Origin of the sequence: Micromonospora psammae (assembly GCF_036902725.1) — a bacterium.
Classification (GTDB): Bacteria; Actinomycetota; Actinomycetes; order Mycobacteriales; family Micromonosporaceae; genus Micromonospora.
In genome coordinates this window covers 1-100,690 of the sequence record NZ_JBAKHM010000024.1, presented here as the reverse complement: position 1 = coordinate 100,690, position 100,690 = coordinate 1, and the positions used below count along the sequence as shown (strand labels likewise).

The 100,690-nt window shown below is 69.0% G+C and carries 76 protein-coding genes and 12 pseudogenes; 42 read left to right on the top strand and 46 right to left on the bottom strand.

What is annotated here, in order from left to right; translation table 11 throughout:
• Positions 1-291: 291 nt before the first annotated feature.
• The 3 genes from V6U79_RS24345 to V6U79_RS24335 are packed head-to-tail and all read right to left on the bottom strand — an operon-like array spanning position 292 to position 3,568.
• Positions 292-2,688 (bottom strand): ATP-binding protein, encoded by a 2,397-nt coding sequence (locus V6U79_RS24345; protein ID WP_334615946.1) that lies wholly within the window; start codon positions 2,686-2,688, stop codon positions 292-294.
• 3 nt (positions 2,689-2,691) lie between these two features.
• On the bottom strand, positions 2,692-3,303 hold the full coding sequence (locus tag V6U79_RS24340) for a DUF6879 family protein (protein WP_334615945.1): 612 nt from the start codon (positions 3,301-3,303) through the stop codon (positions 2,692-2,694).
• Positions 3,296-3,568, bottom strand: coding sequence for a hypothetical protein (locus V6U79_RS24335; protein WP_046564757.1), 273 nt, complete (start codon positions 3,566-3,568; stop codon positions 3,296-3,298). Before V6U79_RS24335 ends, V6U79_RS24340 begins: the two co-directional genes overlap by 8 nt.
• Before the next feature lie 113 nt (positions 3,569-3,681).
• Here V6U79_RS24335 and V6U79_RS24330 point away from each other — a divergent pair, with 113 nt between their 5' ends.
• The 3 genes and pseudogenes from V6U79_RS24330 to V6U79_RS24320 all read left to right on the top strand — a co-directional run bounded on the left by V6U79_RS24330 (position 3,682) and on the right by V6U79_RS24320 (position 8,284).
• Positions 3,682-4,077: a hypothetical protein gene (locus V6U79_RS24330; RefSeq protein ID WP_334520226.1), complete on the top strand. Its 396-nt coding sequence runs from the start codon at positions 3,682-3,684 to the stop codon at positions 4,075-4,077.
• Between the two features lie 61 nt (positions 4,078-4,138).
• Positions 4,139-4,330: pseudogene (locus V6U79_RS24325) on the top strand (hypothetical protein).
• Positions 4,331-4,438: 108 nt separating this feature from the next.
• Positions 4,439-8,284: an nSTAND1 domain-containing NTPase gene (locus V6U79_RS24320; RefSeq protein ID WP_334615943.1), complete on the top strand. Its 3,846-nt coding sequence runs from the start codon at positions 4,439-4,441 to the stop codon at positions 8,282-8,284.
• 94 nt (positions 8,285-8,378) lie between these two features.
• Here V6U79_RS24320 and V6U79_RS24315 read toward each other — a convergent pair whose 3' ends face one another.
• From V6U79_RS24315 to V6U79_RS24305, 3 genes and pseudogenes are all read right to left on the bottom strand, one after another.
• A complete protein-coding gene (locus tag V6U79_RS24315; protein WP_334615942.1) occupies positions 8,379-9,038 on the bottom strand; it encodes a M23 family metallopeptidase in 660 nt (219 codons plus the stop codon).
• A 588-nt stretch (positions 9,039-9,626) separates the two neighbouring features.
• A pseudogene (locus V6U79_RS24310) lies at positions 9,627-10,814 on the bottom strand (alpha/beta hydrolase family protein).
• A gap of 828 nt (positions 10,815-11,642) precedes the next feature.
• Entirely contained in the window at positions 11,643-13,148 is a 1,506-nt protein-coding gene (locus tag V6U79_RS24305) for a serine/threonine-protein kinase (RefSeq protein ID WP_334615941.1), read from the bottom strand.
• Positions 13,149-13,555: 407 nt separating this feature from the next.
• Here V6U79_RS24305 and V6U79_RS24300 point away from each other — a divergent pair.
• Together V6U79_RS24300 and V6U79_RS24290 are read left to right on the top strand one after the other, a co-directional pair.
• Positions 13,556-13,918, top strand: a pseudogene (locus V6U79_RS24300) (DDE-type integrase/transposase/recombinase); the annotation flags it as partial.
• Positions 13,919-14,327: 409 nt separating this feature from the next.
• Positions 14,328-17,873, top strand: coding sequence for a S8 family serine peptidase (locus tag V6U79_RS24290; RefSeq protein WP_334615940.1), 3,546 nt, complete (start codon positions 14,328-14,330; stop codon positions 17,871-17,873).
• 78 nt (positions 17,874-17,951) lie between these two features.
• Here V6U79_RS24290 and V6U79_RS24285 read toward each other — a convergent pair.
• A pseudogene (locus V6U79_RS24285) lies at positions 17,952-18,123 on the bottom strand (leucine efflux protein LeuE); the annotation flags it as partial.
• 338 nt (positions 18,124-18,461) lie between these two features.
• On the opposite strand from V6U79_RS24285, the gene V6U79_RS24280 reads away from it, so the two are divergent.
• Positions 18,462-19,304, top strand: coding sequence for an SGNH/GDSL hydrolase family protein (locus tag V6U79_RS24280; protein WP_334520257.1), 843 nt, complete (start codon positions 18,462-18,464; stop codon positions 19,302-19,304).
• Between the two features lie 257 nt (positions 19,305-19,561).
• Here the strand turns inward: V6U79_RS24280 and V6U79_RS29960 are convergent, their stop codons facing one another.
• A complete protein-coding gene (locus V6U79_RS29960) occupies positions 19,562-19,789 on the bottom strand; it encodes a DUF8847 domain-containing protein (RefSeq protein ID WP_503629763.1) in 228 nt (75 codons plus the stop codon).
• A gap of 266 nt (positions 19,790-20,055) precedes the next feature.
• Here V6U79_RS29960 and V6U79_RS24275 point away from each other — a divergent pair, with 266 nt between their 5' ends.
• Positions 20,056-20,733 (top strand): GmrSD restriction endonuclease domain-containing protein, encoded by a 678-nt coding sequence (locus V6U79_RS24275; protein WP_334615939.1) that lies wholly within the window; start codon positions 20,056-20,058, stop codon positions 20,731-20,733.
• Positions 20,734-20,817: 84 nt separating this feature from the next.
• Here V6U79_RS24275 and V6U79_RS24270 read toward each other — a convergent pair whose 3' ends face one another.
• A complete protein-coding gene (locus V6U79_RS24270; RefSeq protein ID WP_503629762.1) occupies positions 20,818-21,039 on the bottom strand; it encodes a transposase in 222 nt (73 codons plus the stop codon).
• Between the two features lie 207 nt (positions 21,040-21,246).
• Here V6U79_RS24270 and V6U79_RS29875 point away from each other — a divergent pair.
• From V6U79_RS29875 to V6U79_RS24230, 8 genes and pseudogenes are all read left to right on the top strand, one after another.
• Positions 21,247-21,819, top strand: a pseudogene (locus V6U79_RS29875) (transposase family protein); the annotation flags it as partial.
• A gap of 221 nt (positions 21,820-22,040) precedes the next feature.
• Entirely contained in the window at positions 22,041-22,238 is a 198-nt protein-coding gene (locus V6U79_RS24260; RefSeq protein WP_334520266.1) for a hypothetical protein, read from the top strand.
• A gap of 542 nt (positions 22,239-22,780) precedes the next feature.
• Positions 22,781-23,302, top strand: a complete 522-nt coding sequence (locus tag V6U79_RS24255) for a hypothetical protein (protein ID WP_334615936.1) — start codon at positions 22,781-22,783, stop codon at positions 23,300-23,302.
• A 210-nt stretch (positions 23,303-23,512) separates the two neighbouring features.
• A pseudogene (locus V6U79_RS24250) lies at positions 23,513-24,019 on the top strand (transposase); the annotation flags it as partial.
• Positions 24,020-24,362: 343 nt separating this feature from the next.
• Entirely contained in the window at positions 24,363-24,743 is a 381-nt protein-coding gene (locus V6U79_RS24245; protein ID WP_334615935.1) for an excalibur calcium-binding domain-containing protein, read from the top strand.
• A 1,959-nt stretch (positions 24,744-26,702) separates the two neighbouring features.
• Positions 26,703-27,341: a hypothetical protein gene (locus V6U79_RS24240; protein WP_334520275.1), complete on the top strand. Its 639-nt coding sequence runs from the start codon at positions 26,703-26,705 to the stop codon at positions 27,339-27,341.
• Positions 27,342-27,414: 73 nt separating this feature from the next.
• Positions 27,415-27,543 (top strand): hypothetical protein, encoded by a 129-nt coding sequence (locus V6U79_RS24235; protein WP_334520278.1) that lies wholly within the window; start codon positions 27,415-27,417, stop codon positions 27,541-27,543.
• Between the two features lie 19 nt (positions 27,544-27,562).
• Positions 27,563-27,811 (top strand): hypothetical protein, encoded by a 249-nt coding sequence (locus tag V6U79_RS24230; RefSeq protein WP_334520281.1) that lies wholly within the window; start codon positions 27,563-27,565, stop codon positions 27,809-27,811.
• 45 nt (positions 27,812-27,856) lie between these two features.
• On the opposite strand, the gene V6U79_RS24225 is transcribed toward V6U79_RS24230, so the two are convergent.
• From V6U79_RS24225 to V6U79_RS24210, 4 genes are all read right to left on the bottom strand, one after another.
• Complete coding sequence (locus V6U79_RS24225) at positions 27,857-29,686, bottom strand: hypothetical protein (protein ID WP_334615934.1); 1,830 nt, start codon at positions 29,684-29,686, stop codon at positions 27,857-27,859.
• A gap of 112 nt (positions 29,687-29,798) precedes the next feature.
• Positions 29,799-30,713, bottom strand: a complete 915-nt coding sequence (locus V6U79_RS24220; RefSeq protein ID WP_334615933.1) for an MrfA Zn-binding domain-containing protein — start codon at positions 30,711-30,713, stop codon at positions 29,799-29,801.
• 187 nt (positions 30,714-30,900) lie between these two features.
• On the bottom strand, positions 30,901-32,304 hold the full coding sequence (locus V6U79_RS24215) for a hypothetical protein (protein ID WP_334615932.1): 1,404 nt from the start codon (positions 32,302-32,304) through the stop codon (positions 30,901-30,903).
• Positions 32,294-33,481 carry a TerB family tellurite resistance protein gene (locus V6U79_RS24210; protein ID WP_334615931.1) on the bottom strand — a complete coding sequence of 396 codons (1,188 nt, stop codon included), beginning with the start codon at positions 33,479-33,481 and terminating at the stop codon, positions 32,294-32,296. The genes V6U79_RS24215 and V6U79_RS24210 overlap by 11 nt, the downstream gene beginning before the upstream one ends.
• Before the next feature lie 363 nt (positions 33,482-33,844).
• Here V6U79_RS24210 and V6U79_RS24205 point away from each other — a divergent pair, with 363 nt between their 5' ends.
• Positions 33,845-34,732, top strand: coding sequence for a type IV secretory system conjugative DNA transfer family protein (locus V6U79_RS24205; RefSeq protein ID WP_334615929.1), 888 nt, complete (start codon positions 33,845-33,847; stop codon positions 34,730-34,732).
• 644 nt (positions 34,733-35,376) lie between these two features.
• On the opposite strand, the gene V6U79_RS24200 is transcribed toward V6U79_RS24205, so the two are convergent.
• Together V6U79_RS24200 and V6U79_RS24195 are read right to left on the bottom strand one after the other, a co-directional pair.
• Positions 35,377-35,778 (bottom strand): hypothetical protein, encoded by a 402-nt coding sequence (locus V6U79_RS24200; protein WP_334615928.1) that lies wholly within the window; start codon positions 35,776-35,778, stop codon positions 35,377-35,379.
• The gene (locus V6U79_RS24195) at positions 35,775-36,311 is read right to left on the bottom strand and encodes a hypothetical protein (protein WP_334615927.1); all 537 of its coding nucleotides are present in this window, start codon (positions 36,309-36,311) and stop codon (positions 35,775-35,777) included. Before V6U79_RS24195 ends, V6U79_RS24200 begins: the two co-directional genes overlap by 4 nt.
• Positions 36,312-36,864: 553 nt before the next feature.
• Between V6U79_RS24195 and V6U79_RS24190 the strand changes: the two genes are divergently transcribed.
• Together V6U79_RS24190 and V6U79_RS24185 are read left to right on the top strand one after the other, a co-directional pair.
• Positions 36,865-37,203, top strand: a complete 339-nt coding sequence (locus tag V6U79_RS24190; RefSeq protein ID WP_334615926.1) for a hypothetical protein — start codon at positions 36,865-36,867, stop codon at positions 37,201-37,203.
• Between the two features lie 460 nt (positions 37,204-37,663).
• Positions 37,664-38,518, top strand: a complete 855-nt coding sequence (locus V6U79_RS24185; protein WP_334615925.1) for a restriction endonuclease — start codon at positions 37,664-37,666, stop codon at positions 38,516-38,518.
• A 183-nt stretch (positions 38,519-38,701) separates the two neighbouring features.
• On the opposite strand, the pseudogene V6U79_RS24180 reads toward V6U79_RS24185, so the two are convergent.
• Positions 38,702-39,871, bottom strand: a pseudogene (locus V6U79_RS24180) (IS3 family transposase).
• A 591-nt stretch (positions 39,872-40,462) separates the two neighbouring features.
• Here V6U79_RS24180 and V6U79_RS24175 point away from each other — a divergent pair.
• Positions 40,463-41,194 carry a hypothetical protein gene (locus V6U79_RS24175; protein WP_334615924.1) on the top strand — a complete coding sequence of 244 codons (732 nt, stop codon included), beginning with the start codon at positions 40,463-40,465 and terminating at the stop codon, positions 41,192-41,194.
• Positions 41,195-41,387: 193 nt separating this feature from the next.
• Here the strand turns inward: V6U79_RS24175 and V6U79_RS24170 are convergent, their stop codons facing one another.
• A complete protein-coding gene (locus V6U79_RS24170) occupies positions 41,388-41,846 on the bottom strand; it encodes an Lrp/AsnC family transcriptional regulator (RefSeq protein WP_334615923.1) in 459 nt (152 codons plus the stop codon).
• Positions 41,847-41,983: 137 nt separating this feature from the next.
• On the opposite strand from V6U79_RS24170, the gene V6U79_RS24165 reads away from it, so the two are divergent.
• Positions 41,984-43,012, top strand: coding sequence for a Glu/Leu/Phe/Val dehydrogenase dimerization domain-containing protein (locus V6U79_RS24165; protein WP_334615922.1), 1,029 nt, complete (start codon positions 41,984-41,986; stop codon positions 43,010-43,012).
• A gap of 469 nt (positions 43,013-43,481) precedes the next feature.
• Here V6U79_RS24165 and V6U79_RS24160 read toward each other — a convergent pair whose 3' ends face one another.
• From V6U79_RS24160 to V6U79_RS24135, 6 genes and pseudogenes are all read right to left on the bottom strand, one after another.
• Positions 43,482-44,132: a hypothetical protein gene (locus V6U79_RS24160; RefSeq protein ID WP_334615921.1), complete on the bottom strand. Its 651-nt coding sequence runs from the start codon at positions 44,130-44,132 to the stop codon at positions 43,482-43,484.
• A gap of 354 nt (positions 44,133-44,486) precedes the next feature.
• A complete protein-coding gene (locus tag V6U79_RS24155; RefSeq protein ID WP_334615920.1) occupies positions 44,487-46,226 on the bottom strand; it encodes an amino acid adenylation domain-containing protein in 1,740 nt (579 codons plus the stop codon).
• A gap of 401 nt (positions 46,227-46,627) precedes the next feature.
• Positions 46,628-47,944: pseudogene (locus V6U79_RS24150) on the bottom strand (IS701 family transposase).
• A gap of 196 nt (positions 47,945-48,140) precedes the next feature.
• Positions 48,141-48,491 (bottom strand): hypothetical protein, encoded by a 351-nt coding sequence (locus tag V6U79_RS24145; protein WP_334615919.1) that lies wholly within the window; start codon positions 48,489-48,491, stop codon positions 48,141-48,143.
• Between the two features lie 56 nt (positions 48,492-48,547).
• On the bottom strand, positions 48,548-48,928 hold the full coding sequence (locus V6U79_RS24140; RefSeq protein WP_334615918.1) for a DUF4383 domain-containing protein: 381 nt from the start codon (positions 48,926-48,928) through the stop codon (positions 48,548-48,550).
• Positions 48,925-49,383 carry a hypothetical protein gene (locus V6U79_RS24135; RefSeq protein ID WP_334615917.1) on the bottom strand — a complete coding sequence of 153 codons (459 nt, stop codon included), beginning with the start codon at positions 49,381-49,383 and terminating at the stop codon, positions 48,925-48,927. Before V6U79_RS24135 ends, V6U79_RS24140 begins: the two co-directional genes overlap by 4 nt.
• Before the next feature lie 436 nt (positions 49,384-49,819).
• Between V6U79_RS24135 and V6U79_RS24130 the strand changes: the two are divergent.
• The 4 genes and pseudogenes from V6U79_RS24130 to V6U79_RS24115 all read left to right on the top strand — a co-directional run.
• Positions 49,820-49,939, top strand: a pseudogene (locus V6U79_RS24130) (IS5 family transposase); the annotation flags it as partial.
• 9 nt (positions 49,940-49,948) lie between these two features.
• Positions 49,949-50,267 (top strand): annotated as a pseudogene (locus V6U79_RS24125) (IS701 family transposase); the annotation flags it as partial.
• Positions 50,268-50,357: 90 nt separating this feature from the next.
• A pseudogene (locus V6U79_RS24120) lies at positions 50,358-50,507 on the top strand (IS5 family transposase); the annotation flags it as partial.
• A gap of 79 nt (positions 50,508-50,586) precedes the next feature.
• On the top strand, positions 50,587-51,366 hold the full coding sequence (locus tag V6U79_RS24115) for a hypothetical protein (RefSeq protein ID WP_334520286.1): 780 nt from the start codon (positions 50,587-50,589) through the stop codon (positions 51,364-51,366).
• A gap of 135 nt (positions 51,367-51,501) precedes the next feature.
• Here the strand turns inward: V6U79_RS24115 and V6U79_RS24110 are convergent, their stop codons facing one another.
• The 3 genes from V6U79_RS24110 to V6U79_RS24100 all read right to left on the bottom strand — a co-directional run bounded on the left by V6U79_RS24110 (position 51,502) and on the right by V6U79_RS24100 (position 55,973).
• Complete coding sequence (locus tag V6U79_RS24110) at positions 51,502-51,714, bottom strand: hypothetical protein (protein WP_334520419.1); 213 nt, start codon at positions 51,712-51,714, stop codon at positions 51,502-51,504.
• 158 nt (positions 51,715-51,872) lie between these two features.
• Positions 51,873-54,731, bottom strand: a complete 2,859-nt coding sequence (locus tag V6U79_RS24105; protein ID WP_334615915.1) for a CBM35 domain-containing protein — start codon at positions 54,729-54,731, stop codon at positions 51,873-51,875.
• Positions 54,732-54,965: 234 nt separating this feature from the next.
• Entirely contained in the window at positions 54,966-55,973 is a 1,008-nt protein-coding gene (locus tag V6U79_RS24100) for a LacI family DNA-binding transcriptional regulator (RefSeq protein ID WP_334615914.1), read from the bottom strand.
• A 271-nt stretch (positions 55,974-56,244) separates the two neighbouring features.
• Between V6U79_RS24100 and V6U79_RS24095 the strand changes: the two genes are divergently transcribed.
• The 5 genes from V6U79_RS24095 (at position 56,245) to V6U79_RS24075 (ending at position 61,938) form a co-directional block, all read left to right on the top strand.
• Positions 56,245-57,573, top strand: coding sequence for an extracellular solute-binding protein (locus V6U79_RS24095; RefSeq protein ID WP_334615913.1), 1,329 nt, complete (start codon positions 56,245-56,247; stop codon positions 57,571-57,573).
• A 64-nt stretch (positions 57,574-57,637) separates the two neighbouring features.
• Positions 57,638-58,573, top strand: a complete 936-nt coding sequence (locus tag V6U79_RS24090; RefSeq protein WP_334520295.1) for a carbohydrate ABC transporter permease — start codon at positions 57,638-57,640, stop codon at positions 58,571-58,573.
• Positions 58,573-59,439 (top strand): carbohydrate ABC transporter permease, encoded by an 867-nt coding sequence (locus V6U79_RS24085; RefSeq protein WP_334615912.1) that lies wholly within the window; start codon positions 58,573-58,575, stop codon positions 59,437-59,439. The genes V6U79_RS24090 and V6U79_RS24085 overlap by 1 nt, the downstream gene beginning before the upstream one ends.
• Positions 59,440-59,465: 26 nt before the next feature.
• On the top strand, positions 59,466-61,103 hold the full coding sequence (locus tag V6U79_RS24080; protein ID WP_334520302.1) for a glycoside hydrolase family 13 protein: 1,638 nt from the start codon (positions 59,466-59,468) through the stop codon (positions 61,101-61,103).
• A gap of 388 nt (positions 61,104-61,491) precedes the next feature.
• Positions 61,492-61,938, top strand: a complete 447-nt coding sequence (locus V6U79_RS24075; protein ID WP_334615911.1) for an IS110 family transposase — start codon at positions 61,492-61,494, stop codon at positions 61,936-61,938.
• A 23-nt stretch (positions 61,939-61,961) separates the two neighbouring features.
• Here V6U79_RS24075 and V6U79_RS24070 read toward each other — a convergent pair whose 3' ends face one another.
• Positions 61,962-63,641: a ThuA domain-containing protein gene (locus V6U79_RS24070; RefSeq protein WP_334615910.1), complete on the bottom strand. Its 1,680-nt coding sequence runs from the start codon at positions 63,639-63,641 to the stop codon at positions 61,962-61,964.
• Between the two features lie 234 nt (positions 63,642-63,875).
• Positions 63,876-65,378 carry a BNR-4 repeat-containing protein gene (locus V6U79_RS24065; protein WP_334520314.1) on the bottom strand — a complete coding sequence of 501 codons (1,503 nt, stop codon included), beginning with the start codon at positions 65,376-65,378 and terminating at the stop codon, positions 63,876-63,878.
• A 182-nt stretch (positions 65,379-65,560) separates the two neighbouring features.
• On the opposite strand from V6U79_RS24065, the gene V6U79_RS24060 reads away from it, so the two are divergent.
• Positions 65,561-65,950 carry a hypothetical protein gene (locus V6U79_RS24060; RefSeq protein WP_334520317.1) on the top strand — a complete coding sequence of 130 codons (390 nt, stop codon included), beginning with the start codon at positions 65,561-65,563 and terminating at the stop codon, positions 65,948-65,950.
• A 25-nt stretch (positions 65,951-65,975) separates the two neighbouring features.
• Here the strand turns inward: V6U79_RS24060 and V6U79_RS24055 are convergent, their stop codons facing one another.
• Positions 65,976-67,103 carry an ATP-dependent DNA ligase gene (locus V6U79_RS24055; protein ID WP_334520320.1) on the bottom strand — a complete coding sequence of 376 codons (1,128 nt, stop codon included), beginning with the start codon at positions 67,101-67,103 and terminating at the stop codon, positions 65,976-65,978.
• Between the two features lie 246 nt (positions 67,104-67,349).
• On the opposite strand from V6U79_RS24055, the gene V6U79_RS24050 reads away from it, so the two are divergent.
• Both V6U79_RS24050 and V6U79_RS24045 read left to right on the top strand, forming a co-directional pair.
• Entirely contained in the window at positions 67,350-67,547 is a 198-nt protein-coding gene (locus V6U79_RS24050; RefSeq protein ID WP_334520323.1) for a hypothetical protein, read from the top strand.
• A 405-nt stretch (positions 67,548-67,952) separates the two neighbouring features.
• Entirely contained in the window at positions 67,953-69,179 is a 1,227-nt protein-coding gene (locus V6U79_RS24045) for an MFS transporter (RefSeq protein WP_334520326.1), read from the top strand.
• Positions 69,180-69,192: 13 nt separating this feature from the next.
• Here the strand turns inward: V6U79_RS24045 and V6U79_RS24040 are convergent, their stop codons facing one another.
• The 5 genes from V6U79_RS24040 to V6U79_RS24020 form a co-directional block, all read right to left on the bottom strand.
• Entirely contained in the window at positions 69,193-69,981 is a 789-nt protein-coding gene (locus tag V6U79_RS24040; RefSeq protein ID WP_334615909.1) for a DUF5825 family protein, read from the bottom strand.
• Positions 69,971-71,842 (bottom strand): RiPP maturation radical SAM C-methyltransferase, encoded by a 1,872-nt coding sequence (locus tag V6U79_RS24035; protein WP_334615907.1) that lies wholly within the window; start codon positions 71,840-71,842, stop codon positions 69,971-69,973. Before V6U79_RS24035 ends, V6U79_RS24040 begins: the two co-directional genes overlap by 11 nt.
• Positions 71,843-72,533: 691 nt before the next feature.
• Positions 72,534-73,079 carry a VOC family protein gene (locus V6U79_RS24030; protein ID WP_334615906.1) on the bottom strand — a complete coding sequence of 182 codons (546 nt, stop codon included), beginning with the start codon at positions 73,077-73,079 and terminating at the stop codon, positions 72,534-72,536.
• 87 nt (positions 73,080-73,166) lie between these two features.
• Complete coding sequence (locus V6U79_RS24025; RefSeq protein ID WP_334520335.1) at positions 73,167-73,832, bottom strand: helix-turn-helix domain-containing protein; 666 nt, start codon at positions 73,830-73,832, stop codon at positions 73,167-73,169.
• A gap of 85 nt (positions 73,833-73,917) precedes the next feature.
• Positions 73,918-74,271: a hypothetical protein gene (locus V6U79_RS24020; RefSeq protein WP_334520337.1), complete on the bottom strand. Its 354-nt coding sequence runs from the start codon at positions 74,269-74,271 to the stop codon at positions 73,918-73,920.
• 93 nt (positions 74,272-74,364) lie between these two features.
• Here V6U79_RS24020 and V6U79_RS24015 point away from each other — a divergent pair.
• The 3 genes and pseudogenes from V6U79_RS24015 to V6U79_RS24005 all read left to right on the top strand — a co-directional run.
• Positions 74,365-74,508, top strand: a pseudogene (locus V6U79_RS24015) (helix-turn-helix domain-containing protein); the annotation flags it as partial.
• A 1-nt stretch (position 74,509) separates the two neighbouring features.
• Positions 74,510-74,725, top strand: coding sequence for a hypothetical protein (locus tag V6U79_RS24010; RefSeq protein ID WP_334615947.1), 216 nt, complete (start codon positions 74,510-74,512; stop codon positions 74,723-74,725).
• Between the two features lie 29 nt (positions 74,726-74,754).
• Entirely contained in the window at positions 74,755-75,111 is a 357-nt protein-coding gene (locus V6U79_RS24005) for a DUF2332 family protein (protein ID WP_334520418.1), read from the top strand.
• Positions 75,112-75,214: 103 nt separating this feature from the next.
• Here V6U79_RS24005 and V6U79_RS24000 read toward each other — a convergent pair whose 3' ends face one another.
• Positions 75,215-75,781, bottom strand: coding sequence for a hypothetical protein (locus tag V6U79_RS24000; protein ID WP_334615905.1), 567 nt, complete (start codon positions 75,779-75,781; stop codon positions 75,215-75,217).
• Between the two features lie 427 nt (positions 75,782-76,208).
• Here V6U79_RS24000 and V6U79_RS23995 point away from each other — a divergent pair, with 427 nt between their 5' ends.
• Both V6U79_RS23995 and V6U79_RS23990 read left to right on the top strand, forming a co-directional pair.
• Entirely contained in the window at positions 76,209-76,967 is a 759-nt protein-coding gene (locus V6U79_RS23995) for a hypothetical protein (RefSeq protein ID WP_334615903.1), read from the top strand.
• 383 nt (positions 76,968-77,350) lie between these two features.
• On the top strand, positions 77,351-77,833 hold the full coding sequence (locus V6U79_RS23990; protein WP_334520346.1) for a hypothetical protein: 483 nt from the start codon (positions 77,351-77,353) through the stop codon (positions 77,831-77,833).
• A gap of 389 nt (positions 77,834-78,222) precedes the next feature.
• On the opposite strand, the gene V6U79_RS23985 is transcribed toward V6U79_RS23990, so the two are convergent.
• The 4 genes from V6U79_RS23985 to V6U79_RS23970 are packed head-to-tail and all read right to left on the bottom strand — an operon-like array spanning position 78,223 to position 82,900.
• Positions 78,223-79,746: a glucoamylase family protein gene (locus V6U79_RS23985; protein ID WP_334615902.1), complete on the bottom strand. Its 1,524-nt coding sequence runs from the start codon at positions 79,744-79,746 to the stop codon at positions 78,223-78,225.
• A gap of 52 nt (positions 79,747-79,798) precedes the next feature.
• Positions 79,799-80,686 (bottom strand): carbohydrate ABC transporter permease, encoded by an 888-nt coding sequence (locus tag V6U79_RS23980; RefSeq protein ID WP_334520352.1) that lies wholly within the window; start codon positions 80,684-80,686, stop codon positions 79,799-79,801.
• A 10-nt stretch (positions 80,687-80,696) separates the two neighbouring features.
• Positions 80,697-81,626 carry a carbohydrate ABC transporter permease gene (locus tag V6U79_RS23975; RefSeq protein ID WP_334615901.1) on the bottom strand — a complete coding sequence of 310 codons (930 nt, stop codon included), beginning with the start codon at positions 81,624-81,626 and terminating at the stop codon, positions 80,697-80,699.
• A 2-nt stretch (positions 81,627-81,628) separates the two neighbouring features.
• On the bottom strand, positions 81,629-82,900 hold the full coding sequence (locus V6U79_RS23970; protein WP_334520356.1) for a sugar ABC transporter substrate-binding protein: 1,272 nt from the start codon (positions 82,898-82,900) through the stop codon (positions 81,629-81,631).
• Positions 82,901-83,578: 678 nt separating this feature from the next.
• Here V6U79_RS23970 and V6U79_RS23965 point away from each other — a divergent pair.
• From V6U79_RS23965 to V6U79_RS23955, 3 genes are read left to right on the top strand one after another with little or no spacing between them, the layout of a single operon-like run.
• Positions 83,579-85,435 (top strand): GH39 family glycosyl hydrolase, encoded by a 1,857-nt coding sequence (locus V6U79_RS23965; protein WP_334615900.1) that lies wholly within the window; start codon positions 83,579-83,581, stop codon positions 85,433-85,435.
• Between the two features lie 2 nt (positions 85,436-85,437).
• Positions 85,438-87,228 carry a GH39 family glycosyl hydrolase gene (locus V6U79_RS23960; protein WP_334615899.1) on the top strand — a complete coding sequence of 597 codons (1,791 nt, stop codon included), beginning with the start codon at positions 85,438-85,440 and terminating at the stop codon, positions 87,226-87,228.
• Positions 87,225-88,763, top strand: a complete 1,539-nt coding sequence (locus V6U79_RS23955; protein WP_334615898.1) for an alpha-amylase family glycosyl hydrolase — start codon at positions 87,225-87,227, stop codon at positions 88,761-88,763. Before V6U79_RS23960 ends, V6U79_RS23955 begins: the two co-directional genes overlap by 4 nt.
• 111 nt (positions 88,764-88,874) lie before the next feature.
• Here V6U79_RS23955 and V6U79_RS23950 read toward each other — a convergent pair whose 3' ends face one another.
• From V6U79_RS23950 to V6U79_RS23930, 5 genes are all read right to left on the bottom strand, one after another.
• Positions 88,875-90,752, bottom strand: coding sequence for an ABC transporter ATP-binding protein (locus V6U79_RS23950; protein WP_334615897.1), 1,878 nt, complete (start codon positions 90,750-90,752; stop codon positions 88,875-88,877).
• Position 90,753: 1 nt separating this feature from the next.
• Entirely contained in the window at positions 90,754-91,683 is a 930-nt protein-coding gene (locus tag V6U79_RS23945) for an ABC transporter permease (protein ID WP_334615896.1), read from the bottom strand.
• A gap of 22 nt (positions 91,684-91,705) precedes the next feature.
• Complete coding sequence (locus V6U79_RS23940) at positions 91,706-92,701, bottom strand: ABC transporter permease (protein ID WP_334615895.1); 996 nt, start codon at positions 92,699-92,701, stop codon at positions 91,706-91,708.
• 66 nt (positions 92,702-92,767) lie between these two features.
• Positions 92,768-94,441 (bottom strand): ABC transporter substrate-binding protein, encoded by a 1,674-nt coding sequence (locus tag V6U79_RS23935; RefSeq protein ID WP_334520378.1) that lies wholly within the window; start codon positions 94,439-94,441, stop codon positions 92,768-92,770.
• Positions 94,438-95,469 carry a LacI family DNA-binding transcriptional regulator gene (locus V6U79_RS23930; RefSeq protein ID WP_334520381.1) on the bottom strand — a complete coding sequence of 344 codons (1,032 nt, stop codon included), beginning with the start codon at positions 95,467-95,469 and terminating at the stop codon, positions 94,438-94,440. Before V6U79_RS23930 ends, V6U79_RS23935 begins: the two co-directional genes overlap by 4 nt.
• Positions 95,470-95,588: 119 nt before the next feature.
• On the opposite strand from V6U79_RS23930, the gene V6U79_RS23925 reads away from it, so the two are divergent.
• Together V6U79_RS23925 and V6U79_RS23920 are read left to right on the top strand one after the other, a co-directional pair.
• On the top strand, positions 95,589-97,997 hold the full coding sequence (locus V6U79_RS23925) for a beta-galactosidase (protein ID WP_334615893.1): 2,409 nt from the start codon (positions 95,589-95,591) through the stop codon (positions 97,995-97,997).
• A 162-nt stretch (positions 97,998-98,159) separates the two neighbouring features.
• Positions 98,160-99,062: an alpha/beta hydrolase gene (locus V6U79_RS23920; protein ID WP_334615891.1), complete on the top strand. Its 903-nt coding sequence runs from the start codon at positions 98,160-98,162 to the stop codon at positions 99,060-99,062.
• A gap of 81 nt (positions 99,063-99,143) precedes the next feature.
• On the opposite strand, the gene V6U79_RS23915 is transcribed toward V6U79_RS23920, so the two are convergent.
• The gene (locus V6U79_RS23915) at positions 99,144-99,527 is read right to left on the bottom strand and encodes a hypothetical protein (protein ID WP_334615890.1); all 384 of its coding nucleotides are present in this window, start codon (positions 99,525-99,527) and stop codon (positions 99,144-99,146) included.
• Positions 99,528-100,037: 510 nt separating this feature from the next.
• Positions 100,038-100,469 (bottom strand): hypothetical protein, encoded by a 432-nt coding sequence (locus V6U79_RS23910; RefSeq protein ID WP_334615889.1) that lies wholly within the window; start codon positions 100,467-100,469, stop codon positions 100,038-100,040.
• Between the last annotated feature and the right edge of the window lie 221 nt (positions 100,470-100,690).

Below are 100,690 nucleotides of genomic sequence, written 5' to 3'. Positions count from 1 at the left end.
GCCGCCGGGCGAGTCCACGACGCCGTCGAGCGACATGAAACCGGTGTAGACCAGGTCACGCATGGTGCTGCCCCCTCATGCTCGGGCGGGTTGACGGGTTCACCTTAGATCGTGGCTGCGGCGGCCGTCTTGGACGGAAACGACAGCGGGTCCAAACGCGATGCCGGCCCTGGTGGCGCAGGTGGTCGGTGCCGAAGGCAGGAGCCATCTGAACCCTGTCAATACTCCAGCCGCACCCGGTGAAGTCGGAGTCTTCGCTGGCTAGTGGGCTGTTCTGGCCCGGTATTGGTGTCAGGCAGCGCTCTCCCCGAGCGTTGACTTGACGCGCCGTCGCAGTCGCTGCGCGCGCGGGTCCGCAAAGCTGCCCAGCAGCGCGACCGCCTCGCGCCACCACCGGTGTGCCTCCTCGGCGCGCCCGGCGTCGATCAGCGCCGTTGCCAGGTGGTCCAGCGTCAGGGCGAGCTGCCAGTCGTCCCCGAGCTGCCGGTGGACCGCCGCCGCCGGCAGGTGGAAGGCGATCGCCTGATCCGGCTGCCCCAGCTCCCGGTACGCCTCGCCGGCCCCGTCCCACGCCATCGCCTCCCGGCTGCGGTCACCCAGCTGACGCTGGATCGTGGCCGCCCGGTGTGTCGCCTCCAGCGCCTGGGCGGGGCGGCCGACGGCGCGCTGCACGCGCGCGTACTCGACCAGCCAGTGCGCCAACCACACCGGGCTCCCCCGTTCGGCGATGGCCAGCGCCCGCTCGATCGCGGTCAGGGCGTCGTCGGTGCGCCCGAGTTCGCGCAGCGTCATGCTGAGGAAGAACAGCGAGTTGCCCTCCTGCCCCCGGTCGTCGATGTTCCGCTGCACCGCGAGCGCCTGATCCAGCAGCGTCACGGCGTCGGCGAGGTCACCCAGTTCGTACCGGGTCTCCGCGAGGTTGCTCAGCAGCAGGGCCCGCCAGCGTTGGTCGTCGCGCCTGGTGAAGATGTCGAGGCTCTCGCCAAAGTGCGTGAGAGCGTCGGTGAGGCGGCGGTGGCGCAGCGCCAGCAGGCCCAGCGCGTTGATGGACACCGCCGTGCCGTGTTCGTCGCCGATGTCCCGCCGGATCGCCAGCGCGGCGTGGTGGTGCTCTGCCGCTTCCGTGAGCTGGCGGGCCTGGAAGTGGGCCTTACCGAGGCTCTCCAGCGCCTCCGCCTCAGCGCCTCGGTCGCCCAGCGAACGCGCTGCGGCCAGACCGATCCGCGCCGTGGTGAACCAGGCGTCGAAGGCGTTGCGGTGCATGAAGACGCTGCGCAGCAGAACGGCAAGATGCCAGGCGATCCGTGGCAGCGCTGCCTCGGCCGCGGCGCGGGTGGCGGTGACGAGGTTGTCCTGCTCGGCGGTGAACCAGGCGTCCGCCTCCTCCGCAGTGGCGAAGTCCAGCGGCGTGACCTCGGACGGTGGTGCCAACGGCAATGTCCGGCTGAACGGGAGTGTGCGGGCCAGCGCGGCGTCCGCCGTGTGCAGATACCAGGTGAGTACGCGGCGCAGCGCGGCCTGGCGATCCTCGCCGCTCTCCAGGTGCTTGACCTGATCCACCGCGTACGCGCGCAGCAGGTCGTGCAGCTGGTAGCGGCCGGGTGCGCTCTGCTCCAGCAGGTGCGCACCGACGAGCGCGTCGAGCGGCTGCCGAACCTGTGACACCGGCGAGCCGGCGAGCGCGGCGGCAGCCGGGGCGCCGAGGTCCGGGCCGGGATGCAAGCCGAGCAGGCGGAACAGCCGGGCCGCCGATGTGTTCAGGGCCCGGTAGGACCAGGCGAAGACGGAGCGTACGGCGTCGGCTTCCTCGCCGTCCTCCGCGGTGAGGGCGTCCCACAGGGCCGACTCGTCGCGCAGGTCCTGGATCAACTCGGACAGCGGCATGAACGGCCGGCTCGCCGCCCGTTCGGCGGCGATGCGCAGCGCCAGCGGTAGCCTGGCACACAGCCGCGCCAGTTCGGCGAGCTCGACCGCGTCATCGCCGGTGCGGTACTCGGCGGTCACGTCGTGCAGCAGCGTCACCGCGTCCTCTTCGGCCAACATGCGCAGAGTCAGCCGCCGGCCGCCGTCGCGGCTGACAAGACCCGACAGCATGCTTCGGCTGGTGACGATCACCAAGCAGCTGCTGGTGCCCGGCAGCAGTGGACGCACCTGCCGGACCGTGGCGGCGTTGTCCAGGACCACCAGGACGCCCCGGTCAGCCAGCCGGGAGCGGTACAACGTCTCGCGGTCCTCGAGATCAGCGGGAATCGCGGACGCGGGAACGCCCAACGCCCGCAGGAAACGGTCCAGTACCTGCTCCGGTCGACTGGGCTGGCCCGGGTCGTAGCCGCGGAGGTTTGCGTAGAGCTGGCCGTCCGGGAACCGGTGCCGCACGGCGTGCGCCCAACGCAGCGCGAGAGCGGTCTTGCCGACGCCGGCGGTGCCGGTGACGACGACGAGGGTGGCGTCGGCGGCCTCATCGCCGAGCAGCCGGTCCAGCGCTCGCAGCTCCTCGACCCGGTTGACGAAGCCGCGTACGTCACCGGGGAGCTGGCGGGGAGGCGGGTCGGCGGGGTGGGGGCTGCCGGGATGAAAGTGGACCCCGCCGTACACGTCGCGGGCCTGCACCAGGTCGGCGGGGCTGGACAGCTCCGACCGGTTGCCGTGCTCCGGCCGTTGTTGCTCCGCCCCGCCGTCAACCGCCATCGGTCAGTCCGGGATGGGCGGCTCCAGGGGTGCCACCGCTCGGGCGAAGAACTCGTCCAGCGGCTCACCGCCGTCGTAGAGCGACTCGATGAATTCCTGGCACCGCATCACCACGTCCGGGTTCCGCCAGCGCCGCGCCGCCTCGAGCACGCCGTCGGCGTCGTAGACCGCCTCGTACATGACGTCCGTGCCGAGGGTGTAGATCTCCGGCAGCGGACCACCCAGCTCGGAAGCGGCGACCTGGTCTGGGGTCACCACTCGCGTCAGCCCGCCGTATTCGTGGCGTAGCCGCAGCACGTGCAGCTCCCAGCGCAGGTAGGGGGTCAGTGGCTCCTGCACTACCCGCACCCGACGGGTGGCGAACCCGCTGTCGGCGATGCGCCGGTAGTAGTCCTCGAACTCCGGACGCCGCGCGTCAAGAATCCGCAGCGAATCGTCCCACCGGCCGGCGGCGAAAGCCTGCCAGCCCTCATCGTGGGGCTCCTTGAACATCTGCTGCCGTTCCAGCTTCCAAAAGCCCGGCGAGCCGGTCTTCCAGAACCGCTGTTCGAAGTCGGCCCAGTAGTCGTCGAGGGCCAACAGCTCACCAGGGTCTCCACCTAGGAGTTCACGCATCAGGGATGTCCACCTTCGCCGCGATCATGGTCGATCGAGGGATGATGATAAGCCGCTCACCGGGGTCGACGGAGACTCCTTCGGGGAGCCGGTCCTGGTAGGTCTCGGTGAGGTCCTGCCCGATCACCGCGACGTCGCCGTTGCTCAGCTCCCAGATGTCGGGACAGCTGCCGTCGCCAGAGGTGTTGCCCAGTTCGTGCGACGACTTGCCCCAACGGCGGTTGAGCTCGGCGGACGGGTCCGCTTCCCACCGGTGTGCACTCATCCCGACCTCCCCTGGGCCCGTCACGCCCAGAGCACGGATAGTAACATTGAGAGAGCTGGATTACAGTTGCCCATGCCGGCTCCAGTCCAGTGGTAATCCTGGGGGTGAAGGGCGTGGACGACCCGCTCATGCTCGCGGCGGCGACGACGCTGGTCGCCTGGGCGACCACAGAGCTCGCACAGGAAGCCCGGTCAGCCGTCGCCGGCCTGACCGAGTTCCTCCGGCACCGATTCCGCAACGAGCAGGCAGCCCAGCAGACCGTGGAGGTTGCGCTACGCCACCCGACTGCGGACATGGTGCAGCGCCTCGCCGCACTCCTCGAACAGGAGACGCTTCGTGATCCCGCGTTCGATGCCGAATTGCGCGAACGCTTCGCGAAGGTCGAGGCAATCATGGCAGCGAACCAGGGCAACGTGACCAACACCGTGTCCGGCGACGTCAGTGGGTCGATGGTGCAGGCGCGTGACGTCCACGGCGGCATCTCCTTCGGCGGCCGCAGCCATTTCTGAATCAGCCGCCGTCTCGCGGACTGGGGTGTTGGCCGCATCCGCCGGCCGGCGCAGGCAGGCGGTGCTGCTGTGCGTCGTGCCAGGTGACGGACAGGTAGTGCCCGGCAGCGGGTGAGCCGTCGTGTAGTGAGCTTGCCTCTAGGAGATCACGACTGAGTTCGGCCATCGGGGCGGGCGTGACCTGCGGGTGTATCGGCACCGTCCCGGCTGCTGTGAGCCACGCGGCCGAGCCGCCGAAGACCGCTGCGAGTGACACCACAGGACGGCGCCGTCTTGGACCCGACAGCTTCGAAACCTCGCCCCAGCCGGGCGGCAATAGTAACGTCACCGCCACTTTCCGTGTTGACGCGTGAGGTGAACGGTGACGGATTCCGTTCAATCAGACGATCTTTCCGATCTCGCCCGGATCAACGGACGCGCGGAGTTCGCGGCGGCGCTCACGGCACAACGCGAGCTCGCCGGGCTGACCGTGCGGCAGGTGGCGGCGAAGGCGGGCGGCCACAGCGCGAGCAGCACGATCGGCGATTGGTTCGCCGGGCGGGGTCTGCCGTCGTTGGCGTCACAGGACTTGTTCCTGAAGGTTCTCACGGTGTGCCAGGTCCCTCCTACGGAGATCAACGGGTGGCTGGAGGCCTGGCGTCGCGTACGCCGCAGCCCCGGACCACGCCCGCAAGGCCTCGACCCGTACCGAGGACTGGCGCCGTTCCAACCGGACGATGCCCGCTGGTTCTTCGGACGCGACGGGCTCACCGCCAGCCTCGTCGAGGCGGTCATCGGCCTGCATGCGGCGGGCGGCGGCCTGCTTCTGGTCGTTGGCGCGTCGGGCTCCGGCAAGTCGTCCCTGCTCCGAGCCGGCCTGATCGCGGCGCTGCAGAGTACGGCGGACAACTCCGACGGGCACGCCGACCATGCGGCCGCCGACCCGGGCGGCTGGACGGTGGAGCTGATGACACCGGGCACCGACCCGCAGGCGGAGCTAGAAGTCCGAGCTACCCGGATCCGATCCGCCTGCGGGCCCGCCCTGCTCGTCGTCGATCAGGCGGAGGAGTTGTTCACGGCACTGCCCCACCAAGAGGCGGCTGACTTCATCGACGAGCTCGCGGCCCTCCCCGCGGTGCCGGTCGGTGCGGTGGTCGTGCTCGGCTTACGCGCCGATTTCTACGCGCACGCGTTGAGCTTTCCGCCCCTGCTGGATGCGGCCCAGCGTCGCCAGGTCACGGTCGGCCCGCTCACGCCTGCAGAGCTGCGGTCAGTCATCGTCGAGCCGGCCCGCACCGCCGGAGTAGAGATCGAAGATGGCTTGATCGAGCTGTTGCTCGCCGATCTCGCGGTGGCGGCGGCGAGACCGGAACAGGTGGAGGCGGGCGTCCTCCCGCTGCTGTCGCACGCGCTGTTTGCGACGTGGCGGCACGACCAGGGCAGGCGGCTCACCTTCCTCGGGTACCGCAAGGTTGGGCGCGTGCAGGGGGCGGTCGCCGCGACCGCCGGAAGCGCATACGACTCGCTCACCCCGGCGCAACAGCGGATCGCGCGGCGTCTTCTCGTTCGACTTGTCCATGTCGGGGTCGACACGCCAGACACTCGGCGGGTGGTGCGCATCGCCGACCTGCTCGAAGCCTTCGGCGCGGAAGCCGCCGAGGCCCAACAGGTACTCGACCTTTTCATCACCCAGCGGCTCGTCACGGCCGAGACGGGCACTGTCCAGATAAGTCACGAGGCGCTGTTGACCGCCTGGCCGGCGCTGCGCGACTGGCTGGCCGGCGACCGGGCGGGGCTGGTGCTGCGACAACAGGTGGCGGCAGCCGCGGCCGGGTGGCGGGCGGAGCAGCGCGACCCTGCGGGTCTGTACGCAGGCACCCGCCTCGCGGCCGCGCAGGAGTGGGCAGACGATCACCCCGAGGAGGTCTCGCCGCTGGAGCGGGAATTCCTCGAGCACAGCATCCGGCACGTCCGCCGCCGGACCCGCCGTCTCTACCAGACGGTCGCAGCGCTCACCGCGCTCGTCATGGTCTCGTGCGTCCTGGCCGGCTACGCCTTCCAGCAGCGCTCGGACGCGACTAGCCAGCGCCGAGCGGCGGTGGCGCAACGCAACGAGGCCTACTCGCGGCTGCTGGCCAGCCGCGCCGACTGGCTCCGTAACCGGGACACCACCCTCGCCCGGCACCTGGCCTTGGCCGCGTACCGCGTCGCCCCGACCGTGGAGGCACGCTCCAGCCTGCTCGACGCGGCAGCGACCCCGACCGTCACCCGGCTGGCGGGGTTCACGGGCGCCGCGCAGGCGGTGACATTCAGCTCCGACAGGCGTCTCTTCGCCGCTGCGGGTACGGACGGTCGCATCCGACTTTGGGACGCCACCGCCACACCCACGCCCGCAGCGGTGGGCGAACCTCTCACCGGCCCGAACGAATCCCTGTTCGCCGTCACGTTCAGCCCCGACGGCAGGCTGCTCGCCGCCGCTGGCACGGACAAGCAGATCCACCTCTGGCGCCTCGACGACCAGGCCAGCCCACACCGACTTGCGGCGGTCACCGGTCCTACCTCGACCGTCTACTCCCTCGCATTCAGCCCGGATGGTCGCGTCCTCGCCGCCGGCAGCGCCGACCGGAACGTGTGGCTGTGGACGTCTGACGGGTCGCGTGTCCACACCCCCGCACCGTCGTTGGCCGGGCCGGGCGACGCGGTGCAGGCCGTTGCCTTCAGCCCTGACGGACGGCTGCTCGCCGCCGGCAGCGCCGACCGCACCGTGCACCTGTGGGCGCTTGCGGACCGACGGCGCCCCACTGCGGCGGGCACCCTCCGGGGGCACGACGGCAAGGTGCTGGCCCTCGCCTTCAGCCCGAACGGGGCGCTGCTGGCCAGCGGTAGCGGCGACAACAGTGTGCGCATGTGGGACTTGCGGGGTCCCCGACCGGTCCTGCATGGCGCCCCGATCACCGGGCCGTCGAGCTGGGTCAACGCGATCGCGTTCAGCCCGGACGGGAACAGCCTCGCCATCGGCTCGTCGGACAAGAACCTCACCGTCGTCAAACTCGCAACCCGACGGGTGATTCAGACGCTGCCGCACCCTGCCCCGATAACCGCGCTCGCCTTCGGCGCACGTGGCGAGACGCTCGTGAGCAGCAGCACCGACGGGTTCGTCCGACAGTGGGCACTACCCGGGCCGCTGCTGGCCGAAGCGACCGGATCCATCTTCGCCACCGCTTTCAGCCCTAACGGCGGCGTTATGGTGACGGCCAGCCGCGACGAGACGATCCAGCTCTGGCGCGTCGAGGACCCACGGCGACCGACGCCCCTGACCGCCCCTATCCGCCGCCCAGGAAGCGCCGACGGGTACGCGGGCACGGCAGCCTTCCGCCCTGATGGCCGTCTCCTCGCCGTCGGCGGCCGGTCCGGAGACGTGGAACTCTGGGACGTCGCCCGGCCTGACCGCCCGATTCGTGTCGGGCCGCCGCTAGTCGGCGCCGCGGCGCTGATCGAGACCATTGCGTTCACCCGCGACGGCTCTCTGCTCGCCGCCGCCGGCGATGACGGCAACACCTACCTGTGGGACGTCACCCGCCCCGACAACCCGCGTCCGGCGGCCACGATCCGCGGGGACGGCGCCATGGTGCTGTCGGCGGCCTTCCATCCACGGCTTCCCGTGCTGGCCACCGCCGACACCGAGGGACGCGTCCGACTTTTCGACGTCGCCACGCCCGCCGCGCCCCGCCAGCTCGGCGCACCCCTGCATGGCTCCACCGGATACGCGTACAGCGTCGCGTTCAGCCCGGACGGGCGGATCCTCGCCGTCGGCGGCGCCGACAAGACCGTCCGGCTCTGGGCACTCGACAACACCGGGCACCCGCGGCCGCTACCGCGGCCGCTGCTGGGACCCACCAGCTACGCGTACTGGGTGACCTTCAGCCCGGACGGCGCGACGATCGCCGCCGCGTCCACCGACGGCACCGTCTGGCTCTGGGACGTCCGCGACCCGCAACGGCCGGCCGTGGTGGCCAGCCTGGGCCACACCGACGAGGCATTCTACGTGGTTGCCTTCAGCCCGGACGGCCACACGATCGCCGCCGGCAGCGCCGACGCCACAGCACGGATCTGGGAGACCGACCCAACGCGGCTCGCCGCCGGTATGTGCGCCACAGTCGGTGCCCCGGTGACCGTCGAGGAGTGGGCCCAGTACGTGCCGGGCGTGCCGTACAGCCCCGCCTGCTGAACCCCCTCCGCCGGGCGGATCAACTTGCCAACTGTGCGAACGCGAGGGCTCCCGCAGCAGGGAGCCCTCGCCGATGGTTCGATGCCGTACAGGGTTACGGGCACGGCTTCCCAAAGCCATAGGCGTAGCCACTGCCTATACGACCGATAACGCCCCAGTAATCCACCCACGCCCCCGCCGGACGGTTGATGTAGCAGGCGTAGTTGCTGTTGCTGTAGGCCTCGAAGTGAACGTGCACGCCGTCATTATTCGAGACGTTGTAGCAAGAGCTGTACCGGAAACGGTCGGTATACCCGAGGACGGCACCGTGTGACACCCATTGACCGGCCCCAACCTGCACGTTGGCCAGGTGTGCGTACTTCGCCCAACCAACATTGTGGCCGCCGTAGTGGAACTCGACCGTGACCACGTAGCCGCCGTCGGCGTAGACGCCGCTTCTGCACGCCAGCCTGACGTCGGCGATGCGGTACGACACGGCGCCCTGCTGGGATGCAGGCCATGCGCGGGTATTCACCGTTTCGCCAGGCGCGCGGTACATGTCGACGGCCCAGTCGCCTCCGTACGGCCGGTGATGGTAGCTCGCCCCCGCGACCCCGTAGCGGTCCCACCAGCCCGAGAATGGAGGCTGAATGTTCACCCCAGGTAGCGTCGCGGCTTGGGCCGGCGTTGGCAGGAAGACCGATGCGGAGAAGACGACCGCCAGTGCGATGAGGGGATGGATGAGTAGCCGGGTCACTTTCCGTAGGGACGTCATGCCGACTCCTTGGTAGATGGGACGTGCAGCGGGTGTCGGTTGCCGGGGGTAACCCCCGCCGGCAGGCCGGCATGGACAGGAGACCGGTTCGGCGATCGTTGAGGGAAGGGGATCTCGTTTATCCGTACAAGGCCGTACACCTTCTGTGCTGCTCATCGCCCGGCGACCCCTGGTTCGGAACGCGGTTGCGCCGACACGACGGATGACCTTGGCGAGGCCTTGCTTTCAGGTTTTCGGGCAGCTGCCCTTCGGGGGCGCCTGGTGAAAAATGCGCCTGCTGCAGGCGGTCGGCGCTGCGCTTAGCTCGTCCCATTCGGCGACACTGCGCTTCTGCTCCGCTTCGGTGAGGGTGCGCAGGTGCTGTTTCCGAGGACGCGAAGTTACCCGCCCCCGCTCCCTGTCGACGTGGCAGGTTCATCTCCGCCCGCGCCTCGATCTTCGCCTTCCACTGGCCCTGGTTCTGCTACAGGATTCCAGCTCGGGTCGACGAAGCCTCGCACCGCTGCGTGCAGCGCATCGTCGAGGTGCAGGCCGGCCTTGAGTGCCACCGGTGTGAATCGGAGGTTCACGAGTTCGGGAGTACGTGCGTCACCGACTACCGCTGACGGCCGTGTAACCCCCGTTGATCGTTGGCCGCATCCGCCATGACCGAGCGGTAGTGGGCCAGCTCTGCCTCCAGCGCCGCCCCGGCCCGTCTGGACGACGCCACGTAGTGACCGACATCGGGAAGGAGCAACACCTCGGGGGCCATGCCGAGAGACGTCAGCTCGTCGGCGAGTTCGCGTACGTCCTCGACCACGGCCACCTCGTCGGCGGTGCCGTGGATGAGCAGCACCGGTCGTTGGACAGTGGCGGCACGGACCGGACCGGCGCCACCTCGCAGCCGTATCGCGTGCGCCCGCTGAACCGGGGCACCGTCTGCGCCCACCGGTCAGGATCCACGATCGCCGACACGGCGGTGGCGGCGGCGAACGGGCCGTCCTGTGCCACCGCGTGCAACGCGGTGTATCCGCCGGCGCTGGCACCACGGATGAACACCTGCCCCGGCACCGCCCGCCCCGTCGACAGCAGGTGACCCGCCACCGCCGCGCAGTCATCGACGTCGTCCAGACCCCACCGGCCGTACAGCGATTCCCGGAACACCCGGCCGTACCCCGTGCTACCCAGGTAGTCGACATCAACCACGGCGAACCCACGACTGGTAAAGAACTGCGCCTGCCAGTCCAGGCGCAGCAGACAGGACGCGGTAGGCCCAGGATGGACCCGAACGATCACCGGTGCCCGCCAATCCGGCGACGAGCCCGTCGGCGGATACACCAGGGCAAGCACCTCCCGACCGCTGGCCACCCGAACGCACAGCTCCGTCGGCGTCGATACTCGCGTCCCGTCCAGTGCGGCGTCCTCCGGCCTGGCAAGCACCTCCACCTGGGGGTCATCGTCGGCCAGGTGCACGAGCGCGACCTGCGGGGCTGCGGTCGGTGACGATCCGATCAACGCCACCGTCGTCCCTTGCACGGCCACGTACGGCTTGGTCGACGTGTACGGGAGGTCGACCGGGCGGACAGTGCCGCCGGATTCGATGACGACAAGGCGGTGCCGCGGCCCCTCCTGCACCGCCACGACGATCCGGCCGTCATCGAGGAAGCCGTACGACGCGTACCCCAACTTCCACGGCTCCGCGGCGCACTCACCCGCGATCGGTGCCACCGCCTCCACCCGGTGCCCGTCCCACCGGTAGAGGTTCCACCAGCCACTGCGGTCCGACACGAAGTACAACGCCCCGTCGGGTCCCCACCGCGGCTCCATCGCAGACTCATCCGGACCGCCAGCCAGTCTCATTGCGCCCTCGACCGAACCACGCGGCGAGTAGGAGGCCACCCACACCTCACACGCGTCCCAGGGCATGCCGCGCTCGCCCCACGCGGTCCAGGCCAACCAACCCGGACCCGGCCGAGGCGCACCGAGGAACCCCGGGGACGAGGCGAGAGTTCGCATCTGCGGAGCTCCGGTGAGCGACGCCACGACGAGTTCGTCACCCTGCTCGGACTCCCGCACAGCCAGCAACTCGCCGTCGCCGATCGTCAGGTCACCGAAGGATCCATCGCTGACCAGGTCGAGTTCCCCGCCGTGACGACGGCCCCGGTAGAGGCCATCTCCGCCGACGCACCACAACGTCCCCTCGGCGACAGCGAACGATCCGCCTCCGTACGCATGAACGCCGCTGGCGACATCGAAGCCCTCCGGACTGACATTCCGCGCGCCCTCGCCGGACCGCCAACACGTCACCGTCGTACCCCCGCCGGCCTCGGGGCGAGTCTCCAGCCAGTACAGGCCGCCATCACCGGTACGCAATTGGTCATAGCTCACCGAGGCGCGGACGGCGTCGTCCGCCGACACTGCAGCGACCCTGTCCGCCAACCTCACCGGTCCTCCTCGAACAACTCCAGGCGCGACCGGACGACGGCGGGCTCGTCAACCAGTCGCCGAAGCACCGGCAAGGCCAGCAGAAGTCTCGGTCCTCCGGGCCGGTGACCGGCCCCCAGCCGCGAAATGCGTGACTGGCGACAGCAGCGACAGCCCGGAAAACCCCGGGCTGTCGCTGTTTTACCGTAGATCGGCGGCGATCCGGTCGGCGTCGGCGGTCAGGGCGTCGTAGCCGTCGGCGTTGAGCTTGCCGTCGCGTCGCAGGTCGCTGAGCTTCTCGCGCAGCTTCTTGAGCCGGTCCTCGGCATGGTCGGTGTCGCTCTCGGCGATCTCTTTCGCGATCGCGTCCACCTTCGTGTGCAGGTCCTTCGCGGCATCCGGGTTCAACCGGCCGGCTTCCACCTGCTCCCGGATCGACTGGCGCATGCCGGCGATCGGGTCAGCGGGTGGGGTGGGGCTCGGCCTTCGGGAGGTGACCCGAGGGCTCGGTGTCGGGCTGGCCGGGGTGCGGGTGGCGGACGCGACGGCCCGCAGGGTCGGCGTGGCGGGCGCGACGGTGACCGGCACAGCCGGCACGCGGGGCGCGACGACGGTAGTGGCCGATGCCGGCGGCGTGGTCGGTCCCGCGACCGAGGTGTGGTCGTCCCGGTCGAGCAGCGTGAAGCCGGTCAGGGCGAGCAGCGCGACGCCGAGCAGGGCCGCCGCCAGCAGCGCTTCGCGGCGACGCCGTGCCGGGCGGTAGCGCGGCCTGGGGCGTGCAGGGCCGGCTGCGTCCGGCGTGGGCGGAAGACCGATCACCGGCGTGGACCGTCCCGGCCGGCCCGGGTCCGCTGGCGTGACCGGCACGAGGGGAACCGGCGTGCCGGCCCGGGGCAGCAGGGCCGCGAGGCGGTCCCGGACCTCGGCCGCGTCGCGCGGCCGGTCGGCGGGATCTTTGGCCAGCAGTTCGGCGGCCAGGGCGTCCAGCTCGGCGGGTACGTCGGCCCGGAGCTCGCACAGCGGCTGGGGTGGCTCGTTGACGTGCTGATGCAGCACGCTGAGCTGCTCGCCGACGAACGGCGGACGGCCGGCGAGCATGGCGTAGAGGGTGCAGCCCAGCCCGTACAGGTCGGTGCGGTGGTCCACCGGCCGGCAGAGGGCCTGCTCGGGAGACATGTACGAGCTGGTGCCGAGCTTGGTCGCCGGCTCGGTGAGGGTCTTCTCCCCCTCTGCCCAAGGAAGTCGGGCGATGCCGAAGTCGCAGATCTTCACTGTGCCGGTGGCGGTGACGATCAGGTTGCCCGGCTTCACGTCACGGTGCACCACCCCGGCCGCGTGCGCGGCGGCGATCCCGTCGCAGGTCTGTACGGCGATCGACAACGCCTGCAGGACGGCGAGCGGGCCGTCGGCGATCAGCGCGGACACGGTCCGCCCCTCCACCAGTTCCATGATCAGGTAGGAGTCGTTCGCCTCTGTGCCGAAGTCGTAGACAGCGACGATGTGCGGATGGGTCAGCCGGGCCGCTGCACGGGCCTCGCGGTCGAAGCGTTCCGCGGCCATCGGCTCCTTCAGGCCGGCCGCGGCGAGCACCTTGATCGCCACCGGGCGGTCCAGGCGCAGGTCGCGTCCGCGCCACACCTCACCCATGCCTCCGCTACCCAGCAGCTCCTCGCACTGGTAGCGGCCATCCAGCAGACGTCTCAGCACGCGTCTCACTGCTCCAACCCTGCGCGCCGCTACACGGGGGGCGGTGACGCGACGGCCGGCATAGGGGTCATCGGACAAACCATCAGGAGTTCCTCATGGTCAGCGGTCCCCCAAGGTGGTCAACGCGCCATCGGCACCGAGGAAACGACCGACCGGCGCCGGCTACGCCCTGCTCCGGCGGGCCGCCGAAGCTGCCGCCGTCCGCGTGCAGCTCAACAAGGTCGTGACCGCCTCCGCCGCCGACGGCGAACCCGGCGTACCCACCGTCCTCCGCGTGATCGCAGAATCCGCGCTGAGAAGTCGGTGCGCCGGATCTAACTGTCGGAGTCGGGCTCTGCGAGCAAGGGCAGGATCCCGGTCATCGAGAGCACGCGGCACCGATCGGACGGCGATCGGGCTTACTACTTCGACGGGACGCCGACGCGGCACGCCGGTTCTTCCGCCGGGCGCTGTCGACGTTGAAGGTGACACCGAGCGAGGCCGTCACCGACGCCGCGCCGGTCTACCCCAGAGTGCTCGACGAGCTGATCCCGCAGGCGTGGCACCCCGTCGAGCAGTACGCGAACAACCCGATCGAGGCCGACCACAGCCAGCTCAAACACCGGTTGAGACCGATGCGCGGACTACGAACCGACAGGACAACGCAGGTGATCATCGCTGGACACGCCTTCATGCAGAACCTACGACGTGGCCACTACGAACTCGCCGTCGATGCCCCGCCGGCAACGCGGATGTCGACGGCGTTTGCTGAGCTCGCCCAAGCGATCTGACCTCGGCCCCACCCGGGTACAACGCGTTCATCGATCCGGCAACGCAACAGGACCCGATAGGACAGGTTGAACCGCAGATACCAGCGGACCGCGACCACGATCACCTCCGGCGGGAACCGGAACCCGGCGAACGCCGACTTCGGAGGCAGCCACGGGTCAGGCCGGGTCGACGACTTCACTGCTCAAGCCTGCCTCGGTCTTGCCAACGCTCAACGCAACAGTGCCCTTCATTGGCCAATTTGCGCCATGGCATTCATGCGCCATTGACATCTCTTGATCACGCCCGGTCCACCGATCGAGGATTGGAGATGGCTCGATCAACCAGGCCGCTGGCGCGGGCGGTGAGCCGCACCGCGTTTCCTGCACCCCCACGGCGGGCGACCCCCGCCGCTACAGGCAAGGAGACCCGGTGGCAAGACAGAGAAGACCGTTGCAGGTAGCCCTCGCGGCCCTGATCGCGCTCGTCGTGATACCACTGGTTGGTGGCACCGCTGCCGCCCGGCCGATCATAGACGAGTCCGCGCTTGAGCAGAAGGCGGAACCCGCGCTGCTCGACCAGCTCCAGGCCGAAAAGGAGGTCACCTTCTGGCTCGAGTTCAACCGCGACGCCGACCTGCACGTGGCGGCGCAGGTCGCGACGAAGACAGAGAAGGCAACCGCTGTCTACGAGGCAAAGCAGCAGCAGGCCACGGCGTCCCAGGCGGATGTGGTGAAGCTGTTGGACTCGGCGGGAGTCGACTACACCTCCTTCTGGATCGACAACTCCATGCAGGTCGTCGGCGGCCACGAGATCGCCGGCAAGCTCGCCGAGCGCCCCGAGGTCGCGCGGATCACGGCGGACGACGAGATTAAGATCGACGAGCCGATCGCGGGCGAGAACGAGCCCACGGTCGACGCGATCGAGTGGAACGTCGACCGGATCAACGCTCCCCGGGTCTGGAACGAACTCGGCGTGCGCGGTGAGGGCATCGTCGTCGCCAACATCGACAGCGGCGTCCAGTACGACCACGCGGCGGTCAAGAACCAGTACCGGGGTCTGAACGGCGACGGCATTTATGACCACAACTACAACTGGTTCGACCCCGCTGGGGTCTGCCCCACGGCCGCGCCGTGCGACAACAACAGCCACGGCACGCACACCATGGGCACGATGGTCGGCGACGACGGCGGCGACAACAAGATCGGCATCGCCCCCCGCGCCAAGTGGATCGCCGCCAAGGGGTGCGAGTCCAGCTCCTGCAGCCGCGACTCTCTGCTCGCCGCCGGTCAGTGGATCGTCGCGCCCACCGACCTGACCGGCGCGAACCCGCGCCCGGACCTGGCCCCCGACGTGGTGAACAACTCCTGGGGCGCGAACGTCTTCGACCCGTGGTACCAGGAGGTGGTCGCCGCCTGGCGGGCCGCCGGCGTCTTCCCGTCGTTCTCCAACGGCAACAACGGACCGGCCTGCAACACCAGCGGATCGCCGGGCTCGTACGTGAGCAGCTACAGCTCCGGCGCGTTCGACATCAACAACGCGATCGCCAGCTTCTCCTCCCGGGGCGTCGGCGAGAACGGGGCCATCAAGCCGAACCTCGCGTCTCCGGGCGTCAACGTGCGCTCCAGCATCACGGGCGGCGGCTACGGCTCGAAGTCCGGCACGTCCATGGCGTCCCCGCACACTGCGGCGGCGGTCGCGCTGATGTGGTCGGCGTCTCCCGCGATCCAGGGCGATGTGGCGCAGACGGAGGCGCTCCTCGACCAGACTGCGATCGACGTCGACGCCACCGCCTGCGGCGGCACCGCCGCCGACAACAACGTCTTCGGTGAAGGGCGGCTCGACGCGTTCGCGGCGGTCTCCGCCACGCCGCGCGGCCCGACCGGCGCGCTGAGCGGCACGGTCACCTTCGGTGGCGCGGGCGTCGGCGGGGCGAAGGTGGTTGTGGACGGCCCGATGGACCGCATCCTCAACACCGCGTCCGACGGCACGTACGCGCTGCCGGTGCTCTCCGTTGGCGACTACACGATCACGGTCACCAAGTTCGGCTACCTCACCGGTACCGGCGGCGTCACCGTCGTCGAGGGGCAGACCGCCACCCGCGACATCGCGCTGCAGCAGGCGCCGTCCGCGAAGGTCTCGGGAACGATCACGTCCCACGCCGGGCCCGCCGGGGGCGCGGCGGTCACCGTGAACGGCACCCCCGTGACGGCCACCGCCGACGCCCAGGGCCACTACGAGGTGACCCTGCCGCACGGCGCGTACGACCTGACGGCCTCGCACCCGTCCCTCTGCGTCACCGCGGGCACCGCGCGCGTGGAGGTCACGGCCGACACCACCGCCAACATCGCCCTGCCGGACCGCGTCGACACCTTCGGGTACGCGTGCGCGGCCAGCAACGACAACCGCGTTGTCGCGGGCACGGACAAGCTCGCGCTCCCCGACGGGGACAACGACTCCGTGGCGGTCACCCTGCCCTTCCCGGTCCCGCTGTACGGGGAGACCTACACCTCCGGTTGGATCACCACCAACGGCGTGGTGACCTTCGCCTCCAGCTCGACCTCGAGCGCCAACAACACGATCCCCCGCACAACCACACCCAACGCGGCGCTCTTCCCGTTCTGGGACGACCTGAAGGTGCCCCCGGCCACCGCGGGCATCTACACCGGCGTCAGCGGCACCGCCCCGCACCGCTCGTTCGTCGTCGAGTGGCGGGACGCCGTTCACGATTCGGAGGAGGACGACCCGTTCACCTTCGCCGCGGTCATCGGCGAGGACGGCAAGATCTCCTACCACTACAAGGACACCGACGGCATCGGTCTCCAGTCGGGCTCCAGCGCCACCATCGGGGTGGAGAACCGCACGGGCACCGACGCCTTCCAGTACTCCTACAACACCGGCGGCGTGCTCTCCGACGGCTTCAGCATCGACTTCCGGACGACGAAGACCGGCGTGGTGCTGGGCACGGTGCGCGACGCCAACGACGGCGAGGGCGTCGCCGGGGCCACGGTCACCGTGGGCACGGGAGACACGGCGGTCACCGCGACCACCGGGTCGGACGGCTCGTACCTGGCCCAGGCACCGACCGGTGCCACCTCGGTCAAGCTCACCGCCCCGGCCTACCAGCCCTTCGAGCAGGCGGTGACGCTTGAGGCGGGCGGCGTCGTGGCGGTGTCCGAGGCGCTCAAGACCGGCAAGGTGGCGGTCGCCAAGGACGCGTACGAGATCGTCATCCCCGCCGGCCAGCAGCGCACCCGCGCCTTCGAGCTGTCCAACTCGGGCTTCCCGACGGCTTACACCGTCGTGGAGGACGCCCCGTGGCTGGCGGTCAGCCTGACCGGCGGCGACCTGGCCACCGGTGCGAAGGCCACTGGCCTGCTCTCGGTGGACACGGCCGGGCACACGCCGGGCGAGGTGCTCACCACCACCGTGCAGGTGACGTCCGCGAGCGGACGGGCCCCGGTGCTCACCGTGCCGGTGAAGGTCGTCGTGCCGCGCTACCAGGCGGCGCTCGACGCGGGCGCGTCGGGCACCGGCGTCGTGGACACGCTCGGTGACACCTGGCAGCAGGACCAGCGGTACACGGCGGGCTCCTTCGGCTACCAGGGCACGTCGAGCACGAAGTCCACGAACCGGGCCATCAGCGGCACCGACGACCCGGCGCTCTTCCAGAACGCGCGGGAGGGCATGTACGAGTACCGGTTCGACAACGTGCCCAACGGCGTCTACACGGTGGAGCTGGACTTCGCCGAGGTGTCGAGCAGCAAGCCGGGCCAGCGGGTCTTCGACGTCCTCGCCGAGGGCACCGAGGTACTGCCGTCCCTCGACATCGCGTACGAGGCCGGCACCTACACGGCGGTCACCCGGACCTACACGGTCACCGTGACCGACGGTGTGCTCAATGTGCGGTTCGTGGCAAGCAGCGGTAAGCCGTTGGTCAACGCCATCCGTGTCACCGAACGGCCCGACAAGGCCTGACGGGCCGACCAGAAAGGGGCCCGTCCCGCCGTCCAGCGGGGCGGGCCCTCCGCTTGCGTCTGGCCGGATCCGGCCGGTTCAGCCAGCGGTGGTGGCGAGCGTGATGCCGAACCCGACGAACAGCGCCGATCCCGGTCGTGACACCCGCGGCCAGCCGGCGGCGCTGGCGGAACTGCGCCGCGAGGTACGTGCCGGCGAAGATCAGCGCGGTCAGGTACAGGGCACTGGTCAGCTGCGCGATCAGCCCGAGCGGCGCCGTTGCGTCATCGGATCGGCGGACGTGTTGAACCCGCGGAGGTCCGCGGTCAGATCGCTTGAGCGAGTTCGGTGAACGAAGCGAGCTGGTCGCTCGGGCGCTGGCGGGTCGGGGCCAGGGTCAGCAGCGGTCCGAGCTGTCGCCCGGCCGTCCGTGCGTGGCAACGCGACGGCTCGCGCCATTCCTGGCAAGTAGCCTCCTGCCCACTTGGTCGATTGAAGGAAACTTTCGCTCGATCTCTTGCGCCTGCCAATGCTTACTACCGACAGTCTGACCACCACCACCAGTCGACATCCGTCGATGCGCTTTCGGTGGGCAGCTGAGGAGGAAGCATGGCACCCGTTCCCCGCCGCAGAAGTCGCCTCGTCACACTCGCGATCGCCGTCCTCGCCGGCCTGGCACCGGCCGTGCTGTGGGCGCTGCCCGCACAGGGGGCCGCGACGCTCTACACCGCCTTGGGCGACTCGTACTCCTCGGGCGTCGGCACCCGCACGTACTACTCCGACGGCACCAGCTGCTACCGCTCGCCGTACGCGTATCCGGTCCTCGACGCGAACCAGATCGGAGCCAGCCTCACGTTCGCTGCCTGCTCTGGCGCGAAGGTCGCCGACGTGTCCAACTACCAGCTCGGCAGCCTCAGCTCCTCGACCAGCTACGTCACGCTCACCGTCGGCGGCAACGACGCCGGATTCTCCAACGTCATCACGCAGTGCGCGAAGCCGTGGCCGTACACCTGCTGGGGTGACATCGACAACGCCAACTACTACATCCGAAACACCCTGCCCGGCACCCTGGACACGCTCTACAACAAGATCCGCTCACGGGCACCGTACGCCCGGGTGGTGATCGTCGGGTATCCACGCCTGTTCAACGAGAGCGACTGCCAGTCGCTCTCCCGGATCAGCCCTGGGGAGCAGGCGGCGCTGAACGACACCGCCGATCTGCTGAACCAGACCATCAAGGCCCGTGCAGTCGCGCACTCGTTCCCGTTCGTAGACCCGCGAGCCGCATTCACCGGGCACGCCGTCTGCGACCCCATCGAATGGATCAACGGCCTATCCGACCCGATCAGGGAGTCGTACCACCCGAACCGTGCCGGCCAATCGAGCGGGTACGCCCCGCTGGTCAAGAACGCCTTGCTCAGCACCACGACGGCGGCCGCCGACAAGGCGTAGACACCGCCAGCGGGTACCGGCCGGTGAACGTGTCCGGCCGGTACGCCGCTCCGACGCATCAGGGGGAGGCTAGCGCGAGACGCCCCTATGCCTGGGTCGATCCTCGTCGGTTCGGCGGCCAACATGCGTAGATGGAGCCGAGGATCGCGGCCGGGAGGTCAGCCGTCCAGTGCCGCCCACGGCTGTCCCGACCATTTCCGTTACTAACTCTCGTCGAGCGGCTTCAGGACGGCGGTGACGTCAGGTGGCTGGCCACATCACCTAGGCCAGCTGTCCGGGCATAGCGGAACCTCGGAGGCGCTGCCGTCGCCTTCTCGGACGTATCGATAGTGCACGGTCGAGCTCGCTTGGTCGCTGGCCCCGATGTAGGCCCCTGTTTGCGGGAGTTCGGGAGTATGAGGTAGGGATCCATCATCGTTCGTCTCGACGGGCATGATGCGGCCGTCGATTGGGCCGCCGAGGAACCAGGCCTCTACTGCGGCCATCGATCGTCTCCCTTCTGCTTCCCCCGTTACTGCCCGGGTCGGTCCTCCTGCGCCCGGGGCTGGTCGCCGCTGCCTTCGGCTGGCCGGCACGATCCTGTCACCGGCGTTCTTACCGTAAGCGTCGTCGATACCCGTCGGCGAAGGGCGGTCGCGCGATGCGTGGATTGTCGCCATGATCGATCGGCTTGGGGATGCTGACCTGTCACGAAATCAACGAATCGCGGCCATACTCATTGCAGATCGTCAACGTCCCACCGGATGGCTCTATGCGGCTGGCTCGACTCTTCTCTCATCCTCGTGGCCTGCGGCGCAGCCGCGCAGTGGCTACCGCGATCGCGACGCTCGCTGGGGCGTGGGTCGTCAGCGTGGGCACTACGCCGGCGACGGCCACGCCCCCCGGAATCCCGTCGAAGGCGACCGCGCAGTCGCAGCTCAACGCGCTGATTGTCGCCGCACAGGGCTCCACAACAGGCTACTCGCGGGACCTGTTCCCGCACTGGATCACCGTCAGCGGCAGCTGCAACACCCGCGAGCAGGCCCTCAAGCGCGACGGCACCTCCGTGGTCGTGGACAGCTCCTGCGCGGCCATCTCCGGCCGCTGGTACAGCCCGTACGACGGCGCCACCTGGTACGCCGCCTCCGACGTCGACATCGACCAGGTGGTGCCGTTGGCCGAGGCGTGGCGCTCCGGTGCCAGCTCGTGGACCACCAACCGGCGGCAGAGCTTCGCCAACGACCTGACCCGGCCGCAGCTGATCGCCGTGACCGACAACGTCAACCAGGCCAAGGGTGACCAGGACCCGTCGACCTGGCAGCCGCCGCTGTCGTCCTACCGGTGCACGTACAGCAAGATGTGGATCACCGTGAAGTACAGCTGGGGCTTGACCCTGCAGTCCTCGGAGAAGTCCGCGTTGCAGAGCATGCTCAACACCTGCAACTCCTGACCGCCTGTGCCGGTGTGTCGTGCAGCGCCTGCAGGACCGGCTGGACACCGTGCTGCTCCCGCTGGGAGTCGACGAACTCGACCTTCATCGCGACGGACGGTCCAGCTCCGCCGCGAAGAAGGACGCCGCGGACTTTAGGATCTGGTTCGCCCGCCGCAGCTCACGATTATCCCGCTCCAACTCAGCGATCCTGGCCGCCTCCGACGACGTCGTCCCCGAGCTGGCCCCAGCGTGCCGCAGCCGGGCCACCCCGCGCATGCCGAGGCCGGTCGCGTCGGTCTCGGCCTGCTTCACCCAGGTCCGCAACGCCTCAGGGTGCACACCGAGCTGGTCGCGATCCGCCTGATCGCCCCGCTGTTCGAGGCCGGATCCCGCCTCCCCTCGACCGCCAACCGCGTCGCGCGCTCACGCAACTCGTCCGGGTACTTCTGTGGTGCCGCCATGACAGTGAATCCTCCGGATGTTCGATGTCTCCATCAAACCCGGGGCGGGACAGACTGACCCGGGTCGACGATTTCAGTCGACTGTGTAGGGTGGCTCGGGCACGAGCCCGGATCCGCAGGCCAGGTCCTTGCCGTTCCACCCGCTCGACCACGACAGGCGCCAGATGAGGCAGGAGCGCTACAAGATCAGCGGATCGCACGCGCTCGCCGCGCCGCTTGTGCTGGTTGCGGCCGCCGGGCCGGCAGGGTTCACAGCCGCTATGAGCGTCGGCTCAGCGACGCGGCGGTCGCCGGTCAGCCGGTGGAGATCCGGCTGCGGGTCCGCCGATTCTTCTGCGACACGGCGCTCTGCCCGGTTCGCACGTTCGCTGAGCAGGTCGCGGGGTTGACCTGCCGATACACCCGGCGCAGCCCGCTGCTTCGTCAAACGCTGGAAAAGATCGGGTTGGCGCTGGCCGGTCGGGCAGGCGCCCGGCTGGCCGACCGACTCGGCCTGGTCACCAGCCGAAACAGTGTCCTGAGGCTGGTCCGCGCCCTGCCGGATCCACCGGTCGGAACGCTCACCGCCTTGGGCGTGGATGACTTCGCGCTCCGCCGAGGCCACCGCTACGCGACAGTGCTGGTCGACGTCGAACGCCGCCGACCGATCGACGTCCTACCCGACCGCGAAGCCGGCACCCTCGCCGCCTGGCTCGGACAACACCGCAGCGTGCAGGTCATCTGCCCTCGCCGCAGCTACGGGCACGCGGTCTGTGGGGTGATGCGTTCACTTGGGGAAGCTGGGCCGTGGTCCGCACCGCCGCCGGCTCGGGGGCACAGTGGTACAGCCGCGTCGCGCCCTCGTGGTGGACGTACCGTCGAGGAGTGGATGTGCTGCTGCGCGGCGGGCCGGGTGACGGGCAGCTCGTGCTCGGCGGCGGGGAAACCGTCGTATGGCATGTCTGCCTGTACGAGATCACGACTGAGTACGGCCACCGGCACGGCCGGGACCTGAGGGTCTACCGGCACCGCCCCGACTGCTGCGAGCCCTACGGCCGAGGCGCCGAAGACCGCTGCGAATGACCCGCCCCGCTGGTCCGCCACCCCACCTCGCCACACTATCGAACATGCGTACGATCGCCGGTGTGGAGGTCCGGCGGTGGTGGAACGGGATCTGAGGGCGCCTGGCGCGCCGGGACGTGCGGCTCATCCGCCGAACGCTCTGGACGGCAGCATGGCGATGTCAGTGGGCGGCGGCCAGTGTCGACGTACGGTGCGTTTGGATCGGCCGGTTCGCGCGGCGATCTCCCGGATGCAGATCGGGATCCCCGCCGGTCGGCCAGGTCGCCATTCTCAAGCCCATCGAAACCTCGGCCTTCTCGCAACGCTGGCTGAGGCCCACACCGGCGAGGCACCCACCCCGGCCTCCGTGATGTTGATGTTGAAGAAGTGGTCATCCACCTCGGCCTTGCTGATTGGGCTACGGCCGCCGTAGGCGTGCCGGTTGCCGGTGAACGATCCGCTGCACCTGCCCACCGGCGGGCGCCGCTGTCGCCGGGTAGTCGCCCGGGCAGGTGCGCCCCTAGACTCCCGGTGTCTCGGAGCTCGACAGATGGGAGGTTTCCGTGCGCCGCTGGACGGCCGTCCTGACCCTGATCGTGCTGCTCGCCGGGTGCGGTGGAGGCGAACAGGTCGACCCGCAGGCTCCAGCGCCGGTTTGGCAGAGCGCCGCGCCGGCCACCCCGGCCACCCCGGCCACCCCGGCCGCGCTCACGCCTGCGGAGGCGAAGAGCCGCTACCTGGCGATCGTGGCGCCGTACAACACCGCGTTGGAAGAGCTGGAGGACGCGGCCAACGCCGGGAAACCGTGGCGGACGGTCCGTAGACTGGCCGCCGACGTGGCCCGGACGAACGCGGCGCACGCGGTTGAGCTGCGCGAGACGCTCTGGCCGGCAGAGGTCCGGGCGCCGATGGGCGCACTCCTCAAGGAGAACGACGTCGCGTTACGGCATTGGCGGCGAGCCGGCGAGGCAGCGGACGCCGACGCGCTGATGCGCGAGATCCGCGCAGCAGCGGCGCGCAGCGGAGCCAGGGAGGCCGGCAAAATCCGCACTGCGCTCGGGCTGCCCGCCTACAGGGAAGGCTGACCGCCTGCTGCCCCCAATCGCCGGCCAGATGCGGCCGCCGCAGGTTGCGTCTACGGCAGTGGTGTGCGACTTGCCCGTAATGGGCGGGTTGCGTAGATGAGAGACGGCCACCGCGCGATCCTTCGAGACGGCCAAATCGAACAGCGAGGGGTCCGGTGTTGACGCCGTTTGCGTCAACACCCCTCCCTCGCTGAAGGAGAGTGACGCGCGATGGCCGCATCTGAGAGTGCGAACCCCGTTGACCTGCTGTGCGAGCAGATCGCGGGCGCATCGCCGGACATGTTGCAGGCGATGATCAAAACGTTCGCGCAGGCCGTCATGTCCGCCGAAGCCGACGCGATCTGCGGCGCCTACGGGCAGCGCAGCGACGAGCGGGTCAACTCGCGTAACGGCTACCGGCCCAAAGAGTGGGGACACCCGGGCTGGCACGATCGACTTGGCGATTCCGAAGCTGCGGCAGGGCAGCTACTTCCCGGACTGGTTGCTGACGCACCGCCGGCGAGCTGAGCAGGCCCTGGTGTCGGTCGTGGCAACCTCGCATCTGCTCGGCGTGTCGAACGGCGGGTGGAGAAGCTGGTCGAGCAGCTCGGGATGCGGCAGCTGTCCAAGTCGCAGGTCTCGGAGATGGCCACGCATCTGGACGCGCAGGTGGAGGCGTTCCGCAATCGGCCCTTGGACTCGGGGCAATACACGTTTGTGTGGATGGACGCGGCCGTAAGCGTCAACCAGCACCGCTGCGTTACGCCATAACGCAAGCAGCGCGGGGCATGCAGAACACGGGTCGTGGCGGGGATGGCGTCTCACTCTTCGCCAACACCCTCGCCCCAGCCTGATCCGGCGCCGAGCCCCACGGCCCACCCCTGCCAGGAGCCGCCCCTATGACGACACCTACGCCGTCCCACGGCCGCTTACACGAGGTACCGCTCGACGACACCGCAGTCCTTCCGATTTACCCCCGCCCGTCCCGCTCCCGCCAAGAAGAAGACATTGCCATGGCTGATCGCCGCCGCCGCCATCGTCGTCGGCCTGTGCTGCGGCGGCGCCGTGATTTACACGGCGAATGATGTCTCCGACACGACGCAGCCCACCGCAAGTAACACGACGCCCGGCAAACAGCCTCCTGGACGTCGATGCCAGTCCGGCCCCGTCCGTGACGGAATCGACCGCACCGGATTCCCTAGCGGCAGAGAGCACCGGCAACCCCACGACCACGCGGCCGAAGGTCTCCAATGAGCCAACCCCCACCCGCGCCGCCAGTCCACGACCGGCCTCGACCACCACCCAACCAAAGCCGCCTTCGATCCCGGTGGCTGACCCCCACTTCAAATCCTGTAGAGAGGCGAACGCAGCCGGCTACGGCCCGTACCGAAGGGGCATCGATCCGGAGTACGCCTGGTACCGCGACCGGAACGGCGACGGCCTGGTGTGCGAACGGCAGTAAAGCCTCCACATGACGCAGCGCTGCCGATGGGCGCGACCACGCCAGCCGGAACATGCGACCTCAGGAGTGGCCGCAACCAGTGAGCAGCTCATAGCGACGGTCGCGCGTTGTAGGTGTGCTCCTTTGCTAAGCCGACGATAGGCGGCCAGTTCAGGGCGAACAGGAACGGTGGCCCTGCTGCTGGTGTTGGCAAAGCTGCTCGTCGTCGTCGCCAGCCGGGTGGCGGCCAGGGCCCTGTAGTACCGCACCATCACCCCGCGTTTCCCTGCGGTAGCCGCCCCGCGCCCACCTGCCCGGACTCGCGAACTGCGAGATCAGGCGCGGCGTCAGCGTTCGGTGCTAAGGGCCGTTCCGCTGTCGCCCGAGACCGGGCCTGGTCATGGGACGCCCGCAAGGCGCGTCCCGTCCTTTGCGAATGGCGCGATTCCCACGTGTCGGAGGGTGACGGACTGGCCGCCCTCAGCGACAATTGGCCTTTGTTACTGGGCGACTGGGCGCCAGGCGGAGGGAGTCGCTTGTGACGCGGCGTCGCGGCCGACGACTCGCTCAGCTGATGCTGCGCGGGATGCTCCTGCTCGGGGGCGTCATCGCCGCCTGGTGCGCTTGCGACGCGGTGATGGACGATCCCGCCTACGCCCTCGACGAGCCTCGGCCGGGCATCGCCGGCAACCTGATCGGCGGGGCCGGGACGCTGGTCGACGGTGTCCTCTCACAGCCGCCCACCCCGAATTCAGAGCCCGAAACGGCCGACCCCAGCCAGGCGGGGGCGCACGCGGTGCGCGAGCCGGTGACAGTGACCCCAGGGACCGCCGGCACCAGGATGCCCGCTCGCGGGGAGCCCGACTCGGCGGTGCGGGTTCCGCCCGTTAACCTGTCGCCTGCGGTGACGCCGGTGCGTCCCACAACGGACTGGGCGCCCGGCCCGAGGGTGGCGAGTAGGGTCCAGGCCGTCGCACCGGTGACGCGTCCGGTCGTCAACGCGGTGACTCCGGTAGAGGCGGAGATCCCCGGAGCTAGACTGCTCGAACCCGTTGACGCCGTCGTCCGGCCGGTGGCTGAGCCGATCCTGGCGACACTGGCCCCCGTCCTCGCCCCGGTGTTCGAGGTGACCCGGCCGATCCTCGGCCAACCGCCGGACCCGGCAGTCCCGCCGGGTAATCCGGTGAAACCGCAGCCCGGGCCAGCCGGGGCAGCGCCGGTCACCACCGATCCGGTCACTGCCAGGCACTCCGCTCCGGCGCCAACTATTACCCCGAGGCACCCGGAAGCCCCGTCCCCCGCGCCGCACCGGAAACTGACGGCGCCGGGTGGGAGCGGCGGCGCGCCGGCCGCAGGTACTGCCACCGACGGGACTGGTGGTCCCGGACGCGTCGGTGAGGCCGGCACCGGCGCCCTGACGCCAACCTCGACCGGCAGCGCGATCAGGTCCCCCTCCTCCGGCGCCGGTACGGCGACCGCCGCAGACATCTCCCCGCATCCGTGGACGCCGGACCTGGCCGGCCCGAGCTGCGCTTCGTCCCGGTGCGACACGTTCACCGATCGATCGCCCCAGCCGGGTACCAGACCTGCCTGAGCGTCACCTCGCCGCCGCCTGCAACTGCGACGGCTGACCCAACGGTCACGGCCCGAACAGGCAGCGGGAAAGGCCATCGCCCCGTCGCGGGCACCCACCTCACCAGCTGCCGTCCCGGCACCGCGGTGCTGATCCGCCGTCGGCGAACGGCGGGCACCACCATCGCCCCCCGGCACCTCGATGGTGGCGACGCCGTCCCGTGACCAGAGGACGTTCCCCGCGCTTCCGGTCAGCCGGGTGGCGCTTGTCCTTCGCCGCGTTGATCAGTGACGCGACACGGCACGTCCGTTCAGTGCCGAGCGACTTACCTGACCGCACACCTCGCCTGATGGAACGGCGGCGCTGCCCAGCGGGCAACGACGCCCTCAATTCACGGGAGATTCCCCATGCCACGTATTTCGCCCACGGTCCGCGCCCGCTGGTGCGACAGCGGCGACATCGCCGAACTCGTCGCCGACTCCCTGCACACCTCGGCCACCGCCGGGTGGCTCGTGCCTGATGAGGACCGGCGTCGCTCCGTGCTCACCGCTGTCTCCCGCATCTGGATCGAACACGCCCTCCTCTTCGGCGAGGCTTTCCTCCTCGCTGACGTTTCCGCCGCCGCTGTCTGGTTCCACCGCTATCGTCCCATCCCGCCGCCGGCCAACTACCACCAACGCCTCGCGGCTGCCTGTGGTGACCACCTGGACCGCTTCTGGGCCCTGGACCGCATCTTCAACGCCCACCGTCCCACCGACGCCCACAACCACCTGGCGTTTCTCGCCGCCCCGCCGGCCGTCTGCCGCCACGGCCGCGCGTCCGCCCTGCTCGCTCGCTGCCTCGTCCGGATGGATCGACTTGCACTTCCCGCCTATGCGCAGGCCACCACCGCCGCCGAGGTTGCCCTCTACACCCGGCACGGCTACCTCGCCCACGATCCCTTCGCGCTCCCCGATGACACCACCGTCCACCCGTTGTGGCGCCCGCCGGCAGGGCAGCGTCCCGCCCTGGCTCGATCGTCCAACAGCGGACTGGTGTCGAAGTGAGGGGAGACGCGAGTAACGACGACGTGAACGGGCAGGCTCCTCTCGCGCGTCCACCGATTCGGCGGACGGTGTGATGAGCGACCAGAAGTGGCTGCTGCCGTTGAGCCTCACCCTGCCGCAACCGCACCACGATGCTTTTCACCAGCACAGCGTCGGACTTCGCCACCCCGCGCTTCTGATCATTGTCGTTGACTCACTTTAGAGGTTGATCAGGAGGCTGCATGGACACGGCCATGATCTGGATACCCGCCGGCATCGAACCCAGCGAGCCCGCTGCGGCGAAGTGTCTCGACTACAGCCGTCGGCGCGGTTACCGGTTGGAGGGCATCGTCCGCGGACCGTGGGAGTCGGTGTGCTGGATGGTGATGAACCGTGAGGTGGATGTGGTCATCATCTCCGATATCGCGTACCTACCGGCGGGGCCGACACCACGGATCGAGGTTGCCGCCGACTGCCCGCCCGCCGCATGAACGCTTAGAGGCCGTTCGTCATGGGTGCAGCGGCGACACCGATCGTCAGGGATGGTAGTCGTCGTGGAGAACCACGCGGGAGAACTCGTAGCCGTCTTGGGTACGCCAGTAGTGCAGCCGGCGAGCGGCGGCTGAATCTCGCTGCAGGGCCACCCGCCAGCAGGTCGCGCCATCAGCGCGGCGAACGTAGGGGCTGCCCGCGCGGCCGGTGCGTAGTTGGTGCAGGTCGCGCCCGGCGATGTGCTGAACTTGACCAGTGAGCACTTCGACCACGACGGCTATGATCTTCGCCCTGCTGATGCCCTCAAGCTGTTCGATGGAGTCCAGGAATCCGGGGGCCAGCACATACGTGGCGAGCGGCTTGGCGGCCTTCTCTGCGGCGGGAACGCGCTGCGCCCACTCACAGGTGACCTCGTAGCGGAACTGTTCCTCGGGATCGAGGAAGAGCGGCGCCTCCACAGTCGCAGGCCGGTCGGCGCGGCCCTGCGTGCTCCTGAGCTGCTTGACCAGCCGCTGCCGAGCCAGGTCGGCGCCGCGGTAACGGGTCTGTAGTTGCTCGATAGACCGAGTCGCCCGCGCAAGCTCGGCCTCCAGCTCGGCGGCTCGGGCTCGTAGGCCCGTCAACTCGCCAGCGAGGGCCTTGCGGGTCGCCCGCTCGGCTGCCAACTCGTTGCCCAGTTGTACGACATGCGCCTGCTCCCCCGCTGGCACGGCCTCGGCAGGTCGCGCCATGGCCGGTTGCTGCGGCGGGGGAAGCCGTCGGGCCAGGTCCAACGGCGTCGGCTGCCGCGGTGCCACATTCTGCACGACGCGCCGCGGTGGCGCAGCCAGCGGCGGCGCGGGCGCCGGTGGTGGAGGCGCCGCCACAGCTGGGGGTCGCGGGTCGGGTGGACGTAGCCACGGCGGCCCGCCCGCAAGCAGACTCGGCGCGGGCTTTGGCGCCACCTCGTCATCTACGTCATCGAACCGCAACGACAGCGGCTCGTGCGCGAGGAGGCGGCAGACGACGATCTCCCCGATGCTGAACAGGCCACTCAGCCTGTCGTCCGGGTTGGTGGTGACCGCACCCCGGCCGACCTTGACCGAAAGGCCGGGCAGTAGCCGCACGGTGACCGCGTCATCGGCCACGGCCGCCACCTCAGCCAGAACCACATCACCAATCTGGTATGCCTCGTTGACGCCCGCCAGGGCGCTGGCGACATCGGTGAACCGCAGCGCGGCCCGCAGGTCCAGGCGGCGCGAGACCGGGTCGTAGCTGCCCTCGACCGGCTGCCCCTTGACGAGCACCTGATCCAGGGCAACGCCCGGGATCGTCAATTCCTCCCATACCGTCGCCACCGCCATGTCGTCCAACGTCACCAACGCCCGCGACCCGATGATGCCCTGCACTCGTCCCGACCGATGCTGAACCCCGGGACGAGTAGGCGGTTCGACCAGTCCGGCCGCCAGCGCCGCTTGCAGCGCATCGCTGATCAACTCGTCGGTGATGCGTCTGCGATCCTGGGGTGAGTAGGCGAACCGCAACCTGCTGCGCGCAGGGTTCAGCACCCAACCGTGATCGACCGGGTACACACGCCCCGCACCGCCATACACCTGGGTCCCGGGCGGCATCACCCGCGAGAATGCCCATGAGACGTCGCTCGTGGGCATGAGCACCACCTCAGCCAGCTCGCCGACCGCCTCCTTGATTTCGTCAGGATCACCGAACGGCTCGTCATACCCGGTTGGCAGCGTCAGCACCGCGACCGGCCACCGCCGCCCAGGCGTTAACAACCGGTGCGCAAGCTCGCTGGCCTCCGCCTCTGAGGCGATGCGACGTACCTGCGGCGGCGGGGCGGCAGCGCTGGCCACCTCGGTGATGCCCGACTGTCCCACCAGACCCGACCTCCTACTGACCGGAGCGCAACGATTCCAAAGTCCACAATCGCCGCGCTCCACGAGACCTCAACGGCGGTCAACAAGGCGGCCCACCGGGCCCAGCCGCCTGTCACAGCACCGCAACGCCGATCAGTGTGAGCTCGTCCGCCCCGTCGTCCAAAGGCGCTCCGGCCATCGGCTGCAAGCCCGCGCCGATGATGCCGTGGGCGTCGCGACGCAGCCAGAGCCGTCCGACTGCGGCCTTGCCGTCACGACTGGCCAGAACGACGCGGCCTTCGTAAAGGTCCAGTTGCCCGGAGGCGACTGGCTCGAAGACTTCGCCGGGCGCCTCCGTCACCAGGAAGCGCCGGGGCGCGGCGAGGGCGGGCCCGGTGTCGGCCAGCGATACCCGGAAAGCGCCGACCGGTGCCTGGTCGGGCCTGCCGAGCAGGCGCCCGAGCACGTCGGCGGCTACCCCGCGACGTAGCTGCTCGTGGTAGCGCTCGTTGCGGAACACGCGCAGGCACCGGTAGCAGCTGGTCTCAGAGCCGCACTCGCAGCCGCGGACCCGTCGCACCGCTTGGTCGAGCACGTCGCGCAAGCGCTCGGCGATTCGCTGCACGTGCCCGGCGCCGCCGGGCACGGTGTCGTACAGCATCATGACGCTGCGCCCGGACTCCGTCTGGTACATCGTTGCGTCGATGTCATCGCGGCTGATCTCGAGCGCGATGACGGCGCCCTCCACCAGGCCGTACGCGACTGACCGCCAGGCGCCGTCGTCGAGGCCGTCCGTGGCTGTCCCTTCGATGCTCAGCTCGAGGACATCTGTCTGGTACTTGTGGGCGAGCGACAGGTTCTCCAGCCGGCCTCGGCAGTCTCGGCCGCTGAGGGGGCTCTGGTGGCTGGCGATTCCGTCGATGGTGGGGCGCCCGAAGCCGCAGGTGGCACAGATGAGGAAGCCACGGCCGCCTCCTGCGTCGCTGATGGCGATGAGCTCACCTCTGGCGCCGGCCCGGATGGTGACCGTGCCGCCGGTCAGGTTCAACTTGTCCTCGTAGAGCTCGGCACCGGGTGAGACGACGCAGGTGCTGCCGTGCCAGGCACGGGCGGAGCGCTCCGGCGGTGACGTGAACGTTGTCGGGATCGGCTCCGCGAATCGCGGAACTCTCTGCTGCCAACGTACCTGCTTCCCAGATTGACAGTCTGCCCATGCTCGCGACTCGGATCGCTAATCACGATTGCCCCTCGGATTCGGTGAGGAGCAATTCCCATTCCTTCTCCAGGGCTTCATTGATCCGTTGGTCTCGGGCAATGGCTTCTTTGAACCAGGCGATGGTGGCGGGCGCCATCGCGAGAATCTGGTTGTAGTTGAGGGCGGCCGGGTTCATACCAAACACCAGCCCGGTCTTGAGAAGCGTGCCTGAGGTGGCGATGGTGTGCCCGAGCAGCAGCATGGAGGTGAGTTTGGCGTGCTCCAGCTTCCGTTGCGCTGCGGTACCGCCGGTGGCATAGCTCTTGAGAAGCCAGTACCCGCGGATGACTGCGGACACGACGCCAGGAGTGATGCCCATTGTGAAGAAGTGGCGCAGGTCGTAGCCGTTCGTATACATGTGGCGGGCGACGTCGGTCCAGGGCACCTTGACGCCGGAGGGGCTCAATGCGAACGGGGAATTAATCTGTCCGAGTTGAAGCAGGCTGAAGAACGGGGGCTGCAGGCCGGCAGGGGTGTAGACGTCTGACAGCAGATGGCGCACTTGCTTGATGAACGCGGTGATCAGGTCGACCGGGTCATACTTGGTGGCGACCTGGACCAGCTGCCCTGCCTTGTCGATGTAGGTGCCGGTGCCGTGCATGAGATCTGCCACGCCGAAGAGGAACCCCAGGGCCGGATCGTGGCCGAGGCTCTGGAGCCGATGGGTAGCTGGCCGCATGCCGCTGACCAGGCCCCCGGTGGCCATCGTGGTGGGTGCGTCATAGGGCACTTTGGCCAGCTTCTCGAACCTCTTGAAGAATCGGGCATGGATGTCTTGAGCCCGATCCTTGTCCTTGAGCCACTTGGTGAGGGGCGATCCCGTCTGCTCCTCGCCTAGGAAGGTGGAAGTCTTGGGGATGCGGACGAGGATGATGTCAAGGAGGGTTGCGAGGGCTCCGGCAACCAGGACGACCGTCCAGTCGGTCTTGTCCCAGCTGACGTCGCCATGTTCTTCGGCGTAGCTGCACAGGCTGTGCGCTATCTGGCCGGAGGGAAGAACCTGCTGGAGCGGGTCCCGGGTCAGATCGATGCCCAACAGATCCAATCGGGCTTCGGCAAGCCTGACGAGCTGATTGAAGTCGCCATCAGTCGGGACGATGGGCACGGTGTAACGGGGGTAGCTCGGTGTTTCGACACTCACGGTGGCCACTGCGCTCGACTGGGACTCTTGAGCTGGTACGAGGACGCCCATTGCTTGGAGACGTGCGCGCACCGCGTCGAACTCGGACTCGACCGAGTCCAGGGTGTCGCTGACGCCAAGTTCGCGTTCGAGGACATCCTTGAGGTCGAATTCCACCTGGTCGAACAAGCCCCGCAGTTCGGTCAGCGTGACGGCCTGGTAAGCCACGACCGCGGCAGCAGCCGAAAGCTGATCACCCGACACTGAGCGGCTCCCGCCGTTCAAAGGCCTCCTGACTGGTCTGCAGATTCACCAGGGCCAACTGAAAGGCGGCCAACTCAGCTCTGAGCGTGGCGAGTCGCTCCTCGTTCCTCGTGGTCTGGGTGAGGTGGGCCTCCATCCGGTGACCGAGCCCCGCGATGTCGTCGGTGAGCTCGGCCATCGCCTGCTGGTGATTCTTGATGACTTGCTGAATCAGATGCTCGCGCCGATCTTCTCGTTCACGCTCGTTGGTGGCCAGCACCCAACGCGCCCCCTGATGGACCGCGACCCCGAGAATCACCACGGTGCCGATCCCAGTGACCATCGCGCTCAAGCCCAGCAAGCCGCCGAACCCCAAGGCGGCCAAACCCGAGGTGATTCCCGCCCCGCTGAGCCCGGAGACGCTGCCAGCGAGACTGACCGCGGCGATCGGGGCACCGAACGCCGCCGCCTTGGCAGCAATGTCCTTGGTGGTGGTCTCCAACTGGCTGGTCGTGATCTTGCCGGAAGCAAAGTCCTCTTCCGCAATCACGAACCGTTCGGTCGCCTCCACGACCGTGTCAGCTGACTCGGCGAACACGAGTCCTGCGACCAGCGCGATTCGCTCACGCTCGGCGTCGGCAGCATGCCTGTCAGCACGCGAAATTCGCACCAGATCGCGCACCAGCACCGTGAACACCGGCTCGCGCTGATCCTCCTCGAGGCGGTCGTGCAATTCCCTGGACAGCTCCACCGTGGCGTCAGGGACCCCTGCGTCGCTCGCTGCGGCCCGTTGCGCCCCAGTGATTTCCCTGCGCAACTCCGATCGCGCTTCGCCGTCGAGACCAATCGTCGATGCGAACAGATACAGATTCGCGATCTCGCGAGGATCGAGGAGGCCGTCGACCAGCGCCAAGCTCACCAACACCCGGCAATAGAGCAACTTCCCGTCCGCGCTGAGCGCGGACAAATCGCCGAAATCGGCGGGATTGCGAGACGACCAGGCCGACAGGTCGTCCTTGACTTCTCCGACCTTCGCCATCACCTGCTCGGCGGACTGCTTCACTATCTCCTGTGCATCACCAGCAGCATCAGCGACAAACTGCCTCGCGACGCTCGTGCTGTCGGCAACCATCCGTCCAGCGGCGTCGGCAACGCCCTTCAGCCGTCCAAGCCCAACTTCACGAAGGTCCATCGCCATCCCTTTCACGTCTTTGGCGAAAGGCTATCGGTAGCCACCCACGAGACGACGTCCTCCCAGCGGCCCTAGCGCATGTCCTCATCGGCCAAATTTCGATGCCCTACGGCTGGGGCGCCGCCAGCCTTCGCCGAGCGCCTCTATGCCTGGCGAGCCACCCGGAGCCCGGCCGCCGCCGCGCGGCTCATCTGCACCACGGCTTCGGACAGCCAGGGCACCCTCAACAGGCTCGTCGCGCTGGATGAGTTGTCGCGCTTGGCCGGCGTCGTCACCTCGGCACATCCGCACCCAGGACAGCTTGTCGACCTTGCGGCTGACACCGCGGCGGCGCTGGTCCAGCTGCCCCTGCCACCTGGTGGCCTCGGCATGCCACGCGTTCAGCCTCTTCTGCAGCTCTCCATTCTCAGCGGCAAGCTCCCGCGCCTTGCCGCGAGCTCTAAACAGGGGGATCTCTTCGGGGTCAACCCGGCCGCGTTCGTCGCCTCCACCGACGTGCCCTACCTGCTCTCACAAGGCGGCCCCGGGTCCCCCGCCCCGCTCGTCGCAGCCCTCACCGACGCCGTCCTGCGCGCCGGCGAGCTGCACGCCCGAGCCGCCGCCGGCCGGCGGCTGGACCCGCCGCTGCTGAGCATCCTCGACGAGGCCGCCGACATCTGCCGGCTGCGCCAGCTCCCCAACCTGTACTCGTATTACGGCTCGCACGGCCTGCCGATCATCACAATCCTGCAGTCCTACCCCCAGGGCGTCGACGTGTGGGGGCGCGAGGGCATGCGCAAGCTTTGGTCGGTGGCGAACGTCCGCACCTACGGCGGCGGCGTCGCCGACCCCGTCTGGCTGGAAGAGCTGTCGAAGCTGATCGGCGAGCACGACGTGACGACCCGGTCGACCAGCAGCAGCGGGTCCGGGTGGGGCCAGCGCTCGGTCTCGCACGCCACCCGCCGCCAGCGCATCCTCGACGTTTTCGACCTGCACGCCCTGCCCCGCGGCGGGATGGTCGTCTACGCCTCCGGCGCCCCACCCGCACTCGCCCGCACCGCCCCCTGGCAGGGCGGCCCCTACGCCGCGGCGATCCGCGCGTCGATCGCCAAGCTGGGACCTCACGGGCCGCACCGACTGGACCCTCACGCCGACGCCCCACCGGAGCCCGCCCATGACCACCTCCGCCACCGACCCGGCCGCCGGAGCCGTCGCCGACCTCAGCGCACTGCTCGGCCAGCTCGCCGGCGACCCGGTGCCGGCCCCGCCGGCCGCTGAGCCGTCGGCCGGCGAGCAGGCCGGTGCGGAGCCGGTCTACCGCAACGTGGAAGCGTTCGTCGGGGACTACCTCGCCCACGTGGCGGAGCGGCACCTGGCCTCCGCACCGGACTCCGCGCTGAACTGGTGCCCCGGGGCCGCAGCGCCGCCGAGCTGCAGGCCAAGTCCCGCCACCGGCACCTGGCCACCCTCGGCATCTACGTCCGGCTCGGCGAGGAGACGTCGTCCCCATCACCGCCGAGAACGACGAGCACCACCGGCGGCACCGGCGCTGACCTCGCATCCCACGTACCGGGATCACGGAAAGCGGCGAAGTGGCACCCCGTCGACCCGCCATCGTGAGGCCGTCACCCCAGGTACATACCTAGATCAACTGCTTAGCGTTGTTCTAGATCCAGGAAACTACGGACAGGCCGGGTAGGCGCACCACCGACGCCAGTCCGCGAAAGGCGCTACTTACCCGCCTGGGTGCGGGCGGACCTGGTTGTAGCGCGTGCGGAGGCAGAGCGGCCAGCAACTCGGCCTTGTGCTCGGGGGGCGGTGGCAGATCGAAGGCCAAGTTGTTCATCGGCTCGGCCGCGTCTGTTGGGGTGCGCGGCGGGCCTTGCTTGTCGCTCATCGGTCTGCCCATTGGGCGGTCGCGCTTAGTCCGACATGAGTATCACGGGTAGGTCGCCGTCGCCGTACCGGTCCTCGCGGGTGAGGATCGCCGCGTCGTGTTCGAAGCTGGCCATGATGGTGGTGGCCAGGTCGACGCGGCCCGTGAACGCGCGCCAGTAGCTCAGTTCGTGCCAGGTGTGCCCGTCGGTGGGCAGGACGGCGCAGGCGTCGAGGGCCAGGAGCCGGTGGAGGGTGGCGCGGTCTTTCGGGTCGTCGACCAGCGCGAGGGTTTCGGCGGCGGTGACAGCGGTGACGCCAAAGCGGTTGCGGTCGGCGATGACTTCGTGCAGCGGCTCGGCGGCGTGCACCGATCCGGCGATGTAGGCCTCCAGCGCGGAGCGGTCGAGCAGCAGCCGAACCGGCCGGTCCTCGTCTTCGGTGCTCACGCGGCCGGCTGGTCGAGAGCGCTGGCGGCGCCAGCGGCCTCGTCGCGCATGTGTTGGCGCACGCGCTCGCGGACCTCCTGGCGGCGCTCCGGCGGCCATTCGGCCTCGACGGCGGCACGGCGGGCGCGAGCGGCGGCCACACCCCGCTCGGTGATCTGGATGCCGGCGTGGGCCAGCTCGGCGTCGAGGGCGTCCAAGCGCATCCGGTCACGGACGGCTTGGGTGACGTAGGCAGAGGCGTTGGGCTCCTGCTCCAGGCGTTCGGCGACATCGGGCGGGACGGAGATTGACAACTTCCTCACCGGTCCGGTCATACCGCCAAGCATACGCCAGTAGCACCGCCACATGCTGGTGGTCCAACTGGTCGTATCCACCACCGGGCGGTACGTCTGCGCCGCCGGCCCGGCCTTGCTCAGCCAGGCAGGCAGGCAGCCTGCCTCAAGTCGCACGGCTTCGACCGCGATCCGGGCGAGGCCACCCAGCTCTCCTGGTCCGGCGGAATTGGTGATCGCGGTGGTGATCGAGGCGCTCACCGGTTGATCCTCGTGGTCAGTCAGGGGCGCGCTGGTCGCCTGGGGGGCACCTCGCCCGGGTAGCTGTCCCAGCCCGCCAAATATTCGATCTTGAACGCATATCACCACGACTGGCTTGACCAGGCAACCGTTCCCAGAAACCCAGCCCGGCGTGTCGGCCTCACAACCGGCCATCCGTAGCCAAGGATGAACACTCGTCACCTCTGTGGGCATGCGTGCACGGAAGGTACTGCCGGCTGCGGAAGATGCGGAAGCGGCGGTAGCACTGCGAGCTGTCAACGACGACGGGGGTCGCGAGACGCATGGTTCTGACGTATACGGCGGACACGGCTGCAGCGACCTGGCTCGCGAGTTCGCGGACTCCGCCGGACCAGCTGATCACGTTCGGGCCCTTCGGCTATGAGGCGTACGCCCGCCTGCGGTACATCCCCGATCCAACCTCGCCCGATCAGACCGAGACTGACGCCGATATTCCGGCCGAGCGCCAGTTGTGGGCACCGCAGGCACGACGTGCACTGCGCGTCCTCGCGGCATTCACGACGACACCTGACCAGTGCTTCTTCTTTGCATCTGGGAAGGCGCCGTAGGGAGTGCCCTGTCGGCGACCGAACGGCACGGCCCACTGGTAACCGTTCCGCACCGCCAGTACGTCCTGTTCACCGGCCGGTTCGGGGACTACAGCGAAGGCCGCGACGGGCCGTTCGACGGCGACTCCAGTCCGGTCGCCGCCTTCGTCTGGCCGGCAGATCGCCGTTGGTGTTTTACCAGTGATATCGCCACTCACTGGGCAGGGATAGGCGCTGAACAGACCGCCGTCGACAGGCTGCTGAACACCTCCGGCCTCGACGTGGTCCAGGCGACGCCCAACGAGCGCCCCCCGGCCTATCGGTGAGCCAACCCCCACAGGGAAGGAAAATCGAACCGGTACACAGCGGCAATCTTGCGGGTTGCGGCCGCAACAAGTGTGGTGGTCGCAGGCGCGAGTTTCGCCTCGCCAGCAGCCGCGGAGGACCGGGTCCAGCCCGGCCAAGTTGTCACCTACGCCGCTGCGGTTCCGGGTCTCGCGCCGCCTGATATCGGAGACCGCGCCCGGTACGTCGACGAGCAGGGCCAAGTGATCAATCCGGCGACGAACGGGGCTACAGACGACGGGGACGTGACGCAGGAGATCGGTTGTACGCCCATCAGCCTGCCTGACAACCCTCACTCGGGGCTGCTCCCAATCTGCTTCCAATTCAAGGGGTAAGCGGCGAGAAGTCGTTACCGACACTCCCAGCCGGCCGGCATCAGATGTCGTTCTGCCACTGAAGCCCAAAGAGCTTGAAGGCGCCGAGGGCAGGTAGATTCCTGGCGTGGCGGACACCTGGTACCCCGGGCAGCAGACGTTGTGGCAGGAAGCCGAACGAGCTGCCGTCGGGTTCATGCAGGCCATCGGTTTCAAGGACGCTGCCCTCACGAACCCGGGTGCAGACCGAGGCCTCGACGTTGTTGCGTCCGGCGCGGCGGCTCAAGTCAAAGCGCTCGCAACGCCTGTGGGGCGCCCTGACGTCCAGCGTCTGCGCGGCGCGTCCTTCAACGTGCCTACAGTGCTCTTCTTCAGTCTGAACGGCTATTCACCCGGCGCCATCGAGTACGCCGACCAAGTTCGGATCGCGCTCTTCACGTTCGGCCCGGGCCTCGTGCCCCATCCCGTCAACGAATTTGCGCAACATCTGGCCCTTCTGGCCAATCCTGCCGCCGGACCGGACGCGTCGACGAGTATGGCTTTTGCTCCGGAGACGCGCCGACCTGGATGGCGGGAGTGGAGCACGGCCGCCAAGATTGCCGCCGTACTCGTCATCCCGGCTGTCATCACTATCGCTGGTCCCGTGCTGTTCGCCGTAGGCCGAGAGGCGACGCGACGGTCAGCGCTCGAAGCGAGCGCCTTCGACAGTGCCGCTCAGCGACGAGCGATCGTCACGACCGCAGGCGTGGCCGGCACGATCATGCTGCTCTCGGTCGCAGTTCAGAACCTTGTCTGGGCCATCACCGGCGACGCACCAGCCGATGGATCACCGGGTTTCGGTGCGGTACTCGGTGCCGCCGTGGGCCTCGCGATGGTCATCACGCTGAACTTCGCAGCGCGTGCAGGCAAGCTGTCGTGGATGTGGGTTCCCCGGATGCTATGGAGTCCCGAACAGGAGACTGACGCATCTGCGATGCGCTGAGTCGCCACCCAGCTCGCGATCACGGCCGTCGTGTCGATACACGTAACGGTGTGGGACGACCATGCTGAGTGCAGTGACCGCGTCACCCTTGTCCCCGGCACCATGACGTGGGGCTCGCGCCGTTCGCGCACCATCAACCGCTCGCGAAATATGGGTCTGCTGCACCGGTAGGTGACAGTTCAGTCAAGCGGCCTGACTGGCCGGTGGGGTCATGATGTTCTCGTATTCGCTTGGGGTCAACCGGGACAGGGATCGCTGCCGTCGGCGGCGGTGGTAGGGCCGTTCGATCCAGGTCACAATCGCGGTCCTTAGCTGCTGGCGGGTGGTCCAGGTCCGCCGGTCGAGGACGTTGTTCTGCAGCAGGCCGAAGAACGATTCCATGGCGGCGTTGTCGCCGGCGGCACCGACTCTGCCCATCGATCCGATCATGTGATGCTGGTGCAGGGCGCGGATGAGCTTCCGGCTGCGAAACTGCGACCCGCGGTCGGTGTGTAGCACGCAGCCGGCCACTGGGCCGCGTCGGGCTACGGCGTTGTGCAACGCGTTGACGGCCAGCCGGGACTTCATCCGTAAGTCGATGGAGTAGCCGACGATCCGGTTCGACCACACGTCCTTGATCGCGCACAGGTAGAGCTTGCCCTCGCCGGTGCGGTGTTCGGTGATGTCGGCCAGCCACAGCCGGTTCGGGCCGTCGGCGGTGAAGTCTCGCTTCACGAGGTCGTCATGCACCGGCGGGCCGACCTTGCCACCCTTGCCGCGCCTCTTGCGCTTGCCGAAGGCGCTCCACCAGCCGTTTATCCGAGCAGATCCTCCACGCGGTGCGATCAGCCATCGCCTGGCCAGCGGTGCGGGCCTCATCGACCAGGAACCGGTACCTGAACTCCGGATCGTCGCGATGGGCGTCCACCAGGGCGTTCGCGCGGTAAGCGGCGACGAGTTCGGCGTCGCCGACAGGCCGGGCGAGCCACCGGTAGTAGGGCTGACGAGCGATGTTCAACACCCGGCACGTCACCGCCACGGGGATACCGTCGGCGGCCAGCTCGCTCACGAGCGGGTAGAGCCATTTCCCGGCAGATTCGCCTGCGACAGATACGCCGCCGCCCTGCGCAGGACCTCGTTCTCCTGCTCCAGCAGCTTGATCCGCTTGCGGGCCTCCCGCAGCTCGGCTGACTCACTGCCACTGACGCCAGATTTGACTCCAGCGTCAACCTCAGCCTGGCGCAACCACTTGAACAACGTCATCGGATGGACTCCGAAGTCCTTCGCGACCTGCTCGACCGTCACGCCCGGATCACGGTCACGAGCCACCCGCACGACGTCATCGCGGAACTCACGAGGGTATGGCTTGGGCACAGCGACATCCTTCCAGCCCGCCACCAGGGCAAGCCATCTCAGATGTCACCTATCGGTGCAGCAGACCCGTCGGCCTACGCGACAAGGCCGCGATGGACGCATGCTGGCGCGGCCGGCTCACCGGCGGTAGTCACCAGCCCATGACCCATGTCCGCGCCGGTCCGGCGGGATCTACCCGCGCCGGACCCGTTGTCGCCAAGCTGTGTGCGGACAAGCTGGTTCAGCAGTAACCGTGGCTCACACTGTCCATTCCGGCAGCAGTAGGGCGAGCCACCGCCGGTCGCCGCGTTCGGCAAAGATGTGAAGGCTCTCGCCGAAATGCGCGAGAGCGTCGGTGAGGCGGCGGTGGCGCAGCGCCAGCAGTCCGCGCGTTGATGGACACCGCCGTGCCGTGCTCGTCGCCGGTCTCCCGCCGAATCGCCAGCGCGGACGCCAATGCCGCTGGTGACGTAGCGCGGGTCATGGTGGAAGTGGCAGCCGCAATGGCACCATCGGCCACGACTGGACACCTGCTGGAAACATGTGGTCATGCATGGTGGAGTAAGTGCTGTGCCCGTTGGGGCGGCTGGGCGGACGTGGCGGTGGTGGGCCATGTTGCGGCTCGCTCTGGTCCTGTTGTGGTTGCTTGCGGCAGCCGTCAGCTGGTGGACGGCACCCCGGAAGCAAAGCTACGAGCAGGCGAGGGCGGACGTGGCCGCTGGCCACGTGACGGCATACCAGTGGGGCGACAGCTGGGCTACCGACGGCAGTCCGCGGCCGTGGTTCGGTGCCTCCGATCTGCGGGCGTCCAGCACCCTCGGGCCGCTGTTCGCGTGGCGAACTCCCGATGGTCGGGTGTACTGGACCGACACCGGAAACTTCGACCAGGTCACCACCACCGGCGCCGTCGACCCGGCGAGCTACTCCGGGCCCGGTGCCGTCGGCATCGCGCAGGATCTACGGGCTGGCGGGCTGGTGCACCGCGCTGGCGAGGTCCAACCCTCGGGGGTCGCCGTCGCCGTCGCCGGGATCGGCCTGGTCCTCGCTGCCGTCTTCCTCGGCGTGGGTGTTGCCGGTCCGGCTCCGGTCCTCGGCACTCGATGGTTCTGGTTCTGGCTGGTCTCCACCGCACCGTACGGCCTCGGGCTGCTTTTCTGGTTGTTCCGGGATCGCCCGTGGTCGCGTCCAGCGGCGCCGGCCGCCACGCCCGGCGATCGGGAGCTGCGGGATCGTGGGCTCCTCGGTCTATGTCTCGGCTTCCTCGCGACGATCCTGATCAGCCTTCTGCTGCTGGCGCTCCACGAAGCCCTCGGTGATCGGTGGGTACCGCTGCCCCACGGCTAGAACAACCAGAGAGACTGGCACGATCGAACACCCGGGGCCGACCGTACGTCAAAAAGTGGTTGCGGCGCCGCCAGTCACAGCGAGCGGTATGCGGTATGCGGTATGAGCGTGCACCTGATCAAGCGGTCCTGGCGACCGCGCCGCACCCGATGGGCGGTAGATGTGCGTGCTGTCCCGGCCCTAAGGCCGTGCGTTACGGATCAAGGGGTTCGATGACCTGCTTTCGGGCGTGTTGATAGATGACGGAGCTGCGGAACCCGACGATTTCGCGGCGTCCACTGAACTTGTCCATGAGGAAGGAGTGCAGGCTGTCGACGTTGGGCACGGCGACGTGGACGAGGAAGTCGTCGCCGCCGGCCACGACGTACACCGACAGCACCTCGGGCAGCTCCATCGCATATTCCTTGAAGCCGTCTATGACGGTACGGCTCAGGGGCCGGACCTGCACGTGCAGCAATGCTTGGACCCCGCGGTTGAGGGCGGCCAGGTTGATCTCGGCGTGGTAGCCGATGATCACGCCGCGTTCCCGTAGTGCGCGTACGCGTTCCAGGCAGGTGGACGGCGCGATGCCGACCGCGCGGGCCAGCTCGCGGTTGGTCTGTCGCGCATGTGTCTGCAGGTGCTGGATGATCGCCGTATCAAGTTCGTCCACGCCCGGGATCTTGCCATCTTTTCCGAACGATGTTCGTTCTGAGCCGGTCGGTGCCAACCACATGCCTACTGTCGATCCCGTTCCGATGAGCGCACGACAGGAGCCATCATGGTCGCGACCCATCTCGACACCGAGGCATGCACGAACACGTCGTCGTCAGGCGGGGCGTACGGTCCGGCCTGCCGATCGTCGTCGCGGTGCACTCCACCGCGCTCGGTCAGGCCATCGGCGGCTGCCGGCTCGCGCATTACCCGCACTGGCGCGACGGGCTCACCGACGCGCTGCGGCTGTCGGCCGCGATGTCGGACAAGTGCGCGCTGGCCGGGCTGCCCAACGGCGGCGGCAAGACCGTTGTCGCCCTGCCCCCGGGCAGAACACTCGACGCGGCCGACCGCCGGGCGGTGCTGCACGACGCGGGCGACGTGATCGCCGGCCTGGGTGGCGCCTATGCCACCGGACCGGACGTGGGAACCGGACCGGACGACATGGTCACGGTCGCCGAGCGCACCCCGTATGCGTTCTGCCGACCGGTGCAGGCCGGTGGCAGCGGTGACTCCTCCGGACACACCGCCGTCGGCGTCCTCGCCGCGCTGCATGCCCTGTGCGCCGAGCGGTACGGGTCGGCGGACCTGTCCGCGCGCAGCTTCGCCGTGCTCGGCCTCGGCCGCGTCGGGGCCCACGTACTGCGCATGCTCGCCGACGCCGGCGCGACCCTGGTGGCCGCCGACATCGACGAGGGCAGGCGCACGCTCGCCGACAGCGTCGGTGCCGCCTGGGCCAGCCCGCAGGACTGCCTGACCGCCGACGTGGACGTGCTCGTCCCCGCCGCACTCGGCGGTCTGCTCACCCCGCACACGGTGCCGACCCTGCGCTGCGCCGCGATCGCCGGACCGGCCAACAACCAACTCGACACCCTGGCCACCGCCGACCTGCTGCACCAGCACGGCATCCTCTGGGCACCGGACATCATCGTCAGCGCCGGCGGCATCATCCACGCCACCGCCGTCGAGCTGCACCGGGAAACGTCGGCCCAGGCCACCGCCCGGGTCCACGGCATCGCCGACACCCTCACCGACATCCTGCGCACCGCCCACGCCACCGGCTCGACCCCGGCCGCCGCCGCCCGATCGCGCGCCCGCCACCACATCAAGCACGGCCGCCGCTGACCCTGCCGCCACCCGACCAATCCCCAACAGGAGACTGACACCTCTGCGATGCGCTGAGTCGCCACCCAGCTCGCGACTTCGGCCGCCCGCCGCGGTGAAGTGTCGGTTCACCAGATTGGGCACCGGAGTGGCCCGAGGATCGTGCCGGATCAAGCCGTCGCTCCAGCCTCCGCGCAGGAAGGCCCCGACTACGTGCAGCTCTTTGAGGCTGCTCGCCAGCGGTTGCCGGCTCCCCGACGTCTAGTGGTACGCCTTGGTCCTGTTCGAGGCCTTCACCGTGCAAGGGGTACTCCGTTTCCCACCGCCGGACTGGTGCCCATCGGTGCCATGCTCGGCAAACGACATCCCCGACAGGACGAGGCGTTGCGGTTCACGCGCCGCAACTGGTGCACCATCCGGGACACCCTTCGCGTGACCTACGAACCGAGCCCGGAGGACAACAGTCGATGAGGTCGGCACGGCGGTAGCCCTAACCCTGGCCGAGAAGTCCGAGGTCGGTGCGGTACCAGGATGCTCCGATGATGACGTGGAGTTCCGGGCCGCGGCAGAAGGTCCGAGCCCCGCGTACCTCCATGCCGTCGGGCAGGACGAGCCGGATCGGCTCATCGGCAGCTGTCACCGCTGCGGCATCGAGCTGGAACGGAGTCACCAGGTCGTACTCGGGTCCGTGGCCCCGGATGAACGCGCCGGTGATGCCGTCGGTCAGCAGGGCGTGCGCGCCGCGGTAGGAGGCCGGGCCGTGGTCGGTTGGCGTGTCGTCGGTGACGGAGACCAGGTGGAACGGGGTGTAGGCGCAGGTCCATGCTGTCTCGTCGGCCAGGTTGAGGGCGTAGCAGTCGAAGATCTCCGGCATCGCTGGTTGCTGCGGGTAGAGCCAGTCCGGTTCGAGGTCTGGGGTGAAGCGGGCGAGGCCGTGTGTCTGGGGGCCGCTGCCGGCCATGGCCTCGTCGAAGTAGCCGGCCCAGATCGCGCCGGCGGGGGTGGTCAACACGTGCTCGATCGCGTCGCCGAGGTCACCCCGGCGTTCACGATGCCCGTCGGCGGTCCATACCTCGGCGTTGGCGCCGCCGCGGTTGCGCGAGCGGACGAGCAGGATGCGGTCACCGGGTAGCGGCTGCACGAACCAGGGTCGGATGCACCCGTCGAGCTGCACGGACCGGACCGGCTGTCGGCTGCCGTCATGAATGGTGATCAGACGCCGTTGGGGTTGCTCCCGGCTGGCCCAGACGGCGAAGGCGTTATTGTCCGGACCCACACCGACCGTCTCGGGTACCCGCTCCCATTGCAGGTCGGTCCGGTGCGAAGTCAAGTAGCCGGCGTGGCGCAGCGGTGTAACGGGGAGCCGGAGGACCTCCAGCCGCCGGCGCAGCCTCTCCTGTTCAAGCTCACGTCTGGTCTTGGGCACAGGGATGTTCCTCCTGATCGTGGTACGGATCGGTTCGCGTCGACGGGCCGCGACTGCCGCGGTGACCGGTCACGTGGGTGTGGCGGTGATCTGGGCGCGGGTGGCAAGGGCGAGCTGCAGCAGTTGCTCATCGGCGCGCATCTCGGCGTCAACGTCGCCCAGGTACACCGCGGCGCGGTGCCGGGAAGCGATCAGACGGTCGAGTACGGGGATCACCGGCTGCGCGTGTGGGCCCATCGCCGCGAGGGCCGTCATGGCGGGCTGCGCGTACGCTTCGTCATCGAGGTACTCGGGAAGCGTGTTCAGAAGCATCGAAGCGACTGACGGGCCGTGGTGGCGCCAGTAGGCGGTCGCCAACTTGACCTGCGTCCATCCCCGTCGGGTGAACAGGTGGTTCAGTTGCCGGACCTGCCGATCGGTGAGGCCACCGTGCTGGGCCAGCCAGTCGAACAGGTCCAAGGCGATACGATAATGGCGCGGCCTCTCCGGGCGGGCATCAAGGTAGTCGTCCGCGATGCGCCGGTCCCCCGTGATCGCGAGCAACGGGCGTACGGCGAGGTCCGCCGCGGCATCGTTCGAGGCGGCGAACTGCCGCAGGAGCGGCACCACCGGCGCGGCCGCCGCACCGATCGCTCCGAGCGCACAGACCGCCGCCCGTCCCTCGGCCAGGACGCCGCGCTCCATCGCCTGGGCGAGCCTGGCAGTCAAATCGGGCACCGCGTCGACCGCGGTGGGGCCGAGTGCGGACAGGCAGTGCACGGCCACGAGCGCGGGACAACGGTGCCAGTGCTGTTCCTCGTGGCAGGGCGCTTGGTGCTCGGCCAGCACCTGCCGCGCTGTCTGGACCAGGCTCGTCGGATCGGGTGACGCTGTCGCCACCGTGGCGAGCGCGTCAGCGAGCCGGGGATGCGCATCGGCAGCGCGTAGCAGACGCAGCAACTCCGGAACCGCGCGAGGATCCCCGACGCAGCCCAGAGCCACCGCGACCGTCGCCGACAAGGCCGGCTCGGCCAGCATCCGCGTGAGCTGGTCGGCGACCAGGCGCGTCGCGGTCAGCGATGCGCACACCATGTCGACAGCTGCGGCCCGCACCGCCGAGGCCGGCTCCGTGAACACGGCCGACAGCACCGGCGCAAGCCGGGCCGGGGCAGCCCGCCACGTCCGCATCGCCTCCGCCGCGATCGCCAAACCCGCCTGACGAACCGACTCGCTCTCGCCTGCGCCAACCAACTGCGCCACCGCACCGTAGGCATCCTGCTCCCGATCCCTACGCCTGAGGACGCTCGCCCATCGTTCACCGGCGTGCCACGAGATCCGCCCGCCTTCCCCGCCGAGTGCTTGAGCGGCCGGCACCAGGTCGGCGCGAACTGCGGCGTCCAGGATCGGCCAATCGGGCGGGTCTGCGGCCAGCAGGGCCGCGCAGGCGCCGAGGAAACGCACCGCCGGAAGCTCATCGCGCCGCATCCGCTCGACCATGTCGACCCACCGGCCGCCGTGGTCGCCTCGCTGCAGCACCCGGAGCCATAACGCCTCCGCCAACGCCGTCCGCACGACCGGATCAGACGACCCGAACAGAACCCGGATCGCCTTGTCCGCGCCGGCTGCCGCCGCGAACAACCAGGCCGCCGCACGTCGCACCCGCTCATCGGGATCGCTGAGGGCAACCGCCGCGGCGTCAGCGGCCGCCGGCCACAGATCCGCCTGCGGACACAGGTCGGCAAGGAACGCCAGGACCGTCAGGCGGATATCCGGAGAAGGATCGACAGCGCGGGCCAGCAGATGCCGTACCACCTCGCCGCCGAGGTCCAACTCGACCGCCTTAAACGCCCTCGACGGAGCAGGACCGTAACTACCGACATCACCTGCGCGGAGAGCGTCATCCAACCAAGCCAGATCAGCCGATCCACCCGTCGGCGCTGGCCCGCTCATCGAATGGGGCGGAGGCCGCCCTTCACATCAGACACGACCCAGATCATGAAGCACCGCAGCAGCCCGCGCAACCGACTACCACCGGCTCCGGCCCGACAGTACTTTGAACCACTCCGCCGGCAGCCCGGTATCCGGTCTCGGGACGTGCGTGACAGATCGGTATCAGGACCTGGGTGGCACCCGGCCCTCCTGTGTGTTCGTCTGGCACGCTGTTCTGCGTGACCGACCTGCCACCGGACGACTTGGTCGAGGGACTTGCCGAACGCCTTAATACTCCAACGTCACTTAATCTTCTGGTTGACGTAGTGACCGAGTCTTCGCTGGTAGTGGGATCGTCGGGCTCGGGCTTGGGATGTTCGTCGCCAGGTGGACCAGTGCAGGGTGTGCGCTGGTGGGAGCGGCAGGGCGAGGACGAAGGCGTTGAGGAGTCGGCGGATCTCGGCGCCGGTCAACGCGATGACATCCGGGGTGGTGCCGGGCTGCTGCGTGGTGGCGGCGAGGATGGTCAGGATGGCCCAGTGCGAGCATGGCCAGGGTGATGTGCCGGTGCCAGCCGGTCCAGCCGCGGACCTGGTAGTGGTCCAGGCCGACCTGGCCTTTGTCGGTCTGGAACAGCTCCTCGATGCTCCAGCGGGAGCCGGCCACTCGCACGAGGGTGTGCAGCGGCGTCGGGCGGGGTGACCAGCACAAGTAGAAGGCCAACTCGCCGGTGCGGCGGTTGCGGCGGATGAGCAGCCATCGGTGCTCACCAGGGTGGGTGGCTGTGATGATCCAGGCCCACAGGTAGTCGCGGGGGCCTTTCGCTCCCGGCCCGCAACTGTGCTGCTGCCACTCGCGGGTGGGGATCCGCTCGGCGAGGTCATCGACGCGGATGAGGGTGCGGCCGTCGTTGACGTGCACGCGTCGGTCGCAGCCGACGGCCAAGACGTAGCCGATCCCGCGATGTTCCAGGTCAGCGCGTAGGCCTGGGTCGGCGCCGTAAACCTCGTCGCCGGTCACCCAACCGGCGGGGACACCAGCGTTCAACGCAGCGGCGATCATCTGCCGGGCCAGAGCAGGCTTCGTGGCGAACCCGACCCCCTCGGGGACGCCCGCGGCGGCCAGACGGTCGGGCTGATCACACCAGGACGTCTCCGGCAGGTAGAGGCGACGGTCGATCAACGCCCGCCCCGCGGGTGAGACATAGGCCAGGAACACCCCGACCTGGCTGTTCTCCACACGACCGGCGGTGCCCGTGTACTGCCGCTGCACCCGACCGAGCACACGCCCTTCTTCAGGAAGCCTGTCTCGTCGGCGACCAGCACACCATCGGGGTGACCGAGCTGCTCGACCAACCAATCACGCACGTCATCACGAACGGCGTCGGCGTCCCACACCGCCGTACGCAGCAGCCGCTGCATCGCCTGCGGATCGGCATGACCAGCCCGCTCGGCCAACGACCAGCAGGTCTTCCGCTCCACGCCCGACAGCAGCCCCTCCACGAACTGCGCCGCCGTCGCACGCGGCTCCACCCGCGCGAACCGGTCAGCCACCCGCGCAACCGCCTCGTCCAGGATGACCCGCCACCCGATGGGCTCTACGCTGTGGCACGCGGCCACCACACGATCTTCGGTTGTCTCCACCAACCATCGATGATCTACGCGGTGGCCGCCCTCATGCCCACGCCACACCTGACGCCCAAGCCAAGTGACGTTGGAGTACTAACTTGATCTTTAACCCCGAGGATCCTTTGGGACCCCGGCCAACCACGGAAACAACCCTTGACTGATGATCTTCTTGTCTAAGATTGAGCGATCAGGCGGTCGGTCGTTCCGTTTTCGGCGTGGTCCGGTAGTTTTGTACGCACGCGACCAGGCCGGAGATGACAGCGACGAGCGACGCTAGGAACTGGAGCCACAGGCCAAGGAACGCCCCGAACGGTATGGGGTCGAGCAGGTCTCTGATTGTGCCACTCGGGAAGTGGCCGACGAAGATGAACAGGCTCGCGAGCGTGGCGACCACCAGTGTCCACGGCCAGCGTCCGAAGGCCACCAGGCCCGCTGGTACCAGCAGGATGACAAGTCCCGGTGGGATCGTCGTCGTGAATTCGACACCCGCGAGCACCATCGTCACCACGCCGACAGCCGCGACCACCAAGCTGATCACCACGATCCTGCCTGCCGCGGACAACGGAGTGCGTTTACGGGCGGGGTCCGGCCTCATCAGATCGTTCCCCGGGCAGTTCCGTCGGATCTGGTGAGGATCCCGCTAAGGAGTACGACCCCGCCGAGCACGAGATGGAAGATGTGCTCGGGCGCGGCCAGGTGCATGACATGCAGGTGCCACAGGTAACCTGCCTCCGGATCTCCTGCAGCGAAGCCGATTGCTCCGAAGGACAGGTAGCTGGCACCGAAGGCGAGGCAGAAAACTCTCGCCCCTGCACGGGAACCGACGAACCCGACAGCGACAGCTGGGAGACCGGTGACGAAGTGCAGCAGGTTGTGGTACCGGTTCGCGGGTTCGCCGAAGGCGAACGTGGCCAGACCGGTGACCACGAACAGCACACCGAGAACCCGGCAGACCCAAGTGGCCAGCTTCGTCACCTCGAGCTCCGCAGCCGGTTCCCGCCGTCGGTGCGGGCAGCCCGGTAGTTCTGGATAGTGGTGACGGCTGCCGCGACGCCAGCAACCGCCACGGCTGTGGTCTGAAGCCACAGACCGGCCGAGCCGCCAACCCCGCCTTGCTGGCCCGTATCGAACAAGCGGGCCGACTCCCCGCTCAGGAAGAGCCCGACAGTCAGGAACAGCCCAGCCAAGACGGCGGGCACCGGTGCCCAGCGCCACCGCCCGACCAGGGCGAGCGCGGCTGGACCCAAGAGGATGAAGAACACCGGTGGAATGGTCGGGAAGCCGACTCCCGCGACCATCTGGACGACAACTCCGGAGGCGGCCACCACCAGGGCGGCGACCGTCAACTTGGCCGCCGGCGACAACGCGCCTTGCCTGCTCATATGGTCGACCTCGCCCTTCAGCCGGCAACGAGTAAGTAGCTTGTTCACAGCTACGATGTTGGCTGACTCAGCGCTGCATCGTCGTCAGCCGCAAGGCGGCTTCACATGTACGTAGATCTGCGTACTCCGGTGCTGGGCGAACCTCATCTGGATCCACCTGACTGCGCGGTTGCGTTGTCGGTTCGGCGGGCACGCCGGGCCTTGTCGGCGGCTCTGGTCAGATTGCTCGGGCCAGTTCGGCCCTTGAGGGCCCTTGAGAACTAACTGGGCGTTCTGATCACTCTCAGCAGGTATTGCTGCTTTCGCGGGTCTGGTCGACGGGGCGTCGGCAGGGCCGAATGATCATCGCTTGGGTCAAGTTCGCCTGATTGATGCCGATGCGAGATGGCCTGCTTTGATCCGAGGATCGCGTCTGATTCACAAAGTTCGGGAATCGGCGGACCCCAACTGCGATTCACCCCACGGCCCACAGTAGACAGATTGAATGGCCGAGCGACCTGCCTACCCTTCCGACCTGTCCGACGCCCGCTGGGCGCTGATCGCACCACGCCTCGCCGCCTGGCGTCAGGCCCGTACCGACACCGGTGTCGGCGGACGTACCGCCACCCACGACAAAGGCCAGGTCGGCCTGGACCACTACCAGGTCCGCGGCTGGACCGGCTGGCACCGGCACATCACCCTGGCCATGCTCGCACTGGGCCATCCTGACCATCCTCGCCGCCACCACGCAGCAGCCCGGCACCACCCCGGATGTCATCGCGTTGACCGGCGCCGAGATCCGCCGACTCCTCAACGCCTTCGTCCTCGCCCTGCCGCTCCCACCAGCGCACACCCTGCACTGGTCCACCTGGCGACGAACATCCCAAGCCCGAGCCCGACGATCCCACTACCAGCGAAGACTCGGTCACTACGTCAACCAGAAGATCAAGTGACGTTGGAGTATTAACCCCTACATGCGTCGGATCCTCCATGGAGGTGAAAACCCGCACGACGTCGTCGGTGAACTGATGGTCACGCTAGTCTTCGACCCGCACCTCTACCAGCAGCGTCACGCCGTGGAGTGCGGGATCAACCGGCTCAAGCGCAACCGGGCCGTGGCCACCCGCTTCGACAAGCTGGCCGTGCGTTATGAGGCCACCATCCACCTCGCCGCCATCAACGAGTGGCTGTGACCGACTCGACAAAGGCCCTAACCGAGTTTGATCTAGACCACCAGGTAGCGGTCCGGCTTGTGTCGTGTTGACTGATCGCATGGTCGATTGGTCCGAGCGAGACCTCCAGCAACTTCCGCACGACGACATTATGGCGTTGCTGGATCGGCTGGAGCGAGAGCCGAGCGCTGACTTGTGGAAGGAACTGGACAATCGCCTGATCACGGAGGGCGAGTGTTGGTACTCGGCAGGCTACGCGGCCCTGCCGCGCCTGAGTGCCTTAGCCCAGATGGGCGCCGAGGAACACCGTCAGGCAGCCATCCAGCTTGCGTCGATGATCGCCATGACCTTGCACCGGCATCACACCGATGACGATCTGGTGCGCGTCGATCCGTCTGCCCTGGCCACCCTGCACCGCCTCACCTTGTCACGCCTTCCAGGCATGACCGGCGACCAATTCCGTTGGTACTTCCAGGCAGCTGCCGCTTTTGCCGGCTACACGTTCTGGGCCACGATCAGCCTTGACTTCTCCGACGAGCACTACCGCATCGAATGCCCCCACTGCGCCACACTGCTGATGATCGTGATCGGCGATTACGGTCGCTACTCGGCGATCCGCGACGAATGGGAAGGCGATATTCACCGAATCCCACTACGTCCGGCCAACCCCGCGATCCTCGACGGGTTCCGCCAGCGGATGCACTATACCGCCGCCGCGTGCGGCGAGTCAGTCCTGGCGGATGGACTGACCTACCTGTTCGGCGACGCGACCTGCTGCAACTGTGACATCACCTTCAACCTCGCCGATTGGTACGAAGCCCAAAACAGTCCCACCCAACCCATTGATCCGGTCATACCCCGCGTCGACCGCTCCTACTAAACCGCGCCCACACATCGGCGCCGCCAAAGGCAGACTTTGATACGGGCCCTAGTGGCCACGTACTGGCGCACGAACCTGACGATGCGCCAGGTCCGCCCGCTGTATGGGGTGTCGCACGTTCTGCACGGCTCTGCCTTACAGGGTCTTGAGGGCGTCGAAGTCGCCCCGCACCAGGTTCCGGAAGGTCACCAGGTTGGCCACCAGCATCTCGATTCCCTCCTTGAACGCCAACGTCTGCTTGGCCAACAAGTCGTAGGCATCAACGATCAACTGCCACGCGGTGGAGACGATCTGCCACAGGTTCCACAGGAACTTCTTCCAGTCCGTCGTGGTCGTGAAGACCTTCATGGCTTTTTTCAAGCGGGTGGAATAGAAGTTCAAGGCGAACAACAGGGTGTTGACCGTGAATTCGTACTCGATCGCCGCCAGCTCGTATAGCTGCTGCCCAGCGTCACAACTGGGTCGGCGCCGGCGTGGAGTGACATCCACGCCGGCGCCGCCGTGTCTCAGAAGCCGGAGTTGCCCGGCCCGCGGTTGATGGTGAAGGTGCCGCCGGTGTTGCTCAGGCCGCCGGACGGGGTGCCGGTGACCTTGGTGTTGTTGAAGGTGGCACTGCCTGACACGTTGTCGATCACGATTCCGTAGGTGCCGGTGTTCTCGATGGTGACCCGGTCGAAGGTGGTGCCGGTGATGGTCCTGCCCCAGCTGAACAGTGCACCGGCGTACGTGCTGTCCTTGATCAGCGTGTCGGTGACCTGGATCGGGGCGGTGATGTCGGCGGTGTCGGCGTAGATCCAGATGGCGCCGAGTTGGGCGTTCCAGTTCGGCTCGAGGCCGCCGGTGCGGGTGAGGGTGTTGCGCGCGATGACGGTGGTTCCGGACAGCGGTACGGGGTTGAAGCGGGTGCCGACCGCGATGCCGGCCGAGGCGACCACCGTGTCGGACATCAGGTTGTCGGTGATCCGATTGCCGTTGCCGCCGTAGATGCCGGCGGTGTTGGCCAGCATCGGCAGCTGCACCGTGTTGAAGGTGAACGCCGAGTTGGTCACCGCGCTGCCGTCGGACCACATGGCGAGGGCGTCGTCGCCGGTGTTGCGAATCGAGGACTGGTCGATGCGGGTGTTGCGGACGTTGCCGTGCAGGTTGACGCCGTCGGCGTAGGTGTCGCGGAGGCGGGCCCCGACCACGTAGAGGCCGTCGGTGCCGTGGTCCGCCCACAGGCCGACCTTGGAGTGGAAGACCAGCACGTTCTGCAGCATCGAGCCGGTGCCGAAGTTGCCCTCGAAGGCGGCGTCGTGTCCGGCGTCGTCGCGGACGTCGGAGTCGCCGGAGACCGCCAGGTCGAGGATCTGGACGTTGCCGCCGGTGGCGAAGAAGCCGCCCTTGCCGTTCGTGCCCCTGAGGGTGGTGTGCCACGGCCCGGCGCCGCGGATCGTGACATCCTGCACGTTGATCCGGGACGAGATCCGATAGGTGCCGGCCGGGATCCACAGGCCTCTGCCGGCGGACTTGGCGGTGTTGATCGCGTTGGTCAGACCGGCAGTGTCGTCGCCGCCGGTGGGCGGCGGGGCGGAGGCGTAGCCGGTGGGCGCGGTCGCCGCCACGGCCTGCTCCGCGTCGATCAGGTCAATCGTGTACGACGCCGCGGTGCCCCCGGCGTCCTTCTGCAGCTTGAGCACGGTGCCGGCCGGCCAGTCGCCGATCAGCGTACGGCTTTCGTCGTAGAAGCGGTGCGCGTTGCCGTTCGCCGGGTTGTTGTTGTACGGGTAGTCGCCGTACACCCAGGCGTAGCGCGAGGTCAAGGCGAGGTCCCGGACGTGGGTGCCGTTGGCGTACAGGGACAGGGTGGCGTTGGTGTTGTCCGGCAGGGAATAGCGCACGGTGAGCGCGTTGGCCGGCTTGGTCAGGGTGATCTGGACGTACTGGCCGGTGGCGGTGAGCTGGACGGCGCGGCGGCCGGACGACTCCGAGGCGAGCGTCTTGTAGGTGCGGTCGGCGGCGAGGACCGTGCCGTTGGTGGCGGCGGCCTCGGCTTCGTACTCGGTGTAGGGCAGCGTCGCGCCCCGCTCGGCCAGCGCCTCGGCGCCGGCAACGCTGATCCGGTCGATCGCCACGTCACCGCTGTCGCCCGTGTCGCGCTGGTAGGTGATGGTGTTCAGCCCGGCGCGCAAGGCCAGTTCGGTGGTGGTGGTCTGCCATCCAGCGCCCGCGGGCAGAGCGACCTGCCCGGCCTTCAGGCCGTTGGCGTAGACCGAGAGGGTACGCACCGAGCCGCTCGTGTTGCCGAACCGCAGCGTGGTGGTCCGATTGCCGGCGGACGGCAGGTTCGCGGTGAAGACCACCCTGGCCCCGGTGGCGGTGAATCCGGTGAGGTGGCCGCTTCCGGAGTACCCCCCGATCGAGGTGCTGGCGGTCGGTCCGCCCGAGAAGAAGCTGGTTTCCGCCTCGCCCGTGGCGGTGCCTGCGGGCGGCGGCGTGGTCGGGGTGCCGACGGCCAGGTGGTCGAGGTTGACGTTGCCGGAGTCGTCGGCGTCGAACTTGAACGTGACGGTGTTGGCGCCGCTGGTCAGGATGGCGGAAACGGTGTGCGTCGCCCAGGTGTCCCAGTTCGTGGTGGCGGGAAGCGACACCTGCTGCACCTTGGCGCCGTTGGCGTAGAGCGAGAGCGTCTTCGCCGTGCCGGTGCCGTTGGCGTACCGCAGAGTCAGCGGGGTGTTTCCGGCCGTGGTCGTGGTGATCCGGAAGGCGGTGGCGGCGTTGCCCTTGTTGCCGTCGGTGTAGCCGCCGACGAACCCGGTGCCGGTGTAGCCCGCATGGCCGGTCTCTACCCGGGTGCCGCCGGTGAGGGTGGCCGACTCGGCTTCCAGCTGGCCGGCCGGGGACGCGGCGATCGGGGCCACGGTCAGCTCGTCGAGATTGACGTTGCCGGAGTCGGTGACGTCGAAGGCGTACGCGATGGTGTTGGATCCGGTGTCGAGCGGCGCGGTGGCGGCGGCGCTCTGCCAGCTGTCCCAGTTCGCGGTGGCGGCGAGCGAGATCTGCTGGGTGCGGGTTCCGTTGACGTAGAGGGACAGGGTCTGGGCCGAGCCGGTGCCGTTGGCGTATCGCAGGCTCAGCGTGTGCTGGCCGGCGGCCGAGTTCGCGACGGTGAAGCTGGTGCGGGCCCTGCCCTTGTTGCCGTCGGTGAAGCCGCCGACGAAGCCGGATCCGCGGTATCCGGTGTGGTTGGTGGCGACCGTCGCGCCGCCGGACAAGGCGCCGTTCTCTGCTTGGATCGTGGTGTTGGCGGCCGAAGCGGGGGCGGCCGTCAGGGCTGCCAGGATCGCGGCGACCGCCATGGGGATGCCGCAGCGGAGATTCCGCATGAGGACTCCAATGTGGGTGGGGGATTGGGGCCGGACGTTAATCCCGTCACACCGTCCGTGCAAGAAGACAATTGAACCTGCGAGATCGGTGGTGAAGTCGTTGTTCATAAACCGACAGCTTTCTGATGGCCTTGCTGACGTGCGTGAACGCTGGATCTGCGGCGGCCACGGGGCCAACAGGATCGAAAAGCGTGCCCGGCGGGTCTTGAGTTCTTTCGTCGTTCTCGTACGGGACTACGCGCTCGTCTCCACCACTGGTGCCGGGCCGGTGGATCCGCGCACCACCAGCTCCGGTTCGTGCAGCAGCTCCCGGGGGCCGGTGACCGTGGTCCGGTTGCCTATCTGGTTCACGAGCAGGGTGACCGCCGCCCGAGCCATCGACTCGATGGGCTGGCGCAGGGTGGTCAGCGGCGGGTCGGCGAAGTTCATGAAGGCCGAATCGTCGAAGCCGACCACCGAGATGTCCTCCGGCACCCGCTTGCCGACTCGGCGCGCGGCCCGGGTGGCACCCAGGGCAAGCACGTCGCTGCCGCAGATCACGCCGGTGGCGCCGGCCTCGATGAGGTCGGTGGCGGCGGCGTGGCCGCCTTCGAAGGAGAACATCGCGTGCGAGATGAGGCCGGTGACGGCACCGTCGGAGCGGTTGGTCAGCTCGCGCATTGCCGCCACCTTGCGGTGTGACGGTTCGTGGCCCTCGGGGCCGACCAGCAGCCCGATGCGGCGGTGGCCCAGCGACGTCAGGTGCCTGTAGGCCATCTGCACGGCTGCGACGTCGTCGGTGGACACCCGGGGAAAGCCGGGGTAGGCGTTGGCGGCGTTCAGCATCACCACCGGGACGCCCCGGTGCAGCAGTTGGTCGTACTCCTTCTCGGACAGCCCGCCGCAGAAGACGATGCCGGAGACCTGCTGGTCGATCAGCATCGTCGCGTACTCAGCCTCGGTCAGGCCGCCGACGGTGCGGGTGCACATCACGGGCGTGAAGCCGATTTGCACCAGCGCCCCACCGACCGCCTCCGTGAGGGCCGGGAAGATCGGGTTCTGCAGTTCGGGGAGCACCATGCCGACCAGTCGGGCCCGCACGCCGCGCAGCTTGGTCGGCCGTTCGTAGCCCAGCACGTCCAGGGCGGTGAGCACGGCCTGGCGGGTGGCGGCCGATACGCCGGGTTTGCTGTTGAGCACCCGGCTGACGGTGGCCTCGCTGACCCCGACCTTCGCGGCAATCTCTGCGATCTTGCGTGTCATGACGGGAGCGTAGTCAGGTTAGCTTCGCGACGGAAGAATGCGATGATTCTTGCGTTGAGAACGCAGGTTATTGCAGGTTTTTGTCGTTCTATTGTGCTGTGGTTGCGGCTGCCCGTAGCTTGTGGGCCACGCCGCCTCCGGCTCCGGACGGTCCTTCCAGGACCTTTCTGACCCGGAGGCAAGGCCGCCCTGCCTCCGAAGACGAATCCCGGGAGCCGTGATGACATCGCTCGCCCGAGCCGGCAGACGCCGACTCCTCTCGTCCGTCGCGTTGACGGCGACTTTCGCCCTGACGCTGAGCGCTTGCGGGGCGGGTGACAAGGACACGTCGGACCGCACCTCGTCCGGCCAGGTCACGATCACCGTGAACAACCTGCCGCCGGAGACCGAGAAGGTGCCCCGGCAGAACTTCCTCGAGGATGTCGCCGCGTTCGAGAAGGCGAACCCGAACATCAAGATCGATCCCAAGGAAGGGAAGATGGACCCGGCGACCTTCTCCGCCAAGCTTGCCGGGGGGCAGCTGGAGAACGCCTTCTACGTCTACTTCACCGACCCGGCCGGGCTGATCGCCCGCAAGCAGGCCGCGGACATCACCCCGTACCTCAAGGACTTCCCAGCCATCCAGCAGATCAAGCCGAACCTCATGCAGGTGTTCGGCGACGGCAAGGGCCACACGTACGGCCTGCCCGAGGGCAACTACACGATGGGCCTGGTCTACAACCGGGAGCTGTTCAAGAAGGCCGGGCTCGACCCGAACAAGCCCCCAGCCACCTGGGACGAGGTCCGTGACTACGCCAAGAAGATCACCTCCCTGGGTGGCGGGATCAACGGCTACGGCGACTACAGCAAGAACAACACCGGTGGCTGGCACTTCACCGCCGAGATGTACACCCGCGGCGGTGACGTGGCAGCCAAGGGCGCCGACGGCAGGTGGACCGCGGCGTTCAACAACGACACCGGCCGCGCCGTCCTGCAACTGCTGAAGGACATGCGATTCACCGACAAGTCGATGGGCGAGAAGCAGTTGCTCGAATGGGCTGACCTGCTGCAGCAAATGGGCGCCGGCAAGCTCGGCATGTACCTGGCGACCGCCGACAACATCCCCACCATCGTCAGCCAGTACAAGGGCAAGGCCGAGGACTACGGCTTCGGACCGGTCCCCGGCGGGCAGGGCACCCTCAGCGGTGGCGGCGGCTACATGTTCTCGCCCAGGAGTTCTCCGGAGCAGATCAAGGCCGCCATGGCCTGGGTGCTGTTCAAGCACGCCAACCCGGACCGGATCGAGTTCGGCAAGGAACGCGATGCCAGGAACAAGCAGCCGGTCGGCCTGCCCGAGCCGAACATCTGGACCGGTGCCGCTGAGCAAACCTTCACCGAGGCCAGCAAGAAGTTCGCCAACGTCCCGACCGAGAACTTCGCCCCGTTCGTCGAGACCCAGGCGAACATCCCGCTGAAGGTCGAGCCACCGAACGCGCAGAAGATCTACGCCGTCCTCGACCCGGTGATGGCGGCGGTCCTCACCAAGCCGGACGCCGACATCGCCAAGCTCCTCGCCGACGCCGAGAAGCAGGTCAACGCGATTCTCGCGACCGTTCAGTAGCCGGTCCGGCCCGGGGGCGTCACCGTCCCCGGGCTGTTCACCGACAGAGAGGCACGTCCTGAGCATGGCGACCACCACGACCGCCGCCGCGCTGCCCCTTCGCCACGCCGGCTCGCGCCGATCCGGGTGGCTGCGGCGCCGCCTGGGTGACAACCTCATGGCGTACGCGTTCCTCGCCGCGGGGCTGGTGTGCTTCGCGCTGTTCTCCTGGTATCCGCTGGTCCGAAGCGTCACGCTGAGCTTCCAGCAGGACAACCTGGTCACCGATCCGGAGTGGGTCGGCACGGCCAACTACCGGGTCCTGTTCGACGACCCGCTGTTCGGCACCGCGATCAGGAACACCGTGGAGTTCACCGGCCTGGCGCTGGTGTTCGGCTTCGCGGTCCCGATCGCGATCGCGATTCTGCTCAACGAGCTGCGCCACTTCAAGACCTACTTCCGGCTGGTGATCTACCTACCGGTGATGCTGCCGCCGATCGTCAGCGCGATGCTCTGGCAGTTCTTCTACGACCCCGGCCAGGGCCTGTTCAACGCCCTGTTGCACGGCGCGCACCTGCCGACCTCGCAGTGGGTGCAGTCGCCGAAGACCGCGATGCTCTCCCTGGTGCTGGTCTCGACCTGGGCGAACATGGGCGGCTCGACGTTGATGTACCTCGCCGCGCTGCAATCGGTGCCCCCGGAACTCTACGAGGCCGCAGAGCTCGACGGCGCCGGCCTGTGGCAGCGGGTCTGGCGGGTCACGCTGCCGCAACTGCGCTTCATCATGCTGGTCATGCTGCTGCTCCAGATCACCGCCACCATGCAGGTGTTCATCGAGCCGTTCCAGCTGACCGGCTTCACCAACCCCGACACGATCACCGTGATGACCCTGATCTACCGGTACGCGTTCGCCGTCAACCAGGACTTCGGGCTCGCGGCCGCCCTGAGCGTGCTGCTGTTCGTCGTGCTGTCCGCCTTCGCCGCGCTCTACCTGCGGATCACCCGGGAGGAGACGGTCTGATGGCCACCCGCACCCTCATCTCCGGCCTCGACCTCAAACGGCCCCGCACCCGCGCGGTCTACTTCGGCGTGCTCGCGGTCACCGCGGTCGCCTTCGCGGCGGTGTTCATCTATCCGCTGTACTGGATGGCCACGGCCGGGCTGAAGACACCGGTCGAGTTCGCCGCCCAGACCGTCACCGTGCTGCCGGAGGATCCCAGCGTCTCCGCGTACACCGACGCCTGGAACCACATGCGAATCCCGCACTTCTTTCTCAACACCGTCTACTACGCGGTCGGCGGCTGGCTGGTGCAGCTCAGCGTGGACGTCGCCGCCGCGTATGCCCTGTCCAAGCTGCGCCCGGTCTTCGGCAAGCTCGTCTTCGCCGCCATGCTGGCCACCCTGATGCTTCCGGTCGCCGCCCTGCTGGTGCCGGCCTACCTCACCCTCACCGACCTCGGCCTGATCAACTCCCCGTGGGGGCTCTGGCTGCCGGCCGCCGCCAACGGCTTCAACATTTATGTGCTGAAGCGGTTCTTCGACAACATCCCGCACGACATCCTCGAGGCGGCCGCCATCGACGGCGCCACCCGGTTGAAGACCCTCACCAAGATCGTTCTACCCCTGTCCCGGCCGGTCCTGGCAGTCATCTCCATCTTCTCGATCATCGGCATGTGGAAGGACTTCCTCTGGCCGATGCTCGTCATGCAGGACCCGGAGAAGCAGACCCTCTCGGTCGCGCTGCAGCGGTTGTCGGCCAGCAGTCAGGTGCCCCCCACCGAGATGATCGCCGCGATGACCTTGGCGACCATCCCGATGGTCGTGATCTTCGTGATCTTCCAACGTCACATCCTCGGCGGACTGTCCGCCGGCGCCGTCAAGGGCTGACCTAGAAATTGGAGTTGGGACCACTCATGGCTACCCCCTTGCCTCATACCGTTACGCAGAGTGGCCAGTGGTGGCGCGACGCGGTGATTTACCAGGTGTACGTGCGCTCGTTCGCCGACGCCAACGGCGACGGCGTCGGGGACCTCGCCGGCGTCCGCGAGCGCCTGCCGTACCTGGCGGGTCTGGGCGTGGACGCCCTCTGGTTCACCCCCTGGTACGCGTCCCCGCAGGCGGACGCCGGCTACGACGTGGCCGACTACCGGGCGATCGACCCACTCTTCGGCGACCTCGCCGAGGCGGAGGCGTTCATCGCCGAGGCACACCAGCGGGGCCTGAAGGTGATCATCGACGTGGTGCCCAACCACGTCTCCGACCAGCACGCCTGGTTCCGTGAGGCGGTCGCCGCCGGCCCCGGCTCGCCGCAGCGGGAACGGTTCTGGTTTCGCCCGGGCCGCGGTGACCTGCCGCCGAACGACTGGCAGTCGGTGTTCGGTGGGCCGGCCTGGACCCGGCTCGCGGACGGTGAGTGGTATCTGCACCTGTTCGCCCCCGAACAGCCCGACCTCAACTGGAACAGCCCCGACGTCGCCGCCGAACATCAGGATGTGCTGCGGTTCTGGTTCGACCGCGGCGCCGACGGCGTACGCATCGACTCCGCCACCATGCCCGCCAAGGACCCCGAGCTCGCCGACTTCGACCCGGCCAACCCGCCGCTGCCCCACCCCTACATCGACCGCGACGCGGTCCACGACATCTACCGCGCCTGGCGCGCCGTCGCCAACGCCTACGATCCACCGCGCGCCCTGATCGGCGAGGTCTGGCTCGACAAGCCGGACCGGCTCGCCATGTACCTGCGCCCCGACGAGATGCACACAGCCTTCAACTTCGACTACCTCAACTGCACCTGGGACCCGAAAGCGCTGCGCCACGTCATCGACGCCACCCTCGAAGCACACGCCCCCGTCGACGCCCCGGCCACCTGGGTACTGTCCAACCACGACGTCACCCGCCACGTCACCCGGTACGGCCGCGCCGACAGTTCCTACGGCCACGCCCTGCGCCAGCACAAAACCCCCGTCAACCTGGCGCTGGGCACCCGCCGCGCCCGCGCCGCCCTCCTGCTCAACCTCGCGCTGCCCGGCTCGGTCTACCTCTACCAGGGCGAGGAACTCGGCCTCGAAGAGGTCGAGGACATCCCCGGCACCCACCGCCAAGACCCGATCTTCCACCGGACGCGCGGCTTGGACATCGGCCGCGACGGCTGCCGCGTACCACTGCCGTGGTCCGGCACCACCGCTCCGTACGGTTTCAGCCCGCCCGACGCCACCGCCGAACCCTGGCTGCCCCAGCCTGCCGATTGGGCCACGCGCACCGCCGAGGCCCAGACCGACGACCCCGACTCGATGCTCACCCTCTATCGCACCGCGATCCGGCTGCGCCGCGAGCACCTCAGCTCGATCGCCGCCACCCTCGAATGGCTGCCCACCGACCCGGCACTGCTGGCCTTCACCCGGCCGGGCGGTTTCGCCTTCCTGGCCAACCTCTCCGACCAGCCGGTCGCCCTACCCGGCCCAGGAGAGATCCTGCTCGCAAGCGGCGCACTCCCCGACGGCCTCGTCCCACCCGACACCGCCGTCTGGCTCCACACGATTCGGTCGAACTGATCCCGCTGACGGCGAGGCTAGCCGCACGCTGACACGCGCCGGACCTGCTCGGCTTCGTGCTCATGCAGGCGGTGCGCCGCTGCAGGATCCCTCCCCGGGAGTGTGGACGCTTCTATGGAGGGCGTGGCGTTCCGCCCGGAAGAGATGGGTCGCCGCTAGGGTCCGGTGCTGGTGATCGTCACGTGACTCACGTTAGATCTGGCCGTGTATGCGTGCCGTCGTGTGGACTTGTCCGTGGGGTTGCCGGCGCCGGCCCGGCCCACCTGTTGGCCTGATCAGAAGCCTGTCCGCGAATTGGCGCGTGACTCATCACAGATATGCCGCCGGAGGTGACCTCTTCCCGGGCCGACGCCGTACGAGTGTCGCCTAGCGAAGGGAAGCACCCGCAGTGTCGATCCTGGCAGAACAGGTTGATGTCGTCATCGGGGTGGACGCCCACACCGACACCCACACTGCCGCCGTGGTCAGCGCGGCCGGGGCGGTGCTGGCCGAGCTGACCGTGCCCGCCGACGACGGCGGTGCGGCCGCGCTGCTGGCCTGGGCAGATGATCATGCTGGTGCTCTGCGCCGACAATGGGTCATCGATGGGGCGCGCTCGCATGGGGTCGGTGTAGCCCGTGTCCTGCTGGCCGCCGGCGAAACGGTGCTGGATGCGGCACGCGTCCCCGGCTCAGCACGGCGTCGTGGCGGCAAATCCGATCGGCTCGACGCGATACAGGTGGCCGCTTCCTCGTGCGCCTGCCGACCGGCTGAACGACACCGCGCCGGGTGGGCCGGCGTCGGCCTTGGTGAGGCGGTTGTTTGCAGGGGCACCCTGTGCGTCGAGAAGCAATGAGCGGGCGCCCCTGCCAACCTCCGTCAGCCGGTGACGGTCAGCGTGTCGATGTTGAACAGCGGACCGTCACCGCCGCTGAACGTCAGGATCAGCGGACCGGTGCCGGTGCCGTTGAGGGTGGTGGAGACGGTCTGGAAGGTTTCCCAGCCACCGGTGACCGGCACCTGCACCGTGCCCAGCACCGGGCCGGTCTGCGAGCCCGACCGGATGGTGATGGTGCCGCCGAGGCCGCCGGAGGAGATCACCGCGGAGAAGCCGGTGCGCCCCACGGTGCTGACGTGTGAGTAGCCGGCCCAGTAGCCGTTACGAACCCGGCCGAGGGTGTCGCCGCCGCTGGCGGTGGTCTTGGCGACGCGCTGGACCCCGTAGGAGGAGGTGTACGACTCCCCCTCGACGGTGAGCGCGTCGCCGTCGAGCTCTTTGATACGGACGTTGCGGAACGACACGTCGTCGCCGACGCCGTGGTTCTGCAGGCCGATGTAACCCCGCAGGGTGCGGGAGGCGTCGGTGTTCGTGTAGTCGTTGATCTTCACGCCGTTGAGGAAGACCTGCACCCGCTCGCCCTGCACGAGCAGCTCGTAGGTGTTCCACGACCCGGGCGGGTTGAGGGCGGCGTCGCGGGCGGCGGTGTCGGCTGCCTTGCGGCGGTAGACGGCGCCGGTGGTGCGGTCGGCGGCGTCGGTGGCGTCGATCTGGATCTCGAACGCGCCGGAGTTGTACGAGCCGGGCGTCGACGTCGTCGGGTATCCGATCATGACGCCGGAGTTGTCGTCGCCGTCCATCATCCAGTCGAGCTTCAGCGAGTAGTCCTCGAACTGCCTGGCCGAGTACCAGAGGGTGCCGAACTCGCCGTACGACTTCAGCGTGGCATTGGAATTGGTGAACCCGCCTCCGCCGGCCTGCGACCAGCCCGTGGTCGATCCGTTGTAGAGGGTGGTGTAACCGTTTTCCGGCCGGCAGTCGTGCTTGGCGAAGCCGGCCGCGTATCGGATGCCGCCGAGCAGGTGGGTGCGGAAGCCGCTCTCGCCGAACGACGCGGCGGTGTGCCCGCCGCCGGTGTAGAACGAGCGCCCGTTGCCCACCGTCTTGCACCAGGCGATGGGGTGGTCGCCCATGTTGCCGCCCGAAAAGCTCGACTCGTCGAGACTGGCCAGCACGTGCACCGACGAGCGCGGGTTGGTGAGGTAGTTGTACCACTCGTCGGTGCGCGTCCAGGTCTTGCCGAGGTGCGCGGTGGCGGCGTGCGCACGGTCCTCCGCCGTGATGTTCGCCTGGGTGATGGACGCGTGGTAGTCCAGCCAGGCGCCCACGAGCTGCCCGTAGAACGGCCAGTTGTACTCGGTGTCGGCGGCCGAGTGGGTGCCGACGTAGCCGCCTCCGCCGTTGATGTACGACTCGAACGCGGTCTGCTGCGTGGCGTTCAGGACGTCGCCGGTGGTGTTGAGGAAGACCACCGCCTCGAACTGGGCGAGATTGCCGGTGGTGAACGCGGCGGCGTCCTCGGTGGCGGTCACCGTGAAGTTGTTCGCCGCACCCAGGTCCCGGATGGCCTGCAGGCCGTTGGCGATGGAGGCGTGCCGGTAGCCGGCGGTCTTCGAGAAGACCAGCACCTGGTACGCCGGGTCGGCGGCCTGCGCGGGCACCGCGCCGGCGGCGGCGGTGAGTAGCGCGGCCGCGGCTAGGCCCATGATCATGCGTCTCATGGATGTCCTCCCTGGTTCGTGGGATGGCGGTGGTCGGCGTCGGCGGGACCGCCGGTGGTCCCGGCACGGCCCCTGCGGCGGGGTCGTCAACTGAGGGTCACCGTGTCGACACGATCGGGCTCTGCGACACCCGTCCTCCAGGTCCCGCTGAACACGTCGCTCTGGTCTCCGCGCTAGGAGGGGAACAGCCGGACCCGGTCGCCGTCGTGACTGCGGGTTCAGGTGGTGACGGACTCAGCCGGTGACGACGACTTCGCGGACCAGGACGTCGCTGGCGGGTGTCGTGGGATGGGTGTCGGTCACGCGCAGGGTGACGAAGTAGCGGCCCGGTTGGGCGTACCGGTGGCTGGGCGTGGCTCCGGTAGCGGTCGTGCCGTCGCCGAAGGTCCACGACCAGGAGGCGACGGTGCCGGCGGGGTCGGCGGAGCCCCGGGCGTCGAAGGCGACGGTGCGCGGGTCGCCCGTGGCGGGGGTGGCCGTGAACGACGCGGTCGGTGCGGTGTTGTCGTCCGGTCCGGTGCCGGTCCGCAGCATGCGGGTGCGGTAGCGGGTGTAGCTGGGATAGTCGCCGGCCATCCAGACCACGTCCAGGGCGCTGCCGCTGGGCAGGCCCCACGGGGAGAAGGGCCGCATGTTCGGCTCGGTGGAACCGGAGGTGATGGCTTCGGTGCTCCAGCTGGTGCCGCCGTTGGGGGTGGTCCACCGCTCGATCTCGAAGACCCCGTCGACCTGCCGGGACACGAGCACCACCGACGGGTCGTCGTGGTCGAGGGTGATGCCGCCGGAGTAGTTGGGCTCGGCCGGGTCACCGCTGATCGTGCCGCCGGCGGCGGTGAGTTCGCGGTCGAACCAGCCGGTGCCGGTCCAGCGGGCGTAGCGGTAGCGGTGGTCGGCGTCGGTGGGGAACGTGGCGTACGTGATCACCGGGTGTCCGGACCGGTCGATGGCGATGTCGTGCACCCAGGCCTTGGCGCCGTGCGCCGCGGCGTCGTACACCTTGGTTGCTTGCGCGGGTGTCACCGCGGTGCCCATCGGTCCGATGCGGGTGCCGTCGGCCCGGTAGAGGCTGCCCGCCCGGTAGTACATGTAGTAGATGCTGGTCCGCAGGTTGCGCGGGTGCGCCTCGGTGAAGGCGAAGTGGATGGTGTCGCGGCCGTTGGCGGCGACCTTGACGTATGGCCGATGCCCCGGCGAGGAGATTAGCCGGGTGGCCGCGGTCCACCGGTCACCGCCGTTGGTGGTGGAGTAGGCCGGGTTGAAGTCGCCGCCGCGCCAGAACAGGTACAACCGGTTGTTCTCGCCGGACAGTTGCACCGGGTTGGGGTAGGTGTAGCCGTGAGTACCGGCGGTGTTCGTGGGCACCTGCTTGATCGGCTCCCACGCGGTGACGTCTTCCGGTTGTGCCGACCGCCGGTAGTACATGGCCGAGCCGCCGTGGGCCGACCAGAAGACGACGACCCGCCGGTCGGGGCGGATCACGATGGCCGGGTTGTTGTGGTCGTCGATCTGGAATCCGGTGGTCACCACCGAAGTCGTCCGCCGCGCGGTCGCGTGGTCGTACATCGCCACCCGGATCTCGCCGGTGGCGGTGATGTAGCCGAGGTAGGTACGCCGGTGACTGCCGTGGTAGTAGACGCCACGGGGGTCGGCGAACCAGCACCACGCACCGCTGCTGGCCAGTTCGGTGCGGGGGGCGGGGCCGGCCGCCTGCGCCGCCGGGGGGTCCGCGGCCGCCACGGCCGGTTGGCTGCCCGGACAGATCCCCAGAAGGAGCAGTGCCGCCACGGCGGTAGCCAGGAGCCGCCGTGGCAGCCCCGACGTCTGTCGCGTACCGGTCATCACCACCACCACCGATAAGAGGAAAGCGCTTTCCCAGGAGTGTATCCCGTGCGCTTTCCGTAGGGAAGCGTCGATGTGACGTGGCCCAGCCGCCGACGGCCACGGCCACCGAAATCGCCGGCTCGTTGATGGCCGCATCGCGGCGTTGGAACGCGCTGCGCGAATGGCAACAGGCGCCCGAGCCCGCCACCGTCACCGAGTGGATGCACGTCGCTGCGAGGCAGCACCTCGCCCTGCCGCGCAACGTTAACGCCACCACCGCGATCCTCATCGGCTACGGACCCGCCGTCGCGGTCCCCCCGGTCATCGACACCCTCACCCCACACGTCGAAGCGGCCGGCATCACCGTCCTCGACGCCCTGCGCGTCACCCACGGCATTGCTTCCGATGATCGCCGTCCCTACGCTGCCGTGAGATGTCAGCCGACGATCAACGGGGATCATGACCGGTCCTGCCGTGGCTCTGCTTGAGTGCGGGGCGTTGCTCGATGTCGTTCTACGTCTCGCCGAAGTAGCCCTCCTGCTCTCCGAGTAGCAGCGGAACGTCGTACACCGACATGTCCGGGCGAGCCCGGACGGCCTTGACTCGATGGCGCCACCGCTGATGCTCGAACGCCACATCCGCCTCGATTTCCACCACCAGCGTCGGCTCCACCTGTACGTACTGCAGCGGCTCCGGCCGGTCCAGCTGCCCTGACCAGGATGCCGGCAACGGCTGTGGCCACGGATGCACCACGGGGGCCCGTGGGTGCCGCCCAGACCGCAGCGCAGACAGCACCACCGCGAACTCCTGCCGTCGCTCGGCGTTCAGCGGGTGCGTGCGGCCGGTGTAGCGGAGCCGGCCCATCCGGTCGAACCGGCCCAGCAGCAGCGTGTCCGGCTCGCGCAGGCTGCCGGTCACCCCACCGATAATCGCCTCGGTGACGATTCGGGTCCGATACTTCAACCAGCCGCGTCGGCCGGGCTGGTATCGGTCGCCCAGGCGCTTGCTGACCACACCCTCGATACCAGCCGCGACGGTCCAGTGCATCAGCCAGTCCCCCACCTGCCGCATGTCGGCCGTCTGCGGAGTCAGAGTCAACTGCGCTGGTACGTCAGCGAGCAGCAACTCCAGCCGAGCCCGCCGCTGCGACAGCGGCAGATCGAGGATCACCCGTCCGTCGACGTCTGCGAGCAGATCGAACAGCACGTAGTGGGCGGGGCGGTCATTCGCCAGCCGCAGCACGCCGCGGCCGGCGGCGACACGCCGCTGCAGCTGCGCGAAGTTTGTTCGGCCACGCTCCCACACGATCAGTTCACCGTCGAGCACCACGCCGGGCGGCATGGACGCACGGAGCGTGTGGGCGATGTCAGGGAAGTAGGTGGTCAGGTTCCGGCCGGCCCGCGACTGCAGGTACACACCGTCGGCCTCGCGGAAGGCGACACACCTCCAACCGTCCCACTTCGGCTCGTGCACAAGGCCTGATCCCTCGGGCACCACGTCGACCGGCGCCGCGAGCATCGGCGCGACCGGACGACGCAGCACCGGTTCCGCTCCGGCCCCGGCCCGCGGGTGGCCGGGAGTCACCTCCAGTCCCCACCACGCCGGCGGCACGTCCCGCTCATCGTCCGCCCACCACGTCATCGTGGAAGAGACACAGGCTGCCTCGGGGCCAGATCCGCGACAACGAATGGCGCCCGCGGGCGGTCGTAGCGCGCTTGCCGCTGGGCCGGGCGTCATCTGCAGGTGGAGAGCCTCGCCGCAGCTACGGGCGCGGCCCGTGTGGTGATGCGTTCAGTTGGGGAGGCTGCGCCGTGACCCGCACCGCCGCCGGCTCGGGGGCAGAGTGTTACAGCCGCGTCGCGCGCCGTGGGGACGTACCGTCGAAGGGTGGACGTGCTGCTGCGCGGCGGGCCGGGTGACGGGCAGGTCGTGCTCAGCAGCGGGGAGACCGTCGTGTGGCAGGCCTGCCTGTACGAGATCACGACTGAGTACGGCCACCGGCACGGCCGGGACCTCAGGGTCTACCGGCACCGCCCCGACTGCTGCGAGCCCTATGGTCGAGGCGCCGAAGACCGCTGCGAATGACCGCCCCGCTGGTTCGCTATGCACCTCGCCGCGCCATCGAACATGGGTACCATCGCCCGGCGTTATCAGATGTGCTCTAAGGGCGTCAATGACCTGCCGGCCCGGCTCGCGCGGCTCCTTCATGCAGAAGTCGAGGCGGGGTTGGTGGACAGCCATCCCTGCGAACCTCGCCCGAAGGAAAGCACTCCGGGATAGAGGATCGAACGACCGACCTGCGGCCCGGGGTCGCCCCGTCATCCAGTGCGGCCGCTTTCCATCAGCCCACCAGGCCCTATGTCTCGGATGATCAAACAAGGACCACTCGACGTGGCCGCCACCCCAAGTCATCGACATTTGTGCAATCCTCAGACCGAGCAGAGCGGGATATTGGGGGACGCTGTGACGCTGGCTGGTGAGCGACGGAAGATGGACCTGGTCCCGCTTCGTCGACCCGCCTACCGAAGGCTGCTCGGCGGCTACGTCGTGTCGCTGCTGGGAGACCAGATCTATTTCTTGGCGCTGCCTTGGGCGGCGCTGCAGGAGACCGGATCGGCGGCGGTGGCCGCGCTCTTGCTGACGACGTCAGCGGTGCCTCGGGCCGTTCTTATGCTGGCCGGCGGTGTGCTGGTCGACCGGTTCGGCAGTAGACGGGTCATGCTGGCAAGCGACATCCTCCGGACCGTCGTCATGATCGCGGCCGCAGCGGCGGCATTCGGCGGCGTCGGCATAGTCGGCCTGTTCGTGGTCGCTGCGGTGTTCGGCACCGTTGAGGCCTTCTTCAACCCGGCGATTAATACGGTAGCGATAACGCTGGTGGATCGCGAGGAACTGCCAGCTGCCAATGGACTGCGGTCCCTCGCGGTCCGGATGTCCCAATCTGTCGGGCCGCTTCTAGGCGGTGTGGTGGTGGCCGCAGGCAGCATCGGCTGGGTGTTCCTTATCAACGCCGTGACGTTCGCCGTTTCGGTGCTGGCGATCTGGCGACTACCGGTCGACGCGCCCACAGGCGAAGCCGCGCCCACAGGATCCGAGCGTCGGTTCTGGAAGGAGATAGGTGCTGGATTGGCACACGCAGCCCGACACCCCAGGCTGCGGCCGCTGCTGGCCATCTCGTTGCTCATCACCTTCGGATTTGCCGGCCCTACCAACGTTGGCTTGCCTCTGCTGGCCTTTCAACAGGAGTGGGGCGCAGGCGGGCTGGGCATCCTGTTCGGCAGCCTTGGCGTTGGCGCCACCCTCGGCGCGCTCCTGGTGTCTTTCGGCTTGCTGCCCCACGCCGGGACGGGCCGACTACTCCTCGTGGCGTCGGCCGTGCAGGCTGTCTGCGCGGCAGTGACGCCATTTGTACTGTGGCTGCCGGTGGAGGTCGCCGTGCAAGCAGTCCTCGGCTTCGCGGCCATGGTGGCTGGCAACAGCGCACTGACCCTGGTGCAGTCGGAGGCAGATGGCGCCATGCGCGGTCGCACCATGAGCCTCATGTCGCTGAGCATGGTAGGCCTGGCCCCCTTGGCGTACGCCGGAGGCGGACTGATCGCCTCGGCATTTGGGCTCACCACGATGTTCCTCATAGGTGCGCTGATCCAAGCGGTTGCGGTTCTGATTGGGGTGACGTCGGCGGCGTTGCGCGCCGCGACGGTGGAGAGTTCAGCTTGAGCAACCAGCGCGTTCACGCCAGCGGGGCTACCGGCCAACGCCTCATGCGATATGGCAGCCACACGGCACGGCCTGCGAGTTGCGCTACCAGCCTCATGTCGACGAGCTGGTCAAGCAACGCCGGATCTACAATGGATTGCGGGATGTGCCGGTCAAGCGCTTCGCCGAACAATGACTGCAGCGCCGTCAGATCCATCGCGTACTGAAGACGGTTGGCCGAATCGCGGGCATCCTCGACGAGCGCGAAGCCAGGGCCTCGCCGCCAAGCCAGCATGCCGTAGCGCCACGACGAGCGCAAAGCAGGGTCGTCGCGAGGTGGCGTCAGGTGCCTCGCATGCTCGCGCGCGACGCTCGGCACCCCTCCAGCCCAATGCAGCGGCAACCCATGCGCGAGAGCGGCCTTGCCCAGCTCGAACCAGTCCGGAAGGGCATGCTCGGTCAGCGCGCCGCCATCGACCTTCAGCATGACGACGCCGGCGTCTGCAAGGGCTCGGACGTCGCGCGGAGCCAGCTTGGCCCCTGGCCACGCGTCGAGCTCGATGGTGACGCCGAGCCCCGCAACACCCGACGCCGGAAACGCCGCAAGCACGTGACCGGTCTCGTCCGGACCGATCCGGACGACCGCCCGCTTCTTCGCGGGGTCGTGTCGCACATGACCGGTCCCGCGCAGGGCGGCGAGCACCGGCTCCGATTCGGCGAACGGCATGGCCGGCGCGACGGTGCGAGCTGCGCCGGCAACCCGGGGCAGAGGATACGGGACGTGCTGTGGCGGCAACGGGCGCAATGACAGCTCACGCGGCAACGATTTCACCTTCTTCTTTCCACGACATCCGTTCGCGGACGTTTGCCGGCACTGCCAGCGCGACCCAGACCCCATCGTCTTCGTACACCAGGCCGAGCGTCCGCCAACGGTGCAGCAGGTCCTTCACCGTCTTGCTGTCGATGTCGTAGCCGCCGGCCCGCAGCGCGGCCTGTAACGCCGGCAGCGCCAGGTGCCTGGCCAGCGTGAGGTAGATCGCCGCTTCGTCGCCGCGTAGGACGTGGTCGCGGATCGGCCAGCCTTCGCGACGGTCTTCGATGAGGACTTCATCGGCGTCGAGCCGGTAGTTCAGCGCAGATCGCTCATAGGCTCGCTGCCAGTGTGCGATCACATCGCTCAACCGCTTCGCGGTCAGATCGTCGATGCCCCGCGGCGTGTACGCGAACGCGTACGCGATGTCGGCCAGTTCGGACTCTGACAGGGGATAGACGATCCCGTACCACTCGGCGGGCGTACGCCGCTCGTCGATGCCGAGTTCGGGGCGCAGGAACAGCGGGGAGAACCGGTCCAGCGACAGTCGGTTGCTCCTTTTCGGCGGCGGTAGGTGCACCAGGGCGGGAATCTGGTCGACCACGTGTGCGTAGTCGCGTTCCCAGTCTTCGCCCGGGAACCCGTACAGGTAGTTCCATAGCGGGAAAATGCCGTGCTCTAGGAACAGGCGCAACGCGCGTACCTGCGCCGCTCCCGTCGTACCCTTGTCCATGAGCGAAAGTGGTCCGGATGCGAGGCTCTCGATGCCCGGCTGAACGGACACCACACCCGCGGCTGCGAGCACGGCGAGTTCGTCGGGTTTGAGATTCGACTTCACCTCGTAGAAGATTCGCAGGTCCCAGCCGGCTTCCGCCAGCTGCGGCAACAGGGTCCTCAGGTATGCGGGGTCGAGGATGTTGTCGGTCATCGTCACGTCGAGAATCCCGAACTCGGTGACGGCCTCGGAGATCTCCTTCCAGGCCCGCTCGGGGGGCTTCGACCGGTAGCTGATGCTTCCGCCATTGAGGCCACAGAACGTGCACTGCCGCTTTTCACCCCACCAGCAGCCGCGCGACGTCTCCAGCCGGAGAAAGGTCTCAGAAATCCATGGACGCGCGGGAGAGCGGTGCACGTGGTCGAAGTACGGCCGGATGGTGGCGATGGGCAACGCGGGTCCTGGTGTCCCGACGGGTTTGTAAGGGTTCTCGACCGATCGGCCATGCGCGTCACGCCAGCAAAGGCTTGTCACGGACTCGAAGCCGCGCTTGTCGGCCATCGCCTCGAGCAATTCGGTCAGTGGTCGCTCTCCCTCGCCGCGAACGACGAAGTTGATCTGTGGGAAGTTGCGATGCAGCGCAGCGCCCATGTCCCCGTCGCAGTTCGCGCCGCCCAGGGCAATTGGCAGGTCGGGTCGTCGCTGCTTCAGGCGAAGGGCAACGGCCAGCGACGGGACGTTCTGCTCGAACGTCGTGGTCAGGCCGACCAGGTCCGGCCCCGTCGCCAGCACTCGTTCGACCACCTGATCGACGAATTCCGGCGCACGATGATGCAGCGCGATTGCCGGGCCGATGTCCTGGTAGCCCACGCGTTCGAGGTACGCCGTGAACTCGGGCTGCCGCCAGCCGGGCTCGAACAGCGTGGACGTAAAGACCCACTCTCCGACCCCATAGTCGAAACCTCCGCTGCTGATCGCGAGGTAGTCAGCAGGGCTGAGACCGGCGGCGGCGTCCAGGCAGTGCTCGGCATAGTTCAGGTTCTCGTAGAGCTGAGTGACCTCGTGGCCGAGGTCGGTAACAACGGTGTCCAGTGCGGACATCGCCATCGACGGCCACGTCAGCGCTTGCCAGGGCATGTTGACGAGCGTGATTCGCATTCGTGTCCTCGGTGACGAAGCCGATGGAGTGGCGCCCTACTAGACAGTGCCGCCCTTGTCTTGGCTCGGGCGTCGAGGCCCTCCGACGGTCCGACGTGGCGGATCATCCGCCCCTCGGGGGCGGCCATGAGAGGACGACGGCTGTGCCCTCATGTAGCAAACAGCATGCGGCGGCAGCATGCCGTTCGCCGACGCTACCGGCGTGCGCGACTCGCTACGGAGCGTCAGAAAGGCGCTCCCCACGAATCATCCCCATGCGACGCCGTCGGCACCCTCGCGGGCGACGACGATCCGCGCCTGACGGATCACGAGCCGGGTGCTGTCGCTCCCGCCCGCAGCCCTTGATGTCTGAGTAGGAACCTGCGTCGTGGATGTAGGGGTAGCGACGGTCGGCGTGCTGTTCATTCTGACTCCCGTCGAGCAGACCGGTTTCTTTATGGACTGGTTAACAGCAAGTGTTATTGCCGGCACCATTCGAGTCAACGGACGAGCGGCTACCCGTACGGGCTTGTTTAGAGGGCGTTTTGATCGGGTTGGTGGTAGTGCACGCTGGTTGATGTGGTCTTCGGGGCGGGCGGTGGGGGCCGTGATGATCGATGTACCTGCCCCACGGCCTCCCGCCATACGAGACCGTCCACGCCCAGTTCACCGCCGGGCGGCCGACGGCACCACCGAGACCATCCACGACCTGCTACGGATGCCGCGGCTCTCGCTCGCCTTCGGGTTCGGTGCCCAGGGACGGCATCGCCTCGACGAGGGTCCGGTGGATATACGCGAGGTCGGGATCGGACCACTCTGTCGAGTCCGAGTCGGTTTCAGCCTCCGCGGAGTCCCAGTCCACATCCGGAGCCTCGCCGTGCTGGTACACCCACCACATGTTTCCCCACGGGTCGATCATCCGGGAGAAGACCGTCCCAAAGAAGTCGGTCGGTCGGGTGATGAGCCGCGCGCCGTGCTTCATGGCGTGCGCGAGGACGCGCTCCAGGTCATCGACGTAGATCTGGGATAGCTGCGGGAGGAAGGGACAGTCCGGCTTGCGCTCGGCGAACATCAGGGTGGTGCCGCCGATCTCGAGCTCGGCGTGGAGCAGCAGGCCGTCGAAGTCGACGGTGCGGGCGTCGAGGTGTTCCTCACCGCCGAACACCTCCCGGAGGAAGGCGATCAGCCCGTCGGCGTCGTGGGTGATGAAGAACGGATTCAGGGTGGAGAACCCGGCCGGGGTCGCAGTGGTGTTCATGGTTGTCTTCCTGTCGGCGGCTGTCTGAGCTGGTGTCTCCACCCTCGCCGAACGGCCGTCCGGGGGTCTTGAAGAAAAGCGTCGACCTCAGTCGGTCGCCGCCGTGAGGATGCGCGCCGGCGTCTGGCCTCGGATGCGTCGCAGCTCTCGGGTGAGGTGGGCCTGATCCGCGTAGCCCACTGCGACGGCGACCTTGCCCGGCGGTACCCCCTCCCGGAGGAGACGGTAGGCACGGCGAGAGCGGTCGAGTCGCTCAATCTCCTTGCGCCGCAGGCCCGTCACGGACCAGAACCGACGCTGCCAGCTCCGTCGGGACAACCCACGATCGTCCCCACCGAGCGCCCGCCGGATGTCGGCGTCGGCAACCATCACCCCGTCAGCCACGAGCCGCGAGACGAAGGGCTCGAGCTCCTCCCACCCCGGGATCGGATATTGCCTTCTTCCGATGGTCACCCGTCCCTCAACGACCGGCAGCTCGGCGATCGCACCGCGCAGAAGCGCCTTGTCGACGCCCGGGATCACGACGTGGGCCGCGAGCTCGACGCCCCAGTACGACTCTCCGACACGTGAGCGGATCGGGAGACCCTCGATCCGCGGACCTGCGAGCTCCGCCGCAAGGCAGCCGTCCGTGCGACGGATGAACGAGAGGCCCCAATGCTCGCTCGCCTCGTCGGTGTAGTCGGCGGCCTCGTCGACGAAGGCACGCCAGATCGTGCGAATTTCGGGACTGCGCGAGACCCGCTGCTCCCACATGCGCTCATGCTAGGACGCGGGCATCCGCCGATCGCGGAGGCACGTAGCTCGGGCAGGGCGCGGAGATCACGCCCGGGACCACACTTCATGCATCTCCGGGGGAGGGCGGGATCTGGGGCGAAGCCCGAGGGTCTGTGATCGGCGATGCGCTGTCAGCCGGGACCTGGACGATGTCGCCGGACGACTCAACCAGGTCAATGAAACGACGCAGGATGGGCCAGGGGACATCGCCGCTACCAGCGCTGAACATCACTTCGCTCACCGGGCGCGGTGTGAACGGCCCATCGTCCGGCGTTGCGTCTGGGATCGTGACGGTGATGTACGGCCCGGTTCCGGGTGCTCCGGTCAGTCCGACCAGCTCGTACTGCCACGCGTTGTCGGGCAGGCTGTAGTACGAGTTGACCTCGTAGAGCTTGCCTTCGTGATCCCAGACTTCCACGGCAGCAGGATCACACACGTTCGTCAGACAAGGCAGTGCATAACTGGCCGCGCCGGCCCGGCCGATGCCGGCCGGAGGCCGCCAGCAGGCCGGCATACCTGGCTGCGCCGCTATGCCGAGGAAGGTTTGCCCGGGTTGCAGGACCGGTCACGGCGTCCGGACTCCTGCGCTCATCAGGCATCGCCGGAGGTGGAAGCGCTGGTGTGTGAGCTGCGCCGACACCACCCGAAATGGGGCTGTGATTGCCACGGTCAAGTTCGTCTCCTGGGGCGCCATCCCGCTCGGCGGGCTGCTCGCCGGCGCCCTGGCCGGGCCCCTCGGCACCCGCACCACTCTGCTCATCTTCGGGGCGCTCACCCTGCTGTCCCCGATCATCTATCTGTCGACCCCGATCCGCCGGATGCGCGACCTGCCGCTCGAGGCCGCCCCGGCACCCGCCGGCGCCCGGGTGTGAACCGCGCGAAGACCCCGCAGCGGACACGGGTGGAACTGGAACACCGCCATCTCGACCGGCACGGCCCCGGCTGGGAATCCGTCCGCGACGGCGTCGCTCACGACGAAGGATGGCCCCTCTACCTGGACCGCTACGCTGCCGGGCGGTATCGGGCGATCCGGCGTGCCGGCGCGGCTGCGCGCGGTGATGGCGTTGGGCGGCAACAGCCTCCCCTACTGCTGCAAGGGGACCCCGTGGAGGTGCTGCCCGACGCCCTCGCCCGTGTGCCAGCCGACGCCCTGCCGGTCGCCACCACGACGTGGGCGCTCTCGCGCTTCCCGCCTGAGCGCCATCCGCGCTTCGTGCACCGCCTCACGGAGGCGGCGACAGGGCAGGCGGTGGTGTAGGTATCGGCTGAGGGGTTCCGCGTCACGCCGGCGATACCAACACTTGGCGATCGCCGCACCTGTGTGCCCCCTGTGGCCCCCACATCGTCCATCGACGAACTGGTTACTGGCCCGTGGCTGGTCCGCGCGTCCGTTGGCTGCCCGCTCTGGCCTGACGCCGTTGCAGGGCCACGGCGACCAGTCCGGCGGCGAGGACTGTCAGCATGGCACCGGTCGCGAGCCACCAACGGCCCGGCAACTGCGCAGGCGCGGGTACGGCCGTGACAAGCGTCGGGGCAGCTCCGGGCGCGGACGGTGTGTTCGGCAACTGCGCAGGCGCAGGTGCGGGCGTAATTCCCGCGCACAGCCCAGTGGCGCCGTCGCTGGAATTCACGCGGTACCGGATGCCGACGCGGAAGTCGTAGCCGCAGCTGGCCTCCTGGCGGCCCACCTTCAGCCTGATCGTGGCCCCTGCCCCAAGGCTGCCCTTCTCGACCGATTCCACCGCGAGTTGGACCCCGGTGCCCGTCACATTTGTGATCGTGCCGACGACGATGAGGTCGGCTCGCTCGTCCGCCTGGTCGGCGCGCGCGCAACTGCAGGCCCAAGCTGGCTTCGCTGGTGAGGCGACCACGACGAGGCCGAGGCTGAGAGCGGTCAGGGCAAACAGAATCGCGGCGCGCAGCTTCACACCAACATCGACGCGCGCACGGTCCCAGGGGTTCCATCAGTCACTGCGATGCCGGTGGCTACGTTGACGCGGATCTCCTCGTGGCCGGGGAATAGGTACAGCTCGTGCCCGCTCATGCCCGTTCGGAGCACCGGCTACTGGCACGTTGGCTGGCACGTCGTCGCCGGCGTGCTGGCCGTATCGGCCCCGCCTGCCGCTACCGCGCAGGCATGAGTCGTCTCTGGACTGCCGGTCGCGGTTTTAACAGCGAACCTCAGCTTGGGAATCAAATTCATCTACACCAAGTAGGCGCGGTGCCTGGTGGATGAGTACGGTGCGTTCGTAGCCGTGCCGCTGGGGCGCTCCTGTGTGCTGGTGTTGATCGCTGCATCGGGGCACGGCCTGCGCTGCTCTGCGGTACCAACGGCCCGATCTGTAACCTCTTCGCGTGACGACTACCCACCCCACGGGCGAGCCGGCGGGAGTTGGTCCGCCGCTCGATCCTCGTGCACTGCTTCACTGCACGGACTGGGCCTCGCTCTGCCACGCGTATGGGCCAGCCGAGGATACGCCGTCGACGCTCACCAAGCTGATCGACGACGAGCCAGCAGTCAGAGCCGACGCGCTGGAGCACCTGTTCAACACGGTGTACCACCAGAACAGCATCTATCCAGCCACCGTACCGACCACCCTGTACCTCGCGGCGATCCTGGCCGAACCCTGCGCCCCCACCGCCCTCGTCGATGAGCGGATCCGCTATCGGGCCGTCCCGCCCCGTCCGCTGCGAGTGCTGCTCCTGGACCGGCTTGGCGGAATTGCCGACGACGTCAACGACGCCGTAGTGGCACAGTTGGAACGCCACGGCTTCTCCCTGGACAGCTACCCGGCAATGGCCGAGCTCCGCGCCCAGCGCCCTGTAATCCTCCAGGCCGTCTCCGCCTTCCTGCACGACCCTGACCCTGCCACCCGGCACGCGGCCGCAATCGCCGCCGCACTGCTCCTCGACAGTCCCGACCTAATCCGCCGAGCGGACCTCCTTCCCTTGATACATGCGGCGTTAGCCGAGGCCACCGATGAGCATCATCGTGACCGCGCCACCGAAATTATTGATGCCTGTACTACAAAAACCGAAACCGCGGCACCGCCTTCTGTTGGCCCGCACCAGGGAAGCCAGCCCACCGGCCGTACCACGTCAAGCTCACCTTGACGGCTCGTTCGGGCGCCGGTGTCGGGACCGGTCGTCGCGCGGCGAGGCCGTGGCGGGGATGCGGCGCGCGCACTCCGGGCAGGCCCCTGGCCTGCCGGCAACGCCGGTCCGAGGGGGCGCAGAGGCTCCGGGATCGAGGGCGGGTTTGGCGCGGCCGGCAGCGCCTGGTGCGGCCCGCAGGACCATCGCGCAGCGACGTGAAGCGCCCTTGACCTTGCACGGGCGGCACCGCACAACGCATCCCCACCACGGCCGGCGGTGACACGCCCTACGGCGCGGCGGTGCGATAGACGTACAGATAGTCCTCCCACACCGGCCGACAGCCGGACGGACCATCAGGGCATGCTGAGCATATGTACGTCCCTTGGCGGACCAGCGTTGACGTGTTCGCGCAGATCCTGCGGCGGCACGGCGTCGAGCAGGACTCTGTGACCGAATGCGGCGCGGCATGGGCTGCGTTCGCTGAGTTTTTGCAACTGAACATCGGCGGCATCGACCAGACTCCGGACTCCGATGCCGATGGCTTCATCATCCAGTGGGGCCGACGGTCATGGAGCGACAACCGCCTGATTCTGACCTTCACCCGGCAGCTGGCCATCGCTGATGTCGGTGACGATGACGATCCCTACCGCCAGACTGAACTATGGCAACTCGGTTTGGAGATGGCCTTCGACGATGAGGCCGCTCTGATCGGCCTTGAAAGCCTCGACGTTCAGGACACGGGGTTCAAGTTCGCTCCCACCGGGCCACTACGGGCCGCAGCGCTGATGGATACCTGGGCGGAGATGCAACGGCATGCGCCTGTCCGAGCAGCCTGGATCGCGACCCCGGCGAGTAGCGGCTTGTCCTTCGAGTGCGTCTGCTGACTCCAGGCTCCCTACCCGTGCCGCCCTGATCACCAGCTCGACGAGCACGAAAGGACACGACCCATCGGCGGGAAGTGGTACCACCACGACTCCGCCCTCCGGCGTCAGCCGCCCGCTTGGCGGTGCCAGGAGACACGACGAAGACCCCTAGCGGGCCAACGTCCACGGCTGGTGGTGCTATGTGGCCGCCCTGGGCTCGGCGTGCAGGTCAGCGGAAGGCCGGGTGGGCCGGACCGTCCCCCCTCGTCGCTGCGCTGGGAGACGGGAGCCTCACAGGCGGACCGCGCGTCGCTGCTGGGAGATGCCCCGGACCATGCGGAACGTCGGCCGGTCTGATCCTGCGGTGAAGGGCGGAGCCGACTCCACCGCAGGATCGTCCAGACCTGGAATCAGTCGTCCTTTCGATGCGGCACGGAGAACTCCTCCATCCGCATCAGCGGCGCCAGGCGCTGCTTCATGGCGCCGCCGCTGAACGGTTCACGGAGCACGTCGTTGGCGAGGGCGTTGCCCAGCGCTGCCATGATCATGCCTTGGTCCAGGGACAGGTAGCGCTCCGACGCCTGCCCCGTGGTCACGTTGATGGCGTCATAGAAGCCGCCCGGACCGTACGCGTCGAAGTCCCGCCGCAGGTTCGCCAGGTTCTGCAGGGCCTCGTCCTCGGCGTAGCGCAGCGCCAGGAACGAGGCGTGCGGGGTCACCACGCCCTGCCCGTACGCGGTGGGCAACGGCTGCGCCGGCCGGCACTCCCCATAGCCGTAGTCGACGGTGGTGCGCTCCTGGTCCGAGGTGTATCCGCCGGCGTCCATCCCGATCGGGTCCACCCCGTACTCCCGGTACCCGCCCGCCGGGTTGTTGGACGGCGAGAACCCCCAGTACCCGTAGCCGGCCTCGCGCAGTCCGTGCTCGATCTGCGCCCGCACGTACGTCGGGTGGTTGATCGCCCAGCTGCGGCGGCCCCACTTCTCCTCCGGCACGAACAGCGGCACCATCAGCGCCTCGAACATCGACCCGCCCCAGGTCGGCACGAGTTGCATGCCTCGGTAGCGGTAGGCGCCCTCGAACAGCCGTACGCCGAGGTAGGTGCGCCACTCACCGACGGCCCGCTGCTCGGACCACGCCCAGTCACAGCCCTCCGGCGGGAAGGTCCGCCACGTCCCGAAGTAGTGCTCGCGGGGAATCTGACCAGCGGCGATACCGAGATAGCTGGCGATGCGCGGCTCGGTGTTGAAAGCGCCGTAGTGGTGGCAGGTGTAGTAGACGTCCGGGCCGCCCCGGTAGTTGCCCGCGACCGAGCACCCCGGCGGCGGGTCCACCCAGAAGCCACCGCGGATCTGGCGTTCGGCCGGGTTGTAGTAGTACCCGAAGTCCATCCGGCGCAGCAGCGCCTGGGCCGGCGCCGCCAACTCCGGCACCTTGGCCTTGACGATCGTCAGGGCGGTCGCGAGCCATCCGTTGTCGACGCTGGACAGGAACGGGTGGACGGTGCTGTCGTCGACCGGCCACGTGGTGAGTTTCGCTCCCGTCGACGGGTCGTACCAGTTGTAGTACATGCCCGAGGCTTGGTGGATCTCCAGTCGGGCCAGCGTGTCGAGGGTCTTGGCGATGCGGCCGCGGGCCTCGCCGGCGGAGATGAGCCGGGTCTCCCTGGCGACCACGGTGCTCCACAGGTACGCGCCGATGTTGGTCGGCGAGGTGTACGCCGAGCGGTCGGCCGGGTCGAGGTCACCGCCGATGTTGTCGGCGACCAGGCCGGTGGCCGGGTCCACCATGGCGACGAAGGATCGCCAGGTGTCGGCGGTGTAGCGGTGCAGCTCGGCGTTACGGCCCGCGGTGGAGTGCGGGGCCGGGCCGGTCGGGGACGGTGGTGCGGCTGTGGCCGCGGGCGCGGAGGTGACGACCAGTCCGAGAGACATGATCATTCCTGCCGCGACCGTGAGACGGGATCTGGATCGCACGGAACACTCCTCACTTGAGGCCGGTCATGGCGATGCCTTGCACGAAGTAGCGCTGCAGCAGCACGAAGATGAGCAGGATCGGCAGGATGGTCGCCACCGAGCCCGCCATCAGCAGGCCGTAGCGGGTGCTGTTCTCCCCGATGGCGTACAGCGCCAGGGCCACGGGGAGGGTGTACTTCTCCTCGGACTGCGCGACGACCAGCGGCCAGAGGAAGTTGTTCCAGGTGGCGAGGAACTGCAGGATCCCCAGCGTGGCCAGAGCAGGCCCGCACAGCGGCAGGATCACCCTGGCGAAGATCCTGAACTCCCCGGCGCCGTCCACCCGGGCCGCGTGGATGAGGTCGTCGGGCAGGCCGAGGATGAACTGGCGCATCAGGAACACCCCGAACGGCTGAGCCAACCACGGCAGGATGAGCCCGGAGTAGCTGTTCACCATGCCGAGTTGACTGACGAGCATGAACAGCGGGACGAACGTGACCATGCCCGGCACCATCAGCATCCCGAGGACGAGCGCGAACACGACCCGCTTGCCGGGGAACTGAAGCTTCGCCAGGGCGTAGCCGAGCATCGAGCAGAAGACCAGGTTGCCCACGGTGATGGCCAGGGCCACGAGGGTGCTGTTGAAGAAGAACTGCGGGAAGTCCAACTGGGTCAACAGTTGGCGGTAGTTGTCCGTTGTCGGAGACGCGGGTAACCAGGTGGGCGGTACCTGCCGAAGCTCGGCGTCGGGCTTGAACGAACCGAGCAGCATCCAGACGAACGGACCGACGAGGAGTACGAGGCCACCGGCGAGGACGGCGTACACCCACAGGTGCCCCCGGGCCTCCGACGCCGAGGTGGCTGACCGACGCGGTGCGGGGGTGGACGTGGGCGCCGGCGTCTGTACGGGAGTCGTCATGACGTTCCCCCTACGTCTTCGAGCGGAGCAGCCGGAACTGCACCAGTGTCAGGACGAGAATGGCGATGAACAGGACATAGCTGATGGCCGCGGCGTAGCTGTAGTTGCCGAAGCCGAACTGGTTGTAGATGTAGAAGGCCACCGACAGGGTCTTGTCCAGCGGGCCGCCCTGCGTCATCACGAACGGCTCCTCGAAGAACTGCAGGTATCCGATGCCGGTGATGACGCCGCCGAAGAGCAGCGTGGGCCGCATCAACGGCAGCGTGACGTGGCGGAACCGCGACCATGCGTTGCTGCCGTCCATGGCCGCCGCCTCGTACAGTTCCCGTGGGATCGCCTGCAGCCCGGCCAGGAAGATGACCATCAGGAACCCCATGTTCCGCCAGGCTGCCATGACGATGAGCGCGGGCATGGCCGTCCTGGTGTCGGTGAGCCAGTTCGGCCCGTCGATGCCGAGGTAGCCGAGCAGCGTGTTGACGATGCCGCTGTCCGGCTCGAGCAGGAAGCGCCAGACGACGGCGATGGCCACGATGCTCGTGACCACCGGCAGGTAGTAGCCGACCCGGAAGAACGTCCGGAACCTGGTGATTCCGGCGTCCAGGCCGACCGCCGCCGCGAGCCCGAGGACCATCGTCAGCGGGATCCCGACCACCACGAAGTACGCCGTGTTGAGGGCGGCCTGCCGGAACGTGTCGTCGCCGAACAGCTTGACGTAGTTGTCCAGGCCGATCGGGTTGACCCCGAGGGGGTCGCGCAGATCGGCGCTGCGCAGATCGGTGAAGCTCATGGCGAACGAGGCCAGCACCGGTCCCGCCATGAACACCGCGAAGACGAGCAGGAACGGAAGCGCGAAGCCCCAACCCGCGACGCCCTCGCGGCGCCTGACCCTGGCCCCCCGGTTGCCGCCGGTGCGCGGTCGCTGCGCGGTGGCGGAGGCCACCGTCAGCTCCCGGTGCCGATGGAGGAGGCCTTGGCCTGCATCTCCCTGGTGGCGGTGGCGGGATCGGAGACGCCGCGGACCACGCGTTCGATGCCGTCGTCGATCACGTCGGCGACCTGTTCCCAGGTGGCGATCGCCGGTGCCGACTTCGCGTCCTTGAGCTGCTCACCGAACGCCTTCAGCAACGGGTCGTCGGCCAGCTTGCCGGACTGCCAGGACTCCTGCACCGACGGGAGGCTGCCGACCAGGTCGTACAGCTTCTGCTGGGCTGCCGGGGTGGTGAGGAACTGCACGAACTTCCAGGCCGCGTCGCGGTTCTTGGAATCCTTGAAGACCACCAGGTCGGAGCCGCCGATGAAGGACGTGCCAGCCTTCTCGCGCGGCATCTGCGCGACGTCCCACTTGCCCTCGATCGCCGCGCCACCCTGCTCCCGGAGGATGCCCATGTGCCACGGGCCGGAGACGAAGGCGCCGATCTCACCCTTGACGAAGCCGGTTTCCATGGCGCCGGGCGCCAGCTGCGTCGGCGAGAGTCCCTGCTTGAAGAAGGAGGCGTAGTACTCCAGCGCCTTCTGCATCTCCGGGGTGTCGAGGGTGAACTTGCCGTCCTGCATGATGTCGGCGCCGGCCTGCCAGGCGAAGGGCATGAAGGACTGCCACGAGCCCGTCCCACCCGGCTGCAGGTAGGCGCCCCACTTGGCGCCGCCCCTGGCTTTCATCCCGCTGGCGAACTCGGTGAAGCTCTGCCAGTTGGTCGGCTTTTGCACGCCCGCCTTCGCGGCGAGGTCCTTGCGATGGAAGATCAGCCGCGTCTCGACGTACCACGGGACACCGTAGGAGGTTCCGTCGACGACGGTGGTGTTCCACGCGCCCTCGAAGAACTTGCTCTTGTCGAAGAGCCCGGTGGGGGTGGGGTCGATCGCCCCCGTCTTGGCGAACTCGCCCATCCAGGTCGTGCCCATCATGCTGACGTCCGGTGTCTGCCGACCCGCGATGGCGGTCGCGATCTTGTCGTGCGCCGCGTCGAACGGGAACGACGTGACGTTGACCTTGGCCTCCGGGTTCTCCTTGGAGAAATCGGCGGCCAGCTCGGTCAGCTTCTCCCCCTCGGCGCCCATGGCCCAGACCGTGATCTCGCCCTTGGCCTTTCCGGCCGCGATCTCCTTGCCGGCGGGTTGCCCGCCGGAGCCAGAGCCGCCCTCGTCCCGGCCGCAGCCGGTCACGCCCAGCGCCAGGGCGACCACCAGAGCTGCCGCATACCTCACGTGCCTCATAGCCCCTCCTTCTACGTGTGGTCGCCACCGCGCGCCCGGCTTGCGCCGCTGAGGCGTGGTCGGGTGGCGATGACGGTCCGGTGAAATTTGTGCCTGTCGAGCAGCCGCAGCTGCCTCGGACGACGAGATCGGTCGGGAGCACCAAGCCGGTCTCCAGCTGATCGCCGCCACCGGCCGTGACCTGCAGCGACAGCCAGCTCGCGCACCGGTTGCCGTACGGTCATCAGCGGTCCGGTGACCAGCGCGGCGCCGTTGGACAGCCGGGGCACGGTCGCGACCGACACCCCGACCAGGCGGGAGATCTCCCGAGACGTCAGCCGACTGTTGCCCATGCCACCACCGACCCGATCGCTGTAACCGGTTACACCAGACCATAGGTAGGGGTGTAGAGGTTCACAACCCCTCGAAGGGGAAGAGCGGTCCTCAATGTCCCACCCCAGCGGCACCTGGCCGGGTTCCTCGACCTGGCCTACCGCCTCGGACTGCGAGTCCTCGCCCGGCCCGCACCGATCGCCATGGCCCAGCGGTGCCACGCACCTCGCTCACTGGCACTCCGGAAACCTGCCCCTGATGGACCAGCGCGTACGCGAGAAAGTCACGGCACCGCGGGCGCAACCGCCGCAGAAACCGGTTACAGTGCTCGGAACTGACCACATGACACACCCTGGAGGTGCCCCGGTGACGAGCACCAGCGACCACCAGCCAGCAGACGCCCGATCCGACTGGGAGGCTCGCATCGCGCTGCGCAGCGATGAGGAGGGCACGACAAGCGGGATCCCCCAGCTCGCCCCACCCGGTGACCTGACGGCCACCGCCGGGGTCGGCCACGTCCGACTGTCCTGGTCGCCGGTTCCCGGCGCCGTCGGCTACCTGGTGCACCGCGCGCCGCTGCGCGACGGAGTACCCACCGGTGAACCCACGCCGATCGACCACCTCGGCGGCGACGTCCTCTCGGTGCCCGACACCTGGTACGTCGACACCACCGGCGAGCCCGGCAAGCCGTACGCCTACGCGGTGGCCGCCGTCCCCGAGGTCACCGTGACCGGACCGCTCAGCGCCCCGATCCACGCCGCCGCGCTGCCGGCCGACGGCAACGCCCCGACCGTCGCCCTGCGGGTCGACGCCGACGACGAGGGCGTGCCACTTCCCCGACCGTGGCAACCGATGATCGGCAGCGAGCGGCTGTCCCAGCTGCTCTGCACCGACACCTCCGGCGGCCGGGAGATCGGCCGCGAACTGCTCGCCGCGCTGCGCCGCATCCGACAGGAAATCGGCGTGGAGACGGTCCGCGCGCACTCGATCCTCCACGACGACCTGGCCGTCTACCGCGAGGTGAACGGCGCGCCGGTGATCGACTTCACCGGCGTCGACCGGGTCTACGACCTGCTCCTCTCCATCGATCTACGGCCGGTCGTCGAGATCGGCTTCATGCCCCGCGACCTGGCCAGCGACCCCGACCGGACGGTCTTCGAGTACCGCGGCGTCATCTCCCCGCCCAAGGACTGGGACCGCTGGGCCGAGCTGGTCCGGGCACTCGTCGCGCACCTGCTGGAGCGGTACGGCGAGACGGTGCTGAGCTGGGACTTCGAGGTGTGGAACGAGGCAAACCTGGAGGTGTTCTGGTCCGGCACCCGGGACGAGTGGATGCGGCTCTACGACGTCACCGCCAAGGCGGTCAAGGACGTCGACCCGCGGATCCCCGTCGGTGGGCCGTCGTCGGCCGCCGCCGGCTGGGTGGACGCGTTGCTGGAGCACGCCAACCGCTCGGGCGCACCGGTCGACTTCGTCTCCACCCACACCTACGGCAGCCCGCCGCTGGACCTGCGCCCGACCCTGCACCGGCTGGGCTTTCCCGACGCGCGGATCCTGTGGACCGAGTGGGGCGTCACGCCCACCCACTTCCACCCGGTCAACGACGGCACATCGGCGGCGACCTTCCTGCTCAGCGGCATGCGCTCGGCCGCCGGCCGGGTCGAGGCACTCTCCTACTGGGTGGCCAGCGACCACTTCGAGGAGTTGGGCCGCCCGCCCCGACTGCTGCACGGCGGCTTCGGCCTCATCACCGTCGGCGGCATCGCCAAGCCCCGCTACCACGCCCTGCGGATGCTCGCCCAGCTGGGCGAGACCGAGCTGAGCGTCCAGGCTTCCGGAGACGGCGCGGACGGGCTGGTGCAGAGCTGGGCCAGCAGGCGCGCCGACGGCGGCCTCGCCATCCTGGTCTGGAACTCCACCCTGGATCAGTCCAAGCGCGACGGTGACCCGGCGCTGGCCCGTCAGATCCGGCTGGCCGTCGAGGGTGCCGCCGGCCGGACGGTGATGGTGACCCGCCTCGACCGCGAGCACGGCGACGTCACCACGCTGGCCGAGCAGCTCGGCGTGGCCGACTGGCCCACCGGGGAGCAGTGGGACGCGTTGCGCGCCGCCGACTCGCTGCCGGTCGAGAAGGTCGACACCCGGGCTCGGGGCGGGGCAGCGGTGGTGGAGCTGCACCTGCCCCAGCCGGGGGCGGTGCTGATCGAGGTCGCCGGGAGCTGAGCGTGACCTCCCCCTCCGAGGCGACCGCGGACGACGTGTCGCACGGACCGCGGGCCCGGGCCGGGCGCGGTCAGGTGAGCGTCGACTGGGACCGGGTGCCCGGCGCCGTGGGCTACCTGGTGCACCGCGCCGACGGCGACGGCCCGTACCAGGTGGTCGACCATCGTGGCGGTGACCTGTTGGCGGTGCCCGGCCCGCCGTACGCGGACACCACCGCCGAGCCCGGACGGACCGTGCGGTACGCGGTGCGCCCGGTGCTCGACGCGGACCGGCCCGGCGATGCCCCCCTCGGGCCGCCGTCCGCGCCGGTCGCCGCCCTGACCGACGGCGACGGCCTGGTAGAGGTGACCGTCGACGCCGATTGCCCGCTCGGGCCGGTGCACCGCCCGTGGCGGGACATGATCGGTTCGGAACATCTGAGCCTGCTGCTCAGCGCCGACCGGGTCGGCGGCGAGGAGATGGGCGCGGGGCTCGCCGCCGCGCTCGGGCGGGCGCACCGCGAGCTGGGAGTCGAGCGGGTCCGGGCGCACGGCATCCTCGGCGACGACCTCGGCGTCTACCGCGAGGTCGACGGCCGGCCGGTGCACGACTTCACCGGCATCGACGCGGTGCTGGACGCGCTGGCACCGACCGGGCTGCGGCCGGTGCTGGAGCTGTCGTTCACGCCCCGGGCGCTGGCCCGTGACCCGTCACGGGTGGTCACCGCCGCGGGCGTGTCCAGCCCACCGCGAGACTGGGACCGGTGGGCGGCGCTGGTCGGTGACCTGATCCGGCACCTGCGCGCCCGCGTCGGCGACGCCGAGCTGCGCCACTGGGCGGTCGAGGTGTGGAACGAACCCGACCTGGACTGCTTCTGGACCGGCAGCCGGGAGGACTACCTGCGGATGTACGACGTCACCGCCCGCGCCGTACGGGAGGCCTGTCCCGGCCTGCCGATCGGGGGGCCGGCGACCGCCGCGACGAAGTGGGTCGAGCCGTTCCTCGATCACATCGACGCCTCCGGCGCCCCGCTGGACTTCCTCTCCACCCACGTATACGGGAGCCCGCCGCTGGACCTGCGCCCAGCGCTGGCCCGGCACGGCCGGGCCGGCACGCCGCTGCGCTGGACCGAGTGGGGCCCCTCCCCCACCCACTTCGCACCGGTCAACGATTCGGTGTTCTCGGCGGCCTTCGTGGCCACCGGGATGCAGGAGGCGGCCGGCCGGGTGGCGGCACTCGCCTGCTGGGTGGCCAGCGACCACTTCGAGGAGCTGGGCCGACCGCCCGCGCTGCTGCACGGCGGGTTCGGGCTGCTGTCGGTGGGCGGCCTGGCCAAGCCCCGGTTCTGGGCGCTGTGGATGCTGGAGCAGCTCGCCCCGCTGCAGCTCGCCGCCCGGCTCACCGGTGACGGCGCGGGCGCGCTGGTGCGGGCGTGGCCGTCGCTCGATCCGGACACCGGCCGGATCGCCATCGTGCTCTGGAACGGCACCCTGGACCAGGGTGTGCTCGACCGGCCCGACCAGCGCGACCGGCTGGAGCGGTCGGTGCGGCTGCGCATCGACGGGCTGCCGCACGGCGCGTACGAGGTGCGGCATCGGCGGCTCGACGAGCAGACGTCCAACCTCTCCGCCACCGCCCGGCGGCTCGGCGTCGGCCGGTGGCCGACCGACGAGCAGTGGGCCGCGCTGCGGGCCGCCGACCGGCTCGCCGACGCGACCCCACCGGTGACCCTCACGCCGGATCGCGGCACCGTCGGGCTGCCGGTGACCCTGCCCATGCCGTCGATCTCCTTGCTGGAGCTGACCCCGCGATGACCGGCACCGGGCCGTGGTGGCGCGAGGCCGTCACCTACGAGGTCTACCTGCGCTCGTTCGCCGACGCCGACGGCGACGGCCTCGGCGACCTGGCCGGCGCGCGGTCCCGACTGCCCTACCTGGCCGGCCTCGGCGTCGACGCGGTCTGGCTGACCCCGTTCTATCCGAGCCCGGACCACGACGGCGGCTACGACGTGTCCGACCACCGCGCCGTCGACCCCCGCATGGGTACGCTCGCCGAGCTGGACGGGCTGATCGCCGACGCCCACCGGCTCGGCCTGCGGGTGGTGGTCGACCTGGTCCTCAACCACGTCTCCAGCGCCCATCCGTGGTTCACCGCGGCCCGCGTGGCCGGGCCCGGCTCACCGGAGCGGGACCGGTTCCACGTCCGGCCCGGCCGGGGCGTCGCCGGGGAGCTACCGCCGAACGGCTGGCGGTCCATCTTCGGTGGGCCGGCGTGGGCGCCGTTCGGTGACGGCGACTGGTACCTGCACCTGTTCGACGCCGAGCAACCCGACCTGCGGCACGAGCATCCCGAGGTGGCCGCGGACGCGGCGGCCACGCTGCGGTTCTGGCTGGACCGCGGCGTCGACGGGGTGCGCTTCGACGCCGCGGGCTCGCTGGTGAAGGACCCGGCCTACCCGGAGCTGCCCGTCGGCTGGCGGGCCGGTGACCCGTCGCCGTACAGCGACCGCGACGAGGTGCACGAGATCTACCGCCGGTGGGCTCGGCAGCTCGCCGCCTATCCGGGTGACCGGCTCGGCGTGGCCGAGACCTGGGGAGGGCCGGAGGTCATCGGGCCGTACCTGCGCCCGGACGAGTTGGGACAGGCCTTCGCGATGGACCCGCTCTACTGGCCGCTACGGCCGGAGGACTGGCAGGCGGGGGTGGACGCGCTGCTTGCGGCCACCACCCGGCACGGCCGACTGCCGGCCTGGGTGCACGGCAGTCACGACGTGAGCCGGGCGGCGCAGCGGTGGGGCCGCGACGGCGCCCGGGCCATGCTGCTGTTGCTGCTCGCGCTGCCCGGCGCGGTATACCTTTACGCCGGCGACGAGCTGGGCCTGCCCGAGGTGGCGCTGGCCGACGACGAGATCCGCGATCCGGTGTTCCGCCGCTCCGGCGGCACGGAGCGGGGCCGCGACGGAGCCCGGGTGCCGCTGCCGTGGACCGACGGGCCCGCGCCGTACGGCTTCGGGCCGGTCGGGTCGACCCCGTGGCTGCCGCAGCCGGCCGGCTGGGGTGGCTTCTCGGTGGCCCGGCAGGCCGACGATCCCACGTCGGCGCTGGTGCTGACCCGGGCGGCGCTGCGGTTGCGCGCAACGTGCTGGCGGGGCCGGCCGGCAGAGGTGACCTGGCTGGACGCGCCGCCGGGGTGTCTGGCGTTCCGTCGGGGCGCCGACGGTCCCACCTGCCTGGTCAACCTCGGTGACACCGCGATCGACCGGCGACCGTACGGTGGTTCGGTGCTGCTCGCCAGCGCACCGGTGGACGGCCCGACGCTGCCCGCCCGGTCGGCCGCCTGGCTGGACTGACCCTCCCGGAAAAGCGCCCGCGCCACGGCGCGGCTTGAGCCGCCTCAGCCGGACGTCGGGTCCGCCGCGACAGCTGCGGCGGGCCCGACGTCGCCGCGTCCTGTGGCGTCGCTACGAGCGGGCGGCCTTGGGGAAGGGGTTGGGGATCGAGTCGAGCAGCAGCCGGGTGTAGTCGTCCCGGGCCGCCCCGATCACCTCCCGGGTCGGTCCACGCTCCACGAGCACGCCTTGGTGGAGCACCAGCACCTCGTCGGCGAGCAGCCGGGCGCTGAGCAGGTCGTGGGTGATGTAGAGCATCGCGAGGCGCCGGTTGCGGACCAGCTCGCCGAGCAGCTCCAGGATCTCGGCGCGGATCGAGACGTCCAGCATGGAGATCGGCTCGTCGGCGATCAGCACCCGCGGGTCGGGGGCCAGGGCTCGGGCGGTCACCACCCGCTGGCGCTGGCCGCCGGAGAGCTGGTGCGGCAGCTTGTCGAGGAACTGTCCGGCCGGGGCGAGTCCGACGCTTTCCAGCAGTTGCGCCGAGCGTTCCCGGATCGCGGCGCCGCGCAGCCCGGCGAAGTTGACCAGCGGGCGGGACAGGGCGTACGCCACCGTCCGGGTCGGGTTGAGGGCGCTGAACGGGTCCTGGAAGACCATCTGCACGTGCCGGCGGTAGTCGACCAACGCCCGTCCGCGCAGCCGGTCCACCCGGACCTCCGCGCCCGGATCCCCGCTGAAGCGCACCTCGCCGGTGCTGGGGCGTTCGATGCCGGTGATCAGGCGGGCGATCGTCGATTTGCCGCTGCCGCTCTGCCCGACCAGGGCGGTGACCCGGCCGGGGTGCAGGGTGAGCGACACGTCGCGAACGGCCTCGACGGTGCTGGTGCGCAGCCCGCGCCGGCTGGTGTAGCGCTTGGTGACCCGGTCGACGGAGAGGACGGCCTCGGCCGCCGCGCCGGGGGTGTCGGTCGGGTCGGTGAGGGCGCCGGTGGCCGGGAAGTGGCTGCCGATCGTGGCGGCGGCGTCCGCCGCGCCGAGCTGCACCACCGGCAACCGGTTCTCCTGCGCCACCAGACAGCGGACCAGCCCGTCGTGGTCGGGCAGCAACTCGGGGTGGACCTGACGGCAGGCGTCCTCGGCGTGCGGGCAGCGTGGGGTGAACAGGCAGCCGCCCTGCGGCCGGGACAGGTCCGGTGGCCGGCCTGGGATGTAGGTGACCTGCACGTCGGGCAGGCGCGGGTCGGCGTACGAGCCGAGCAGGCCCCGGGTGTAGGGATGCCGCGGCTCGTGCAGCATGTCGGCCGCCGGGCGGTTCTCGACGATTTCGCCGCCGTACATCACCATCACCCGGTCGGCCATCTCCAGCACCGTGCCCAGGTCGTGGCTGATGAAGAGCACGGCGAAGCCCAGCTCGCGGCGCAGTTCGGCCAGTCGGGTGAGGATGCTGCGCTGCACGACCACGTCGAGCCCGGTGGTCGGCTCGTCGAGCAGCACCAGCTTGGGGCGCAGCGCGAGCGCCAGGGCCAGCGCCACCCGTTGCTTCATGCCGCCGGAGAGTTCGTGCGGGTACGCCTTGAGCACCCGGGGATCCAGCGAGACCAGGTCGAGCAGCTCGGTGGCCCGCGCCGTGACATCACCGGGGATCTTGTGCGCGGCGAAGGTGTCGGCGAACTGCGCCTGCACCCGGATCACCGGATTCAGCGAGTTCATGCTGCTCTGGAAGACCGTCGACAGATTGGTCCAGCGCAGCTCCCGCAACTGGTCCTCGCTGGCGGTGGTCAGATCGACGCCGTCGAAGGTGACCCGGCCGCCGCTGATCCTGGCCGGTGGGGAGAGCAGTCGCAGGACGGCATTGCCCAGCGTCGACTTGCCGCAGCCGGACTCCCCCAGCAACCCGACGAACTCGCCCTCGTCGATGTCGAACGAGACGTTGTGCACGGCGCGGTTGGCCGGCTGGTCGCGCGGCGTGTAGGTGACGGAGAGGTTCTCCACCTGGAGCAGGGCCATGTCAATCCTCCCGGAGGTGGGGGTTGCTCAGCGCGTCGATGCCGAAGTTGATCAGCGTGAACGAGGTGATCAGCAGCGACAGCGCCAGGCCGGGGGCGATCAGCCAGGCCCACTGGCCGGTGAGCAGGGCGCCGCCGAGGCTGGCCTGGTTGAGCATGGTGCCCCAGCTGACCGTCTGCGGATCGCCGAGCCCCAGGAAGGCCAGGCCCGCCTCGCCGCCGATCGCGCCGAGCGCCGCACCCATGAAGCCGACCACGATCAGCGAGGTCATGTTGGGCACGATCTCGCGGGCGATGATCCGGGCGGTGCCGTCGCCGGCGAACCTGGCGGCGGTGATGTAGTCGCGGGTGCGCAGTGTGATGATCTGCGATCGCTTGATCCGGGCACCGTACGCCCAGCCGGTCACACTGATCACGAAGATGATCAGCCAGAGGCCACGGACCGGCGCGTACGCGGCCAGCGTCACCATCAGCGGCAGCGCCGGCACCACCAGGCCGAGGTTGATCAGGAAGGAGAGCACCTCGTCGACCCAGCCCTGCAGGTAACCGGCGGTCAGCCCGATGACCAGCCCGATCAGGGTGGAGAGCAGCCCGGCGGCGAGCCCGACGATCAGCGAGGTGCGGGCGCCGACGACGAGTTGGCTGAAGACGTCCTCGCCCTGGGCGGTGGTGCCGAGCCAGTGACCGCCGGTGGGGCCGAGCGAGGTGGGGAAGGCGTCGTCGCGCGGGTCGTACGGCGCGATCAGCGGGGCGAAGAGCGCGACCACGATGAAGGCGCCGAGCATCAGCAGGCCGATGCGGCATTTTCGGTTGCGCCACAGGATGACGAACCAGCCGGGCAGCCGGCTGCGTCGGGCCAGCTCGGTGGCGGCGGCCTGGAGGCCCTCGGAGTCCCTGCCCGGGGCCGGTACGGCGGGAGCGGGTGTGCTCATGACAGCTCCCTGGTCCGCTCGGTCATGCCGTCTCCGCCTTTCGCACCCGGGGGTCGAGGAACCCGTACAGCAGGTCGGCGAGGAAGTTGGCCACCAGCACGCCGACGGTGGTGAACAGGAAGATCGCCTGCATCAACGGATAGTCCCGGCTGGACACCGATTCCAGCAGCAGCCGGCCCATGCCCGGATAGTTGAAGACCGTCTCGACCAGGACGGTGCCGCCCAGGACACTGCCCAGTGCAATGGCGAAGCCGGTGACGTTGGGCAGGATCGCGATCCGGGCGCCGTAGGTGAGGGCGATGCGCCGCCGGGGCAGGCCGCGGGCGACGGCGAGGCGGGCGTGGTCTTCGCCGAGGCTCTGCACCATGTTGTTGCGCATGCCGATGATCCAGCCGATCGGGCCGGTGATCAGCAGCGCGACGGCGGGCAGGACGCTGTGTTGGAAGGCGTCGGAGATGAAGATCCAGCTCCAGCCGGGACTGCTGCCGCCGCCGTAGCCACCACGCTCGGGAAACCAGCGCAGAGTGATCGCGAAGACGTAGATGAGCAGCAGGGCGAGCCAGAAGAACGGCAGCGTGCCGAGGAACGTCGAGCCGAGGGTGATGACCGAGTCGACCCGGCTGTTGCGGCGGTACGCGGCCCAGGTGCCCAGCAGCGTGCCGACGATGAAGGAGATGATCTGGGTGACCCCGACCAGGATCACCGTCCACGGCAGCGCCTCACCGATCATGTGGGTGACGCTGTAGGGGAAGTAGGTGTACGAGACCCCGAAATCGCCCTGGACCACCGCGCCGAGGTACTGCAGATACTGGTCGAAGAGGTTGCCGTCGGGGGCGCCGAGCATGATCCGGATGGCCTGCAGCTGGGCCGGGTCGACGCTCTCGCTCTGCCCGGCCAGCCGGGAGACGATGGCCTCGGCCGGGTCGCCGGGCTGCAACCGGGGAATCAGGAAGTTCAGCGTGACGGCGGCCCACAGGGTGCCGAGGAAGAAGGCGAAGCGTCGGGCGAAGTAGGCCACCGGGGCCCTCCCTTCCGGGGGACGGGCCGGCCGGCGTGCGGGGGTGCGCGCCGGCCGGCCATCGGCTTACTTGGCGTTGGTCCCGGTCGGCCGCAGGTTGGTGATGATGATCAGGTTGTCGCTGGGCGCGGCGTAGGGGTTCTCCTCGCTGGGCCAGCCGGTGGCCTTCGCGGTGCGGTACTGGAACCACTTGGCGCCGTACCAGAGCGGGATCATCGGCACCTGCTCGGTCATGACCTTGGTCAGGTCGGCGACGGCGGTCTTCTGGGCCGCCTCGTCGGTGGCGGTGCGCAGGGTGTCGATCAGCTGGTCGGTGCGAGGGTCGTTCCAGCGGACGAAGTTGCTGACGGCCTTCTTGCCAATCGGCGCCGACTGGTCGCTGGCCAGCGGCTCCTGGAAGTTGCGGAACATGTTGCAGCTTCCACCGTGCACGCCGAGCAGCATGTCGTAGTTGCCGATCGCCCGGTCGTTCTCGTACGCCTCGGGGGTGGGCGTCTCGGCCCGGACGGTGAACCCGAGCGAGGTCAGGTTCGCCACGATGATGCGCTGCGCCTGTACCCAGTCGGTCCAGGCGCCGGGAACCCGGAAGCTGAAGGCGATGGGCTTGCCGTCCTTGCCGACGCGCTTGCCGTCGCCGTTTCTGGGGTAGCCGGCGGCGGTCAGGTCGGCGTCGGCCCTGGCCGCGTCGTAGCCGGCCACGCCCTGGTTGGGGAGGTCCTTGGGCAGCCACCCGGCCTGCCCCGGGACCACCAGGCCGGTCTGGCTCGCCGGCTTGACGTAGCCGAGCTGTGCCTTGTCGACGATCTCCTGTCGGTTGAACGCGGGCACCAGGGCCTTGCGGAAGGCGGTGTCGTTGAACGGCGCCTTGGTCAGGTTCATGTAGACGCTGATCGAGCCGCCGGAGGGGAACCAGTACTTGTTGTGCGCCGGATCCCGGTCGACGTACGCCTTCTTGATGTCCGGCACGAACATCGCGTTGGTGTCGTACTCGCCGCGGCTGAGTTTGAGCTGGTCGATCTGCCCACCGCCGTCGGCCTTGTGGAACCGCAGCTCGTCGACCTTGACCTTGTCGGCCTGCCAGTAGTCGGCGTTGCGGCCGAGCGTGAGCTGCTGCGGGTTGAAGGCCTTGACGGTGAAGGGCCCGGTGCCCACAGGCTTCTCGGCGTTGGGGAAGGTCACTGGGTCGGCCACGGCGGACCAGACGTGCTTGGGCACGATCTTGATCTCGCCGAACAGGGTGAACGCCGCCGCGCCGGGCTGGGTGAACCGCATCGTGACGGTCTGCGGGTCGGTCGCCTCGACCGCGCTCAGATACCGCCAGATCCCCTTGGTGTCGAGCGCCTTGTGCTGCTTGAGCATGTCGTAGGTGAAGACGACGTCGTCGGCCGAGAACGGCTTGCCGTCGTTCCACTTCACGCCCTGGCGCAGCTTCCAGACCAGCGTCTGCGGGTTGGTCCACGTCCATTCCGTGGCCAGCCAGGGCTTGGCCTGGCAGCCGTAGTTGTCGTAGGCGATCAACTGCTCGAAGACGTACTCGGTGGCGCCGAGCCGGCTGGCGTCCAGGTACGGGTTGTAGTTGGCCTGCGGGTTGCTGCCGCCGCCGAAGTCGCCGTAGTCGAGATATGCGATCCGGCCGTCGGTGCCGGGGCCGGACTTCTGTTCCGTGCCGGTGCAGCCGCTCGCCGCCAGGGCGACTGCCGCGGCGACTGCGGCGATCCGGGCTAGTCTTGATCGTTTCACTTGCCGGTACCTCCAGTGGGGGATTCCGCCGGGCAGCCGCAGCTGCGGCGTACGACGAACTCGGTGGGGAGGACGATGCTCTCGGGTGCCGCCGCGTGGGGGTCGTCGGCGGCGCTGAGGATCCGCCGGGCGGCCTCGGCGGCCAGGTCCCGGATCGGTTGCCGCACGGTGGTCAGCGACGGCGAGACGAGCGCGGCCATGGGCGCGTCGTCGAAGCCGGTGATGACGAGGTCTTCGGGTACGCGCAGCCCCCGGCCGAGGGCCCCGACGAGGACGCCGAGGGCGATCTCGTCGTTGGCGCAGACCACCGCCTGCGGGGCGGTGCCGCCCACGAGCAGCCGCTCGGCGGCGAGTACGCCGTCCGGCTGCTGCATGGCGACCCGGACCGGCTCGGTGGGCGGGGTCAGGTCCAGCTCCCGGTAGGCCTGCCGGAAGCCGGCCCACCGCTCGCTGACGTCGGGCGAGCCGTCCGGGTTGCCGACGAAGGCCAGGTGGCGCAGGTCGTGGTCGACCAGCAGGTGTCGGGTCAGCCGGGTCATGGCCGGGGCGTTGTCGACACTGACCGAGGTGACCGTGTCCGGGCCCCTGCCGGCCAGGACGACGACCGGCACCATCGTGGCGAGCCGGAGCAGTGCCGGTTCGGAGATGGTGCCGCCGATGACGGCGATGCCGTCGACCCGCCGGGCCATCTCCAGCACCTGGTCGTCGGAGTCCTCGCGCAGATGCGTGCAGAGAATGTGCACGCTGGCCCGGGCCGGGACGGCCTCGGACTCGAAGCCCTGGATCAGTTCGGTGAAGTACGGGCCGGACAGGCCGGGGAAGACCAGACCGAGCGCGCCGTGCCGGCGCGCGGCGAGCGCTCGGCCGAGGTGGTCAGGCCGGTAGCCATGCTCCTCGATGGCCTCCAGGACACGGCGGCGCATCTCCTCTGACACCTGGCCGGTGCCGTTGGAGACCCGGGACACCGTGGCGACCGAGACTCCGGCGAGCCGGGCGATCTGTCGAACCGTGACCCGACTATTGCCCATGACTTCCTCGATCCGTAACGTGCGTGACAGAAACCGGTTTCAGGGCACCATAGGCAGGCGTCCCACCGGATCACAAGAGGGACCGCCTGAAGATCCGCCGAGAGGAAGAGTCACCCCGCATGTCGCGAGTTCTTCTCCACGACCGCAGGATCGTCGTCGACGGTCGTCCCCGACTGCTGCTCGCCGGGGAGGTGCACTATTTCCGGCTGCCCCGGGCGCAGTGGGCGGACCGCCTCGACCGGCTGCGGGAATGCGGCGGTGACACCGTGGCGACCTACGTGCCCTGGCTCTGGCACGAGTTGCCGGACGGCAGCGTGGACCTGATCGGTCGTACCCACGAGCAGCGCGATCTCGCCGGCTTCCTGGACCTCGCCCACGAACGGGGGCTGCACGCGCTGGTCCGGCCCGGCCCGTTCATCATGGCCGAGGTCAAGAACGAGGGCATCCCCTACCGGTTGTACGACGAACACCCCCACCTGCTGCCGACCACCTGGGACGGCCGGCCCGTCGAGACCCGAACCATCGACTACCTGGCTCCGGAGTTCCTGGCCGCAACCGAGGCCTGGTACGCCGAGGTGATGCCGGTCATCGCCGAACGGCTCGCCGACCGCGGCGGGCCGGTGATCGGCGTCCAGCTGGACAACGAGATCGGGATGCTGTCCTGGGTGACCAACTCCCCCGACCTCACCGACGTCGTCTGCGAAGACCTGCGGCGCTGGGCCGTCGACCGGTACGGCAAGGACGTCGCGGCCGAGCGCATCGGCGCCGACCCGGGTGACCCCGACGCCTGGGCGTCAGCGCTGCGCACCCCCGCCGAGGCGCGGTCGCTGACGGTCCACGACGATCTGGGCCGCTACATGCGCGACCGGTACCGGCGGTACGTGGTCACGCTGCGGGAGTCCGCCGAACGGCACGGGGTGACCGGCGTGCCGTTCCTGATCAACGTGCACGGCACCGGGAGCGGGCGGGGCCGGACCTTCCCCATCGGCATCAGCCAGCTCTTCGAGGCGTACCGGGGTCAGCCGCAGCTCACCTCCGGCTCGGACTACTACCTCGGCGACCTCACCGTCACGAACGTCGCCGACCTGTACGTCGGCAACGCCTTCCTGGCCGCCGTGCACGACGCCCACCAGCCGCCGACGTCGCTGGAATTCGAGGCGGGCAACGGCGACTACGGCCAGGACCTGGCGACGCTCTACCCGCCGGAGGCGATCGAGCTCAAGGCTCGGCTCTGCGTGGCGCAGGGCAACCGGCTGATCAATCTCTACCTCTTCGCAGGCGGATACAACCCGCCACTGGCCGCGCCGGTAGGCGACGGCAACGACCGGATCGCGTTCACCGGGGAGCGGCACGGGTTCGCCGCGCCCGTCGACCCCGAGGGGCGGCTCAACCCGACCTACGCCGCGGCCCGACGCGCACTGCACGCCATACGTGGCGTCGCCGATTTGCTCGCCGACTCCGACGAGGAGAACGACGGCCTGACGCTCGGTTTCGTACCCGACCACTACCTGACCGAGTACCACCACCCTGCCTCGGCGTCGCGGGCCGCGCAGGTCGCCGACCTGGAACGATTCCGCGGCATGGGTCCGCGCGACGTGCTCGCCCGGGCGCTGCTGCTCGCCGGCTACTCCTTCCCGGCCGTCGACCTTCAGTCGCCGCTGCCGGCGCACACACCGCCGCTGATCGCGCTGGCCAGCGCCGCCACGCTCGGACGGGAGGTGCAGCAGCGGCTGGTCGAGCACCTGCGCGGCGGCGGTCGGCTGCTGCTGCACGGCGTGCTGCCCGAGCGGGACCACGATGGCACCCGGTGCACGCTGCTCGCCGACGCGCTCGGGCTGACCGTCACCGGCCGCGTCGATGACGGACCGCAGTCCTTCCCGTCGGTGGTCGGGCAGGGCTGGGCGGCGGGCCGGGCCGAGGTCCGGGTCGGCTACGCGCAACGGTTGGCCGGCGCCGCCGCCGAGCCCGTGCTCGTCGAGGTCGGCTCCGGCGAGCCGTGCGCGGTGGAGGTCGCCGTCGGCACCGGGCGAGCGCTGGTGATCGCCGCCGACGTCCCCTGCGACCTGGACTTCTGGCGCGCGGCGGTGGCGCGGCTCGGGGTGCGCCCCCGGCTCGCCGCGAACGCCGACGGGCCCGGTCTCGTGCTCACCTCCACGGTGGACGCGGCTGGGCAGCGGCTGCTGCACCTGGTCAACGTGGCACCGTCCGCGGTGACCCTCACGCTCGACTGGCAGGGCGTCCCGGTGCTGGCCGGCCGGCGGCTGCGGATGCCCGCCCGTACCGGGCTGATCCTGCCGTACGGGATCCGGGTCGGCGCCGCCACGCTGGTGGAGACGACCTGCGAACTGGTCTCCCGCGAGGGAGACACGGTGCTGCTGCGCCCTACCCAGGGCGACGACGAGGTGGTCTTGGCTACCGACCGGCCGATCACCGCGAGCCGCGGCAGCGTGCACGTCGGGCAAGGGCGGGTGACCGTGCGGCTTCCCGGCGGGCCCGACGACGACCCGGTACGGATCAGCGTGGCCTGAGTGGTGGCCCGGGGACGGGTCTGTCAAACGATCGGTGCAACTGGGGTTGTTGAGGAGTCAGCCTGGCCAGAACCTGATCAAGCTCGCCTACCCTGCCGGCCTCATCACCGGCCGCCGAGCGGACGGCAGCCGTACCGGCGCCTCTGTGCTTGACTGCCGGGCATGGAGCTGAACATCGATGTCGAGGGCATGCGGCTCCCGGCCACGCTGGACCTACCAGCCGGACCCGTCCGCGGTGCCGTGGTCGTTCTGCACGGTGCGGAGGCTGGCCATCGGTCGTACTTCTGCTACACCCACCTGGCCCACCTACTGCCCGACATGGGCATCGCGGTGCTGCGCTTCGACCGCCGGCCGCGCGTGAACAACCACGATGTCCCCTTGATTCGACAGGCCGACGACGCGGCCGCGGCCGTCGAACTCCTGCGCCGGCACGTCGGCGACGCCCCTATCGGGCTATGGGGATGGAGCCAGGGGGCCTGGGCGGCCCCGCTGACCGCCGCCCGAAACCCCGGCCTGGTCGCCTTCCTGATCCTCGTCTCCTCCAGCGGCGTCAGCCCCGCCGCACAGATGCGCTACGGGACCGCCGAGCAGCTTCGCCGGCACGGATTCGCAGATACCGACATCGCCGAGCTGGACCGCCTTCGCGCCACGGTCGAGGACTACCTACGTGGGCACATCGACCGGACAGCCGCCCAGCAAGCCGTCGACCACGCCGCCGAGCATGCGTGGTTTCCGCTCGCCTGGCTGCCCCGCCAGCTGCCCGCCCAGCCCGGCACCTGGGCCGACATGGACTTCGACCCGGAGCCGGTGTTCGCGCAAACCTCCTGCCCCGTGCTGCTGTTCTATGGCGCCACCGACGCCTGGGTACCTGTCGAGGCCAGCATCGCCGCCTGGCGGCGCGCCACGGCCGAGACCCCGACCCGGCTGAGCGTCTGCCGGCTCGACGGATGCGACCACCTGCCCACCTTCGACGAGGGCGAAGACGTTGCCAGCATCAGCGGGCAGTACAGTGCCACCCTGCTCAACTGGCTCGACGCCCAACCTGCCCCCTACGCGACCGGCTGACAGTCAGCTTGGGAATTGCCGATGATCGGCTGCCCAGGACGCCGGCCGCCTGGTCGTGGGCTGGCCTGCCCTAATGGCACGCTAATGGCACGCGGCGCTGCGTTCGTCGGCGGTCGGGCGTAGGCGTTCCCACTGCGGGTCGTAGCAAACCAGCCCGTGGTCTGCCGCCATGCGAGCCGCCTCGGCCGACACCTCCTCGCACTTGCTGTACCGCATGGTGAAGTAGACGAAAGGCCCCGACGCTTCGTCCGTCAGAGGACCAGCGGACCACGGACTGACGTCGGGCTCGTCGTAAGGCATGTCGACCCACCGCTCCAGCAACGCCAGGACGTAGGCACAGATGCGCGGGGTCGGTGGCAGTTCCTCACCCTCCATGTACGCGGCGTAGAGCTGGTCGTAGACCACACCCGCAGCACCGTCGTCGGCCGGCAGATCGCCTTCCCAGACCGCCAAGTCGTAACTCATGCCGCGAGTCTGTCTGCCATGCCCAACAGCCCGTGCGGCGGTAGACAACTGCGGGCTGAGGTCGGCTGACCTGTGCATTATGAGATCAAATTGCCCGCTTCGTCGACCTGGACGCTTACGGTTCTAGCAGCGGAAACACTTCTCGGCACCTCACACCGCTCCCCCGCCTACCGTCGACCTCTTGCGGACTAGATGCGGACTACAAGGCCCGGGGGGGCGGCAGTCGGTGTGTGGAGCGGTCCCTGCGGTTGGAGGGCGCCGGCGTGTACACCGCCTGGCGAGGTCAGGACTGACGGAGGCGTCGCTTGCGCCGTCGCCGCCGGGCTCGACTACGGCCGGTCTCGGAAGTCTCGCGAGGACGGCGCACCACGGGCTTCGCCCTCAGCGGTCGTCCGGCGAGCATGCAGGCCGCGGCGGTCATGGTGAAGACCACGAGCCAGATGGGCACCGCGACCGAACCATCGACGTCGTCCGGCAGGCGGGGATCGACCAGGCCCTCCGGGTCCCGGATCACCGTGACCCGCGCGCCGACCTCGCCTTCGGGATTGTGGTTCGCGCCGATCTCCGCGCCGGCCACGCGCCCAGCTCGCCGGGAATGCGTGTCCCCTCCGCATCCGCCAGTGCGTAGAAGAGGTGGCGCCCATTCTCGGTACCGTCGCGTACCTGCGTCACGGTGGCCTCGACCCGCTCGCCGCGCGCTTCGAGGACGGCGGTGTAAAGGCCCATCGCGCTGGCGAACATGAGCAGCCCGGACAGGAGCCATGCCAGACACAGCAGGCCCATCCGGGGAGGTTGTGCGGGGGCGGTCACGAGCACCGCCGCCATCAAGGCGAGGCACCACACGATCGTGCCCGGCACGGCCGCCACGTCGGCCCGGATCCACGTGGTCGCGCCCAGTGCGCCGCCGAGTCCCGACACGACGGTCAACACGGCCAGATACACCGAGCTGATTCACCAGCCGGAAATTGCGAATCAACACGAGCCGGAGTGTAGAGCGCCAGTACAACGCTGCACGGCGCGCGGGATTCGCTTCGCCGGCTGCTGGGTGGTGCAGTTAACTGAGGTTAGCGGTGAGTTATGAGATCAAGATGGGCAACCCGGCAAGCTGCCCGGATGGCCTTCTAGCAGCGGAGATATTTCTCGGCACCTCTCACCACTCCCCC

Coding starts and splice junctions, on each gene's coding strand:
- V6U79_RS24345 (WP_334615946.1), bottom strand. CDS start 2,688: ATGGCGGTTGACGGCGGGGCGGAGCAACAACGGCCGGAGCACGGCAAC.
- V6U79_RS24340 (WP_334615945.1), bottom strand. CDS start 3,303: ATGCGTGAACTCCTAGGTGGAGACCCTGGTGAGCTGTTGGCCCTCGAC.
- V6U79_RS24335 (WP_046564757.1), bottom strand. CDS start 3,568: ATGAGTGCACACCGGTGGGAAGCGGACCCGTCCGCCGAGCTCAACCGC.
- V6U79_RS24315 (WP_334615942.1), bottom strand. CDS start 9,038: ATGACGTCCCTACGGAAAGTGACCCGGCTACTCATCCATCCCCTCATC.
- V6U79_RS24280 (WP_334520257.1), top strand. CDS start 18,462: ATGGCACCCGTTCCCCGCCGCAGAAGTCGCCTCGTCACACTCGCGATC.
- V6U79_RS29960 (WP_503629763.1), bottom strand. CDS start 19,789: ATGGCCGCAGTAGAGGCCTGGTTCCTCGGCGGCCCAATCGACGGCCGC.
- V6U79_RS24275 (WP_334615939.1), top strand. CDS start 20,056: ATGCGGCTGGCTCGACTCTTCTCTCATCCTCGTGGCCTGCGGCGCAGC.
- V6U79_RS24245 (WP_334615935.1), top strand. CDS start 24,363: ATGATGTCTCCGACACGACGCAGCCCACCGCAAGTAACACGACGCCCG.
- V6U79_RS24240 (WP_334520275.1), top strand. CDS start 26,703: ATGCCACGTATTTCGCCCACGGTCCGCGCCCGCTGGTGCGACAGCGGC.
- V6U79_RS24235 (WP_334520278.1), top strand. CDS start 27,415: ATGAGCGACCAGAAGTGGCTGCTGCCGTTGAGCCTCACCCTGCCGCAA.
- V6U79_RS24230 (WP_334520281.1), top strand. CDS start 27,563: ATGGACACGGCCATGATCTGGATACCCGCCGGCATCGAACCCAGCGAG.
- V6U79_RS24210 (WP_334615931.1), bottom strand. CDS start 33,481: ATGGCGATGGACCTTCGTGAAGTTGGGCTTGGACGGCTGAAGGGCGTT.
- V6U79_RS24205 (WP_334615929.1), top strand. CDS start 33,845: ATGCCACGCGTTCAGCCTCTTCTGCAGCTCTCCATTCTCAGCGGCAAG.
- V6U79_RS24175 (WP_334615924.1), top strand. CDS start 40,463: ATGTTGCGGCTCGCTCTGGTCCTGTTGTGGTTGCTTGCGGCAGCCGTC.
- V6U79_RS24165 (WP_334615922.1), top strand. CDS start 41,984: ATGCACGAACACGTCGTCGTCAGGCGGGGCGTACGGTCCGGCCTGCCG.
- V6U79_RS24115 (WP_334520286.1), top strand. CDS start 50,587: ATGGTCGATTGGTCCGAGCGAGACCTCCAGCAACTTCCGCACGACGAC.
- V6U79_RS24110 (WP_334520419.1), bottom strand. CDS start 51,714: ATGAAGGTCTTCACGACCACGACGGACTGGAAGAAGTTCCTGTGGAAC.
- V6U79_RS24105 (WP_334615915.1), bottom strand. CDS start 54,731: ATGCGGAATCTCCGCTGCGGCATCCCCATGGCGGTCGCCGCGATCCTG.
- V6U79_RS24100 (WP_334615914.1), bottom strand. CDS start 55,973: ATGACACGCAAGATCGCAGAGATTGCCGCGAAGGTCGGGGTCAGCGAG.
- V6U79_RS24090 (WP_334520295.1), top strand. CDS start 57,638: ATGGCGACCACCACGACCGCCGCCGCGCTGCCCCTTCGCCACGCCGGC.
- V6U79_RS24085 (WP_334615912.1), top strand. CDS start 58,573: ATGGCCACCCGCACCCTCATCTCCGGCCTCGACCTCAAACGGCCCCGC.
- V6U79_RS24080 (WP_334520302.1), top strand. CDS start 59,466: ATGGCTACCCCCTTGCCTCATACCGTTACGCAGAGTGGCCAGTGGTGG.
- V6U79_RS24070 (WP_334615910.1), bottom strand. CDS start 63,641: ATGAGACGCATGATCATGGGCCTAGCCGCGGCCGCGCTACTCACCGCC.
- V6U79_RS24055 (WP_334520320.1), bottom strand. CDS start 67,103: ATGACGTGGTGGGCGGACGATGAGCGGGACGTGCCGCCGGCGTGGTGG.
- V6U79_RS24045 (WP_334520326.1), top strand. CDS start 67,953: ATGGACCTGGTCCCGCTTCGTCGACCCGCCTACCGAAGGCTGCTCGGC.
- V6U79_RS24035 (WP_334615907.1), bottom strand. CDS start 71,842: ATGCGAATCACGCTCGTCAACATGCCCTGGCAAGCGCTGACGTGGCCG.
- V6U79_RS24030 (WP_334615906.1), bottom strand. CDS start 73,079: ATGAACACCACTGCGACCCCGGCCGGGTTCTCCACCCTGAATCCGTTC.
- V6U79_RS24025 (WP_334520335.1), bottom strand. CDS start 73,832: ATGTGGGAGCAGCGGGTCTCGCGCAGTCCCGAAATTCGCACGATCTGG.
- V6U79_RS23985 (WP_334615902.1), bottom strand. CDS start 79,746: ATGTCTCTCGGACTGGTCGTCACCTCCGCGCCCGCGGCCACAGCCGCA.
- V6U79_RS23980 (WP_334520352.1), bottom strand. CDS start 80,686: ATGACGACTCCCGTACAGACGCCGGCGCCCACGTCCACCCCCGCACCG.
- V6U79_RS23970 (WP_334520356.1), bottom strand. CDS start 82,900: ATGAGGCACGTGAGGTATGCGGCAGCTCTGGTGGTCGCCCTGGCGCTG.
- V6U79_RS23955 (WP_334615898.1), top strand. CDS start 87,225: ATGACCGGCACCGGGCCGTGGTGGCGCGAGGCCGTCACCTACGAGGTC.
- V6U79_RS23950 (WP_334615897.1), bottom strand. CDS start 90,752: ATGGCCCTGCTCCAGGTGGAGAACCTCTCCGTCACCTACACGCCGCGC.
- V6U79_RS23945 (WP_334615896.1), bottom strand. CDS start 91,683: ATGAGCACACCCGCTCCCGCCGTACCGGCCCCGGGCAGGGACTCCGAG.
- V6U79_RS23930 (WP_334520381.1), bottom strand. CDS start 95,469: ATGGGCAATAGTCGGGTCACGGTTCGACAGATCGCCCGGCTCGCCGGA.
- V6U79_RS23925 (WP_334615893.1), top strand. CDS start 95,589: ATGTCGCGAGTTCTTCTCCACGACCGCAGGATCGTCGTCGACGGTCGT.
- V6U79_RS23920 (WP_334615891.1), top strand. CDS start 98,160: ATGGAGCTGAACATCGATGTCGAGGGCATGCGGCTCCCGGCCACGCTG.
- V6U79_RS23915 (WP_334615890.1), bottom strand. CDS start 99,527: ATGAGTTACGACTTGGCGGTCTGGGAAGGCGATCTGCCGGCCGACGAC.